The 88767-nt window shown below is 62.2% G+C and carries 88 protein-coding genes, 1 pseudogene and 1 riboswitch; of the genes and pseudogenes, 78 read left to right on the top strand and 11 right to left on the bottom strand.

The window, feature by feature from the left end; translation table 11 throughout:
* The first annotated feature begins 217 nt into the window (after window positions 1-217).
* Entirely contained in the window at window positions 218-790 is a 573-nt protein-coding gene (locus X735_RS137385) for a hypothetical protein (RefSeq protein ID WP_023814101.1), read from the top strand.
* Between the two features lie 4 nt (window positions 791-794).
* Here X735_RS137385 and X735_RS1000000169090 read toward each other — a convergent pair whose 3' ends face one another.
* Entirely contained in the window at window positions 795-1034 is a 240-nt protein-coding gene (locus X735_RS1000000169090) for a hypothetical protein (protein WP_155930626.1), read from the bottom strand.
* Window positions 1035-1117: 83 nt separating this feature from the next.
* Between X735_RS1000000169090 and X735_RS137390 the strand changes: the two genes are divergently transcribed.
* The 26 genes from X735_RS137390 (at window position 1118) to X735_RS1000000170095 (ending at window position 27051) form a co-directional block, all read left to right on the top strand.
* Entirely contained in the window at window positions 1118-2029 is a 912-nt protein-coding gene (locus X735_RS137390) for a hypothetical protein (protein WP_023814100.1), read from the top strand.
* Between the two features lie 181 nt (window positions 2030-2210).
* Complete coding sequence (locus tag X735_RS137395; protein ID WP_023814099.1) at window positions 2211-3200, top strand: hypothetical protein; 990 nt, start codon at window positions 2211-2213, stop codon at window positions 3198-3200.
* Between the two features lie 281 nt (window positions 3201-3481).
* Complete coding sequence (locus X735_RS1000000169460) at window positions 3482-4597, top strand: hypothetical protein (RefSeq protein WP_023814098.1); 1116 nt, start codon at window positions 3482-3484, stop codon at window positions 4595-4597.
* Entirely contained in the window at window positions 4594-5529 is a 936-nt protein-coding gene (locus tag X735_RS137400; protein WP_023814097.1) for a hypothetical protein, read from the top strand. Before X735_RS1000000169460 ends, X735_RS137400 begins: the two co-directional genes overlap by 4 nt.
* The gene (locus X735_RS137405; RefSeq protein ID WP_155930625.1) at window positions 5490-5981 is read left to right on the top strand and encodes a hypothetical protein; all 492 of its coding nucleotides are present in this window, start codon (window positions 5490-5492) and stop codon (window positions 5979-5981) included. The genes X735_RS137400 and X735_RS137405 overlap by 40 nt, the downstream gene beginning before the upstream one ends.
* Window positions 5981-6406, top strand: coding sequence for a hypothetical protein (locus X735_RS137410; RefSeq protein WP_023814095.1), 426 nt, complete (start codon window positions 5981-5983; stop codon window positions 6404-6406). Before X735_RS137405 ends, X735_RS137410 begins: the two co-directional genes overlap by 1 nt.
* A gap of 103 nt (window positions 6407-6509) precedes the next feature.
* The gene (locus X735_RS137415; RefSeq protein ID WP_023814094.1) at window positions 6510-6836 is read left to right on the top strand and encodes a hypothetical protein; all 327 of its coding nucleotides are present in this window, start codon (window positions 6510-6512) and stop codon (window positions 6834-6836) included.
* A 474-nt stretch (window positions 6837-7310) separates the two neighbouring features.
* The gene (locus X735_RS137420) at window positions 7311-7736 is read left to right on the top strand and encodes a hypothetical protein (RefSeq protein WP_023814092.1); all 426 of its coding nucleotides are present in this window, start codon (window positions 7311-7313) and stop codon (window positions 7734-7736) included.
* A 97-nt stretch (window positions 7737-7833) separates the two neighbouring features.
* Entirely contained in the window at window positions 7834-8169 is a 336-nt protein-coding gene (locus X735_RS137425) for a hypothetical protein (protein WP_128304615.1), read from the top strand.
* Entirely contained in the window at window positions 8166-8441 is a 276-nt protein-coding gene (locus X735_RS137430; protein WP_023814090.1) for a hypothetical protein, read from the top strand. Before X735_RS137425 ends, X735_RS137430 begins: the two co-directional genes overlap by 4 nt.
* A gap of 393 nt (window positions 8442-8834) precedes the next feature.
* Complete coding sequence (locus X735_RS137435; RefSeq protein ID WP_023814089.1) at window positions 8835-9431, top strand: hypothetical protein; 597 nt, start codon at window positions 8835-8837, stop codon at window positions 9429-9431.
* A complete protein-coding gene (locus X735_RS137440) occupies window positions 9431-11911 on the top strand; it encodes a hypothetical protein (protein ID WP_023814088.1) in 2481 nt (826 codons plus the stop codon). Before X735_RS137435 ends, X735_RS137440 begins: the two co-directional genes overlap by 1 nt.
* Window positions 11912-12154: 243 nt before the next feature.
* Window positions 12155-12823 carry a hypothetical protein gene (locus tag X735_RS137445; RefSeq protein ID WP_031213875.1) on the top strand — a complete coding sequence of 223 codons (669 nt, stop codon included), beginning with the start codon at window positions 12155-12157 and terminating at the stop codon, window positions 12821-12823.
* A 4-nt stretch (window positions 12824-12827) separates the two neighbouring features.
* Window positions 12828-13331, top strand: coding sequence for a hypothetical protein (locus X735_RS137450; RefSeq protein WP_031213873.1), 504 nt, complete (start codon window positions 12828-12830; stop codon window positions 13329-13331).
* Window positions 13331-15817 carry an HNH endonuclease gene (locus X735_RS1000000168295; RefSeq protein WP_023814085.1) on the top strand — a complete coding sequence of 829 codons (2487 nt, stop codon included), beginning with the start codon at window positions 13331-13333 and terminating at the stop codon, window positions 15815-15817. The genes X735_RS137450 and X735_RS1000000168295 overlap by 1 nt, the downstream gene beginning before the upstream one ends.
* On the top strand, window positions 15805-16098 hold the full coding sequence (locus X735_RS01685; protein ID WP_023814084.1) for a hypothetical protein: 294 nt from the start codon (window positions 15805-15807) through the stop codon (window positions 16096-16098). The genes X735_RS1000000168295 and X735_RS01685 overlap by 13 nt, the downstream gene beginning before the upstream one ends.
* Window positions 16099-16106: 8 nt before the next feature.
* On the top strand, window positions 16107-16421 hold the full coding sequence (locus X735_RS137455) for a hypothetical protein (RefSeq protein WP_023814083.1): 315 nt from the start codon (window positions 16107-16109) through the stop codon (window positions 16419-16421).
* A gap of 1331 nt (window positions 16422-17752) precedes the next feature.
* Window positions 17753-19312 carry a hypothetical protein gene (locus X735_RS1000000169450; RefSeq protein WP_196815365.1) on the top strand — a complete coding sequence of 520 codons (1560 nt, stop codon included), beginning with the start codon at window positions 17753-17755 and terminating at the stop codon, window positions 19310-19312.
* 2969 nt (window positions 19313-22281) lie between these two features.
* A complete protein-coding gene (locus X735_RS137465; RefSeq protein WP_023814080.1) occupies window positions 22282-23577 on the top strand; it encodes a hypothetical protein in 1296 nt (431 codons plus the stop codon).
* A gap of 35 nt (window positions 23578-23612) precedes the next feature.
* Complete coding sequence (locus tag X735_RS137470) at window positions 23613-24404, top strand: class I SAM-dependent methyltransferase (protein ID WP_023814079.1); 792 nt, start codon at window positions 23613-23615, stop codon at window positions 24402-24404.
* A gap of 473 nt (window positions 24405-24877) precedes the next feature.
* The gene (locus tag X735_RS137475) at window positions 24878-25588 is read left to right on the top strand and encodes a glycosyl hydrolase 108 family protein (RefSeq protein ID WP_023814077.1); all 711 of its coding nucleotides are present in this window, start codon (window positions 24878-24880) and stop codon (window positions 25586-25588) included.
* Window positions 25585-25803 (top strand): hypothetical protein, encoded by a 219-nt coding sequence (locus tag X735_RS137480; protein ID WP_023814076.1) that lies wholly within the window; start codon window positions 25585-25587, stop codon window positions 25801-25803. Before X735_RS137475 ends, X735_RS137480 begins: the two co-directional genes overlap by 4 nt.
* A gap of 1 nt (window position 25804) precedes the next feature.
* Complete coding sequence (locus X735_RS137485; protein WP_023814075.1) at window positions 25805-26038, top strand: hypothetical protein; 234 nt, start codon at window positions 25805-25807, stop codon at window positions 26036-26038.
* Window positions 26023-26208 carry a hypothetical protein gene (locus X735_RS1000000168290; RefSeq protein ID WP_032909564.1) on the top strand — a complete coding sequence of 62 codons (186 nt, stop codon included), beginning with the start codon at window positions 26023-26025 and terminating at the stop codon, window positions 26206-26208. The genes X735_RS137485 and X735_RS1000000168290 overlap by 16 nt, the downstream gene beginning before the upstream one ends.
* The gene (locus tag X735_RS137490) at window positions 26208-26531 is read left to right on the top strand and encodes a hypothetical protein (RefSeq protein WP_013530789.1); all 324 of its coding nucleotides are present in this window, start codon (window positions 26208-26210) and stop codon (window positions 26529-26531) included. The genes X735_RS1000000168290 and X735_RS137490 overlap by 1 nt, the downstream gene beginning before the upstream one ends.
* A gap of 358 nt (window positions 26532-26889) precedes the next feature.
* A complete protein-coding gene (locus X735_RS1000000170095; RefSeq protein WP_245273312.1) occupies window positions 26890-27051 on the top strand; it encodes a hypothetical protein in 162 nt (53 codons plus the stop codon).
* A 198-nt stretch (window positions 27052-27249) separates the two neighbouring features.
* Here the strand turns inward: X735_RS1000000170095 and X735_RS137495 are convergent, their stop codons facing one another.
* Entirely contained in the window at window positions 27250-27957 is a 708-nt protein-coding gene (locus X735_RS137495) for a hypothetical protein (protein WP_023814072.1), read from the bottom strand.
* A gap of 299 nt (window positions 27958-28256) precedes the next feature.
* On the opposite strand from X735_RS137495, the gene X735_RS137500 reads away from it, so the two are divergent.
* From X735_RS137500 to X735_RS1000000166920, 4 genes are all read left to right on the top strand, one after another.
* A complete protein-coding gene (locus tag X735_RS137500; protein ID WP_031213867.1) occupies window positions 28257-29801 on the top strand; it encodes a glycosyltransferase family 39 protein in 1545 nt (514 codons plus the stop codon).
* Between the two features lie 132 nt (window positions 29802-29933).
* Window positions 29934-30452 carry a peptide-methionine (S)-S-oxide reductase MsrA gene (msrA, locus tag X735_RS137505; protein WP_023814070.1) on the top strand — a complete coding sequence of 173 codons (519 nt, stop codon included), beginning with the start codon at window positions 29934-29936 and terminating at the stop codon, window positions 30450-30452.
* 25 nt (window positions 30453-30477) lie between these two features.
* A complete protein-coding gene (locus X735_RS1000000169080) occupies window positions 30478-30711 on the top strand; it encodes a hypothetical protein (RefSeq protein ID WP_155930624.1) in 234 nt (77 codons plus the stop codon).
* Window positions 30712-30841: 130 nt separating this feature from the next.
* Entirely contained in the window at window positions 30842-31873 is a 1032-nt protein-coding gene (locus tag X735_RS1000000166920; RefSeq protein ID WP_023814069.1) for a formyltransferase family protein, read from the top strand.
* Window positions 31874-31917: 44 nt separating this feature from the next.
* Here X735_RS1000000166920 and X735_RS137510 read toward each other — a convergent pair whose 3' ends face one another.
* The gene (locus X735_RS137510; protein WP_023814068.1) at window positions 31918-32238 is read right to left on the bottom strand and encodes a hypothetical protein; all 321 of its coding nucleotides are present in this window, start codon (window positions 32236-32238) and stop codon (window positions 31918-31920) included.
* 195 nt (window positions 32239-32433) lie between these two features.
* Window positions 32434-32547: riboswitch (TPP riboswitch) on the top strand.
* On the opposite strand from X735_RS137510, the gene X735_RS137515 reads away from it, so the two are divergent.
* From X735_RS137515 to X735_RS1000000168280, 7 genes are all read left to right on the top strand, one after another.
* Window positions 32538-33146, top strand: coding sequence for a YkoF family thiamine/hydroxymethylpyrimidine-binding protein (locus X735_RS137515; protein ID WP_031213866.1), 609 nt, complete (start codon window positions 32538-32540; stop codon window positions 33144-33146). It overlaps the preceding riboswitch by 10 nt.
* Window positions 33147-33241: 95 nt before the next feature.
* A complete protein-coding gene (locus X735_RS137520) occupies window positions 33242-34003 on the top strand; it encodes an ABC transporter permease (protein WP_023814066.1) in 762 nt (253 codons plus the stop codon).
* Window positions 34000-34767, top strand: a complete 768-nt coding sequence (locus X735_RS137525) for an ABC transporter ATP-binding protein (RefSeq protein WP_023814065.1) — start codon at window positions 34000-34002, stop codon at window positions 34765-34767. Before X735_RS137520 ends, X735_RS137525 begins: the two co-directional genes overlap by 4 nt.
* Window positions 34760-35779: an ABC transporter substrate-binding protein gene (locus tag X735_RS137530; protein WP_023814064.1), complete on the top strand. Its 1020-nt coding sequence runs from the start codon at window positions 34760-34762 to the stop codon at window positions 35777-35779. Before X735_RS137525 ends, X735_RS137530 begins: the two co-directional genes overlap by 8 nt.
* 172 nt (window positions 35780-35951) lie before the next feature.
* Window positions 35952-36647: an isoprenylcysteine carboxylmethyltransferase family protein gene (locus X735_RS137535; RefSeq protein ID WP_031213862.1), complete on the top strand. Its 696-nt coding sequence runs from the start codon at window positions 35952-35954 to the stop codon at window positions 36645-36647.
* Window positions 36648-37023: 376 nt separating this feature from the next.
* The gene (locus X735_RS137540; RefSeq protein WP_031213861.1) at window positions 37024-37629 is read left to right on the top strand and encodes a hypothetical protein; all 606 of its coding nucleotides are present in this window, start codon (window positions 37024-37026) and stop codon (window positions 37627-37629) included.
* 251 nt (window positions 37630-37880) lie between these two features.
* Window positions 37881-38036, top strand: coding sequence for a DUF3309 family protein (locus X735_RS1000000168280; protein WP_023814061.1), 156 nt, complete (start codon window positions 37881-37883; stop codon window positions 38034-38036).
* A gap of 282 nt (window positions 38037-38318) precedes the next feature.
* On the opposite strand, the gene X735_RS137545 is transcribed toward X735_RS1000000168280, so the two are convergent.
* A complete protein-coding gene (locus tag X735_RS137545) occupies window positions 38319-38576 on the bottom strand; it encodes a hypothetical protein (protein ID WP_023814060.1) in 258 nt (85 codons plus the stop codon).
* Window positions 38577-38660: 84 nt separating this feature from the next.
* Here X735_RS137545 and X735_RS137550 point away from each other — a divergent pair, with 84 nt between their 5' ends.
* The 10 genes and pseudogenes from X735_RS137550 (at window position 38661) to X735_RS137595 (ending at window position 47805) form a co-directional block, all read left to right on the top strand.
* Window positions 38661-38930, top strand: a complete 270-nt coding sequence (locus X735_RS137550) for a DUF982 domain-containing protein (protein WP_031213859.1) — start codon at window positions 38661-38663, stop codon at window positions 38928-38930.
* A 219-nt stretch (window positions 38931-39149) separates the two neighbouring features.
* Complete coding sequence (locus tag X735_RS137555) at window positions 39150-39875, top strand: GntR family transcriptional regulator (protein ID WP_023814058.1); 726 nt, start codon at window positions 39150-39152, stop codon at window positions 39873-39875.
* A gap of 3 nt (window positions 39876-39878) precedes the next feature.
* Window positions 39879-40919: an ADP-ribosylglycohydrolase family protein gene (locus tag X735_RS137560; RefSeq protein WP_023814057.1), complete on the top strand. Its 1041-nt coding sequence runs from the start codon at window positions 39879-39881 to the stop codon at window positions 40917-40919.
* Window positions 40916-41887: a PfkB family carbohydrate kinase gene (locus X735_RS137565; RefSeq protein WP_023814056.1), complete on the top strand. Its 972-nt coding sequence runs from the start codon at window positions 40916-40918 to the stop codon at window positions 41885-41887. Before X735_RS137560 ends, X735_RS137565 begins: the two co-directional genes overlap by 4 nt.
* A gap of 57 nt (window positions 41888-41944) precedes the next feature.
* Entirely contained in the window at window positions 41945-43006 is a 1062-nt protein-coding gene (locus X735_RS137570; protein WP_031213857.1) for an ABC transporter substrate-binding protein, read from the top strand.
* 63 nt (window positions 43007-43069) lie between these two features.
* A pseudogene (locus X735_RS137575) lies at window positions 43070-44009 on the top strand (ABC transporter permease).
* Window positions 44009-44797: an ABC transporter permease gene (locus X735_RS137580; protein ID WP_023814053.1), complete on the top strand. Its 789-nt coding sequence runs from the start codon at window positions 44009-44011 to the stop codon at window positions 44795-44797. Before X735_RS137575 ends, X735_RS137580 begins: the two are co-directional and overlap by 1 nt.
* Window positions 44797-45861, top strand: coding sequence for an ABC transporter ATP-binding protein (locus X735_RS137585; protein WP_023814052.1), 1065 nt, complete (start codon window positions 44797-44799; stop codon window positions 45859-45861). Before X735_RS137580 ends, X735_RS137585 begins: the two co-directional genes overlap by 1 nt.
* Before the next feature lie 238 nt (window positions 45862-46099).
* Window positions 46100-47350, top strand: coding sequence for an aconitase X (locus tag X735_RS137590; RefSeq protein WP_023814051.1), 1251 nt, complete (start codon window positions 46100-46102; stop codon window positions 47348-47350).
* Window positions 47347-47805 carry a DUF126 domain-containing protein gene (locus X735_RS137595; RefSeq protein WP_031213854.1) on the top strand — a complete coding sequence of 153 codons (459 nt, stop codon included), beginning with the start codon at window positions 47347-47349 and terminating at the stop codon, window positions 47803-47805. Before X735_RS137590 ends, X735_RS137595 begins: the two co-directional genes overlap by 4 nt.
* On the opposite strand, the gene X735_RS137600 is transcribed toward X735_RS137595, so the two are convergent.
* Complete coding sequence (locus X735_RS137600) at window positions 47766-48851, bottom strand: siderophore-interacting protein (RefSeq protein ID WP_031213853.1); 1086 nt, start codon at window positions 48849-48851, stop codon at window positions 47766-47768. The genes X735_RS137595 and X735_RS137600 overlap by 40 nt on opposite strands.
* 2 nt (window positions 48852-48853) lie before the next feature.
* Entirely contained in the window at window positions 48854-50980 is a 2127-nt protein-coding gene (locus X735_RS137605) for a TonB-dependent hemoglobin/transferrin/lactoferrin family receptor (RefSeq protein ID WP_031213852.1), read from the bottom strand.
* Window positions 50981-51160: 180 nt separating this feature from the next.
* On the opposite strand from X735_RS137605, the gene X735_RS137610 reads away from it, so the two are divergent.
* The 8 genes from X735_RS137610 to X735_RS137635 all read left to right on the top strand — a co-directional run bounded on the left by X735_RS137610 (window position 51161) and on the right by X735_RS137635 (window position 57870).
* Window positions 51161-52105 carry an ABC transporter substrate-binding protein gene (locus X735_RS137610; RefSeq protein ID WP_023814047.1) on the top strand — a complete coding sequence of 315 codons (945 nt, stop codon included), beginning with the start codon at window positions 51161-51163 and terminating at the stop codon, window positions 52103-52105.
* 279 nt (window positions 52106-52384) lie between these two features.
* A complete protein-coding gene (locus X735_RS137615; RefSeq protein ID WP_023814046.1) occupies window positions 52385-52981 on the top strand; it encodes a thioredoxin family protein in 597 nt (198 codons plus the stop codon).
* Window positions 52982-53011: 30 nt separating this feature from the next.
* Entirely contained in the window at window positions 53012-53875 is an 864-nt protein-coding gene (locus X735_RS1000000170090; protein ID WP_023814045.1) for an FAD-binding protein, read from the top strand.
* Between the two features lie 289 nt (window positions 53876-54164).
* A complete protein-coding gene (locus X735_RS1000000170085; RefSeq protein ID WP_348625605.1) occupies window positions 54165-54713 on the top strand; it encodes an FAD-binding protein in 549 nt (182 codons plus the stop codon).
* A complete protein-coding gene (locus tag X735_RS137620) occupies window positions 54710-55036 on the top strand; it encodes a ferredoxin family protein (protein ID WP_023814043.1) in 327 nt (108 codons plus the stop codon). Before X735_RS1000000170085 ends, X735_RS137620 begins: the two co-directional genes overlap by 4 nt.
* Window positions 55037-55068: 32 nt before the next feature.
* The gene (locus X735_RS137625) at window positions 55069-55905 is read left to right on the top strand and encodes an ABC transporter ATP-binding protein (protein ID WP_031213850.1); all 837 of its coding nucleotides are present in this window, start codon (window positions 55069-55071) and stop codon (window positions 55903-55905) included.
* 12 nt (window positions 55906-55917) lie between these two features.
* On the top strand, window positions 55918-56814 hold the full coding sequence (locus tag X735_RS137630; RefSeq protein WP_023814041.1) for an ABC transporter permease: 897 nt from the start codon (window positions 55918-55920) through the stop codon (window positions 56812-56814).
* 36 nt (window positions 56815-56850) lie between these two features.
* Window positions 56851-57870, top strand: a complete 1020-nt coding sequence (locus X735_RS137635; RefSeq protein WP_023814040.1) for an aliphatic sulfonate ABC transporter substrate-binding protein — start codon at window positions 56851-56853, stop codon at window positions 57868-57870.
* A gap of 49 nt (window positions 57871-57919) precedes the next feature.
* On the opposite strand, the gene X735_RS137640 is transcribed toward X735_RS137635, so the two are convergent.
* Window positions 57920-58948, bottom strand: a complete 1029-nt coding sequence (locus X735_RS137640; protein ID WP_023814039.1) for a LacI family DNA-binding transcriptional regulator — start codon at window positions 58946-58948, stop codon at window positions 57920-57922.
* A gap of 336 nt (window positions 58949-59284) precedes the next feature.
* Between X735_RS137640 and X735_RS137645 the strand changes: the two genes are divergently transcribed.
* From X735_RS137645 to purU, 15 genes are all read left to right on the top strand, one after another.
* Window positions 59285-60898: an extracellular solute-binding protein gene (locus X735_RS137645; protein ID WP_023814038.1), complete on the top strand. Its 1614-nt coding sequence runs from the start codon at window positions 59285-59287 to the stop codon at window positions 60896-60898.
* Between the two features lie 81 nt (window positions 60899-60979).
* Entirely contained in the window at window positions 60980-61840 is an 861-nt protein-coding gene (locus X735_RS137650) for a carbohydrate ABC transporter permease (RefSeq protein WP_023814037.1), read from the top strand.
* A complete protein-coding gene (locus X735_RS137655) occupies window positions 61837-62796 on the top strand; it encodes a sugar ABC transporter permease (RefSeq protein ID WP_023814036.1) in 960 nt (319 codons plus the stop codon). The genes X735_RS137650 and X735_RS137655 overlap by 4 nt, the downstream gene beginning before the upstream one ends.
* On the top strand, window positions 62793-63884 hold the full coding sequence (locus tag X735_RS137660; protein WP_023814035.1) for an ABC transporter ATP-binding protein: 1092 nt from the start codon (window positions 62793-62795) through the stop codon (window positions 63882-63884). Before X735_RS137655 ends, X735_RS137660 begins: the two co-directional genes overlap by 4 nt.
* 1 nt (window position 63885) lies before the next feature.
* On the top strand, window positions 63886-64947 hold the full coding sequence (locus X735_RS137665; protein WP_023814034.1) for an ABC transporter ATP-binding protein: 1062 nt from the start codon (window positions 63886-63888) through the stop codon (window positions 64945-64947).
* Window positions 64948-64982: 35 nt separating this feature from the next.
* Complete coding sequence (locus tag X735_RS137670) at window positions 64983-66068, top strand: Gfo/Idh/MocA family oxidoreductase (RefSeq protein WP_023814033.1); 1086 nt, start codon at window positions 64983-64985, stop codon at window positions 66066-66068.
* A 55-nt stretch (window positions 66069-66123) separates the two neighbouring features.
* A complete protein-coding gene (locus X735_RS137675; protein ID WP_023814032.1) occupies window positions 66124-67038 on the top strand; it encodes a sugar phosphate isomerase/epimerase in 915 nt (304 codons plus the stop codon).
* 57 nt (window positions 67039-67095) lie between these two features.
* Window positions 67096-68040: a substrate-binding domain-containing protein gene (locus X735_RS137680; protein ID WP_023814031.1), complete on the top strand. Its 945-nt coding sequence runs from the start codon at window positions 67096-67098 to the stop codon at window positions 68038-68040.
* 82 nt (window positions 68041-68122) lie between these two features.
* Window positions 68123-69103 carry an ABC transporter permease gene (locus tag X735_RS137685; RefSeq protein ID WP_031213848.1) on the top strand — a complete coding sequence of 327 codons (981 nt, stop codon included), beginning with the start codon at window positions 68123-68125 and terminating at the stop codon, window positions 69101-69103.
* A 2-nt stretch (window positions 69104-69105) separates the two neighbouring features.
* Complete coding sequence (locus tag X735_RS137690; RefSeq protein ID WP_023814029.1) at window positions 69106-69882, top strand: ATP-binding cassette domain-containing protein; 777 nt, start codon at window positions 69106-69108, stop codon at window positions 69880-69882.
* Between the two features lie 16 nt (window positions 69883-69898).
* Window positions 69899-71080, top strand: a complete 1182-nt coding sequence (locus X735_RS137695; RefSeq protein ID WP_023814028.1) for an aldose 1-epimerase family protein — start codon at window positions 69899-69901, stop codon at window positions 71078-71080.
* Window positions 71081-71129: 49 nt separating this feature from the next.
* Entirely contained in the window at window positions 71130-72212 is a 1083-nt protein-coding gene (locus X735_RS137700; protein WP_031213846.1) for a fatty acid desaturase family protein, read from the top strand.
* Window positions 72213-72223: 11 nt separating this feature from the next.
* A complete protein-coding gene (locus X735_RS137705; protein ID WP_013530832.1) occupies window positions 72224-72538 on the top strand; it encodes a MocE family 2Fe-2S type ferredoxin in 315 nt (104 codons plus the stop codon).
* A 34-nt stretch (window positions 72539-72572) separates the two neighbouring features.
* Window positions 72573-73373 (top strand): 3-methyl-2-oxobutanoate hydroxymethyltransferase, encoded by an 801-nt coding sequence (locus tag X735_RS137710; protein ID WP_031213845.1) that lies wholly within the window; start codon window positions 72573-72575, stop codon window positions 73371-73373.
* A complete protein-coding gene (purU, locus tag X735_RS137715; protein ID WP_023814025.1) occupies window positions 73370-74251 on the top strand; it encodes a formyltetrahydrofolate deformylase in 882 nt (293 codons plus the stop codon). Before X735_RS137710 ends, purU begins: the two co-directional genes overlap by 4 nt.
* Window positions 74252-74262: 11 nt before the next feature.
* On the opposite strand, the gene hutH is transcribed toward purU, so the two are convergent.
* Both hutH and X735_RS137725 read right to left on the bottom strand, forming a co-directional pair.
* On the bottom strand, window positions 74263-75744 hold the full coding sequence (gene hutH / locus X735_RS137720; protein ID WP_023814024.1) for a histidine ammonia-lyase: 1482 nt from the start codon (window positions 75742-75744) through the stop codon (window positions 74263-74265).
* Window positions 75741-76742 carry an ornithine cyclodeaminase family protein gene (locus tag X735_RS137725; RefSeq protein WP_023814023.1) on the bottom strand — a complete coding sequence of 334 codons (1002 nt, stop codon included), beginning with the start codon at window positions 76740-76742 and terminating at the stop codon, window positions 75741-75743. Before X735_RS137725 ends, hutH begins: the two co-directional genes overlap by 4 nt.
* A gap of 137 nt (window positions 76743-76879) precedes the next feature.
* Here X735_RS137725 and X735_RS137730 point away from each other — a divergent pair, with 137 nt between their 5' ends.
* The 7 genes from X735_RS137730 to X735_RS137760 all read left to right on the top strand — a co-directional run bounded on the left by X735_RS137730 (window position 76880) and on the right by X735_RS137760 (window position 86165).
* On the top strand, window positions 76880-78313 hold the full coding sequence (locus X735_RS137730; protein WP_023814022.1) for a DHA2 family efflux MFS transporter permease subunit: 1434 nt from the start codon (window positions 76880-76882) through the stop codon (window positions 78311-78313).
* A gap of 269 nt (window positions 78314-78582) precedes the next feature.
* Window positions 78583-79569: an ABC transporter permease gene (locus X735_RS137735; protein ID WP_023814021.1), complete on the top strand. Its 987-nt coding sequence runs from the start codon at window positions 78583-78585 to the stop codon at window positions 79567-79569.
* Window positions 79570-79629: 60 nt separating this feature from the next.
* On the top strand, window positions 79630-80655 hold the full coding sequence (locus X735_RS137740; protein ID WP_023814020.1) for a sugar ABC transporter substrate-binding protein: 1026 nt from the start codon (window positions 79630-79632) through the stop codon (window positions 80653-80655).
* Window positions 80656-80732: 77 nt separating this feature from the next.
* Window positions 80733-82856, top strand: coding sequence for an SMP-30/gluconolactonase/LRE family protein (locus tag X735_RS137745; RefSeq protein WP_023814019.1), 2124 nt, complete (start codon window positions 80733-80735; stop codon window positions 82854-82856).
* Window positions 82853-83899, top strand: a complete 1047-nt coding sequence (locus X735_RS137750) for a hypothetical protein (RefSeq protein WP_023814018.1) — start codon at window positions 82853-82855, stop codon at window positions 83897-83899. The genes X735_RS137745 and X735_RS137750 overlap by 4 nt, the downstream gene beginning before the upstream one ends.
* Window positions 83899-85395: a sugar ABC transporter ATP-binding protein gene (locus tag X735_RS137755; RefSeq protein WP_023814017.1), complete on the top strand. Its 1497-nt coding sequence runs from the start codon at window positions 83899-83901 to the stop codon at window positions 85393-85395. The genes X735_RS137750 and X735_RS137755 overlap by 1 nt, the downstream gene beginning before the upstream one ends.
* Window positions 85396-85757: 362 nt before the next feature.
* Window positions 85758-86165 carry a carboxymuconolactone decarboxylase family protein gene (locus X735_RS137760; RefSeq protein ID WP_023814016.1) on the top strand — a complete coding sequence of 136 codons (408 nt, stop codon included), beginning with the start codon at window positions 85758-85760 and terminating at the stop codon, window positions 86163-86165.
* Between the two features lie 3 nt (window positions 86166-86168).
* On the opposite strand, the gene X735_RS137765 is transcribed toward X735_RS137760, so the two are convergent.
* Both X735_RS137765 and X735_RS137770 read right to left on the bottom strand, forming a co-directional pair.
* Complete coding sequence (locus X735_RS137765) at window positions 86169-87842, bottom strand: hypothetical protein (RefSeq protein ID WP_155930623.1); 1674 nt, start codon at window positions 87840-87842, stop codon at window positions 86169-86171.
* Between the two features lie 158 nt (window positions 87843-88000).
* On the bottom strand, window positions 88001-88767 hold a 767-nt coding region (locus tag X735_RS137770), incomplete at its 5' end, for a DUF4062 domain-containing protein (RefSeq protein ID WP_210164050.1).

Below are 88767 nucleotides of genomic sequence, written 5' to 3'. Positions count from 1 at the left end.
CCCGTGCGGTCGCATTGCGGCGGAACGGGGGCACGAGGCCTCACGATATAAGACATGGTTTCTCGGGCGTTGATAGACCGGCGGCCGAAAACACCCCTTTCGATCAAGGCGCTAGCGCCGCTGCTTGTCAAAATGATTCAGCTTCGATGGTTCGCCCCGGTGTCGGGATTCGCTCGGCCGGGCGTTCCAGAATTTCACTCACCAATGGAGAAATGCCATGACCCGAGGTCTTCCCCGGACACTTGTCCGCGCCGCCGCCCGCGAGGGTGGCCTTGCCCCGCCCAGGCCGGGCCTGAAAGCCGTCACCACGGGGCAGGGCGGATCGTACCGTACCGTGTTCACCTTCGCCGGCATGCAGGTGCCGGTCACCGACGCGCTGGCCTATGCTGCCCAAAAGATCTTCGACTTTACCGAGGGCAAGGTGCGCATCAAGGGCGGCACGGCGCGGCTGCAGTTCGCTGTGCTCGGCGCCCGCGCGGCGACCATCAACGACAATGCGGCGCTGACCTGGTCGCTCGGTTCAGCGGCGGCATCGAGCGCGACGCTGGCCTCGACCATGGTCAACGTGCTGGCCTCGACGGCCCGCACGCTCGACGGCACTGGCGCCGCACTCTCCACCGCCTCGACCGCCGACATCACCGCCGCCGCGACGCTGGATGGCACGGTGACGCCGGTCGATCTCAATCTCAACCTGGCGTTTGCAACCGGCACCGACATCGACGCCGACGGTGTGCTGACGGTGACGGGCACGATCACGCTGCTTTGGGAGAACTGGGGGGATAATGCCTGAGGCTTCAGGAAGAGGGTTGCCCGTCATCGTGGCCGGCTTTTGACCACGCCTCCCACTCTGCCAGTGTCATTCCTTCGCTTCCATGGGTTCGGTGCCACGCAACCCATTCGGTATGTGTAGGCAGTTCTTCGAAAGCAGGCTGGTAGCCTCGTTCGTCATATTCATTCTTCGGTAAAATCATGGAGTTCTTCTCGTAGAGCACCATCGCGACACTGTCGCTGTGCCGATACAGACCTCTGGCCATAACGCCCTCTGCGTCCAACGAGACAGACCTCTGCCCGCAGCATGGCACAGGTCGCTTTCTGCAACAATCAAAGGAAACATCACATGACAGATCTGGCAGACGCCGGGTCCGTGGCGGCGCGTGCGCAGCCGGCGGGCAACCCGGCACAGTCACCGGCAGGCGCGGATAAAGGGTCCGCCGCGCCGCCGGCCAAAAGTTGGTTTGACGGTCTTTCCGAAGGCAACCGCAAGCTCGCTGAAACCAAGGGCTGGACCAAGCCTGAAAGCCTCGATCGGGTTTTCACATCCTATGCGGAGCTGGAGCGGCAGCAGGGTGAGAGCCTGCGCGTTCCCGCGCCTGACGCGCCTCGGGAAGACTGGGAGCGGTTTCATGCCCGGCTGCCCGAGGCCATGCGTCCTGTCACTTCGTCCGAGAAGGTCGAATACCTCAGGCCGGAAGGCCTGCCGGAAAACTTCGCCTATTCGGACGAACTCGCTCAGGCGTCCAAGGCCTGGGCGGTCGAAGCGGGTGCTTCGCCAAGAACCGCGCAGGCCTATCACGACAGGTTCGTCGGCTACATGGCCGAGCAGGCCGCGCGCCAGGAAATCGCGCTCGCCCGCTCTGTCGAAGCCACCCATGACGAGCTTGTCAGGGATTGGGGGCCGACCGACAGCGACGGCTTTCGCCAGAGACTGGAGGTCGCCAACCGGGCCATGAAGAAGCTCGGCCTGGTCGACGCCTACAAGGCGAAGGGCATCCTTCTGCCTGACGGGGCGTTGACCGATCCGCAGATCGCCAGGGCGTTCCAGGCGATCGGCGAGGCGATGTTCCGCGAAGACACGATCGACGGCGGCGCTTCTTTCAGCGGAGCCAATCCGTTCAAGCGCAACGCCGCCGGCGAACGCAACCTGACGGCCATTTCAGCCCTCGTCAAAAGCGACCCCGCCCGCGCAAGGCGGCTGGCACGCGAGGCGGGAGAAAATCCCGATCGCTGGATGCCCAACAACCCGCTCTGAGTCAGCCGCATTCGAATGCCCCCTCATCCGGCCGCTACGCGGCCACCTTCTCCCCGGTGGGGAGAAGAGGCTGCACCGCCGTCTCAGGTCTCCTCTCCCCGCCGGGGAGAGGTCAGCCGAGCGAAGCGGAGGCTGGGTGAGGGGGCATCGCCACCAAACCCAAACCTGAAGGAAGAGAAAAATGGCAGATGCCTATACCCGTATCGCGGACGCGATCGTTCCGTCCGTCTATGCGCAATATGCTTTCGAGGAGCATGTGCAGTCGCTCGAAATCTACCAGGCCGGAATCCTGTTTTCCGACCCGGCCATCTCGTCAAAGCTCTCGATGGGCGGCCGCTCCGTCGACATGCCCGGCTGGAAGGACCTCGGCAACGATCCTTCCGAACCGGTCAATGACGATCCGGCCGATTCCATCGAGATGAAGAAGATCGGTTCGCGCCGGGAGGTAGCAGCTCGCAATGTCCGTGCCCAGGCGTGGGGCGTTCCGGACCTGACCTCGATCCTGGCGGGCGATGATCCGCAGAAGCTGATCGTCAAGCGGCAGACCGAGTACTGGCAACGCGCCAACAAGCTGACCTTGCTCGGCATCCTGAAGGGTGTCGTCGCTGACAACATCGCCAATGACGGCGGCGACCTGGTGCGCACCACCGGCGCCTCCATCGTCGATACCGACATCATCGAGGCGGCCTATCTGATGGGCGACCGCGCGGACAAGTTCAAGACGATCTGGATGCACTCCAAGCAGATGAAGGCGCTGAAGCTCGCCGACCTCATCGACTATGTGCCGTCGTCCGAGCAGGGCGGGCCGCTGATCCCCTACTACATGGGTCTGCGGGCCGTGGTCGATGACGACATTCCGCAGGCCGCGGGCGTCTACACCGCCTTCATGTTCAAGGACAAGGCGATCCTGTGGAACGAGCTGCCGGTCAACACCGAAGGCGGCCCGCTGGAGTTCGACCGCAAGCCGCGGCAAGGCCATGGCGGCGGCGTGACGGAAATGGTCGGCCGCCGGCATTTTGTCCCGCATGTGCCCGGCACCCGCTTCCTCGACGCCTCCTCGGCCGGCGAATTCGCCACCGATACGGAACTGGCGCTGGCGGCAAACTGGGACCGCACCGCGTCGAGCGTCAAGGCCATGACGTTCATCGCGCTGAAGACCACCGAGGCCTGATCTGGGTCGAGGGGCAGGGGCGGGGGCGATGCGCTCCCGCTTCTTTTCTAAACTTGGCGCCGACCATGTTCCGATCCTGGCGTGACAAACAGAGCCGGAATCCGTCGCCGGCACAGGATTGGCCCGCCGAATCAATGCGTGGGCAACACGCTCGTTGGCGGCCTCTCCAAAATCCGGATCCGACGAAGGCATCGGCCTCGAGCGCCATTGCCGGCCGTGCCGCAGCGGCCGGGTGATTTTCGGCCGTTCAGCCCTCAGTGCTTCGTGAGCAGGGAACAGCCATGGTACACATCATCCCCCTTTCCATTGGCCAGCGCCGGCTCGACACCGGCAACGCGCCGCAATATCCGCAGGGGTCGCCAATCGGCGGCGCCATGCACGGGCTGGGCGATCACCTTTCCGCTGTCGCCGAGCGCTACCAGCAGATGAAGGACCAGCAGGAGGCGTTCGACGCCGAATTGGCCCGCCGCCGCTTCCACGGCCAGATCGCGCAGGCGGAAGATGAGGTGACGGCCAACGCCCCGGCTGACGGCGCCGGCCTGCATGAGACCATGTACGGCCAGGTCAATGCGTACGACGGCAGGGTCGTCAAGACCGGCCTGTTCGACAGGCTGTTCGACAAGGCTTTGCCGAACATGCCTGAGAGCCAGCGCGCCGCTTTCGCCGAGCACAAGGAGACGATGCGCAGGGTTGGCTCGCTGCGCATGGCGCAGCGGCAGCTTCAGCAGCGCGAAGACTATGAACAAGCGCAGGTCGACACGGTGCTCACGACCAGCGGCATCGCCATCGGCAACGCCGATCCCGACGATCCTGTCACCTTCGAAGTAGCCCGCCAGGAAGGGCTCGACTTGATCGCCAAGATGGGGCTCGACCCCGGGATCAGACAGCAGAAGGTGAAGGACTGGTTCGGCACCGCGGCCAAGACGCGTTTCGAGGCGCTGATCGCCAAGGATCCGAAACGCGCGCTGGAGACGTTTGGTGTCAGGACCCCGGAAGAGTCTTCGGGAGACGTTCAGCCGATCACTTGGGTTCTTGCCTCGGGCAGATCAGAGGCGGCTGCCGCGAAAGGCGATCGCGTTGGCAAGCTCACGCCAGACGAGCGCGTGGCGCAGGCGTTTGGGGACATTGCTCCGGCGCCTGATACGGCGATCAAGCCCGCAACCGACCATCTCGCCGACCTGTCTCCAGATGACATTCAGCGGCTGATCAACCAGGCACACGCCGCGAATACGGCCCAATTGATCGAGGCGCGCACCAACATCGCTCTCGCTGCGCAGAACGCCCCGAACGCGATCGCCAATACGGGAAGCTATTCCGGCAAGATGCCCAGCCCCGCCGACTTCGCCGCCGTTATGGCGCCGAGGAGGGCGGCGATCGGTACCAAGACTTCAGCTTGAAGATGGATGTCGGCCGCCAAGCCTTTGGCATGCGGACGATGCCCAACCAGGCGATCCACGCAGCGCTGCGCGATGCGGAGCCTGGGCCGGTCGGCTCCAACGAAGAGGAGACACGGTATCGGGTTACGGCTGCCGCTGCGCTCAAGACCCTGGACATGAGGCGGGCGGACCCTGCTGGCTACGTCCGCGAGGTCTTCCCCAATGTCGACGCCGCGTGGAAGGCGACAACGAGCCCGGATGGCAAGTCGGAGACCGGCAATCCGGAGGCGTACAAATGGGCCATCGCCGTCTCTGTCGCAGCCCAGAGGCAACTCGGCATCGAGACCCCTCAACCTCTGCCGAAGGCCGTTGTCCAAAGCATAGCTGACACCTTCGGCGACAAAAACATGCCGCAGGCTAAGAAGGACATCATCCTGCGTGATCTTCTAGCAGCAGCGCCCGATCCGGGTGTCCGCCAGGCCTTATCTCAGCAGTTGGATCAAGCTGGCCTTTCTCGATCGGCCCAAGTCGGCCCGATCGTCACTGCTGCGACAGTGCAAGGACGGCTTCCATCAGCGCCTCCTGGCGAAGCCCGGTCTGCACTCCAACGAGCTGCGGACGACTTCGGCGATTATCTGAGCGAGGGTTTCGAGGCCCTAGGCCGAATCCCGCATGACATTGGGATAGCTCTCCAGGATCTGCACGATTCTCCTTTGGGTTTCCTTGAGCAACTGCCCGCCACCCCTGGCTCGGGGGCGGTTGCTGAAGGGCGCTTGGCATTAGAGACAGTCGGCGAAGCTGTTGCAAAAGGCTTGGCCATATCCGCGGCGGGACCGGCAAGTTTGCCAAACCGCTGGAGGAGTTTGCAACAAGTGGTTCGCGCGCCACATCGGAGCTTGCCGCTGAGGGCGCGGTGGCTCGCCAAGCCGTCGGTGCGGAGGCTCGTGCAGTAAATGCAGCAAATGAGGCCGCTTACCGCTTGGGCACAGGTGCAAAGCCCGACAAGGCCGAGCTTCTTGAAATAATAAAGTCAATCGCGAGAGACCCCTCAAAGATAAAGTACGCGGGGGCATCGTTTGGCAAGGCTCTTTCAAAAAATTACCGCAAAACGTTTCTCGACGCGAACCCGAAACTGGAGGGTGAAGTTGTGGTCCACCACGCGGCTGAGCAGCAAATCTTGAACAGATATCTCGGGCTCGTGGCCGAAGAGGAGATGCACTCGCTTCAGAATCTGCGTGGGATTCCTAAAAGCTTGGACAACCTCTTGCACAACAAAATTTTCCGATACGAATGGGACGAATTTTATGCGTCGCATCCTCAGGCCACTCGTCAGCAGGTGCTGGACTACGTGGCTTATATCGACAAAAAATACGGACATCTGTTCAACCCTCCAATAGGTGGATAATGCAGTATTTCTATATCAGACCTGATGTGGCTGGTGGGCTTGGCAGAAACACCGTTTTGGACCCCAGCGTCCATCCTCCGATTGTGACCAAGCTCCACTACGTGGTAGAGGGCTGGACCGGTGATGTGCTCGTTACGACGTTCCCGTGTTACCTCGTCACCGAAGAAACCCAGCGTGCACTGCAGAACATAGGTTTTTCGGGTGCGACGTTCGCTGAAGCCGAAGTGACGACATCCGAAGAGTTTCATGAATATCAACCTGGGCAGGAACTTCCACCTTTCGTCTGGTTGAAAGTGAATGGGAAGGCTGGCCGCGACGACTTCGGGATCGCAGCAAACTATCGCCTTGTCATCTCGGAGCGCATTCTTGATTTGCTGGAATCATTGGGAATACCGTTTGCAGTGGTCGAACCCTACGAGCAGTAACGGATTACGCTTGTTGAATGCGATAACAGTCCGTCTTTTGTCGGCTGCACCATGTGACTGCAGCGTGCACTGTCACCGTAATTCCAGAAGACACTGCATCCGAATGGCCGAGGAGGATTTTCCCTATGGGGAAAAAATGAAGTTGCTGGATATCGTTGGACGGTTGTCGGAATTTGACGAGGAGGACCCGGTCTACGCAGCGGAGCCCACAATCTACGCGGCGGAGCCTTGGACCGAGGATTCAGACGCAATGGTTTTGCCTCAGCAGGATGGGGTGTTGGTACCAGCCGAGGCAGCTAAAGAGGGCCTGGCATACTTTCTCGAAATCAACCTTGCGATCGAGATTACCGAGGCTTTGGTTGCATCCGCAGAAAGAAAAGCCAAGCGTTTCCGCTATCTGCGAACGCGTTATTTATTATGCCACCTATGATGCGTGAGAGGTTAAATGTCGACTAACCCACGTTATGACGGACAGCCGCTGCTTAGACTGCTGGATGTTTATGTGCTCTGGGCGATCGGAGAACTTTCTCAAGAGTCGGAAGAGGGCTTGAAAAGAATGGCCCCCAAACTGCAATCTCTGTTTGGTGGCGATGGACGGTGGCATCACGCAATTGCCCAAGCCATGCACATGCCCGGAGGAATCCCGGCAGCAATCCGGGATATGTGGGCAAGGAATCTCAAAATCGCTCGCGTCAACGGCACGACCCTCCCGCCCGAGAGATTTGCCGAGATATTCGTGGACAACAACTTCGCGGATTGGGCGTTCTGTAGCGCCAGATTTTCAGACCTTCGCTGCCCCTCAACCTCCTGCCGGGACCTTCTCCCCGTCAACGGGGATGATCAATAATCGCCATTACCTCGATAAGAAATACTGAAATCTGTTCAATCCTCCGATAGGTGAGTGATGCAATATTTTTACATAGAACCGAACGTTGCTGGTGGGCTTGGCAACCACACCGTTCTTGACACGAGTGTCCATCCGCCGATTGTGACCAAGCTTCACTACGAGGTAGAGGGCTGGTTCGGCGATGTGCTCGTTACGACGTTCCCGTGTTACCTCGCCACCGAAGAAACCCAGCGCGCTCTGCACAAGATGGGCTTTTCAGGTGCGACGTTCGCCGAAGTCGAAGTGACAACCTCCGAAGAGTTCCATGAGGACCAGCCTGGGCAGGAACTTCCGCCATTTGTCTGGTTGAAAGTGAATGGCGAGGCTGGCCGCGACGACTTCGGTATCGCAGCAGATTATCGCCTCGTCATCTCGCAACGCATTCTCGATCTGCTGGAGTCGTTGGGAATACCGTTTGCCGTGGTCGAGCCTTACGAACAGTAACGGGATTACGCTTTTGAATTGCGACGACGGCTCATTTTTGTCGGCCGCACCCATGTGACTGCAGTGAATCTTCAGACTGAGAACTGGAAATAGTGCATTGTCACCGCAATTCCTCATGGGAACGGCATCGCTCCAATCTCATCCAGGCGTCAATAATGCAGCGGGTGCTTTGAGACATGCCGAATGGTCGGCCAAGATGGCGCAATCGCTTGGGGTCAACGAAGCGAAGAAGATATCGGATGCCTATGAGATATCCCATCCGAATGACCGATATGAGCGCGCGATGGATTTGATAAATAACAATGTCGGCCGTGTGTTGGGCGAAGCTTTACCCGGGGTCGCGCCCGACGAAATCGCGCGCCTTGCCCTGGAGGCCGGACTACTTCAGACTTCACTGCCTCCGGCAATGATCTTTCACGAGAAAAGAAAATGAAGAAAGTGATGGTTCTGACGACCGCAACTATCTTGGTGGCTGCTGCAATTTTTGTTTATTGCAGCCCTCTTCTCGTCAAGCTTGAGAAGGACGGATTTGTGGGCGGAACGCTGGAAATTGCAGGCACCAAACTGGATGAAGCGGCAGGATCTGGAACGACGTACCACCTCGTTTTCGTGAATGAGGAATCCAGCGCGAGCGTTTCTTGCAGCAAGGATGGAAAGTTACAAGCCGGGATGGATATCTATCTCCATGGCTTGGGTGGTACGTAAGTTTCCATCTTTCGAATTGCTCGATTAGTGGATTTCGTCCGATATTAAGGGTTGGAATCACGAATAACAGTGAGATGCCGGAGATCTCGCGCGTTTTGTCGATAGCATGTCCGGACTGAGACTTGGAAAATAGTGCGCTGCCGCCGTAATTCCTCGTTCTGACAATATTTCTTAGCGCCCCCTCCGTCCTGCCGGCTTTCGTCATTCGGAAAGCCAAGCAGTTGGCTTTCCGTCCGCTACGCGGACCACTCTTCAACCCCACGAAGGGAGATCGGAGGGGGCGTAGAGCACGATCTCTGAATATCGCCATCCAAACCCCCAGCCGCTTCGCAGCGGCTTTTTTCATGCCCGGAGAAAATCATGACCCGACCCACATGGACGAGGCGCTGACCCATGGCCATCACCCCGCTCGATATCGCCAACATGGCGCTGGCCGTGCTCGACGAGGCGCCGATCGACAGTCTCGATCAGGACGTCAAGGCGGCACGGCTGCTCAACTTGCATTTCGACCTCGCAAGGGAAGCAGAACTTACCAAATGTGCCTGGGTGTTCGCCATCCTGCGCGCCACGGTTGCCGGGGCGGACACCGGCAGCGATTGCGGCTTGACCTTTGCCTATGAACTGCCGGCCGACTGCCTGCGGCCGCTGCCGCTGACCCGTGATGGCGAGCCGGACGGCGTGCCGATTTCGTGGCGCCAGGAGGCGGGGCTGATCTATTCCGACCAGTCCGGCCCGCTGACCATCCGTTACGTCGCCAACCTCACCGATCCCAACGACTGGGATGCGCTGTTCACCGAGGTTCTGGTGGCGGCCCTTGCCGTCAAGGTGGCGCATCCGCTGACGCACAAGTCAGGCATGATCGATATTGCCCGCTCGGCCTATGACCGGGCGCTGGACGCGGCGCTCAACGCCAACGCCATCCAGCGCGGCAGCCGGCTCTACACCGCCTCGTGGTCCAATCAGCGCGGCGACAACAGGATTGCGCGCTGATGACGACGCTCTATCCCGTCCAGGACGTCTTCACCCGCGGCGAGATCTCGCCGCGCCTGCATGCACGCGCCTCGCTCGACTTCTATCGGGCGGCGCTGGCCAAATGCGAGAACTTCATCACCCTGCCGCATGGCGGCATCCGCAAGCGCGGCGGCACCTATTTTGCCGGCGAGGTGAAGATTTCCGCGAAGACGACGCGGCTGATCCCGTTCATCTTCTCGGCCGATCAAGCCTATGCGCTCGAATTCGGCGACCGGTACATCCGCGTCCATGCCTATGGCGCGCGCGTCGACACGGTGGAGGTCGCTTCGCCCTATCTCGAGGCGGACCTGTTCGAGCTCGCCTATGTCCAGTCGGCCGACCAGATGTGGGTCACTCACCGGGACTATCCGCCCAAGGTGCTGACGCGCAGCGCACACACGGCGTGGGCTCTGACGGATTTTGAATTCCTCGACGGTCCCTACGACCCGGTCAACGACACGGCGACGACGCTGACACCGTCCGACACCGGGCATCTGACGCCGCAGATGACCAGCAACACGACGCCTTCCGGCACCGCTTCCACCGGCAGCGGCAGCGCCTCTGCCTGGCAGATGTTCGACCGCGACAAGACGCAGGATATCCAGATCTCTGGCGGCGGTGACGGCTATATCCGGTTCCGCAATGCCGGCGGTTCACAGCGCGTGGCCGATGCCTACTGGATCACCACGTCACGGGTGGCAACGGGCAATTATGATTTCTTCACCGCCTGGGAATTGCAGGGTTCCAATGATGGCACCAACTGGGTCACCCTGGATACTCGTACGGGCGAGCTCGGCTGGGGCAATGGCGAGACGCGCTTCTACGAATTCACGAACAAATCGGCCTTTGAATATCATCAACTGGTGTTCAGCGGCGGTGGCGGCGATGATGCCGAAAGCAGCGTTTCGGCCGAGCTTGCGATCCATGTCGCCGCATTCGACCAGACGCCGTTCGACATCACCGCGTCTTCAAGCATCGGCATCAACAATGACACCGGCTTCCAGGCGACCGATGTCGGCCGCGCCATCCGCTTGTTGGGCGCCGACGGCATCTGGCGGTGGGCGAGGATCACCAGCCGCACCAGCACCACGGTGGTCAAAGTGATCCTCTACGGCCATGCGCTGCCGAACATGAACCCGATCACGCGCTGGCGGCTCGGTACGTTTGTTCCCGGAAAACATGTGGAGAGCGGCTCGCTCTATGAGGAGCGGCTGGCCTTCAGCCGCAAATTCTCGGTCTATGCCTCGGCCACCGGCGACTTCGACAATTTCGCTCTCGGCGAGAAGGACGACGATGCGCTGGAGTTCGTCCAGGCGGGCGGCGGCCAGGCCAACGACATTGTCTGGATCGCCGACAGCGACGGCGCGCTTCTGATCGGCACCTCAGGCGGCATCCGCGCCCTGTCGGGCTCGGGCATCGACGAGGCGCTGACGCCCTCCTCGTTCAAGAACCGGCGCTCGCGCACCTTTGGCTGCGCCCGCATCCGCCCGGTGGATGCCGGCCAGTCGTTCCTCTATGTCACACGCTCGCGCAAATCGATCGCCGAGCTGACGCAGACGGCGCAGAGCCGTTTTGCTTCGGACGATGTCGGCCAGGTCTCCGAGCATATTCCCAAAAAGGGTGTGGTCGAGCTCGCCTTCCAGACCGATCCCGACCCGTTGCTGTGGTTCCCGCTCGAGAATGGCGAGCTTGGCGGCTACACCCATCAGCCGAGCCAGGAGGTGCGCGGCATGCACCGGCATCGCCTGGGCGGCAACGTCAGCGGGGCGGGCTCCGATGGTTCAAATTGGGCTGATGTCGAAAGCGCTGCGGTCACCCCCGGCCAGGACGGCAATGACGATCTCTGGCTGATCGTGAAGCGCAGCATTGGCGGCGTGACCAGGCGCTACATCGAGATCAAGACCGCGCCGTTCGAATACGGCGCCATCGCGGACGCCTTCGAGGTCGATTGCGGCCTGTCCTACGCGGGTCTTGCGGTCACCACGGTGGGCGGCGCCATGCACCTTGCCGGCCAGTCCGTCGATGTGCTCGCCGACGGCAAGGTCTATCGCGGGCTGACCGTCAGCGGCGGCGGCACCGTCACGCTGCCGGGCGGTTCTACCGCCGCCAAATGGCAACTCGGCCTGCCCTACGCGGCGGGCGCCGACACGCTGGAGCTCGATGTCGGCCGCGACGGCTCCATCATCGGCCGCCGCAAGAAGGTGGCGAAGGTGATCCTGTCGCTGCTGGAGACCGACACCACGGGGCTTCAAGTCCAGTCCTTGATGCGCGGCCGCTGGGAGCCGGTGCGCATGCCCTCGATCATCGCGCCGGACGGGCGGGCAACGCTGTTCACCGGCAATGTCGAGGTGCCGATCGACGACAGCTGGGAAGGGCCGGGCCGAGTGCGGATCCGCCATGTCAACCCGACGCCCTGCACGATCCGTGCGTTCACGCCGGTGTTCGACGCCGAGCCGTAGAGCGCCGGCGTTGAAGATGGTGATTTCCCCCCTTGAGGGGGAGATGTCGCCGGAGGCGACAGAGGGGGTCGGTTCGACCGGACGCCAACCTCCTCCACGTTGAAAGAGGATGCCGACGCTCCACGCGAAGCGCCAATCTCATCTGCCGCGGTAGGTCGCACCCGGTCGTGCCGACCCCCCTCTGGCCTGCCGGCCATCTCCCCCTCGAGTGGGGAGATAACAATTCACCAAAGGATCCCCGAAATGACATCTCCCCATGCCGAAATCCTCGGGATGGCGCGGACGGCTGCCGAATTCGCCGCCGTCATCGCCTTGCTCGACACCGACCTCAACGACGCGCTTCACTGCAGAACCGAACTGGCGCAAGCCGAGGACCGCGCGGTCTTCGGCGATGGCGACCTGGCCGCCGCGCGTGCCGCGCTGGACGACTGCAACGACCAGATCGGGCTGCTGGAAAAGACCATCGACGCCGCCGGCAAGCGCCGTGCGGAGGCCGCGCAAGGCGAAGCGCGGGCCGACATCGCCGCGCTTGGCGACGAGATCAAGGCCAAAGCTGCAACGCTTGGCGAGCGCTGGGGCAGCGCCCGCCGGCTGGTCGAGCTGCTGCGCCAGGAATTGTTCGAGGCCGATGCGCTCGCCCGCACCATTGCCACCGCCAACGGCCTGTTCGATGCCGCCGGCGTCGCCGAGCTGAAGATCAATCTGACCACGACCCGCCGCGCCGCCATGGCCGGCCCGCGGGCCGCTGCACCCGCCCGTCTCAGCCGGCCGGCGTTGCAGGCCGACAGGCTGCTTGTGTCGTTCCTCACCCCCGGCGGTGCGCTCGACCCGCGCCCGGCGCTCGGCGCGCCGGTGGACGGCGTCAAAAGCAAATTCATTCCCGCAAACACCTCCTTTGGCGAACGAGGCTGAACGCATGTGCACACTTGCCCTTATCGGCACCGCCCTTTCTGTTGGCGGCGCGCTGGTCGAAGGCCAGCAGTCGAAGCAGATGGCCGACTATCAGGCCAAGGCCTACGGGCAGCAAGCGCAGGCCGAGGCGCAGAGTTCCGCCTTCGAGCAGAGCCAGGAGCGCCATAAGCAGGATCTCCTGCTGGGCCAGGCGCGTGCGCAGGCCGGCGCCTCGGGCGTCGGCATATCAGGCTCGCCGGCCGAGGTGCTGGCCGCCAATGCCAGGCAGGGCCAGCTTGATCTCGACGCGATCCAGTACGGCTCGAAACTGCGCCAGAACAGTCTCAATACGCAAGCCGCGCTCTCGCGCTTCTCCGGCAAGCAGGCGGTCACGGCCTCGATCTTCAAGGCCGGCAGCAATCTCGTATCGGGTCTCTCCGGCCTCTACGACCCGACCAAGGCCGTGACCTTCGGCAAGGGCGCCTTCCCACCGCCGCCGGGCGGCTCGTCCACCGGAGGCCTCTACTGATGGCCACCATTCCGCTCCACATAGCGCAGCGCCGGCTCGATGCCGGCAATGCGGTGCCGTACCCCGGGGGATCGCCGATTGGCGGCGCCATGCAGGGTCTTGGCGACCAGTTCTCGGCTATCGCCGAGCGCTACCAGCAGATGAGGGACCAGCAAGAGGCGTTCGACGCCGAGCTGGCGCGCCGCCGGTTCAACGGCCGGATCGCGCAGGCGGAAGACGAGGTGGCCGCGAACGCGCCGGCCGACGGCAGCGGCCTGCATGAAACCATGTACGGCCAGGTCGACCCGCGCACCGGCGAGGTGGTCAAAACAGGCCTGTTCGACACGCTGTTCGATGATGCCTTGCCCAACATGCCCGAGAGTCAGCGCGCTGGTTTCGCCAGGCAGAAGGAGACGATGCGCGCGATTGGCGCGCGGCGCATGGCGCAGCGGCAGCTCCAGCAGCGCGACGACTATGAGTTGGCCGAGTGGACCAAGATCGACAACATGTCCACGGGTTCCATCGCACAGGGCGACCCGAACGACGCCGAGACATTCGAGGCGATCCGGCAGAGCGGCTTCGACCTGATCGCCAAGATCGGCAACTCGATCATTCGGCAAACAGCCGAGGCCACCTGGCGCACCAACACGGCCAAGGCGCTGGTCCAGGCAATGATTGCCCAGGATCCGAAGCGGGCGGCTGAGATGCTGGGTGCGGGGCGGGCTGGCAGCCGGATCAAAGATGATACGGCCGAGGCGGTTGGTGGCCCGCAGGCAAATACCACAAGTTCTGTGGCGCCAAGGGACGATCGCCTTGGCGAGCCGACGCCATATGAGCGAGCGGTGCAGGTTGTCCGGGACGACATCCCGCCTGAAGACAGGCCTGCGTTGGCCCAGAAAGCGCGGACCGCTGAGATCGCACGGCAGGTCGAAACACGAACCAGCATCGGCCTCGCCGAACAGAATGCGCCAAGCTCCATCAGGGAAACTGGAACCTATTCCGGCCCCGTGCAGACTCCGGAGCAGTTCATCGCTCTCTACGGCGCCACCGAAGGCGTCAGGCGCTTCCAAGCCTTCAGCCAAGCAATGGATGTCAGTCGGCAATTCTACAGCATGCGTGGCATGTCGAATGAGGCCGTTTTGGCCAGAGTCAAAGAGTCCTCGCCCAAGGCCGATAGTGCTACGCCGGAAGAGGACAGCGCGCGTCATGAAGTAATAGCCACGGCCGCCGACCTCACGCTCAAAGAGAGGCAGGGCGATCCGGGTGGCTATGTACGTAAGACGTTCGCGAATCTCGATGCGGCTTGGAACAATCTTTCGACGCCGGAAGACTATCAGGCAGCCATCATCGGCTCGATCGCCGCTCAGCAGCAACTGGGCTTCGAGAAGATTCAACCGCTGCCCAATTCCGTGGCGGGAGGCGTCGTCGACGGACTCAAAAACGGAACAAACCCGCAAGATCCCGCCCTAAACAACCTCTTTGCTGCACTGCCTACCGAAGCTGCCCAAAAGGCAATGCTAGACCACCTAATTCGGACAAGTGCAGCGCAGACAGAGAGAAGCCTAGCTGATCGAACACGTCGCGATTGGATAGTCGACCCCGAAATGCTGCTCGATCTGCGCCAAGCAGCCGAGTTGGGTCTGCGGGACTCGCATGTAGAAGTCACGAATTACATTCCTACGCCCCAAGATAAGCTTGGCTACCTTATCGCCGGCGATAGTAAGCCAAGCAGCGTGCGGCGTAATCTGGCGCGGATGCTGGTTGGCTCCGAGGGAGCCGGCGAGCAGGGCATCTCGCTGCTCGGCATTGCGCCCATGGTCGCGGCCGATAAGGCTGTTGCGTCCGCGATGTCTGGCAACGTCGGCGACACCATCCTCAATGTCTTAGGAACGCTCCCCACCGAGAAATTGGTATCCGTCGGCCTGCAACAAGCCGGCAAGATTGCGGGGCCTTTGGTTAAGGAACTCTCGCAGGTCTTGAGGCGGTCCGACGACCTAGCGGAGGGGGCCGAGGCGCTTGTTCGCAGAAGCAGCGGCAAGCTCGCCGACTCGACGGAGGACGCTCTTTCTGAAGGAGCGGATCTTTACAAAGGCGTAGACGACTTACCTACACCCGGGTCCGAACCGCTGACAGAAGAAGCAGGCGACGGCGCTAGTCGAGGGCCGACCGGTCAATTCTATAGTGTGGTGTTCGAGACAGAGATAGATTCTGCATTATATCCGAACGTTTCGCGCCCACGCCATTTCCAGGCGGCCAACGAAGCCCTGCTGGTGCTAATGGAAAGAGAGCCGGATTTCGCGAAAGCTCTGCAAGATGCGGGAATTAACCTCCAGCGGACAAAGAGGGGGCTCGTTCCCCGAAGAGCGCCCCCCGGCTACACTTGGCACCACGACACAAAAGCCGGTGTGATGCAACTTGTCCCTAGATCGCAGCATGATCCTGGGACTATCTTTCAGAAAGCATTGCACCCGAATCGTCGAGGAGGATTTTCTTTATGGGGAAAATAATCAAGTTGTTGGATATTGTTGGACGGTTGTCGGACTTTGACGAGGATGACACGATTTATGTGGCGGAGCCTTGGACTGAAGATTCCAATGCAATGGTTGCGACCGCACCCGACGATAGCACGGTGCCTCCGAAGGCGGCAGCCAAAGCGGGGCTTACATATTTCATCGAGATATTCATTGCGATTGAATTTACCGAGGCCTGGGTAGCTTCACTGAAGGAAAAGCCCAGCCTGTCGGCTATCTGCCAAAGACTCATCGAATACGCCACCAATGATGCGTGAGGGGAAACATGGCGACTAACCCACGTTACGATGGACAGCCGCTGCTTAGGCTGCTGGAGCTTTATGTGCTCTGGGCCATTGGAGAACTTTCTCAAGAGTCGGAGGGTGGCTTGAAAAAGATGGCCCCCAAACTGCAATCTATCTATGGCGGCGACGGACAATGGCATGATGCAATTGCCCAAGCCATGCACATGCCCGAGGGAATGCCGGCAGCAATCCGGGATATGTGGGCAAAGAATCTCGAAATCGCCCGTGTCAATAATGTAACGCTTACGCCCCAGCAATTTGCCAAGATGTTCGTGGACAACAACTTCGCAGGTTGAACGCTGTTTTCTGATTGGAATTGCGGTGCTGGCTGGCGTTCTACGGCGCCCCCCTCGTCCTGCCCGACATCTCCCCGGAGGGGGATTACGGTGACGATGCACTTTTATGAATTCTATCGATACGGATCGGAGTGAAATCTAGACAAAGAAAATAGTGCAAGAGCACGACTCGCCAAATGTAGGCAGCCCCGAAGCAAGAGCCTGGGCGCGAAATTATCTAAAAGATCGATAGTGCGTGCGAGAAGCGCGGCAACTGGGTTGCTGACCGAGGCGAAAAGGCTGATGCCGACCTTGTGCTGCAGTTACGGTGACAGCGCACTTTTATCGGTCCCACCCATGTGACGGGGGTTAACCTCCCGACGCGCCCACGCCCCAAAATCAGACCCTTTTCACAGCCTCGCTTGCGCGGGGCTTTTTTCATGGAGCAAGCCTTATGGCCCGACCTGCAACCGCCGCCGTTCGCCTGTTGACCGGCGAGCGCGAACCCGTGCGCCTGGCAACGACGGCGAACCTGGAGACGATCGTCATCGACGGCGTTGCCTGGATCCAGGGCCTCAAAATGGTTGACGGCGTCCAGACAGCGACCGGCGACCGGGTGCTGGTCAAGGATCAGGCGGACGCCAGGCTGAACGGCATCTATACGGCCTCGGAAGGCTACTGGTACCGCGCCGCCGATGCGCGCACGGGGCGCACCATGCAGAAGGGAACGACGGTGCATGTCCAGGAGGGCACGGCTTCGGCCGCTTTCGTCTATGCCTTCCAGACAGTGAGCCCCGTGATCGGTGCCGACGACATTGTGCTGTCGTTTTACCAGTCCGACGACACCGTCGGCGATATCCAGGCAGCCGCGCAAGGCATCATCGACCGGGCCCAGGCCGCGGCGGACGTGGCGACGGGCGCCATGACGACGGTGCTCGATCCGCAATTCGCAACCAAGGCGACGGCGGAGGCCTANCGCCCAAGGCATCATCGACCGGGCCCAGGCCGCGGCGGACGTGGCGACGGGCGCCATGACGACGGTGCTCGATCCGCAATTCGCAACCAAGGCGACGGCAGAGGCATACTCACCGGCGATCGCGCCGGATTATATCAGGACTGCCGGCTATTCGCAGGTCGGCGACGGCCAAGCCCTCTACAGGAAGAATGGCACCATTTCGGCTGGCGGGGGCGGCCTGGCGATCACGCTGCAAGATGGGGCGAAAGCCGGCTTCGACATCATCAACGCACCGAGGGCAAAGGAGATCAACATTCGCTCTGCGGGCGCCGACACGGCAGCCGGCAACAACAGGACCGCGATCGTCAACGCCATTGCTGCCGCCGGGCAGGGCAGGGTGATCATCCCGGCTGGCACATTTTCGCTGGCCGGCAATATCGACATTCCGCAGGGGCTGATGGTCGAGTTTGACGACAAGGCGCTTTTACAGCGCACCGAGGAGGCCACGCACCTATTCAACCTGAAGGGCGACAACCGCATCATCGCTCCAAAGGTCAACGGCGCCTGGAATCATGTCGCGGCTCCGAACGGCTTTGGCGTTTTCAACATCAGCGGCATTTCAGGCGTCACGATCGAGCATGGCACGCTCACCGGTGCGCAAGGCGATCACTACCGCATTGCCGATTCCAACTGGGTCTACATCGACGACGCCAGGGGCGACACGGCGCGCAACATCGTCACCATCAACGACGATGTTTCCGGCACAAGTCACGTGTTTGTCCGCCGCGCTCGCGTGAGTGCCTATTTGAACGGTTTCGATGCAGAGAGCGACGACGACTGGCCGGTGAGCGATATCGAGGTGGATATCGACTGGACGCAGCTTGGCGGCGTTCAGCTTGGTGCGGCCGTCGCCTTCACCCGCAGCGCTGTGCCCGCCGGATCGGTGTTGAAGTACAAACGCCTTCGCATCAGTGCCAAATCCAGGGATGGCCTTTATGGTCTGGTGCTGCGAGGGGCCAAGGATATCGAGGTGCGCAGCCTGGTGACGGAAGGCGTGCAGCAAGGCATTCGCGCCGGCACCGGCCATCATATCGAAGATCTTCGCCTGCTGTCCTTCGACATCCAGGCGACACATCAGGGCATCTATATCGAAACCCCGGCCGGGCAACAGATCTCGCGCGGCGTCAGGATTGGCGCCGGCCGCATCTTTGGGTTCACCCAGGCCAATGCCTATGGCGTCTTCAGCGCGGCGGATGAGACCATTGTGTCGGCTGACACGCTTGTCGACATGGGCGGCGCAGCCGCTTCCATCGGCGTTCGATTGAACGGCGACATGTCGCAAACCCATGCAGGCATCGCGGATGCGCGATCGTCCTATGTCGCCCTGTCGACACTATCGAGCGAACGGCAGAGGGCGACGGGTGGCCTTTTCAAGGCGACGACCGGCAGTGTCGTCAACGACGTGAAAGTCAGCGGATCCTCGCCGAACATCGAGGTGCGGGGCAACATCTACTCCGGCACGGCGACGGGCAAGCCAACCGATAACGGATCGCACATAGCGCTGATTGAAGGAAACCGGGGCGGCGATCTTTTCAAGGGCTATAAATCGACGCCGGACGCAACGCCCGTTCTTATGGTCTTCGAAGCCGGAAACAGCTTTGTTCCGATCAGGCCAGGGCAAGGCGCAAAGTTCACCGTCGATGTCGCTGCCCGCCGCACGGATGGTTCATCGTCGACCAGCGCCGGCTATGTGTTCGCCGGGGTGATCCGCAACACGGGCGGAACCCTGGCGATCGAAGGTGCGATCACCAAAACGGTGATCGGCGAATATGCAACCGACGCCGCATCGCTCGACGCGTCGGTCACCGCTGGGGCTTCCGGAATTGAGGTGACCGTTACCGGCGTCGCGGCAAAGACCTATGGCTGGAACGCCGTTGTGCGGCTTCAGGAGGTTTGATTCTGCTGAGAAGTTCGACGCCGCTGCGCCATCACAATCGCCACTGATGTCATCAGCCGGCTGATCGGCAGGCCCGAGGGATGGGCTCGCTGCATTGCAAGACCAAAATCTTTTTTCAGCCTCGCTTTTGCGGGCTTTTTTCATGGAGCAAGCCAGCATGGCCCGATCTTCAGCCGCCGCCGTTCGCCTTCTGACCGGCGAGCGCGAACCCGTTCGTCTGGCAACGACCGCCAGCATTGCGTTTTTCGGCCTTCAGACCATCGACGGGGTGGCGACGGAGGTGGGCGACCGCGTGCTGGTCAAGGACCAGGCCGACCAGACGCAAAACGGTATCTATACGGTAAGCGAAGGCCGATGGTTCCGCGCCGCCGATGCCCGCACCGGGCGCACCATGCAGAAGGGAACGACGGTGCATGTCCAGCAGGGCAACGCCTCGGCCGATTTCGTCTTTGCCTTCCAGACGCTGAACCCTGTGATCGGTGCCGACGACATTGTGCTGTCGTTCTACCAGTCCGACGACACCGTCGGCGATATCCAGGCAGCCGCCCAAGGCATCATCGACCGGGCCCAGGCCGCGGCGGACGTGGCGACGGGCGCCATGACGACGGTGCTCGATCCGCAATTCGCAACCAAGGCGACGGCGGAGGCCTATTCCCCGCCGATAGCACCCACATACATCCGCACCGCCTTCTACGACAGCTCTCAGGTGGCAGGCAGCGGCGCTGTGTACCGCAAGAATGGAACGAATGCCGGGGATTTGGTGATCACGCTGAGCGATGGCATGATGAAGACGGGCTATACTCTCGCCTCAACCCCGGTGACGGCATCAATGCTCGGGGCGCGTGGTGGCGGTGCGAATGCCACGGCTGCAATAGGTGCACTGCTCGCGGGCAGCTATCCGCATGTGCTGATTGACGGCTCCTACCAGACAGACGGCAACCACACGATCTCGACAGCGAAGAAGCGCGTCGAATGCCTGGGCGGCTCTGCTCTGATCCTGCGCACGCCAGTCGGTACCGTTACCGCCCACCATCCCGTCATCGATATCGCTGCCGATGACGTCCTGATAGACGGGGACCTCACGATCGATGGTGGATCACATGCCGGCTACCAGGCTTCTATCGGTATTCGCGTCGGCCTTTCCACTGGTGCACGCCGGAAGCGGCCGACAATTCGCGGCGTGAAAGTCCGCAATCTTGGCCTTGCCGGCGTGATGGCGCTCTGTGTCGACAGCCCGACGATTGAGGACATTGACGGCTATAACATCGTCACGCCAACCGGCGGCGAGTTTGGCGATACGGTTTACGTGGCCGGCGTCCGCAAGCCGATCGTGCGCAACATCCGGTCGGCGAAGTGCAAACGCGACGGCGTCGTGTTGACCTATACGGGGAACCTAAACACCACCGACGTGTTGGTCGACGGGGTTTTCGCGGATGCACATCTCGACAGCCCCTCCGCCGGTGTCTGGGTGGAGATGACCGGTGCGCGAGATCCACGAGGGATCATAACCAACGTGGTGGCGAATGACTGTCTGGTTGGCGTAGCTGCGACTGACGCCAACAGCGAGATCGTCATTTCGAATGTCAAGGCAATCGGCAACCGGCTCTCCGGTAGTTCTGCCGGTAACGTCTTCGGCGTTCAGATTCAGTCGGGCCGGCTCGATAACTGGTACATCGATCGCTACAACACAGCCCTGCAATTGGAGCCAAACGGCGAATATCAGTTCGCCCTCAGCTCGCAAGTTGGATCGTTTGCGACTGGCGAAACGGTCAGCGGCGGCACCTCTGGCTCAACCGGAACCCTGCGGTTCCAACATTTTGAAATCGTCATCACCGGTTCAACCGTCGACTATGAACTCGGTGAGACGGTGACTGGCGGTTCATCCGGCGCGACGGGCATCTTGGTCGACTTCTTTGCCAGCGTGCTGAGGGTCTTGCCGATAAGCGGGACGTTTCAGGCCGCTGAAACAATCACTGGGGGCACCTCTGCGGTTGCCAAAACGGCAAACAGCGCGACCCGGCGCATCTATGTGCGCGGTTCGGCCGGCATCTTTCCGGCTGGCGAGACGATCACGGGCGGAACGTCAGGTGCCACAGCCGTAATCGCCGCGCCCTACCAGACGCCTCTTGCGATCGGTCCGGGCACGTTGATGAACTGCTCGACCGACGCCATTGTCGTTGCGAACGTCGTGACACCGGCGAGCCTTAGCCTTTCTGGCATTAGGGGAAACACCCAGTNGACGTGTGCTCTTCCGATCTCCGACGCCATTGTCGTTGCGAACGTCGTGACACCGGCGAGCCTTAGCCTTTCTGGCATTAGGGGAAACACCCAGTCGCATGGCATCCGGTTCAACCTTTCCGTGGGCCAGCGGCTGCGCAAAGCCAGTCTCAGGGACATCGCCCTGAAGAACTCGACCTCCATTGGCATTGCCTTTCGGGTAACCACCGGCGGCGCGATAGACGAAATGCTGGTCGATGGTTTCGACATGTCGGAATGGGTTGGCGATGGCACCGGCAGTTCCATCACGGCCGGCATCGTGACCAGGTTTATTGGCGGCAACAATCCCGGCCTGCAGGGGACGTCGAGTGTGCCGATCAATCTGACCGTCAACACAACGCTGTCCGGACTTCATAACCGGGCACTCTGCCACAACAACGGCGCCGGCGCGACGTGGACACATACGCTGCCGCCTGCCGTGCCTGGCCTTCGGATCGGTTTTGCCGGAGTGCACGCAACCCATGTCATGAACATCGAGCCCAACGGGACGGACACGATCAAGGGCGGCGGTGCAGGGAAATATCTCATTCTCGATCCCGGCGAGCGTGTAACCCTGGAGGCATACGCAACGGGCTCATGGGTGGTCAGCGCGACAGTCGGCTGGGCGGGCGATTTCGAGTTGTAGACTTTGTCGTTGTGAATGACCGAATCGCCTAGGTTGCTTTTTTGATCCAAATGGACGAACGAAAGATATGGTCCTCGCTCTGTGGTCAATGGTGGCCGTGACCACCGTTATACTTGTAGCCCGCCACAATCGGGTTTCTGTTGTAGCGATTGGCTATGTCGGCCTTCTTGCTTATTCGGTGCCCGCGCTGATTGGCTTCACGCGGCCTGTGAGCGCGAAAGGATTGGTGCCATATCTCGAGCCGGCATCGTCGGAAGCAATTCTGGTGATGGTCGCTGCTTGGCTAGGGTTCGGGCTGGCGCTGCTGCTGATGCCTTCGTCTGTGGACGGGGGGCGTCCCCCTTGTTACCAGCTGCACCCGATGCGGGTCACCTGGTTCATTCGGTGCACGCTGATCATTTCTTTAGCCTGCTATGCATGGATGGCAAACAGGGCTGGACTTGAGTGGTACGCGATGGAGCGTGCCGACATCTATGACGCTGTTGGTGGGCTCATTTCCATCGTGTGGCGTTGGGTCAGCGGCATCGGCCTTCTGGCATCGATCTATTTCGATAGGTTGTGGGGTCGCGGCGCTCGTATTAATCAAGCCATCTTTGCGTTAATGGTCGCACTTAATGCGATCGCGGGCGATCGGACTGTCCCGGTGATCTTGGCAATGGCGTTTGCCATCGTGTTATTGTGGGAGTGGCCGATAACGAAGGCGGCCCTGCATTGGAAGGCATGGGCGATCGGGCTGGCGACGCTTGCGATCATCTTCTTTATGAAGCCCTTCTATCTGGCCTACAAACGCGACCTGCCGTTTGGCAGGATGCTGACAGGCGGTTCTGATCCGATGGCTATGGTGGCCTCCTGGGAAGCCTTCGGCACTCATGAAAACATCGAAGGGCTGATTAGGAGTAGCACGACCTATCCATGGTGGAACACGGTTCGCGATACCTTGGCGCAACTGCTAATTCAGCCGTCGGCCTTCGGCTTCGACAGCACTGGGTTCAACACGGTGCTCCAGACCCAGATATTTTCGCAGGCGTTGTACGGCTTGGCTGGTACATTCTGGGGGCAGGCGTGGGCGATTGGTGGTATTCCCGTTGTGATCGTATTTGGGTTGATCTATGGCGGAGCGTTGGTGGCGTTGCACCATGCTTCGCTCAAAAGTAAGGGTATGTGGTTCTTCTTCTGGATCATCCTCGGCAGCGTGATTGGGGTCTATGCGCACCGGAATGCCTTGGAGAACGTTCTTGCGCAGGCACGGCAGCCATTCGTCGGTTTCGTGACGATTCAGGTCTTGGTGTGGGTACTGCTCTTCGGGCGCTTCCATACCAGCGTTCCGGCTGTTCCGATTGTGGGGCGAGACTACGGCAAATGAACTGATGTTGAGCAGCGCCTTGGGGAGGCAAATGAATGGTGGAGCAGGTATATCTCGATCGGCAGCATGATCGTCTTGTATTCATCGACCGACCAGCCGACGAAGGATTCTGGGACGATCGTTGGGCGCAATCCCTAACAGCAGCGGACATTCGGAAAAAGAGCGTCTTTGTCCAGCATGTTACCCGAAAGTATTTAAGCCCGTCTGATCGAGTGATTGATGCAGGCTGCGGTGTGGCCAACACAGTCTTTGGGCTCCATCACGCAGGGTTCGAGGCATACGGATTAGACTTTGCCCCCGTAACCATCGCTAGGATCAAAAAGCACGCCCCCGAACTTAATATCGTTCTCGGTGACGTGCGAGAAATGCCATTCGAGGATGCCTTTTTCGAAGGGGTGTGGTCCTTGGGGGTGATCGAACACTTCAAGGATGGTTACGCATCGATCATCGAGGAGGCACGCCGAGTGCTGAAACCCGGCGGACTCCTTTTCCTAACTGTCCCCAGCGTGTCGCCATTGAGGCGTCTAAAGATGCGGCTCGGTCGATACGAAGATGTGAGTGCCGCGGACATGGCCCGATTTTACCAATTTGCCTTCACCCCGAACGACACAATTAGAACGATCAGCGGGATGGGGTTCCGGCTTTTGGAAAGTCGGTCCAGGGGCGGATATCTGGGGTTGATGCGGGAAAGCAACTTGTTAAAGCGCCTGCTTGAACCATTGTATGAGAGCCGGTCGCGACCGATGGTGACCTTACGACGTGCGATCGACCTAGTGATCAGCCCAGTATCCTTTCACACAAAGCTGTTCGTCTTCAAAAAGCACTAGCTGAACTCGCTGAATTTTCGAACTCCGACCTCAGTTACTTGTATCCAGCGAGTTGTCGCGGGATCGTCTTCGTACGGCATGAACGTGGTTCGGCGCTTCGACTGAAGTCCTATTGATCTTTATCCTGACGGAGCTTCTCATCGATGTCTCTCAGGCTTTTGTTGTACGCGCGCGTCTCTCGCCGCACCCCTATCGTGGCAATAACTACCCACGCGATAGAAAAGGCGCCGATGAGTATTCCTAAAACTAAATGTTTTATGTCAGGCATATGTGCTTTTATACGTCCTAGGTGTCAATCACTTACCGAGCGCACGAGTCTCTTGCCGACACTCAGAATTTTAAAGTCTGTATCTGCCAACTTGGCGAATGATATCCAGAATCATAATCGCCCGCGCCAAACCTAACCTCCACCCGGCGAACATACCAAAAATCAAAAACTGAACAACTGCCCGGAAGGGCGGAAAGGAACCACCATGGACCGCAACTTCGCGCGGGCGCTTGCGCTTGTTCTCAAATCGGAAGGCGGGTGGTCGGACAATCCGGCTGACCCCGGCGGCGCCACCATGAAGGGCGTGACGCTTGCCAGCTTCCGCCGCTATGTGAAGGCCGACGCGAGGAAGGCGGATCTGCGTGCGATCAGCGACGCGCAGGTCGCCACCGTTTATCGCCGCTTCTACTGGGACGCTGTGCTCGGCGCCGAATTGCCCGATGGCGTCGACCATGCGGTGTTCGATTTCGCCGTCAACAGCGGGCCTGGCCGGGCGGCCAAATATTTGCAGGCGGCCGTCGGCGTTGCGCAGGACGGGCGGATCGGACCGGTCACCGTCGCGGCGGCCAAGGCAAAGCCGGCCGGCGTCACCATCGATGCGCTTTGCGATGCGCGGCTGGCGTTCCTCAAGCGGTTGCCGACATGGGCAACATTCGGGCGCGGCTGGTCCGATCGTGTCAGGTCGGTGCGGGTTCAGGCCCTGCTGATGTCGGCGCAGGGCCCCGCGGCACCGGTGGCCGCGCCGGCGTCGCCCAGGTTTGAGACATCGGCTGATGTGATGCCGGCGACCCAGCCCGTGCAGCCGGCATCCGGCGGCAAGACGGCTGCCGCGGCCGGCATCCTCGTTCTCATGGCCGGAGCGCTCGCGGCCTTCCGGCATCGGGTCGCCGATTTTTTCGGGAGCCTGTTTCAATGACATGGTTCAACACCAATGCGCTGCACAATCTCCTCAACACGCTGATCGCCATCATCTGCGGCGGCGCGCTCGCCGGCTTCGACTGGACGCTGCTCGGGGTGGGCGACCGCACCGCGCTTCAGATCAGCGGCGCCATTGCCCTTGCCAAGATCATCATCAACGCGGTGCGTGACGGGCCGCGCGGCATGGTCGCGCCGCCGGCCAAGGAGACATGAGATGGGAACACTCGCCCTCGCGCTGCTTGGCCAGGCCTGGCCGTATCTTCTGGCAATGGGCGCCGCGCTTGCCGGTGTCTGGACGGCCTATGCCAAGGGCAAGGCCAGCCAGAAGGCCAGGCAGGATGCGGCCGACGCAGCGGCGCGCACCGAAGCCCAGAAGATCGACGATGCCGTCGCCGGCCGGGCGCCGGACGACAACAGGGGGAGACTGGCCAGATGGTCAAAATCATAGCGCTCTCGCTCCTGCTGGCCGGCTGCACCAAATCAGGCGGGTCGTTCTGCGCGGCCGGGCATCCCCTCCGCCCGACAAGGGCAGAGGCGGCGACCCTTTCCGATGCGTCGGTGGCGGCGATCCTGGCTCACAACGAAAAGGGCCAGAAACTTTGCGGCTGGAGGCCATGATGAACGATCTTTTCGACCTGCTCGGCATCAAGGGACCGGTCGTGGCGGCCGGTCTCGCCGGCGGCGTTCTGCGCGCGCTGTCGCGGCATCGCTACAAGCTGCGCGAAATGGTGGCCTCGCCGATCTGCGGCGCACTTGCGGCGGCCTACCTGACGCTGCCGGCGGTTTCCTACGCCAGGATCGCCGGCCTGCCGATGCCCGATCCCGCCGACGACACCACCACGCTGGCGGCTGCCTTCCTGATCGGCGTCTGCGCCATGTGGATTTCGGACGTGCTGTTCGAGTTTGTGGTGCGGAGATTCAAGCCGGGGGTGGAGGAGTAGCTATTGGCACCGCGTCGTCTGTTGGCTACTGCCTCGGAATTACCGAGGCAGGCAACCTGGCGCGGCGCTGCTCTCATTTCCAGAAACGACCGCTGCCCGCTTCGGCTCACGCCGGGGCGGCTTTTTTGTATTTCGATCGGCTATTGCTGAGCGGCATTCGATCTGACCGGTCTCGTCATCGCCCGTTGTCACAAGCAAGTTAATCATGTCGGTTATGCATAATGATTATTGTTAATTTTTGATTGATGCACCGAAACCAGATAAAGACTTGAGCGGATGAAGTGTTCATATATTGTTAAACAAGAGGTAGACCACAGAAGACGGAAGCCATCTCCATCATCAAACGGGAGTAGCTTTCATGAACAAGTTCACTGTTATTTTAGCCGCTGTTGCAGTTGCATCGTCCGTTGGAGCCGCCGAGGCAGGTTGTGGGTGCGGAGGTTCGGGCGGCTGGGGAGGCAATTCGGGCAGCCTGATCAATGTTTCGCCATCCATCGACCTGGCAAGATCACCGCGCTGAACGACGTGCTCAGCGGCAACAACATCCTGAGCGGCAATGTCGTCTCAGGCATNGCGGGCTCGGCGTCAACCTGCTGGGCGGCAACAGCTACAGGCTGGGCAAGCGCCACTAGTTCGGCGCTGCATTCCAATCATCGAAGACAACCCAAAATAGCCCGTTCCGGTTCGCCGGGCGGGCTATTTTCGCGTGTCGGGCCGATCAAGCGAGGATGTTGACCGCGCGTGCCGCGACCAGCGCGATGGTCAGCAGCGAGATCATGGCCTCGGCCATCATCAGCAGCTTGGCGCGCTGGGAGAGTGGCAAGGTATCGGTGGGCGAAAATGCGGTCGCATTGGTGAAGGCGAGGAAGAAATAATCGACGAAGCCGGGCAGCCAATCTCGAAGCTCACGGTCGTTCAACGTCATCTGCGCGAACAGGAAATCGGCCTGTGCGAGCTTGACGAGGCCGCAGGTCGGCGGACCGCCGCGGTCGGTGCTCCAGAACCACAAGGCAAACACGATGACGTTGGTAACCCAGATGTTGAGTGCGTCGATCAGCAGCGTCGTACCGCTGTTGCCGGCATGGCCCTCCAGCAAGGCACGCACCAGCAGGACCAGCGAACCGCAATTCATGATGCTGATGATGGCGGTCATGGTCAGGGCTGTTCTGCGGATCATGACCCGAAACTGGCCGATCGCATGCCACTCGTGGTCCTCGACCGCCTTTCGGGTGGCGGCCTGTGTCCAGGCGGTGGCCACCGACAAGGGCAGCAGCAGGGCCGCCTCCAGCGCGGGCGCCACCCAGCGCGGCCCGAATGAGAGATTGTTGATGACCAGAAGCTGCAGGCAGATGATGACGAGAACGGCCGCACGGGCCATCCAGAAATCGAGCGCACGGTAATGAATGACGGCATGGTGGTGGCGCATTTTTCAAATCCTGGATGCTTTTTTGGGGACGGGAGCCGGTCAGGCGTAGGCGACACCTGCCGCGATCACGCCCAAGGCGCCATGCCCGGCATGTTCAGGGTGCTGCGGGATGGCGTGTTCCATTGTTGTCTTGCTGGCATGTGATGACGGGAGAGGCGGCATGGTGGCGCGAAACTCTGCCTCAATCTTGGTTTTGCAATGGTCGGCCAAGTATACATTTTCGTAAGCTTCAAGTTCTGGGCTGTTCGTAAAACCGTCCGGTGTGATTTATCCACCGCATGACGCGAATCGACGAACCCATGAACGGTTGGCTGCCGGTCGGCAGTTCTGTTCCAGGCGACTGGCGGCAGTCGTCGATCTGGCCGGGTCTGATGCGCTATCCAGAAGCCGGCCTGGCGCTTTTATGCCTGACGCAGATCCTGTGCTGGACCGTGGTTCCGGCGCTTGTCGATGCCGCCCCGCCCGGCGATGTCGTCGAGAGCTTCATGTGGGGCCGCGAATGGGTGCTTTTGACCTACAAGCATCCGCAGCTCCCCGGCTGGCTGCTCGAGATCAGCCATCTTCTGACCGGATCGTTCCGCTGGCCGCAATATCTGCTCGCCCAGCTTGTCGTCTCGGCGACCTTCGTCTTCGTCTACCTGCTGGCCCGCGACATGCTCGGGAGAACCCGCGCGCTGGCCGCCGTGCTTTTGATGCCGTCATTGTATTTCTTCGGCTGGCCGACACCGCAGTTCAATCATGATTACGCGCAGATGCCCTTCTGGGCCGCAATCTGCTGGCTGCTGTGGCGTGCGGGCCGTGGCGGTGGGCCGGGCTGGTGGCTGCCGCTCGGACTGGTGTCGGGCGTCGGGCTCTATGCCAAGTTTTCCACCGGGTTGCTGTTGCTCTTCGGGGCGATCTGGCTGTTGTCGGACACACGGGCACGCAACCGGCTCGCCACGCCCTGGCCCTGGCTTGGGCTCGCGGTTTTCCTCGCCGTCGCCGCGCCGCTGGCCGTCCAGCTCTACCGCATCGATTTCCTGCCGCTGACCTATGTCGCCGGCCGCGATGAATGGGTGTTGGTCCACCGCGCCCGCCTTTACTATATCGGTGTCCAAATGGCGGGGCTCTGCGGCTTATTGCTGGTGCTGGCGATATCGGGGCTGTTGCGGCGTTCGCCCGCGCCGGAACAGCCCATCGAGCGCGGCGCGCTGGTCTATCTCGTGTGGATGGGGCTTGGTCCGGCGGTGCTTGTCATGGTGGCTTCGCTGTTCACCGGCGCCGGCGAGGCGTGGGGCGCGCCGATGTACAATCTGGTCGGCGTTGTGGCGCTCGCCTTGCTGGGTCATCGGCTCGGCGCCGTCGAACTGCGGCGGCTGGCGATCTGCGCGTTCGCCTGCATCCTCGGCATGTCCGGTGCCTATGCGGGCATCCGCTGGACGAGTTGCAATTTGCGCGGGCGCATGGATGCCGTCTGCTGGCCAGCGCGGCAGATTTCGGACGAAGCCGAGGCGGTCTGGCACGCGGCGGTGCCCGGTCGGCTCGACATCGTCGGCGGCGATACCCGCATCGCGTTGCTGGCGGGCCTCAACGCCTATGACAAGCCGTCGATCTTCACCGACCTCGACATGCGGCTCGCCCCCTGGATCACCAGCCAGCGGCTGCGCGATCACGGCATGCTCCTGGTCTGGCCCGGGAGCGGCGTGCCACCTCGGCTGCTGGCGTGGCTGGGCAACATCCCCGTCAAGACCGTTCTTTTCGACTGGTCGCTCAGGGCACCACCGGTGGCGATCAGCTTTGCCGCCATTCCGCCTGGCATGAAGCTACCGGGTTTGATCGACAGGCTCGCCCAAACGAGCAACTGAAGTAGATCCACCGCGTCCGCTGGACGAAGCAGGTGACAATGCCCATTTATGGCGAGACCACTTGCTTTTACGCAATTCCAGACGGAAAACCGCTACACACTTTTCCTGGAATTGCTTTTGAGGAGACGTGACATGGCGACTTCGACCGAACGTGCAGTCCTTGCCGGCGGCTGTTTCTGGGGCATGCAGGATTTGATACGGCGCTATCCCGGCGTCATCTCCACCCGTGTCGGCTACAGCGGCGGCGACGTGCTCAACGCCACCTACCGCAACCACGGCACCCACGCAGAAGCCATCGAGATCAATTTCGATCCGGCCATCATAAGCTTTCGCACGCTGCTGGAACGCTTTTTCCAGATCCACGATCCGACGACCCGCAACCGCCAGGGCAACGATGTCGGGACGAGTTATCGCTCGGCGATCTATTACACCAGCGACGAACAGAAGCGCGTTGCCGAGGACACCATCGCCGATGTCGATGCCTCGGGCCTGTGGCCGGGCAAGGTCGTCACCGAAGTCGCACCCGTTGGTCCATTCTGGGAAGCCGAGCCCGAGCATCAGGACTATCTGGAGAAATATCCCGACGGATACACCTGCCACTTCGTCAGGCCAGGCTGGAAGCTGCCGGTTCGCGAGACGGCGGTTTCGTAGATTTGCAACTGCGATTTGCCCTGCATTGCTGCTCGACGGTGTCGTCGAGCAGATCATCGCATCCAAACCCCTTTCGGTCAGCGCGGCTTGTCGCGTCGGTGAAGCCATCGAGCTTTCACCAATGTGCGAAAGCGCCCTTCGAACACCTTCGTCAACGGCGAATGCGGATGCGGTAGGCAAACACGGTCAGGCGGTTGACAGCCTGCCGTATCGCGGTCCAACTGCGCAGGAAGAGTTGATTTCGGGAGACGGGCCGTGAAAAAAGTTTACGAAAAGCCAGTGTTTGTAAAACGCGAGCGTCTTTCGGTTGTCACTGCCTTGGCATCGCCTTCCACTCAGCCGACCTGACAAGCTCGCCCTGACCTGTCGGCCCGTTTGAGCCGCCGAAGATGAGGCCGATCGAATCGACCGATCACTCGGAGCCGATCACAGCCGTTTTTGTCCTCGATATCTCTAACTATACGGGGCCTCTGCTCGCCGGCTGGCTAGAGGCTGGAAATGCAATTGGCGCGATCATCGTACCCGGGTTCCGGCGTCGTCCCACCGGTTTCAGCATTGGCAATTTCCGGCGAAGGCTTCAACGCAAGCTGCTGCTCAGGCGGTTTATCGGTAACACGCCTGTCAAGTTGATCGAATTTGGCCGTCCTTACGATTGGAATGCGCTTGGTCGGCAATTGTCTGACGTCCGCGCCGATGTGCTGGTCTGCTACACTTTGCCTGTCTTGATCCCTCAAGAGGTTCTTGGCCATTTTTCCAAAGGCGGGGTCAACCTCCACCCGGCGCTGCTCCCCGACTATCGAGGGCCCCACCCGATCCAGCGCTTGGCCGTGGACGGCCGGCATGCGGCTCATGGCGGCGTCACGCTCCACAAGATGTCCGCCGGTTTTGACGAGGGTGACATTCTCGGGCAGGTGCCGTTTTCCGAAGCTGACTGGACATCGAGAGAAGCCCTGGTCGACAGCACGGCAACCGCTATGCGGATTCTGGTGAGCGAGGCGGTGCCGACCTACTGCCGGGGGCTGTTGTCAGGAATGCCGCAGCCGAAAGGCGATTTCGTCTGGGCGCGGCTTCAGCCCAGCCACCTGATAATCTCGCCGGCCATGTCGGTCGAGCATGTTGTACGGCTATGGCATGTGCTTGGCCTTCTGCCAGGCATCTATCTTGAAATCGGAACGCGCAAAGTCAGGCTGGGATTCCAGATCAGAAGGCTGGGGCCCTGCACAGGAAAGGCTCCGGTCAGGCGGTGGGGAACAGTGGAATTTGATCTCGCCAACGGTCGGGTCCTGTATTTTACCTACGGTAGAGTGCTCAAACGGCTGCTCAATTCGAAACACCTATTTTCGCGCCCGCCCGCCGGGAGACCCGCTCCAGAAATCCGGCTGTTCGGCAAAGCGAGTGCTGCGGACCAGAAAAACGGATGAAGTCGCTGGGCGATGCCCAGCGGCTTCATCCGTTTGCGACGTGGTTACTTGCCACAATGATTATCGTTTACCGTTGGCGCCGTCGCGTTACCATCGGCGTCCGGCTGCGCGCCTTGCGGGTTGGTCGGGCAATTCTGATCCGCGTTCGAATTCATGTCCCCTACCGTGCCAGTCGTGCTGTTGGTCGTGCCCGGGTCGACAGTGTCCGGCTCGATCGTATTCGGGGAAGCCGGCGTGTTCGGCTCAACCGTCACCGACTTGCCGCTGCCGCTTCCATTTGCGTTGTTGCTGCCGGCGCTTTGCGCCATGGCTGACGTGGCCAGACCAATGGTGAGAACCGAAGCTGCGAGGATTTTCATGAACATGGTTTGTCTCCATTTCTGTGAAGTCGTCGCTTATTTTCTACGAAAGTGATCGCGTTGCGACTGTGGGGACAACCGGTCGCGGCGGCGAAGGTTCCCGACAAAATTCCGCTCAGGCGCACCGTGACTGGCGCAATGCTTTTGGCGCAGTGCTCTGAAAAAACGGCTTTCCCTTGAACTCGAATGATGCTTTAAGGCGCACATCCACAGGGGTGCTCCGTACGGTCGGGGCTGAGACGGGGGCGGCAAGCCCACAGACCCTAGAAGCTGATCTGGGTAATACCAGCGGAGCGAGGCGGGCGATGTTTTCAGGCGCACAGATTTCCCTATACCCCATGACCGACGAATTCGTCGGTGTCATTCTTGGCGCGCTCGGTGCGCTCGATCCCTGGCGCGACAAGCTCAGGATCGAGACCGACGACATCTCGACCTTGCTGGTCGGGTCGCCCGAAGTGCTGTTTCCCGCCATGCGCGACCTCTTCGTGGCGGCGGCACGTAGCGGCAAACATTGCGTGTTGTCGGCCACCATCTCGCGCGGGTGCCCTGGCGAGCCGGATGATCCGATCTGCCGCTCCGATGCACTTGGCGGGCCTGTCGGGCCACTCGGCCCGCGCAAGGATGCGGCCATCGCGGCGGTGCGCAATGCTGCTGCCACCGGCCAGCCGGCGGCGGCGCAGTTCTCGCTCTATGTGATGGGCACCGACGACCACATGGACGAGATCTACGGCTGCATCGATTTTCTCAAGCAGTCCGGCGTCTATGAGCGTTCCAAGCATTTCTGCACGAAACTGCGCGGTGATGCCGGTGCGATCTTTTCGGCGCTGGACGAGGCCTTCTGCCGCTTCGGACCAGGCGCCGGCCACGTAACCCTCGACGTCACGGTCTCGGCCAACAGCCCGTCGGCTGTCTGAAGCTGCCGCCGCCTCCGCGCGGCCGTCAAAGGTTATCTCCCGTGGTCTCATCATCATTCGCTTCGCGCCCGATCGCGGGCCTTCTTGTCAAGGCAATGCCGGCCATGATCTCGGTCGGTTTGCTCCTAGTGGCGTGGGAGCTTTATGCCACCTATTCCGGCATCAGGCCGACGATACTGCCGGCGCCGTCGCGCGTTTTCGAGCAAGCGCTGCTCAATCGCCAGGCGCTGGCCGACAACGCCATTCCGACCATCGGCGCCACGCTGCTCGGCTTTGCCTGTTCGCTCAGCGCCGCCTTCGTGCTGTCGATGCTGGTCGACTTCTTCCAGCCGCTGCGGCGTGCGCTGTTTCCCGTCTTAATCGTCAGCCAGACCTTGCCGCTGGTGGCCATCGCGCCGCTGGTGGTGCTGTGGTTCGGCTTCGGGCTGGCGCCCAAGATCATGCTGGTGGCGCTGGTTACCTTCTTTCCGATGCTGGTTGCATTGGTCGAGGGTTATGAGTCGACCGAGGCCGAGATCGGGCAAATGCTGCGCGCCATGGGGGCAGGGCGCTGGCGCATCTTCGTGCTGGCACGGCTGCCTTCGGCGCTGCCCTATTTCTTCGCTGGCTTGAGGATCTCCATCACCTACGCCGTGGTCGGCGCGATCTTCGCCGAATATGCGGGGGCCGCGAAGGGGCTGGGCATCTACATGCTCAACGTCAAGAACAATTTCCGTCCTGACCTGGTTCTTGCCGCCGTCGGAGTGAGCGCTGCCCTGACCCTTGTCCTGTTCGGGTTGACTGTACTGCTGCAGCGCCTTGCGATGCCCTGGGAGCGGGCCGGCAAGGAAACCGCCGGGAAGGGAGCCTGGCGATGAGCCGGCTGGAACTGCGGTATGTGCGCAAGGCGTTCGGTGGGCTCGACGTGCTGGCCGATATTTCGCTTAGCGTCGGCGCTGGTGAATTCGTCTCGATCCTTGGACCCTCGGGCGCCGGCAAATCGACGCTCTTCCAGCTTCTGACCGGCGCCGAGCATGGCGAGGGCGAGATGTTGTTCGACGGCGCGCCGCTCGACGACCACGGCAGGCATTTCGCCTTCATGCCGCAGCGTGACGCGCTGATGCCGTGGCGGCGCATCCTCGACAACGCGACGCTCGGGCTCGAAGTCCAAGGCATGAGGAGACAGGCGGCGCGGGTGCGCGTTGCGCCGTTGTTTGCCGAATTCGGGCTTGCCGGCTTCGAGCGGCATTTTCCAGCGCAACTGTCCGGCGGTATGCGCCAGCGCGCGGCCTTGCTGCGCACGGTGGTGCAGCAACGCGACATGCTTTTGCTCGACGAGCCGTTCGGCGCGCTCGACGCGCTGACCCGCACGGCCATGCAGCGCTGGCTGGAACAGATGTGGCGGCATCATCGCTGGACGGCGCTCCTGATCACCCATGACGTGCGCGAAGCCGTGTTCCTGTCCGACCGCATCTATGTGCTGTCGGCGCGCCCGGCCCGCATCGTGCGTGAAATCAAGGTGCCGCTGCCGCGCCCGCGCAGCCTTGGCGGCGATGCCGCGCGCCAGGCAAGTGCGCTCGAGGCCGAGATTCTCGACATCATCCTCAACGCCACCCCATCCAAAGGACACGATCATGATTGACTTGACGCGCCGGCAGGCCTTGTTGCTGACCCTTGCCACAGGCCTTCCGCTCATTGCCGGATCGGGGCGAGCCCAAGCACAATCGGCACAAAAGGTCACCGTTGCCCTCGACTGGACGGTCAACACCAACCACATCGGACTGTTCGTCGCCCGCGACAAGGGCTTCTATCGCGAGGCCGGGCTCGAGGTCGACATCCTGCCTTACAGCGATACCGGTGCGGGCACGCTGGTTGCAAATCGCGTCGCCGATTTCGGCATCAACGGCACCATCAGCCTGTTCACCCAGAGAACCGCCGGAGCGGACCTGAAGGGCGTCTATGCGGTGGTGCAATCGGAAACCGGCCGCGTGGTCTTCAATGCGGCCCGCAGCGAGATAGTAAGCCCGAGAAACCTCGACGGCCTGACCTATGGCGGCTTCGGCAGCGCCTGGGAAAACGCCCTGATATCGACCATCATCCGCCATGATGGCGGCAAGGGCAATTTCGAGACGGTGACGCTCGGCACCTCAGCCTATGAGGCGCTGGCCAATGGTTTGGTCGATTTCACGCTCGAAGTCTCGACCTGGGAAGGTGTCGAAGCCGAGCTCAAGGGCGTCAAACAACGCAGCTTCATCTATGCCGATTACGGCGTGCCTGACGAGCATACGACACTGATCTCTTCGAGCGAAGCCTATCTCCAGGCAAACCCCAAGCCTGCGGCAGCCTTTGTCCAGGCGACACGGCGCGGCTACCAGTTCGCGGTCGATCACCCCGAAGATGCGGCAGCCCTGCTGATCGCGGCCAACAACGATGCGTTGACCAATCCGGCGCTGATCCACGCCTCGCTGAAGGCGCTGATCGACGGCCATTATCTGCGCAGCCAAAGCGGCGCCATCGGGACGATGGATTCGGCCAAGATGGAAGCGATCGGCGACTATCTCTTCGCGTCCGGAATCTTGCGCGATGCCGATGGCAAGCTGGTTGCTCAACGCCCGGATTTCGGGAGCTATTTCCGCAACGACTATCTGAGCTAGTCTGCCAAGATCAAATGAAATGGGTCGCCCGTCTTTCTGGACGACCGCGTGGAGCAGGGTCGTCTGGATGTGGCACCCTGGCTCCCCGACAGCCAGTTTAACACCGATCTGATCTTGTTGATTAACTGCCCGGCAATGGTTGCGTGCAAAGGTCGCCTCGAGGATCATCGGGGTGTTTGCATTGCTCATATCAAAAAGCGAGGCGCTTTCGCACGTCAGTGACGGCAGGATTCTGTCCGCAGCCCGAAAGCGCGAAATCCTGGCGGATTTGCGCGAAGGTTTCTTTCGGATCTGCGCGCTGGCCTTCGCGGGCATGTTCGTCTACCGCGGCGTATATCACCTGATGCTCGACCCGACCCGCATCAATGTGGCGCTGGTGGCAATCTCCGAGATCCTGACCTTTACCTGGCTGCTTCTGTCGCGGCGACCGCAGGTACGCGACTGGAACCCGCTGACGGTGGTTGTTTCGGTGGTCGCCAGCTTCGGTGTCGGCTTCATCGACCTGGAACCGGGCGTGGCCATCATCCCGGTCTATGCCGCTGCGCCGCTGCAAGTCCTGGCGTTGGGGTTCGTGATCTGGGGGAAGATATCGCTAGGGCGTTCTTTCGCCATTCTGCCGGGCAATCGCGGCGTGATGACCGACGGTGCCTACCGCCTGGTGCGGCACCCGATCTATGCCGGATACCTTGCCGGTCATGTCCTGTTCCTGCTGTCGGCCTTTTCCTTCTACAATCTTGCTGTCTACGCCGCGATCACCTTCTTCCAGGTTCATCGCATCCTGCGCGAAGAGGCGCTGTTAGCCGCCACGCCGGAATACCGGGACTATATGAAGCGCGCCCACTACAGGCTGTTCTACGGGATCGTCTGACAAGCGGGCCGGCGCAGAATCGTTCGGCCTGCAATCACGCTTGCACTCTCTCACTCCCGCATCCGGCCGCCGATAGACTCTGGCCACTTGCAATCATCGCGGCGGTCTTGCTGATCTTGCGAGAGGCCTATCCATGTCCAGCGCGGTGTGCGGCATGGAGCAGAGTAACGTCCGATCGCCAATGCCTTACGAATTGTTCGTGTAAAGAACAATTATTCAAACTTTAATATCATTTTGTTTCAGAAATTTTGTTGATGTACACCACGCCTCAGGTTCAGTATTCTCTCTCTGAAACTGAAATTCACCACCTCGCGTAGTTGATCTTGCAATCGGCCTCTCGCCAATTGCTTTAGCGCAACGACAACAGGAGAGTGTTATGGCTCACACCATCAAGACAGTCGCCAATATGTTGGCGGGTAGTGCGGTAATTTTAGCTCTTTCCCTGCCCGCCAATGCTGCGGGAATCGGCCTTGGCGTTGGTGCCTCGGTGGGTGGTAGCGGCGGCGTCAATGCCGGTGTCGGGGCTTCCGTTGGCGGCAGTGGCGGCATCAGTGCCGGAGTGGGCGCCTCGGTCGGCGGCAGCGGTGGTGTAAATGCCGGTGCCGGTGCCAATGTTGGCGGCTCGAGCGGTGTCAATGCTGGTCTCGGCGCTTCGGTCGGCGGCAGCAACGGCATCAATGCCGGCGCGGGCGCCAACATCGGAGGGTCTGGCGGCATTACGGCCGGCCTTGGCGCCAATGTAGGCGGGACGAGCGGCGTCGGCGTGGGTATTGGTGGCGGCATCAATCCAGGCAATCCGTCGAACCCGAGCAATCCGTCCAATCCGTCAAACCCCAGCAGGCCGAGCCTGCCGGGTGTCGTGGCCCAGATGTCGGATAGCAACGTGGCGCGAATGAAGAAGCGCTGCGTCGACGTGCTCAGCAGCGAAGGCGCCTACGACCGCGATCTACGGCAACTCTGCCTCCTGATCGCTCGTCGCTGATACTGGAGGGGCCGGGGATTGGAAGTGCCGAATCAGCCGTGAGGCTCGACCGCACTCTCCTGGCCTCCGGCCGGTAGGAAAGCCCGCCACGCTGGCGGGCTTTCTGCGTCCACAGGCGTGCCGGAATCAAATTCTGGTTGCCATCATCTGGATGGCCGCTTCTGTTGCCGGCAGACCTCTTCCGCACGCGATGCCCGCCACAATCGCGCGGAACGGTAGAGCCTTTGGAGCGCTCGTCTTTGAACATCGCTATGAGTCTTGGAACCATACCGATCATCATTGCGCTGCTTGGCGGCCTCAGCGGCCTCGGTGGCGGTCCGTTCTACGGCACCGGCTACTATGGCGGCGGCGGCCTTGGGCTCGTGCTGCTCATCGCCATCGTGCTTGTCGTGCTCGGGCGTATCTAGGCGGGTTATCGCAACTGATCGCAATCTCGTGAGCGCCCCCAATATCGGCGTGCACCGGATTGTGATGCAGGCAAGCCGGCTTGTGATCCTGCACTCTGCAAAACTTTCGTATGGTCATTGCGGTCCACACCCCCCCGTGGAAACAAGAGGAGAGGGTCCCACCCCTTGTCCTCCTCCAAGGCCCGCTCCGGTTCACCGTAGCGGGCTTTTGCTTGCTGGCGAGGGGAAACCGGCTCGCATCAAACCCTATGGGCAAGGCATCCAGAAGCTGACGCCAGTCGACTATTCCATGTCAGGTACGTCGCCGCTGACGAAGAGCGTGTTCGGCGGGCCGTATTCGCCCAGCGTCGGATCGGCCTCGCGGCTCCAGGCGATGACGCCGGCATGCTTTGCCGCTAGAGCCCTGGCGGTGCGTATGGCGCGGTCTTCGCTCTGCTGGTCGGCGGGTCCAAAGGCTGGGAACAACTCGCCATCCTCACCGCGATCGAACGCGACCACGACGATCAGCCTGGGATTTTTCTGGCCACTGGAATCGGACATCTTGCACCTTTGTCGCGGAACCTATCACATTGCGCGGGGTTGAAGGCCGCGAATCGATGAATGCCGACTTTGGGGAGTGGCATCGTGCAAGATCAGCGTTTCGATGAGCCGGTCAGGATTGCGCTCGGCCCATCGCGAAACTCGATCTTCAACGTGGAGCGGGTCGCTCAGGCTGCCGACATCCTGCTGAACCGCTGGCCGGTTGCACCCGGGCAAAAGCATATGGTTGCCCGTAAGGTCTGTCTGGCCGTGCTAGAGGGAAAGAAAGAAGTCTCGGCGGCAAGGGCGGCGTTCATCAACGCCGCTATCGAGGCGGACATTCTCGTTGAGCCGCGTGAGGTGTCGATCCCGTAGCCTGCCCGGTGAAATTGAATCAAGGATCGGCTCTATCCTCTTGGTTGATCTCGGTCTTTCACACCAGCTTTTCCGGGCCATGGCAACCGGCCAGTTCGGCGCGCTCTGCGGACAATCCGAAATTCGGGGTTCATTGGGCCTGTTTCCGGCATCTGTTGACACGGCATTTCTATCCAGATATTGAACAGGACTATACAGGTTCACTGAACAGGTACCTATATGAAGCGGCGCGCGGTTCAACTGTCTCCCGGTACGGGCAAACCCGAGCAGATCGCCACCGTTCTCGAACATGAAATCCGCTCCGGTGTTCTCGGCTTCGGCGACCGCCTGCAAAGCGAGAATGAACTTGTCCAGCGCTTCTCCGTCAGTCGCAATACGGTCCGCAAGGGCCTCGAAGAACTGTCCAGCCGCGGGCTGATCACGACCAGGGTTGGTATTGGCTCGTTCGTCACCTTCGACGGCAAGCCGGTCGATGACTCCATCGGTTGGTCGCGCGCGCTGGCCGATGCCGGCGCCAATGCCGAGACGCGGACGCTGCGGCTGGAGGTCATCGAAGACCCCGATCTGGCTGCGCTGCTTGGTATCGAAAGCCCGTTCTTCATTGCCGTTGACCGGGTGCGCACCAACGCCAGCGACGGCCATGCGATCTCCATCGAGCGCAGCCGGCTGCCATTGTCCTCCGAGCTTGAGGACGTACCGTTGCGCGGACTGCGCGAGGGCTCGCTGCACCAGACGCTGCGCGCCGCCGGCCTCATTCCCGACCATGGCGAGGAATGGGTCGAGATCGAGATGCTCAATGCCGAGGATGCGGCCATCCTCGGTTGCCCACAAGGCACGCCCTTCCTGCGCGGCCGCCGGCTGACGCGTGCGGCTGACGATCGGCCGATCGAGTATGTCACCAGCCTGCTCAACCCGGCACATTTTGCGCTGCATATGAGGTTCTGAGCGATGTCGGATGCAACCAGCAAGGCCATCGATCGCGCCATGGGCGCGCTTGTCGGCGGAGCGCTGGGAGATGCGCTCGGCATGCCGACGCAGCTTTTGTCGCCGGTTCGCATTGCCGAACTCCACGGCCATGTCGAGGATTTCATCGAGCCTTTCGCCGATCATCCGGTGTCGAAGGGACTGGCTGCCGGCACCATCACCGACGACACCGAACAGGCGCTGCTGCTCGGCCGCATCCTGGTCGAATCCGGCGACCGTTTCGACCACGCGCGCTGGGTCAATGCGCTGCTCGACTGGGAGCGCGAGGTCAAGGCGCGCGGCAGCTATGATCTCTTGGGGCCGTCGACCAAACGGGCCATCGACGCCATCAACAATGGCGTACCGGCCGAGGAAGCGGGACGCAGCGGCGACACCAATGGCGCGGCCATGCGCATCGGGCCTGTCGGCATCATGATGCCGCTCGAACCATTGGAGGCGTTCGTCGCCAAGGTGGCGGAGACCTGCCGGGCGACGCACAACACCTCGATCGCAATCGCTTCCGCTGCTGCCGTTGCCGCTGCCGTCAGCCGCGGCATCGCCGGCGGTGGCTGGCGCGATGCTTCCGCCAGCGCCGTCGCGGCGGCGAGGCGAGGGGCGACGCTTGGTCATTGGGTCACCGGCGGCGACATCGCCGCGCGTATCGTCTGGGCGCAGGACATCGTGCGCGGCAAGGCGATCAGGGATGCCATTCGGCTGATCACCGATCTGGTGGGTACCGGCGTCGCCAGCCAGGAATCCGTCCCGGCGGCCTTCGCCGTGCTGGAAGTCGCCCGTGGCGACCCATGGCAAGCAGCTATCATCAGCGCCAATATCGGCGGCGACACCGATACGATCGGCGCCATCGCCGCCGGCATGGCCGGCGCCTGCAGCGGTTTTTCCCGATTGCCGCAACAGCATATCGCCCGGCTTGTCGGCCTCGACATGTCAGAGGTTCGCGCGCTTGCCGCCGACCTCGTGGCAGCAAGGGTGGCGAAAATCGGTTCCGGCAAGGATGCGGCGGAATGAGCGGCCGTCTCGTCCATGTCGGCAGTGCCGTGGTCGACTATGTCTACCGCATCGACGCCCTGCCGGCGCCCGGCATGGAAAAGACGGCGTCGAGCTTCGCCCAGGTCGCCGGCGGCGGCTTCAACATGATGGTCGCGGCCAGCCGCACCGGCATGCAGGTGGTGTTCGGCGGCCAACTCGGCAGCGGACCCAATGGCGATTTCCTGCGTGCCGCTTTCGCCGCCGAGGGCATCGCGACGCTGACGCCGCCATCGCCATTGACGGACAGCGGCAACTGCGTCGCCATGATTTCGAGCGACGCCGAACGCACCTTCGTGTCGTGGCCAGGGGCGGAGAGCGTGCTCAGCCGCGACCTGATGGCGCCGGTCGCGGTGGCGCCGGGAGACTGGGTGTTCACCTCCGGCTACACGCTAAGCTATCCCAAGAGCCGCGATGCGCTCACCGATTGGATCGAGGCACTTCCGGCAGATATTCCCTTCGTCTTCGATCCGACCCCGGTCATCTCGGACATTCCGCGCCCGATCCTGTCGCGGGTGCTTGCCCGCACCACATGGCTGAGCTGCAACAGGACGGAGGCGGTCGAGATTGCTGGCCCGGGCGATGTCGAGGACCTCGCGGCGCGACTTCTGGTCGACCATTGCCCGCAAGCTGCCGGTGTGGTCATCCGTTCCGGGCCAAAGGGGTGCCACGTACGGTTGGCCAATGGGTCAGCGCAGACCATTGCCGGCTTCAAGGTCAACGCCGTCGACACCAATGGCGCCGGTGACACCCATATCGGCGCTTTCGTCAGCGCGCTGGCTCGGGGCATCCCGCCCTTCGAGGCAGCGCGCTATGCCAATGCTGCGGCGGCGATTTCGGTCACCCGCCATGGCGGCTCGTCGGCGCCGAGCGATCACGAAATCCAGACATTCCTGAGCCATGCCGCCGACCCGCCGGGCGCAGGCCGGACACAAAAGGCCAATGCATAACAGCTGGAAAGCCTGACAAGCCCGGGAACCGGGCAAACCCCCAGAGAGGAACCAACCATGCGCATGCCCGACTTGACTGCTCTGCTGACGGCGACCGCCGTCTTTACCTCCGCACTCGCGTTCGCCGCCAAGGCCGACGAAGTGCATGTGCTCAACTGGAAAGGCTACGGCGCCGACGAGCCGTGGGCCGTCGAGGCTTTCGAAAAGGCGACCGGCAACAAGGTCGTCAACGACTTCTTCAATTCCGAACAGGAAATGCTGACCAAGATCCGGACCAATCCCGGCCTCTACGACGTGGTCATGATCAACGCCGCCTTCAACGACCAGGCGATGGCCGGGAAACTGATCCAGCCGATCGATACGTCCAAGCTGCCGAACTACGCCGACATCAGCAAGGACAAGGCGGGATCGCCGATGCTCGTCCATGACGGCAAGGTCTATGGCGTGCCGTGGGTGTGGGGCCTCACCGCGCTCGCCATCAACGAAAAATCCTTCGACAAGCCGCCGACAAGCATCGCCGAGATGTGGGATGCCGCCCACAAGGGCCGCGTCGTCATTCGCGACGACGCCGTTGAAGCGGTGCAGTTCGGCGCCATTGCCACCGGCCAGAACATCAACGACATCAAGGATATGGATGCGGTCAAGGCGAAGCTCACCTCGCTGATGCCGCAGATCAAGACCTTCTGGAGTTCGGAGAACGACTGGAACCAGATGGTCGCCTCCAACCAGATCGACATCGGCACCTACTGGAGCGGCTCGGCCGATCGCGCCAAGACGCATTTCAAGCTGCCGGTCTCGCTGGTGGTGCCGCAGGAAGGCGCCGTTGCCTGGCTCGACGCGTTTTCCATTCCGGTCGGCGCCAAGAACGTAGCCGGCGCCGAGGCCTTCATCAACTACATGATCGACCCGAAATTCTACGTCGAATGGGTCACCAAGGTCGGTGCTCCCGTCTCCGCCAACACCAAGGCGGTGGAAGCGCTGCCCGAGGATGCCTTCAACCGCAAGGTCATGGGTGATCCCGAAGTGGCCAAGCGCATCCAGTTCCAGGCGCCGATCACCGACGCCCAGCGCGAAGCCTATCTGGCGCTCTGGCAGCAGCTTAAGGTCGACGTGAAGTAATCACAGCCAGGCCAGCCGGCGGTTCGCGTCGGCTGGTTCTTCCAATACTGGGAGGAGGGTACCATGGCAGCTGCGACAGCGTCGCGAAGCGGGCTGAGATCGGCATTGCCGCTGCTGGCGCCAGCCTATCTCTGGCTGACGGTGGCGATCTTCCTGCCGCTGTCGGCCATGGTCTTTTTCTCGTTNGCTGCTGGCGCCAGCCTATCTCTGGCTGACGGTGGCGATCTTCCTGCCGCTGTCGGCCATGGTCTTTTTCTCGTTCATGACCGAGCTGCCGCTGTCGGGAAAACCGTGGGCGTTCACGCTTGGCAACTATGCCGCCTTCTTCTCGCAAAGCCTCTATCTGACGCTGCTGCTGGCCTCGCTGCGGCTTGGCCTCGAAGTGACGCTGTGGTGCGTCGTCATCGGCTATCCCGCGGCTTACGTGCTCGCCAAGGTGCTGAAGGGGCGCAGCCGCGAGGCGATCTTCCTGCTCGTCATCCTGCCGTTCTGGTCGAACGGGCTGGTGCGCATCTTCTCCTGGGCGATGGTTTTGCGCGAAGGTGGCATCCTTGACACCGCGCTCAACGCGGTGCTGCCGTTCAAGATCAACATCGACCTGATGTATTCCTATCCGGCCGTCATCATCGGGCTGGTGCATTCCTATGTGCCGTACATGGTGCTGACCTGTTATCTCACGCTGCAGGCGATCGACGACTCGTTGATCGAGGCCGGGCGTTCGCTTGGAGCCTCGCGGTTGCAGGTGCTGAAGCGGGTGATCATCCCGCTGTCGATGCCGGGGTTGGTCGCGGGTGCGGCGCTGATCTTCGTGCCGGTCGTCGGCTCGTTCATGGAACCGCGCATCCTCGGCGGCCGCACCGGCACCTTCTACGGCACGGTCATCGAGGACCAGTTCGTCGCCGTGTTCAACTGGCCGCTCGGTGCAGCGCTCTCCTTCATCCTGCTGGCGGTGGTGCTGGTCATCCTGGCGGTGGCGTCGCCGGTGCTGCGGAGGGCCGCGTGATGGCGACGACCCGCATCCTCGAATGGCTCGGCCGTCTCTACATCTGGCTGCTGCTCGCCTTTCTTTATCTGCCGATCATCATCATGGCGCTGATGTCGTTCAATGTTTCGCCCTTCTACCAACTGCCGTTCGAATGGACGACCGAATGGTACGCCTCGCTGTGGCAGAACGACCAGCTGATCGCGGCCACCTGGAACAGCGTCGAGATCGCGGTCATCACCACGATCATCTGCGTGGTGCTCGGCTCGGCTGCATCATTGGCGCTCTATCGCTACGAATTTCGCGGCAAGAAGTTCCTGCAGGCGATGCTGTTTCCGCCGATCGCCATACCGTGGCTGATCACCGGCACGGCGATGCTGATTTTCTTCTTCGGTGTCGGCATCGGCCGCGGCCTGCATGCGATCCTGCTCGGCCATGTCGCGCTGGCGCTGCCCTATGTCATCGTCGTCGTCTCGGCCCGGCTGCAGACCTTCGCGCCGGAGCTGGAAGAGGCGGCGCGCTCGCTCGGCGCCAACCAGTGGCAGGTGACGAGGCGCGTTACGCTGCCCTGGATCATGCCCGGCGTCATCGCCGGCGGGCTGTTTGCGTTTGCCGTTTCGTTCGATCAGTTCGTCGTGTCCTATTTCCTGGCGACGCCGGGCCAGACGACGCTGCCGGTCGAAATCTACGCCGCGATCCGCAAGGGTTTTACGCCCGAGATCAACGCGGTCTCGACCATCATCATTGTCGTGTCGATGGCGCTGATGCTGCTGACAGCGCGGTTCTTCAAATTCGGCGGAGAGAAATAATGGCCGGCGTGCAGGTATCTGATGTCTCGCGCAGTTTCGGCGCGCACAAGGCACTGGACGATGTCTCTATCGATTTCGCCGATGGCGGCTTTTATGCGCTGCTCGGGCCATCGGGCAGCGGCAAGACCACGCTGCTCAGGCAGATCGCGGGGTTCGATTTTCCCGATTCCGGCCGCATCACCATCGGCGGCGAAAGCGTTGAGCGGGTGCCGGTCGAAAAGCGGCGCATCGGCATGGTGTTTCAGAACTATGCGCTGTTTCCCAATATGAGCGTTGCCGACAATGTCGCCTTCGGCCTGTCGGTGCGCGGCGAGGCCAGGGCGATCATCGCTACCGAGGTGCAGCGCGCGCTCGATCTGGTGCAGCTCGGCAAGCTTGGTGGCCGCCGGCCGCACCAGCTCTCCGGCGGTCAGCGGCAGCGTGTGGCTCTCGCCCGCGCCATCGTCACCAAGCCGCGCGTGCTGCTGCTCGACGAGCCATTGGGCGCGCTCGACAAGGCGTTGCGTGTCGACATGCAGATCGAGCTCAAACGTATCCAGCGCGAGATCGGCATCACCACGATCTTCGTCACGCACGACCAGGAAGAAGCGCTGACGATGAGCGACCGCATCGGCATATTGCGCGACGGCAGGCTGGTGCAGGAGGGGCCGCCGGAGGAGATCTATAACAGGCCGAAGAGCGAGTTCGCCGCCACCTTCCTCGGCGACGCCAACCTTTTTCGCGGCGATACGACGGGCGATGGCATCCGGCTGCCGGACGGCACGGCGATTGCCGCTGGCGCGGGTGCCAAGCTTGCCGCCGGCGCCAAGGCGAGCTGCGCCGTGCGCCCCGAACGCATCCGCATCGCCACGGATGCCGGAGCACCAGATGGCACCGCCAACATGCTCAAGGGGCAGGTTTCCAAGCGCATCTTCGCCGGCAACAACAGCACCTATTTCGTCGAGCGTGGCGGCCAGACGTTGAAGGTGATTGTGCAGAACACGGGTGTCGACAGGCTGGCGGAAGGTCAGGAGGTCGTTCTGCGCTGGTCGCCGGAGAGTACGGTGTTGATCGCGGCGGGATAGTCGACGCGGTTCGATAGATGGGGCTGTTGGCGTTCCTTCGCACCCCCCTCTGCCCTGCCGGGCATCTCCCCCGCAAGGGGGGAGATCGGCTGCTTCAGCGCCGATGCTCTTCCCGAAGCGTTGGGAATTTGCGAAGGCGGATATGAGGGCCAATCTCCCCCCTTGCGGGGGAGATGCCCGGCAGGGCAGAGGGGGGTGCTGTCCCGCCACAAAATCGAGTAAGGTCCGGAGCACACCCATGACGTTGGAATTGACCGCAGAGGACCGGTCCATGCTCGACGGCGAGCAGGGTCCGTCCGCCGCCGCTGCCATGAAAATCCTGGTCGCGTTTTCGAATGCGGTCGGGGCGGGCGGCCTGCTCGACATTGCCGGCGCCCATATCGATGGCTGTCTCTACCATGGCAAGGCCGGTCTCGATTTCGTCGAGCGGCTGGTCGAAGGCGGTGGCCGCGTGCAGGTGCCGACGACGCTCAATGTCGGTTCGTTCGATCTCATCCATCCCGGCATGGTAAAGATGCCGGCGGCGGAAGAGGTGCCGGCGCGGCGGCTGATGAAGGCGCATCTGGAGCTTGGCTGCCAGGCGACATTCACTTGCGCACCCTACCAGACGCGCTTCCGGCCAGCCTTCGGCCAGCAGATCGCCTGGGGCGAATCCAACGCCATCGTCTTTGCCAATTCAGTGATCGGCTCGCGCACCAATCGCTATGGCGATTTCATCGATCTGTGCTGCGCCATGACCGGCCGCGCGCCGGCCTGGGGTCTGCATCTCGGCGAGAACCGGCGCGGCCGGATCCTGTTCGAACTGGATGTTCTGGACGGCGAGCCGAGCGACAGCCTTTTCGTCGGCGTCGGGCTATTCATCGGGCAAGCGAGCGGCGACCGCGTTCCGGTGATTGCCGGTCTGCCGCAGCCGCGCGATGAGGACCAGCTAAAGGCGCTGGGCGCGGCGGCTGCAACGACGGGTGCTGTGGCGCTGTTCCATGCGGTCGGCATCACGCCGGAAGCGATGACGCTCGATGAGGCGTTCCAGGGTCATGCGCCTGACGAGACGATCCGCATCACCCGCGCCGATATCGACCATGCGCTGGCCAGGCTATCGAGCGTACGGGATGGCGCGCCGGTGGCGGCCGTGTCGCTCGGCACGCCGCATTTTTCGTATGAGGAGTGGATGCGACTGTTGCCGTTGCTGCGCGAGGCAGCACCCGGAAGGCGCATCCCGATCTACGTCAACACGGGCCGTGCGACCCTGGCGCGACTGCAGGAGGAGGGCGCGCTGGCGGGGATGGAGGCGTTTGGTCTGGTCCCGGTCGCCGACACCTGCACCTATGTCACATCGATCCTGGAACGCCTCGACGGCGTCGTGATGACCAATTCCGGCAAATGGGCACATTACGCGCCGGGCAATATCGGCGTGTCCGTCGCCTTCGCCGAGATGCGGGATTGCATCCGCTCTGCTGCGGCCGGGCATGTCGTGCGGAGCGCCTCATGACGCGACCAGTGGAACGAACCGGCACCTTCCAGCTGGCCGGCGAGGCCAAGGGCCAGGCGCTGGTATTTTCGCAAGCGCTCAGCTTCTGGGGCGGCATCGATGCCGAGACCGGCGAGATAACAGACCATTCGCATCCCGGTCTCGGCCAGAATGTCGCCGGCAGGATTTTGGTCATGCCGAGCGGGCGCGGCTCATCGTCTTCATCCTCGGTCCTGGCTGAGGCGATCCGCAGAGGCACGGCGCCGGCCGGTATTCTTCTGGAGCGGCCGGACCCGATCCTGGCGGTGGGCGCCATCGTTGCCGAATTTCTTTATGACATCCGTATGCCGCTGGTGGTGTGCGATATTTCGAACCTTGTCTCCGGTGATCAAATTGATATCGGCATCGGCAAAGACGGCGGGCCGATCATCAGAGTTCACCCCGCCATCAATCCGGCAGCACCACGCCGCCAATAGGCAGCCGCCAGCGTTTGATCGCGACCAAGTCCCCTAGTGTCGCGCCAATATTCGCGCACGATCTTGGCGGCAGCGGCTTCCGCCGCGAACCAACCGAAGGCCGAACCGTCCTGCGGCCACGCTACCGAGCGGACAGCCTCGGCCAGCAATCTGTCCTCGCCCGCCGCCACGCCATCCCGTGTCAGCCAATGCAATTCGATGCCGGTGGCATTGGCGATCTCCTGCCGTTCACCGTCATTGGCGATCTCGACGAACGCAACGCCTTTTGTCTCGGCCGGCAGCGTCTCCAGCAGCCGCGCCAGCGCCGGCAAGCCGGTTTCGTCGGCGCCCAAGACATACCATTCTGCCTGCCGCACCGGACGGCCGACCGGCCCCATGATGCCAACCTTCATGCCGGGCACTGCCTGCATGGCCCAAGCGGAGCCGACGCTCTCGCCGGGATGGATCAGGAAGTCGACATCGATGATGCCCTTTTCCACGTCGAGCGCGCGGATGGTGTAGACGCGCGCCACCGGGCGCCGGTCGTCGGCGGGCCAGGCCGGGAGGCCATTGCCGCCCAGCACCGGCCAGAGCGGATCGGGGACATCCCTCGTCGGAAACAGCATGCGGATATGCATGCCGCCGAATTTGGCGAAACGGCTGAGATCCTCGCCGGCCAGGCGGATGCGGCGCATATGCGGGGTGAGGTCGCGAACATCCGTCACCACCATCTCGCGGAACTGAGCGAGGCTGGTTTCGCCTGAGAGATCGCCGGTCCAGACGATCTCGGGATTTTCCTCCTTGGCGTAGACCTGTACGGCCGTGGCCAGCAGGTCCTTGATACGGGCCAGCCCGTCGCGGTCGGCGGCATTGGCCCGCATCACCAGCCGTTCCATGTCGAAAGAGGCGCCACCGAAGGCAAAGCGGAAATCGATGCGCTGTCCCTGATGCGAAGCATCGGCCTCGAAGCTCTGCAGTCTGTCGCTGATGCTGTCCATGTAATCAGGCAGATGTCGCAGGTTGAGCTGTGCCTCACAGGCCAGTTCACGCACCGATGCTTGGCTCATTGTCAGCCTCCGATCCTGCCGGTGAGCGCCACCTTGAAGGTGCGGCCCTTGCCCTGTTCGGTTGCCGCCGAGGTCGACCATGCGCTTTGCGGGTCGGTGTAGGCGGTGTTGAAGATGTTATCGACGCCGAAGTCGAGCTTGAGGTTGTCATTGACGCGCCAGTTGGCGAAGACGTTGACCAGATCGAAACCGTCATCGACGACCGGCACGGCGTTGGGATTGGTGCGGCTGGTGCGGGTGATCTTGCCGACGCTGAGATATTGCGCGCCGACGGTGAGCTGGTCCTCCAGCATGCGGAAGCCGATGGTGGCCGAGAAGCGGTCGAGCGGCGTGTTGTTCAGTGCCTGGCCGGAATAGACGCCGCTGACGACCTTGGCGTCGGTCAGCGCACCGGAGAGGTTCACGAAACCTGAGCCATAGTCATAAACCATCTCGGCCTCGACCCCCTTCAGGCGCGCGTCGCCGATGTTGATCGCCGTGCGCGGCAGGACGGTCAGGTCGACGTCGATATAGTCCTCGACGGCGGTGTGGAAGACGTTGACCTTGGCGCGCAGCCGGTCATCCGCCGTCAGCACATCGTCATATTTCACGTTGACACCGGCCTCCCAGTTCTTTGCCGTCTCGGGCTGCAGCAGAAGATTGGGCCGATATGTATCGCCGCCACCATGCGCGCCGCCGCCACGGAAGACATCCTGCAGACCCGGCGCCCGATAGCCTTCGGAATAGGTGCCATAGAGCTGAAAGCCATCGAATGGCATGACGCCGACGGTGAGGCGCGGCGACCAACGATCGCCGGAGATCGAGGCTTCCTGCGGTGACGGGATGCGCGTCTCGCCATCGAGCCGGTAGCCGTCATACCGCATCGCAGTGATGACCCGCAGCCAGTCCTCGTAATCGCCCTGCCACTGCAGGAAGCCGCCATAGCCCTGCTGTTCGCCAGCGCCGAAATGCGCCGCTTCCGAGGAGGCCTCGAGATAGTAGTAATCGAGTCCGTAGGTCAGCGTATGTGCTAGTCCCCAGGCGTCGAAACGTGAGGAGTTCTTCACGTTGAAGCCGGATGTGGCGACATCGTAAAAACGGAAATTGCCGATCCCTGAGGCAGGCGCGACCTGCGTCTGCTCGGTGCGGGTGCGGTTGTGGTAGGCATTGGCGCTGAAGTCGATCAGCTCGTTGTCGTCTGGCTTCCAGGTGTAGGCGGCGGTGTAGGTCTGGTTGGTGGTGTTGGTGTCGTAGCGGCTCAGCGTCGGCGAGGTCGAGCCGCTGGATCCGGTGATCTGGTCGTTGTAGCGCTGCAGGATGGCGCCGAGCTTCAGCTCATGGTCATCGGCCGGCCGCAGCGTCGTCTTCAGATAGCCGCTGGTCACCCGCTCGCCGGTCCATGGCACGGTCTCGCCATTGCCGTCGGTGTAGCTGTCGCGGTCGCGGTAGATGAGGTTGCCGATGATGTCGGCATCGCCGCTAAAGCGGTAGGCACCGGTGGTGCTGGTGGTGAAGCCGTCGCCATTGTCCTCGTAGCCGAGCTTCTCGCTCAGCGCCCAGCGCTCGTCCTTCTTGAGGAAATCGCCGGCGTCCTTGGTCTCGAAGGAGACGACGCCGCCGATGCCGCCTGACCCATAGGCATTCGACACCGGGCCGCGAATGACCGTGGCTTCCTTGATCAGGTCGGGTTCGACGTAGAACGAGCCAGAGCCGTGGCCGACGCGCCAATAGTCCTGACGGGCGCCGTCGAGCGTCACGACGACGCGGCCATATTGCTCCAGGCCGCGAATGTTGATGGCTGTTGCGGGATCGTCGCCATTCATCGAGGCAGCGACGCCGGGCGTGGTGCGGAAGATATCGGCCGCTGTGTCGGGCTGAATGCGGTCGAGTTCGTCCTGATCGACGGCGCTGATGGCGGCCATCGATTCGATCACCGCCGTTTTGATCATCGTCGCCGAGATGGTGATCACGTCGAGCATCGTCGCCGGCTGGTTCTGCGCGACACTGGCCGACGCCAGGCGGCCGGTCTTGGCGGCGGCCTTTTTCTCCCGGTCCTGTTCCTGCGCGCTGGCAAGAGGCACGGCGCAGAGGCCGAGCACGAAGGCGAGCGCGGTGCTCGCCCTCAATGTCGTGTTTGTTGTAGTTGTCATGCTGCCCCCGAGCAAAAGCAAAACTGCTGGCGGTGGCTGAACGGCCTTGGCTGGCATGATTAAAAATCCCTCGACCAGGCAGGTCAGGGCATGGGTCACATATTAAAACATGATTACACAAGTCAACTTTAAATTTATAGCCAACCATCATCGAGAAGCATCTGGCACGGGAACAGCGGCATGGTCGGCAGTTTAGGCGAAGGCAAGACGACCCACTGGTCACAACCTGGCAGGATCGCGGCGGTGCTGCTTCTGGCACTGTCGGTGCTGGCGTCTTCCTGCGGCTTCAAGGCGCTGGCCGCCGAGACCGTTGTCGATGTGCTGGGGCGAACCGTCGTGCCGGGCGCGGCGACCCGAATCGTGACGCTCGGCTCCGACGTCACCGAGATCGTCCACGCGCTGGGCGCCGGCGGGCGAATCGTCGCTATCGATCGCGGCAGCAAATATCCGCCTGAAGTCGCGCAAAAACCCAATGTCGGCTACCGCCGCCAGCTTTCGGTCGAGGGGCTGGCCAGCCTGCGCCCCAACCTGATCCTGGCCGCCGAAGACAGCGGGCCTCCTGAAGCGGTCGAGGTGCTGAAGTCGCTGGCAATCCCGATCGTCTTCGTCCGGCAGGACAACAGCCCGCAAGGCATCGACCGCAAGATCACCCTGATCGCCGCCAGCCTTGGGCTCGAGGACAAGGGCAAGGCGGTTTCCGCCGAGGTGCTCACGGCCTTTCAGGCTGCCGCGGATCTGGCGTCGCAAATCCCGCCGGAGCGGCGCAAGAAGGTGGTGTTCTTCCATGGCCTGGTACGTCTGAGCGCTGCCGGCGCGGGTACTTCTGCCGACGCCATCATTCGCTATGCGGGCGGCCTCAACCCGATGGATGTCGTGCATGGCTACAAGGCGGCATCGGAGGAAAAGCTGATCGAGATGGCGCCTGACGTCATCCTGATGATGAGCGACGGCAAGGGCGGGCCGACGCCCGAGCAGGTGTTCGGCAACCGCGCGCTGGCGGCAACGCCGGCGGCGGCCAACAAGGCGCTGGTCGTGCTCGACGGCGCCTACATGATCGGCTTCGGGCCGCGCACATCAGATGCGATCCGCGATCTGGCGAAGGCGCTTTATCCGGAAGGGGAATGACGTCGTGAAAATCGCAAGGCGGTTCGGCTGGGCAGTACCAATTCGTCGGCGAACCAGTTGAGCTTGATAAATCCTGTCCGTCCGGATTTCTCCGGATCGGCTTCCGCCCGAACAAACTTGGCGGCTCGGCCTGAAACATTGGCACGATATTCTAAGCCGCGCGGTTGACCGCGAATGCGCTATCCAGCCTATAATTATACTAAATTCATAGACTAACTGCGGACGTTCAGGGCGCTCGCACCTTGGCCTGTGAAAATGGTTGCACAAGGGAGCGCATCGATGCCGAAGACAGAGTCCAATCCGATCGACCTCGGCACCAGGGCGGCCGATTTCCTGTTGCCCGACGCGCAAGGCGTGCTGCACCGCCTCGCCGATTTCGACGCCAAGCCGGCCCTGCTCGTCGCCTTCATTTCCAACCGTTGCCCGTTCGTCGTGCTGATCCGCGAGCAGCTTGCCGCTTTCGCCAGGGATTATGCGGGCAAGGGGCTGCAAGTGGTGGCGATCAACGCCAACGACCACGAAGCGCATCCGGAAGAAACGCTTGCCCGTATCGGCGAAGAGGCCGAAAAATTTGGCTATTCCTTCCCCTATCTCAAGGATGCGTCGCAGCAGACGGCGAAAGCCTATGGCGCGGCCTGCACGCCCGACTTCTTCCTGTTTGATACCGACCGGCGGCTCGCCTATCACGGCCAGTTCGACGAGGCGCGGCCGGGCAACGGCAAGCCGGTGACGGGTGCCGATCTGCGAGCGGCGGTCGACACGGTGTTGGAGGGCGGCAGGCCCATTGCCAGCCAAGTGCCGTCGATCGGCTGCAACATCAAATGGAGTGCCGGCAACGAGCCGGTCTGGTCTTCCAGCGCGGCGCGCGCGGCCTAGCGCCGGCCTCGACGCATTCGCCAGGTGTCCATGCACAAGCCGCAAAAATCCGCTTCCGACAGCTTGCTGCTCCAGGCAGACGTGCTGGTGCTGGGCGGCGGCCCGTCGGCCGCCTGGGCGGCAGTCGCGGCGGCCGAGGGCGGCGCCAAGGTGGTGCTGGCCGACAAGGGCTATCTCGGCACCAGCGGCGCCACCGCGCCGTCCAACACCGGCACCTGGTGCGTGCCGCCGGGTGACAACAGGCACGCCGTGGTCGAACGACGCTGGCAGCGCACCGGCGAACTCGCCGACCCGCGCTGGATGCTGCGCTGCGTCGACACCGCCTACCGCAACCTGCTCAGGCTGTCCGAATGGGGCTATCCCTTTCCGAGCGAGGATGACGGACGGCTCTACATCGCCAATCTGCGCGGCCCGGACTACATGCGCTTCATGCGCCGCCGGGTGCTTTTGGCCGGCGTCACCGTGCTCGACCATCATCCGGCGCTCGAACTTCTGTCCGACGGCGATGCCATTGTCGGCGCCGCCGGTGTTGCGAGACAGATCGGCCAGGACTGGCGCGTCGACGCCAACGCCGTGGTGCTGGCGACCGGCGGCTGCGCCTTTCGCGAACGCATCCTCGGCGCCACCGGGCTGACTGGCGACGGCTATCTGATGGCGGCCGAAGCCGGCGCCAGCCTGTCGGGCATGGAGTTCACCGGCANCCGGGCTGACTGGCGACGGCTATCTGATGGCGGCCGAAGCCGGCGCCAGCCTGTCGGGCATGGAGTTCACCGGCAAATACACGCTGGCGCCCTATGGCTCATCGCTGAACAAGGGCCTGCCGTTCCGCTGGGCCTCGTTCCATCGCGAAGATGGCTCGCCGATCGTCGGACCGACCGGCGAGCCGTTGCGTAACGGCATCGGCGACCGCGAGGAGGAAGTGGCGCGCGCGCTGATCGACGGCCCGGTCTATGCGCGGCTCGATCAGGCCGAACCGGCGCTGCAAGGCTGGCTGCGCCAGGGCCAGCCGAATTGCTTCGTGCCCTATGACCGCGTCGGCATCGACCCGTTCAGCGAGTTGTTCCGCATCACCTTGCGCGCCGAAGGCACGGTGCGCGGCACCGGCGGCATCGACATCGTCTCCGACGATTGCGCCACCGGCGTGCCCGGCCTCTACGTCGCCGGTGATGCCGCCAGCCGCGAGATGATGACCGGGGCCGTGTCGGGCGGCGGCGCCGTCAATTCATCCTGGGCGCTGGCCAGCGGCTGGTGGGCCGGCAAGGGCGCCTCGACCCATGCCAAGCGCCGCACCGGCAAGGCGTTCCGCAGTGCGGTGCAGTCGCTCGGCCAAGCCGGGTTGCGTCCGGCATCGTCGGCGAGTGCCGACATCTCGGCGAGCGAAGTTATCGAGGTGGTGCGTAGCGAAGTGACGCCGCTCGGCAAGAATTTCTTCCGCACCGGCGAGGGCCTGGAGAAAAGCGGCGAGCGGCTGGAGAGTGTCTGGCGCGACGTGCGCGACCATCTGCAAGGCGAGGGGCTGGATCGGGTCCGCACGCGCGAGGCGGCATCGATCGCCGCTGCCGGGCGCTGGTCCGTGGCCGCAGCGCTGCACCGCACCGAGAGCCGCGGCATGCATCGCCGCACCGACCTACCGGGCAAGAGCCCGGCCTTCGCGCACCGGCTGGTCATCACCGGTGTGGATGAGTTCCGCATCGCAGGTGCGCCTGAGCGGCTGGCGGAGCTGGCGTCATGATCGAGATCGTCTCGGCCACGCGCTGCGTCGAATGCGACATCTGCGTCAAGGTGTGCCCGGCCAACGTCTTCGACGCGACCGACAATGGCGTGCCGGTGATCGCTCGCCAGGAGGACTGCCAGACCTGCTTTCTCTGCGAGATCTACTGCCCGACCGACGCGCTTTATGTGGCCGAGTTCGCCGAAGGGCCGACCGGCATCACGGAAGCTCAGGCCGACGCCCGACGGCTGTTCGGCTCCTATGCCCGCGCGCTTGGCTGGAAGCGCGGCAAGGCGGGCGGCTCGGAATTCGACCCGACGCACCGCATCCGCGTGGCGCAGTGAACCGATCGGAGACAGATATGGATCGCCCGAACATGGACCGGATCGTCGTCAGCGACATCAGCAAGACGTTCCAGCTCAAGCCGGGGCAGTTCGTCACCGTCGATGGCGAGGCGACCGACCGCGTCACCGTGCTCGACGGCGTTGATCTCTCGATCCGCAAAGGCGAGTTCATCACGCTGGTCGGCCCGAGCGGCTCGGGCAAGTCGGTGCTGCTCGATATCATTGGCGGGCTGACGCAGGCGACCGGCGGCAATGTCCAGCTCGACGGCAGGCGCATCACCAGGCCCGATCCAAAGACCGGCTATGTCTTCCAGCAATATGCGTTGTTTCCCTGGCGCACGGCGCTCGCCAACATCGAATATGCGCTGGAAGTGCGCGGCGTGGCCAAGGCCGAGCGTACCGCCACAGCCCGCCATCTGTTGGCGCTGTTCGGCCTTGCTGGTTTCGAGGACCGTTTTCCCAACCAGCTGTCCGGCGGCATGCAGCAGCGTGTGGCAATCGCGCGTGCGCTGGCCAGCAACCCGGAAGTGCTGCTGATGGATGAGCCGTTCGCGGCGCTCGACCAGCAGACGCGTGAACTGCTGCAAGGCGAGCTGCTGCGGATCTGGGGCAAGATCAACACGACTGTCATTTTCGTCACCCACTCGATCGACGAGGCGATCTTCCTCGCCGATCGCGTGGTGGTGATGACGGCGCGGCCGGGCGCGGTGAAGGAGATCATCGATATCGACCTGCCACGGCCGCGCGACGGCGACATCCGCGCCAGCGCCGAATTCAACGCCTATCGCGCCCGCGTCTGGGACGTGCTGCGCGACGAGGTCAACAAGGCGCAGAAGGACTGGACCCTGTCACCAGCCTTCAGTCACTGAGGAGCTGGACCAATGGCCTATCTGACCGAGAAGTTTGGCTCCGCTGGAGCGCTCCACCTGTTTGCCGGCGCTGGCGAAACGGTCGCCGTCGCTAGGGTCCCGGCCATCAAGGCCAGCGCCAAGAACCGGAGCAAGAAAGCGAGCCACGGCACGTTCCTCTATGGCTTGCCGCTGCTCGGCCTGTTCTTCCTGCTGTGGGAGATCGCGCCCCAGCTCGGCTGGCTGAACCGGATCTTCTTTCCGCCGCTGAGCGAGGTGCTGGTCGCCTGGTGGGCGCTGCTCGCCTCGGGCGTGCTGATCGAGCATATCGGCATAAGCCTGCAGCGCGCTGCGATCGGCTTCGCACTCGGCGTGGTGGTGGCCATCCCGCTCGGTCTGTTGATGGGGCGCTATTGGCTGTTCGAGAAGGTTTCCGACCTTCTGGTGCAGACGCTGCGCAACACATCGCAATTCGCACTGCTGCCGGTGTTCATCCTTTTGCTCGGCATTGGTGAGGAATCGAAGGTGGCGATCACCTTCTACTCCTCGGTTTTCTTTCTCCTCGTCAACACGATCAGCGGCGTCAAGTCGGTGGATCCGCTGCTGATCAAGGCGGCGCGCTCGATGGGCACGTCCGACTTCGATCTGTTCCGGAAAGTCATCCTGCCGGCCAGCATTCCCTCGATCGTCGCCGGCGCGCGGCTGGCGGTGAAATCCTCGCTGTTCGCGGTCATTGGCGCCGAGATGCTGGCGGCCAAATCCGGCCTCGGTTTCCTCATCCAGAACTCGCAGCTGATGATGGAAACGGCCGACATGTATGCCGGCATCCTGACGCTGACCGTCATCGGCCTGACCGTCAACTACCTGCTTGTCTGGTTCAAGCGCTGGGCGACAGCCTGGAAAGGCCAGTCCGAGACCTCGCTCATCTGAGCCGTCCATTCATTCCAATCAGGAAGGATTTTTCCCATGCCCAGCATTCCATTCGATGCACTTCGCCGACTGCTCCTGAAGGGCGCCATTGCCGTCGTCATCGGCCTTGGCGGCATGCCTGCCTTCGCCCAGGACAAGCCGGAAATCATCCGCATCGGCAGTACCGCGCCGGGGCATCTCAAATTCATCCTCGCCCAGAAGGACGGCTGGTGGGAGAAGGAATTCGCCAAGGACGGCATCAAGGTCGAACTGGTGACTTTCAATGGCGGTTCGGAGGCGACGACAGCGTTGGCCACCGGCGCGATCGAATTCACCTATACCGGCAACAATCCAGCGCTGCGGGTTGCTGCGTCCGGCGCCGACGTCAAGCTGATCGGCCTGTCGAGCTATGTGAAGGCCGGCGGTTCCTACATCGTCGTCAAGACCGACTCGCCGCTGAGGACACTGCAGGATCTCAAGGGTAAGAAGGTCGCCTATTTGACCGGCACGGTGCGGCATTCGAATTTCAGCAAGGCGCTGAACAGCGTCGGCCTGACCACCAATGATGTCGAAGGTCTGAACCTGCCTTTCGAGGCATCCGGCCCGGCGCTGCTGCGCGGCGATATCGACGCCATTGTCGAGACCGATTCGACGGCGGCCAAGCTGGTCGACACCGGCGAGGCGCGCGTCCTGTTCGACACCAGCACCCATCCGGAATGGAACGTGCCCAACGTCATCTCGGTCAACGGCGCCTTCGCGGCGAAATATCCCGATCTGGTCAAGCGGCTGCTGAAGGTCGATATCGAGATTTCGCGCTGGGCCGACGCCCATCCGGACCAGACGATCAAGACCTTTGTCGAGGCGACCAAGTCGTCGGAAAAATCCGTCCGCAAGACCTATGCCGACGGGGTGTTCCATCAGGATCCGAAACTCACGGACGACGCGATCGCCGCCTTGCAGGGCGAGGAGAAATTCATGGCCAGCGCCGGGCTCCTGAAGGGCACGATCGACTATGGCAAATGGGTCGACAAGAGCTTTGTCGATGGCGCCGCGGCTGAAGTCGCTGCCGTCCAATAGGCCCGGAAAGATCGAGCGGGCGGCGCTTTGCGGCGCCGCCTCGTACAGGTCAAATCTCCGGAATGTTCTCCTTGAAGATCACCTGCAGCCTTGGCTGGTGCAATTCGTAGGGCAGCCCCCGGACCGCATGGATCAGGGTGTTGAGCGCTTCGCGGGCCTCGACGCGCGGGTTCTGGTCGATCACCGCGTCGAGCGTGCCGTCGAGCAGAAGGTCCTTGGTGCCGTCCGTCACTTCGTGGCCGAGGAAGACCATGGATTGGGCGCGGCCGCGCTCCTTGAGCGCGCGGGCGATGCCGGTGTTGCCGGCGCCGACATTGTAGATCGCGGCAAGGTCGGGGTGCCGCTCCAGCAGGGCCGATGCCTCCGAATAGGCCTTCTCGCGGTCGTCGAGCATTTCGCGCATCTCGACGATCTGCAGATTGGGTGATTCCTCGGTCAATACGTGGCGGAACCCCATCTCGCGTTCCTCGTGGCCGCGATAAGACAGCGAGCCGGCGAACAGCGCCACCTTGCCCGGACGCCCCGATCCCATGAAGCGGTTGAGCAGATAGCCGGCCAGCCGCCCGGCGGCGCGGTTGTCGATGCCGATATAGGCGACCCTGGGTACATGCAGGATGTCGGAGGCGATGGTCACCACCTTGATGTCGTTGGCCGACAGGGAGCGGATTGCTTCGCGCACCGTCGGATGGTCGAGCGCGATGACGCCGACGCCTTGCGTCTGTCCGCGCAGATCCTGCAACAGGCGAGCAAGCCGGTCAGGATTGAAGCCCTCGATGGTGGCGATATGAACATCGAGGTCGGGCCGCGCCAGAGCCTGTGCCTCGATCTGGCGGTGCAGCATCTTGATGAAGGAATTGGTGCCGGCCGGCAGGGCGAAGTCGAGCCGGATGACCTCGCCGGGCGAGGGTCGTGGCGGCGCGCCGTTCGGGCCTTCGGCGATGTAGCCGAGGCGCTGCGCCATTTCGAGCACGATTTCCCGTGTGCGCGCCCGTACGCCGGGTCGGTTGTTGAGCACGCGGTCGACGGTGGCGGCCGAGACGCCGGCCTCCCGGGCTATGTCAGTCAGGGTGGAACGCACCGTCTTTCATCTCCTGCATGCGTCAGATCGGCTGGTGACGGCTTCCCCGCCATCGGCGATTCTGATGGGAAATGATGTATCCGCCCTTGGCCGATGTGCAAGCCGCCGCGCTAAATCAAATCGTCCGGCAGGGCTGCGCAGGGCCGGTAAGGGCCGGGTGCCCTCAAATTGAGGCATTCGGCGTGACGCATGGATCCCGTTTTTGTGCATTTCCTTGCCTTGTTGCAACGTTATGAGGTGTTTTGATTATTTATGATGTTGACAGCCTTGCCATGCTGCCGTCAATATCCCTCATAAGGGCCGTGGAGGAAACGTGGCCCTGAGGGAGGAGTTTCAATGTCTGACTTGATCCGCATCTCGCGGCGCCGGCTGCTGGCATCCGGAGGAAAGGCGGCTGTGATCATGGCCGCCGCTGGTATCGCACCCCAATTCATTCGTCCCGGACGTGCCTATGCGGCCGACGCGCTGGCGCCCGGCATGATCGGCGGCCCGACGGGCTTCGAAGGGGCCGAGCGCTACCAGTATGGCGCCGATACGCCGGAAGGCCGCGCCATCGAGGCGGCCAAGGCGCTGAAGGGCGCCGGCAAGGCGCCGGCCAAGATCGTGCTCGGCCTGTCCGACGGCTCGATCGGCCAGCTCACGCAGCCGTTCCCGGCCGGTGCGCCGTCGATCAAGGAGCTGTGGGAAAAGGAAACCGGCATCGCGATCGAAATCGTCGGTTTGCCGAACGGCCAGGAATTCACCAAGACGATGCAGGACATCTCCACCAAGGGTGGGGCCTACGACATCTACTCGACCGAATGGAACCGTCTTGGCGACCTCGCCGAAACCGGCGGCATCGCCAAGCTCGACGACTTTGTCGCGCAGCATAAGCCTGAATGGGACGATCCGGTCAGCGGCTATGTCAACGGCGCCAAGGGCGTGTCGCTGCTCAACAAATACCGCGGCTCGAACTATGGCGTGTCGCTGGACGGCGACTTCCAGACTTGGGTCTACCGCGCCGACCTGTTCGGCGACGAAGCCGAGAAGAAGGCCTTCAAGGACAAATACGGCTACGATCTGGCGCCGCCGAAGACCTGGAAGCAGCATGGCGACATAGCCGCCTTCTTCCAGCGACCGGACAAGGGCCTGTTCGGCTCGACCGACCTGCGCAACCAGGGCTGGGGCTACACGAACTGGTACCAGCGCTATGTCTCGATGGCTTCGCCCAACCAATTCCTGTTTGGCGATGACGGCAAGCCGATGATCAATTCCGAGCAAGGTATTGCCGCCACCAACGAATATGTCGCTTCGCTCGCGCATCATTCGCCGGATGCGATCTCCTGGGGTTGGCCGGAGCAATACGGCAACTTCGCCAAGGGTGGTGCGGCGATGACCTGCGCCTTCTCCAACTTGCCGAAATTCCTCGACAATGCCGGCAACAAGGATTCAGCCGTCACCGGCAAGATCGGCTCGATGCTGCCGCCCGGCCGCGAGATCGGCGGCAAGCTGATCAGCCGTTCCGTGCTGTGGTTCTCGCTGACCGGCATGGTCTCGTCGCAGTCGAAAAACCAGGAGGTCGCCTATCTCCTGCTGCAATGGCTGGGCTCGGCCCGTATCTACGCATGGATGAGCGCCAACCCCGGCGGTTATCTGGACCCGTTCCGGCTTTCGGACTTCTCCGATCCGCTGGTGCGCCAGACCTATCATGCCTACCACATGGACGTCGTGCGCGAGACGGTCGCCCGCACCGTGCCAACCATCAACTATCCCGGCGCGACAGCCTTCCACAATGCGCTCGACGAGAACCTGATGGCGGCGCTGACCAAGGCCAAGACATCGGAGCAGGCGATGGCCGATACCGAGGCAGAGTGGAAAAAGATCGCCCGGCGCACCGGCGAGGACAAACTGCTCGAAGCCATCAAGACCAACAAGGAGGCCTGGCCGACAGTTCTCGATCCAATCGTCTGATCCTTCTCCCTGGATCATATCGAAGGAGGGGAGGAGCTTGCTTCTCCCCTCCGCCCACAACGCCACCAGCAAAGCCGCCAGATGAAGCGTTCCTTTCCTTTCCTGATATTCCGCTATGCCGCGATCTTCGCGGCCATGGCGGTTACGCTGGTGCCGATCCTGTGGATGGTATCGATGGCCTTCAAGCCGATCGCCGAATGGTCGGCGACCGGCGCCGACCTGACCTGGTGGCCGAAGAACCCGACGCTCAGCAATTTCCGTTTCGTCTTCGGCGAGTCGACCAACAATTTGATCGTCGCGCTCGACCGTAACGCGCTGAAGCCGATCCTCGCATCGCTGCTGTCGGCGGTTTTCGGCACGGTGATCGCCATGTCGGCGGGCACTGCCGCGGCTTATGGGCTGTCGCGTTTCGGCTCCGGCCAGAACCTGCCGCTGGCGCTGATCCAGCTCAGGATCTTTCCGCCGATGGCGGTCATGATCCCGGTGATGATCATGTGGGCTTTCCTCAACTTCACCGATAGCTGGTGGGGCCTGGCGCTAATCTACGGCATCGTCACCTTGCCGTTCGCCTTCTGGCTGATGAAGACCTTCTTCGACGACATGCCGCGCGAGATCGAGGAGGCGGCGCTTGTCGAAGGCTGTTCGCGGCTGCGCGTCTTCACGCGCATCACGCTGCCGATGATGCGCGCGCCGCTCGCCAGTGCCGCGCTCTTCGTCTTCATCCTCAACTGGTCGGACTATTTGATCGCGCTGCTTCTGACGACGCGCGAATGGGTGACCATCCCGGTCTACATGGCCTCTCTGTCCTCCTCGATGACTGGGCAGCTCTATGGCGCCAAGGCGGCGCTTGGGCTGATCGCGGCCGTGCCGCCGGTCATCATGGGCATCGCCATCCAACGCCATCTGGTGCGCGGGTTGACGTTCGGGGCGCTCAAGCAATGAGCGCGGTGACTGTCATGACTTCCAAGGATGAGATGAAAGCCGTCGGAACAAGGCCGGGTTCGCGTGACGAGGGCGCAAGGCTGGGTTTCCGGCTGACATTGCCCGCTCAGATCCTCGTGCTGTTCATCTCGGCCTTCCCGCTGTTGATGCAGCTCTACATCAGCGTCACCGACTGGTCGCCTCTGTCGGGCACCGGCTGGTGGAACGCCTGGTCGATGTGGAACAGCTTTGCCAACTACACCGATCTCGCCGCCGACGCGCGCTTCTGGAGCGCGCTGAAGCGTACGGCCATCGTCATGATCGTCTGCGTGCCGGCGGAATTCCTGCTTGGCCTGGCACTGGCGACGCTGTTTGCCGACGATTTCCCGGGCAAGCGCGTCTTCTACTCGATCCTGCTGATGCCGATGATGGTGGTGCCGGCGGTGGCCGGCTACATGTTCTTCATGCTGTTCCAGTCAGGCGGCCCGGTGAACGACATCTTGTCGTCGCTGACCGGTTCTCCCGTCACCATCGCCTGGCTGTCGGATCCGACGCTGGCGCTGATCGCGGTGATGGTCGCCGATATCTGGCAATGGACGCCGCTGATGTTCCTCATCCTGCTCGCCGGCCTGGTCGGCGTGCCGGAGGACCAGATCAAGGCGGCGACGCTGCTCGGCGCCAATCCCTGGCAGCGCTTCGTCACCATCGTGCTGCCGAAGATGAAGACGATCATCATCATCGCGCTGGCGATCCGGGTGATAGAGAACTTCAAGATCTTCGACACGCTCTACATCATGACCGGCGGCGGTCCAGGCGTCGCCACCGAAACCATCTCGGTCTACATCTACAAGCTCACCACGCAGGACCTGATCTGGGGCTATGTGGCGGCGATCGCGCTGGCCATTTTGGTCGTGCTGTCGATCGTCGCGGTGTTCGCCATGAAGCGCATGGCGCGGGCACGCGAGGTGGCGGCATGAGCGCAATTCACCTGCAAAACCTGGTCAAGAAATTCGGCGACTTCACCGCGCTGAAAACCATGGATTTGGCAATTGCCGATGGCGAGTTCATGGCGCTGCTCGGCCCGTCGGGCTGCGGCAAGTCGACGACGATGAACATGATCGCCGGCATGGAAGAGCCGACCGGCGGCAAGATCCTGTTCGGCGAGCGCGACATGGCCGGCGTACCGATGGGCCGGCGCGGCGTCGGCTTCGTCTTCCAGAACTACGCCATCTTCACGCATATGACGGTGCGCCAGAACCTTGCCTATGGACCAAAAATGCGAGGGGCTGCCAAAGCCGAGATCGATCGCCGTGTCGGCGCCATCGCCGAGATGCTGCAACTGACGCCGCTGCTCGACCGCAAGGCCGACAGGCTGTCAGTCAACATATTGCAGCGGGTGGCGATCGGCCGCTCGGCGATCATGGAGCCGGCGATCTTCCTGCTCGACGAGCCGCTGTCCAATGTCGACGCGGCTTTCCGGGCCGTCATGCGCACCGAACTGAAGCAGCTGCAGCGGCAGTTCCGCCAGACCATGGTCTATGTCACCCACGACCAGCTCGAGGCGATGACCATGGCCGACCGGATCGCGGTCATGGATCATGGCGTGTTGCAGCAGGTCGGCACGCCACTCGAGGTCTACAACGATCCCGCCAATGTCTTCGTCGCCCGCTTTATCGGTGCGCCGGGCATGAATCTGCTCAAGGGCAGGCCGGTGGAAAGCGACCGCGGACTGGTCGTCGATCTCGGACCGCTGGGCGTCACGCCGCCGCTGCCGGTCGAACTCGCGGCGGCCATGCGTGGTGCGCGCGGCGAGGTGCTTTACGGATTCCGTCCTGAACAGGCGACGTTGGTGCAGAATGGGCAGGGCCTCGCAATGCCGGTGACCTTCGTCGAACGGATCGGTGCGCGCACCATCGTTCATCTCGGCCAGGGCGAGGCGGCTGTGAAAACGGTGTTCGACAATGATGTCGGACTGGCTATCGGCGACACCGCTGTCATTGCCCCCACTACGTCGTCGGTGCGCGTCTTCGACGCCGCTACCGGCCTTGCGATAAAGGCAGGTTGAGATGGCCGATATCGTCTTTCGCAATGTGACCAAACGCTACGGCAATATACTCGCCGTCGACGACGCCTCGTTCACCGTCAACGACAATGAGTTCTTCTGCTTCTTCGGACCGCCGCTGTCAGGCAAGTCGACCATTCTGCGCCTGGTGCTCGGGCTGGAGACACCTGACACCGGTGAAGTCCTGATCGGAGGCAGGCCGGTCAACGCGATGTCGCCGGCCGAGCGCAACGTGGCGATGGTGTTCCAGAACCTGGCGCTGTTTCCGCATATGAGCGCGCTCGAAAATGTCCGCTTTCCCCTGGTCGAACGCCGGGTCGCCGAGGCCGAGATCAAGTGGCGGGTCACGGACGTCGCGGCGAAGCTGCATATCGGCCATATCCTGCACAAGCCGCCGGGACAGCTTTCGGGCGGGGAGCGGCAGCGCGTGGCGATCGCGCGGGCTCTGGTGCGCGATCCCAATGCCTATCTGATGGATGATCCGATCTCGGCGCTAGACGCCAGGCTGCGCGAGGAAACGCGCGTCGAGCTGAAGCGCATCCAGCGCGAACTCGGCAAGACGCTGATCTATGTCACGCATGACCAGGAAGAGGCGATGTCGGTCGCCGACCGCATCGCCATCCTGGAGGACGGCAAGATCAGGCAGATCGGCACGCCGGCAGAGATCTACGACCGCCCGGCCAGCACGTATGTGGCAAGGCTGCTTGGCTCGCCGATGATGAACATTCTCAGATCGGCGCGCAGCGAGGGCGGTGTCGAAGCGGCTGAAGGGACGATCCGCATCGAAGACAAGACAGCGCCCGCCGACGCCGTGGAGATCGGCCTGAGGCCGGAAGACATCAAGGTTAGACCGTGGGCGGATGGGGGCCCGGGCCGCCCGGCGCGAGTGTTCGAGGTCGAGCCGCTTGGCGGCTATACCGTGGTGACGCTCGCTGCCGGGCAGGCGCGGCTAAAGGCATTGCTGCGCGGCCAGCCCGACGTCCGGCCGGATGCCATGGTGGCGATATCCTGCGAGCCGGCCAGAGTGCATTATTTCGAACAGAGCGGCGGAGCGTTGGCACGATGACGGCCGCCGCAAGGAAAGAGTTTCGGGAGGAAGAGATGGCAAGCAAAGACTTCGAGCCGGACGTGAAGGTCCGCACGAAGGAATACAGGATCGGCTGCGTCGGCGCCGGCATGATCATGGCCGAGTGCCATCTCGCCGCCTACAAGGAAGCTGGATTCCCGGTGGTGGCGATCGCCTCGCGCACCAGGGCCAGCGCCGAGAAGGTGGCGACGCGCTGGAGCATCCCCACGGTCCACGACACGCCCGAAAAACTGATCGAGGACGAGAATGTCGAGATCATCGATCTTGCCTTCCCGCCCGACCTGCAGCCGGCGCTGATCCGTCACGCGCTGAAGCAGAAGCACATCAAGGCGATCCTGGCGCAGAAGCCATTGGCCTTGTCGGTTGAGGAAGCGGTCAAGCTGCGCGACGAGGCGGCCAAGGCCGGCAAGATCCTCTCGGTCAATCAGAACATGCGCTACGACCAGTCGATGCGCGTCTTGAAGCAGATCATCGACAGCGGCGCGCTGGGCGAGATCATCTTCGCCCAGATCGACATGCACGCCATCCCCCACTGGCAAAGCTTCCTCGAGGATTACGACCGGCTGACGCTGGCCAATATGAGCGTGCATCATCTCGATGTGCTGCGCTTCCTGTTCGGTGACCCCTCAGAGATCACCACGCTGACGCGGAAGGATCCGCGCACGACATTCGACCATTCCGACGGCATCACCGTGTCGACGCTGCGCTTCCCGTCCGGCGTGCTCGCCGTGTCGCTGGAGGATGTCTGGTCCGGTCCGCGCCAGGATGGCTACAAGGACGACCAGCACATCAACTGGCGCGTCGACGGCACCAAGGGCGTCGCGAAGGGCACCATCGGCTGGCCGACGGGCGCGGCCTCGACGCTGACCTATGCCTCGACCGAGACGACCGGCGGCGAATGGGTCAGCCCGAGTTGGGACACGATGTGGTTCCCGCATGCCTTTATCGGCGTGATGGAGCAGCTCCAGCATGCGGTGAAGACCGGCACGCCGCCGGCGCTGTCGGTGGCCGACAACGTCAAGACCATGGCGCTGGTCGAGGCGGGGTATCGCTCGATCGACGAGGGCCGCACTGTCAAGCTTTCCGAAATCGCTATCTGATCACCGCAACTGAAACACCAGACAACTGAATCGCTTACAGGGAGGAATTCACACCATGATGCAGGCAGGTATTTTCACGGGCTATTTCCCGTACGGCCTCGAAGAGACGGCGAAGAAGATCCGCGGGCTCGATTTCAACACGGTGCAGCTCGACCTGCATTTCAAGGACGTCGACCTGTCGGCGGGGCAGATCACCAAGGACAAGGCCAAGAAGGTGCGCGACGTCTTCCGCGATCATCACCTGCCGGTGTGCTGCATTTCCGGCTACACAAACATCATCCATCCCGACAAGGCCGAGCGCGACAAGCGTGTCGGCTATCTCAAGGAGATCATCCGCAACGCCCGCCATTTCGGCAGCCCGTATGTGATCTCGGAAACCGGCACCTACAACACCGAATCCGACTGGGTGCATCACCCCAAGAACAAGACCGAGGAAGGGTTCGAGGAGTGCCGCAAGGTGGTCGCCGAGCTCGCCCAGACGGCCTATGACCACGGCGCGGTCTTCCTGCTCGAAACCTACGTCAACAACGTCGTCGGCTCGGTCGAGGAGACGGTGAAGATGTTCGCGCAGGTCGACCATCCCGGCCTTGGTCTGCTGATGGACCCGACCAATTATTTCGAGACGCATAACATCGACAGGATGGACCAGATCCTGAACCAGGTGTTCGACACGCTGACCGACAAGATCAGAATAGCTCACGCCAAGGACGTCAAGCGTTCGGGCGGCGACAAGTCCGAGAAGCACGCCGATATCGGCGACGAGGACGCGCTGGAGAGCCACACCTTCCGTGGCGTCGGCGAGATCGAGCTGCCGGCACCGGGCCTCGGTTCGCTGAACTACGATCTCTACCTCCAGCGGCTGGCGGAAAAGCATCCGAACATTCCTGTGATCATCGAGCATCTCTCGGAAGACGACGTGCCGCGCGCCAAGAAATTCCTCGATGGGAAGTTCCGCGCCAACGGTCTGTGACGGTCACTGCGCGCTGTCGGTTCGCGGCGGCGCGGCCCAAAAACAAGGGAGGAAAGAATGTTGAAGTTCGCATTGAAACTGGCGGCTGCCGCAACGCTGCTCGCCAGCGTCGCGCTAGGCTCGCCGGCAATGGCGCAGGATGGCCAGAAGACGTTTTACCTGCTGTCGCATGGCGGTCCCTCGGATGCGTTCTGGCTCGACTGGAATGCCGGCGCGACCAAAGCCTGCGACCAGCTCAAGGTGACCTGCAAGATCTCCTTCAGCGGCGGCGACATGGCGGCGCAGAAGGAGGCGTTCAATTCCGCGCTTGCGGCCAAGCCCGACGGCATCGCCACCACCTCGGCCCAGCCGGGCTTGTGGACCGAGGAAGTGAAGGTTGCCAAGGCGGCCGGGATCCCGATCGTGTTCTTCAACACAGACGATCCGGCGACCGGACGGCAGGCCTATGTCGGCGCCGATCTCAAGGAGGCGGGCGTCATCTGGGCCAAGTATCTCGTCGACCGCAAGATGGTGAAGCAGGGCGACAAGGTGTTCCTGCCGGTGGAAGTGCCCGGCGCCAGCTATCAGCAGCTGGAGACCGAAGGCATCGCCAGCGTCTTCGATCCGTTGGGGATCAAATATGATGTGGTCGATTGCGGCACCGACCCGGCCGGCATCATTGCCAAGATGACCGACTATATGGTGGCCAACAATCCGCCGGCGATCATCGCGCTCGGCGATTCCGTGGCGGCCAGCGTCAAACGGGTGTTCGACGGCGCAGGTGTGCCGGCCGGCAAGATCCCGGTCGTCGGCTGGGGCAATTCGAAGGAAACCGCCGAGGCCGTCAAATCCGGCTTCGTCAACGCGGCCGCCTGGCAGTTTCCGTCTGCGCAGGGCTTCATGCCGGTGGCGCTGCTCGGGCTCGCCGCGTCGGGCGAACCGATCGGCTACGACATCCATACTTTCAGCCTTTACGACGCCTCAAGCGTCGAACCGATCCTGAAACTCTACGACACGAAGTGAAAACCGGTGCCCGCGGCGCAGGCCGCGGGCACCACTTCAAAGCATGGTTCAAGCAGTCATGATGATCGCCGCAGAAGACGAAATGCCTGTCGGGAAACGCAGATCGAGCCTTATACGCTCGCCGCAATTCTCCTCGCTCGTCATCCTCATTGTCCTGCTCGCGATTTTCGCCATCGCCGATGCCAATTTCCTGTCGCCGCTCAACATCTCCAACATGATGGCGTTCCTCCCCGAGCTCGGCATCATCGCGCTCGGCATGACGCTGCTTCTGACGGCGGGCGAATTCGACCTGTCGGTTGGTGCCGTGTTCGGGCTGGCGCCGGTCGTCGTCATGCTTCTGGTGCAGAACGGAGGCGTCGATATCGGCTTCGCGCTTCTGGCCGGGCTTCTGCTGTGCGTCGCCATCGGCGCGATCAACGGGTTGATCGTCACCAAGATCGGCATTTCGTCCTTCCTGGTCACGCTGTCCATGCTGCTCGTGGTGCGCGGGGCGGCGCTCTACATCACGCAGGGCTTTCCGCTGAAATCCTGGGACCAGCCAGGCTTTTTCGTCACGCTGCTGGCCGGCAGCTTCAATGTCGGTTCGTTCAGGTTCTACACCTCGCTGTGGTGGTTCATCGGTCTCTCGCTGCTGGCGATCTACGTGCTGCGCTATGCCAAGCTCGGCAACTGGATCAGCGCCATCGGCTCCAACCGGAACGCGGCGGTGGCGCGCGGCGTGCCGGCGGACGCAGTCAAGGTGTGGCTGTTCATCCTGACTTCGGTCCTGGCGGGACTGGCCGGCATGATCAGCGCTTTCCGCATCTCGGCCGCCTCACCGGTGGCCGGCACCGGCTACGAGCTCGAAGTGATCGCCATGGTGGTGGTCGGCGGCACGGCGCTGACCGGCGGACGCGGCACGATCCTCGGCACCATCGTCGGCGCGCTGATGCTGCGCGCGATCCGCAACGGCATCGTGCTGATCGGCGTGCCGGGCCTCGCCTACAACATCTTCGTCGGCCTCATCATCCTCGCCATGCTCATCCTGCACGCTTTGCTGCAGAAGAACGCTGCGAGGGGCTGATCATGGAAGTTCTCCGGCTGCAGAATCTGCAAAAATCCTTCGGCAGCGTTCGGGCGCTGAAGAATGCGTCCTTTGCCCTCAAGGAGGGCGAGGTGGTGGCCTTGCTCGGAGACAATGGCGCCGGCAAATCGACGCTGATCAAGGCGATCTCGGGCGTGTTTCCAGCCGATCGGGGCGACATCTATGTGCGCGGCGAAAAGGTTTCGATCCGCTCGACGCGCGATGCGATGGACCTCGGCATAGAGACCATCCACCAGGACACGTCGCTGGCGCCGGATCTCAGCATTGCGCGCAATCTTTTCCTTGGGCGCGAACCGGTCAAGCTGAAATGGCTGGGCGTGTTCGCGCCGCTCGATTTCGCCAAATTGCGCGACGCGGCGTCGGCGCTGTTGAAGCGCGTCGGCATCTCGAAGAAACTCGACGCCGATGCGCTGGTCTTAACGCTGTCGGGCGGCGAGCGCCAGTCGATTGCGATTTCTCGCGCCATGCAGTTCGCCGCCAAGGTCATTATCCTCGACGAACCGACCAACAATCTCGGTGTCGAGGAAACCCATGGCGTGCTGCGCTTCGTCAAGGAGGTGCGTGACGCCGGCCATTCGGTGCTCTTGATCACCCACAACATCCATCACGTGTTCCAGGTCGCCGACCGTATCATCGTCATGCGCCGCGGCGAGATCGTCGCCGAGCAGACGGTTGCCGATACCGATCTCCTGACCGTGGAAAGCATCATCACCGGCGCCGACATGTCGGCCCTGCTGAAAGAGACGAGAGCGAAGTGAAGAAGTTGGCCGTCACATGGTAGAACTTTACGGCAAGACGCTTTCGCGCCGGCAGGTGTCGGAACGTTCGGGCATGCTGTCGCAATTTGCCGGCGTGCGGCTGATGACGCTTGGCGACGGGGTGGAACGCGGCATTCGCATGCTGGAGTTCCGTACTGGCACGGGGCTGCGCTTCACCGCGCTGGTCGACCGGGCGCTCGACATCGCCGACTGCGACTTCAAGGGCCAGGCGATCGGCTGGCATTCGCCGAGCGGCTTTCGTCATCCCGGCCTGCACGATTACGAGGGGGAGGGCGGGCTCGCCTGGGCACGCTCGTTTTCTGGGCTGCTTGTCACCTGCGGCCTCGACCACATATTGGGCCGCGAAGAGGTGCCTGCCGATAGCTACAACTACCCGGGCAAGAAGACCGTGATCCATTCGCTGCATGGCCGCGTGGGCACCATTCCAGCGCGGCTGACCGGTTATGGCGAGGCCTGGGATGGCGACCGCTGCGTGCTTTGGGCCGAAGGCATCGTTCAGCAATCGGCGGTGTTCGGCGAGGATTTGCATCTGATCCGGCGTATCGAGGCCGATGTCGGCGGCAACGAGATCCGGCTGTCGGACCGCGTCGTCAACCATGGCTTCAATCGCACGCCGCATATGTATTTTTACCACGTCAATGTCAGCCACCCCTTGCTCGACGAGGGTTCGCGCTATCTGGCGCCGATCCGCGACGTCGTCTGGGCTGGCCATGCAGGCGAACGCTACAAGGCGCAGAAGGTCGGTTACCGCACCGTGCCGGCGCCGCGACTGGGCTTCAGCGAGCAGGTCTGGCAGCACGAGATGGCGGCGGACGCCAATGGCGAGGTGCCGGTGGCGGTGGTCAATGACGGCATAGGGCTTGGCCTGGAAGTGATCACGCGCAAGGACCAGCTGCCTTGCGCCTATCAATGGCAGAATTTCCAGGCGGGGCAGTATGCGTTGGGCATCGAGCCCTCGACGCACCATGTGCTCGGCAATCTCGCCGCACGTGAGCGCGGCGAAATGATCTGGCTGGAGCATGGCGAAAGCCGTTCCTACGACGCGATGTTCCGAGTGCTCGACGGTGCCGGCGAGATCGCCGCGACGGAAGAGAGGATCGCTTCGATCGCCAGGCAACCGCAACAGGATTATCCTGCGCCGTCGGGCAATTTTCCGGGATTGGCGGACAGGGCATGATGCGAAACGAATGCTCCGGCTGGCGGGCCGGAAATCGGAGGTCGATGTGATGGCGAAAAAGCGCGACTACAGCCTGGTCGGGGAAAGCACGCGCACCGCGATCGAGACCGGGCTGGCCTCGGCCGAGTGGTATCACACCGATGTGCCGCGCAAGGCGATGAAAGAGCTGATGCAACGCTCGGACGGGCCGGCGATCCGCGACACGATCATCTGGATCGTTGCCATATTGGGCTCTGCCGCCGGGATCGCCTGGTTCTGGGGCACGTGGTGGGTGGTGCCGTTCCTGCTCGTCTATGGCGTGCTCTACGGCTCGTCCAGCGACTCGCGCTGGCACGAGTGCGGCCACGGCACCGCTTTCCGCACGCGCTGGATGAACGATGCCGTCTACCAGATCGCCAGCTTCATGCTGATGCGCAACCCGGTGACCTGGCGCTGGAGCCATGCGCGCCATCACACCGACACGATCATCGTCGGCCGCGACGCCGAGATCGCGATGATGCGTCCGCCGGACCTGCTGCGCGCCGCACTCGCCTTCACCGGCATTCTCGATTTCCGCTATTCGCTGCCGACGCTGGTGCGCAATGCGTTCGGCAGCATCTCGCCCGACGAGAAAAGCTTTATCCCCGAGATGGAGCTTCACAAGGTGGTCACCGCCGCGCGCTGGCATGTCGCCATCTATGTCGCGGCGATCGTGCTGGCGCTCTATCTGTGGTCGTTCCTGCCGCTGGTGCTGATCGGCCTGCCGCGCCTCTATGGCAGCTGGCACATGGTGCTGACCGGCCTGCTGCAGCATATCGGCCTGGCCGATAATGTCACCGACCACCGGCTGAACACGCGCACCGTCTACATGAACCCGATCAGCCGCTTCATCTACTGGAACATGAACTACCATGTCGAACATCACATGTTCCCGATGGTGCCGTATCACGCGCTGCCGAGGCTGCATGAATTGATCAAGCATGATCTGCCCGCGCCGAACCCTTCGATGTGGCATGCCTACCGCGAGGTCTGGCCGGTGCTGCTGAAGCAGCTTCAGTACGAGGACTATTTCCTCAAGCGTGAATTGCCGCCGACGGCCAGGCCGTACCGGGACGAGTTCCATGCGCTGACCGTTCCGGCGGCGGCGGAATAGGGGAGAAGCAGATGGCCGACTGGGTTGAAGCGTGTGGCGTCGACGATGTCGAGGAAGAGGATGTCATCCGCTTCGATCATGGCGGCCGTACCTTCGCCATCTATCGCAGTCCCGATGACGAGTACTTCGCAACCGACGGATACTGCACGCATGAGAAGGCGCATCTGGCCGATGGGCTGGTGATGGACGACATCATCGAATGCCCCAAGCACAATGGCCGCTTCAACTACAAGACGGGTGTGGCCCGAGGCGCACCGGTATGCGTCAATCTCGCCACCTATCCGGTGAAGGTCGAGGCTGGCAAAGTGATGATCCAGATCGGCTGACCTGCCGCCGAATGCAACTGAGGGAACCCATTTGATGAGCCGAAAAAGACCAACGGTGGCGGATTTGCGCGCCATGAAGGGCAAGCGACAGCTGACCATGCTGCGCGTGCTGACGATGGACGAGGCCGAGGCCGCCGAGCGCGCGGGGGTCGACATCGTCTCGGTGCCGCCCGAACTGGTGCTCAACCCGCAATACCGGGACGCCGCACCCAGCCTGTTCACCATGCCGGGCGACAATTTCTACGAGATCGGCACGGCGGACGATTTCGTGCGCTGGGCTTTCCTGCTCTACAAGGCCGGCGCCGACGCGGTCTATTGCAGCGCCGGTTACGCCACGATCAAGCGGATGGCCGATGACAATATCCCGGTGATCGGCCATGTCGGGCTGATCCCGTCACGGGCCACCTGGACCGGCGGCTTCAAGGCGGTCGGCAAGACCGCCGACACCGCCATGGAGGTCTTCGCGGCGGTGAAGCAGCTGGAAACTGTCGGCGCCATCGGCGCCGAGATCGAGGTCGTACCGGTCGAGGTGGCCAAGGCGATCTCTGAACGGACATCGTTGATCATGCTGTCGATGGGAGCGGGCACCGGTTGCGATGCGCAATATCTGTTCGCTGACGACATCCTCGGCCAGAACCGTGGCCACATGCCCCGTCACTCCAAGGTCTACCGCAACTTCGCCGCCGAGTATGATCGTTTGCAGGCCGAGCGTATCGCCGCGTTCTCGGAATATGTTGCCGATGTCAACAGTCTTGCCTATCCCGAAGACAAGCATGTGGTGCATATGGATCCGGCTGAGCTCAGCCTGTTCATGAAAAGGGTCGACAGGGCGTGAAATCTCAAGGCAATGATGCGACGGACGACGCCGCGCCGGTTCATATTCTTACGCTTTCTTGCGAGGACCAGCCGGGGATCGTCGCCGCGGTCACGGCGGAGCTTGCCGCGAACGGCGCCAACATCGCCGAAAGCAGCCAGTTCTGGGACCGGCAGACCAATCGCTTTTTCATGCGGATCGCCTTCATCAGCCCGCCAGGCTCGACCAGGGACAGTCTGGAACGGGCCTTGAAATCAAGTGTCGACCGGTTCGGCATGAAGACCGCGCTCGTCGATCAGGGGCGCCGCCCGAAGATCATCGTCATGGTCTCCAGGTTCGACCACGCGCTTCTGCATCTGCTGTACCAGATCAGGGTCGGCTGGCTGAACGCGGAGGTTGCCGCCGTCGTCTCCAACCACGAGGATGCCCGCCGCTTCGCCGAGCTGGAGGGCATTCCCTACCACCATTGGCCGACCACCAGGGAGAACAAGGCCGAGCAGGAACAGAAGCTGCTGGACCTGGTGCAGCAAACAGGGGCCGAACTGGTCATCCTGGCGCGCTACATGCAGGTGTTCTCGAAAAGCCTGTCGGACCGGCTGTTCGGACGGGCGATCAACATCCACCATTCCTTCCTGCCGAGCTTCAAGGGCGCCAAGCCTTATCACCAGGCCTTCGACCGCGGCGTCAAGCTGATCGGTGCGACGGCGCATTACGTCACGTCCGACCTCGACGAGGGCCCGATCATCGATCAGGAGACCGAACGCGTCACCCATGCGATGAGCGCCGAGGATTTCGTTGCCGTCGGGCGCGACATCGAAAGCCGGGTGCTGGCGCGCGCGGTCAAGCTGCATCTCGAAGCCCGCGTCATGCTCAACGGCCACAAGACCGTCGTTTTCTGAGCGAAGCCGCGTCAGGCCGGCCAGCTTCCGCCGGCGAGCGCAGCGTAAAGTGCCTCGGCGTCGATACCGAGCGGCCGGTCCTCTTTCAGCATGGGGACGAGAGCGCGTATCGCCGCGTGAAGTGCGGCGGTGCCTGGCGCCAATGTGAAGCCGTCGCGCAGGTCTATGGCCTGTGCGGCGGCCATCAGTTCGAAGGCGATCAGCCGCCGCCACAGCTCGATCATCCCGGCGCATTTCGCAACCGCCAGAGGCGTCTGCGTGGCGTGATCCTCGACGCCTTCCGACACGGCCAGGAAGTCGAGCATCACCGGATTAGCCTTGTGGCGGATGGCGGCCAGGATCGAGGTCACTGTCTTCTGCAGCGGCACGAAGCCGGCCGAGGCGCCGCCGACCGGCGACAGATATTTCGGCAGGCCATTGCGGCCCGAGCCAGTGAGCTGGATAAAGCGGGCGGCACTGGCCGCGGCACATTGGGCGATCGCCAGGCCGAGCGTCTCGAAGGCGAGCGCCAGTGCGGCGGTGTGGAAATTGCCGGTCGACAGCACCAACTCATCATCGCCCAGCACCAGCGGATTGTCGGCGGCGGCGTTGAGTTCGATCTCGACAGCCTGTCTCGCCTGACCGATCGCCTCGATCAGCGCGCCATGGATCGACGGCATGCAGCGGATCGACAGCGGGTCCTGCAAGGTGGTCGGCACCAGCGCCTCGTCGCGGACGAGCAGATCGTGCAGCACCTTGGCTGCTTCCTGCTGGCCGGCCGCCGGGCGCGCCATGTGCAAGCGCGGATCGAGGATGGTGCGGTTGGCACCAAAACCTTCCATGGTCAGCGCCCCGGTCTGCTGTTGCTGGGCAAGAGCCGACAGCGCATCCGTCACCGCAAGCGCGCCGCTGCCGGCGGACACCGCCGAGGCATTGATCAGCGACAGCCCATCCTTGGGCGCCAGGCTGATGGGGGCGAGGCGCGCCATCATCAGTGCCTTGGCCGCCGGCATGCGACGGCCCTGATAGTCTGCTTCGCCTTCGCCGGTGAGCATGCGGGCGAGTGCCGTCATCAGCACCAGATCGCCGGCGCCGATCGAGCCGAGTGACGGCATGACGGGATGGACGCCGGCGTTGAGCGCGTCGACCAAAGCGACGAAGACGGAGGGCGAAAGGCCGGAGCCGCCAACCGACAGCATCGCGGCGCGGGCAAGCATAGTAGCGCGCACGGCTTCAACCGGCAGCACCTCGCCGACGGCGCCGCTGCGTCCTTCAAGCAATTGGCGCTGGAAGGCGCCGGCGTCGCCGTCGACAGCAGTGCCGAGATTGGCGCCGAGTCCGGTGTTCAGGCCATAGATCTGCTGGCCGGATGCGGCGGCCTGGTCGAGCACTTTTCGCGCCTTCTGCAGCCTGCCGATGACATCGGGTCCGATCTCCACCTTGCGACCATCGCGGGCCACGGCGGCGACATCGCCAATGCCGACGCCGGCTCCGGAGAGGACGAGCACGGTCATGCGAAGCGCAGCCGCTGGCCAATGCCTTGCACTTGCGCCTTGGCCAGCATCGCCTTGCCCAGCGCAATGTCGGACAGCGACAGGCCACGATGCCAGAATAGGATCGTTTCGTCGTCGCTTTCGCGCCCGACTTTCAGACCGGCGGCGATCTGGCCAAGCTCGGCGTGCAGCGTCTTCTCGCTCAGCCGCCCGGTCTCGACATGGGCGCGCAGCGAGCCGAACTTGCCGCCCTTGCACTGGCCCCAATCGTCGACGACCATTTTCTGCATGATCTCGGTCAGCGACAGTTCGACCGCGCTCATCGTGCCATAGGGCACGACCAGCGCGCCGGGCTTGATCCATTCGGTCTTCAGCAATGGCTGCGGCTCCGGCAGCCGCGAGGCTTCGACGACGATGTCGGCGCCCTCGATGCAGCTCTTCCAGTCGGCCACCGCAGTGACCGTCTTGCCGAGATCGGCGGAGAGTTTGGCGGCAAAACCGTCGCGGCTTTCCGGCCGGCGCGAATGGACGCGGATCTCGTCGAAGTCGAAGAGATGGTCGAGCAGGCGCACGTTCCAGTAGGCGGTGCCGCGCGCGCCGATATGGGCCAGTACCTTGGAATTCTTGCGCGCCAGATGTTTGGCGCCGATGGCGGTGACAGCGCCTGTGCGCATGTCGGTGATGACGGTGGCGTCGAGGATGGCGCGCGGCGTGCCGGTTCGCGGATCGAACAGATTGAGGATGCCGAATTCGGAAGGCAGGCCATGCAGGTAATTGTCGACATAGTCGCCGACGATTTTCACGCCCGCCGTGTCGAGCGGCGCGACGTAGCCACGCAAGACATTGAAATGACCGTGGAAGGACGGGTCCGGTTCGAGATGGACGCGCGGCTCGATCACCGTCTGGCCGTTGCCTTGCGCCACCAGGCCAGCCTCGACGGCGGCAATGATTTCACCATCGGTCATGGCAAGGGCATCGATGTCGAGGGCATTGAGGTAGTCGATATAGATGGGCTTCATTTTACGCAGACACTTTCCTCGGCCACCCCGTCCATCCCATAGCAGGCCATGGCGCGACCCGAAAGTTTCGCGACACGAAAGTTTGTTGCGCTATCTCTGGACGCGGCCGGCCAAATGCTGTTCAAACCGGTTCCGTCATGACTGCCATTCCCGATACCGAAATCTTACCCGAAACGGCCACCAATGCGCGGCGCGTGGCGCTGATCGTCGCCATCGCCTTCTTCATGCAGTTGCTGGATTCGACGATCATCTCGACCTCGCTGCCGCAGATGGGCGCGTCCTTCGGCGTGTCGCCGGTGGCAATGAGCATCGGCATCACCGTCTACATGCTGACCATGGCGGTGTTCGTGCCGCTGTCGGGCTGGCTCGCCGACCGGTTCGGGGCGCGCAACATCTTCCTGCTGGCGATCGTCCTGTTCACCCTGGCCTCGCTCGCCTGCGGCCTCTCGCAAACCCTGACCCAGTTCGTCGCCGCCCGTGTCGTGCAAGGGCTCGGCAGCGCGCTGATGACGCCGGTCGGGCGGATTCTCGTCCTGCGCAATGCGTCGAAATCCGAATTGCTCAACGCCACGGCGCTGATCACCTGGCCGGCACTGTTTGCGCCGGTGGTCGGGCCGGTACTCGGCGGCTTCATCACCACCTATCTGTCCTGGCACTGGAATTTCTTCATCAACATCCCGCTCGGCGTGATCGGGCTGGCGCTGGTCGCGCGCTTCATTCCGGGCGACCGTGTGGCTGACCCCAAGCCGCTCGACTGGCCGGGTTTTTTCCTGACATCGGCCGGACTTGCCCTGCTGCTCTATGGCCTTGAACGCATTGCTCATCCGGAGGACGGCGTGCTGCCGACAGCGCTGCTGATCGTTGCCGGCATCGTCATAGGCTGGCTGGCGGTACGGCATCTCCGGCGGGCGCCGCATCCGCTGCTCGATCTCTCCTCGTTCAATGTGCTGACCTTTGCCATCTCGACATTGGCCGCCGGTACCATTTTCAGGGTGGCGATCAATGCCACGCCGTTCCTGCTGCCACTGCTGTTCCAGGTCGGCTTTGGCCTCTCGCCCGTCGATGCCGGCTTGATGATCCTGGCCTATTTCCTCGGCAATCTCGGCATGAAGACGGTGACGACGCCAACGCTGCGGCGTTTCGGTTTCCGCTCGGTGATGGTCGTCAACGGCATCATCGCCTCGGCCTCGATCATGGCTTGCGGGGCGATCTCGCCGCAGACGCCACAGGCGCTGGTGGTGGCGCTGATGCTGATTGCCGGCCTGACGCGCTCGATGCAGTTCACCGCGCTCAACACACTGGCCTTCGCCGACATCGATGCGGCGCAACGAAGCTCGGCGGCGACCCTGTCCTCGATGCTGCAGCAGGTGGCGATGCTGTTCGGCGTCGCGGTGGCGGCGGCGATCCTCAATTTGTCGCAGATCGTCAGGGATCGCCCCGCTCTCGACCTTGTGGATTTTCGAATCGCCTTCCTGGCGATCGGCGCCATCGGGCTGGTGGCGGCGTTGCGTTTTCTCGTGCTGCCGCCAAGTGCGGGCGCGGAGGTTTCCGGCCACTCGCCGGGAAATTGAGATCGATTTTTCCGCCTGATGCGGAGATAAATTCCGTCTCGTCCTTTCGCCGTAGTGCAGCGCTTTCGCGAGCGGCCGCAATGGCGCAACCAATTGCCAAAGTGCAGGCTTTTCCATGCATTGCGCCAGCTTCGGCAATCGACGCGTCCACTCGGTAAATATCGCTGCCGGCCTGGGTTCCGAGCGCGGATTCATTTGACGAACCGGCGTTGGGCCGATTAGCGTTCTTTCCCAGGGATGGCAGCGCTGCCATCGGGGCAAACGCAGACATGAACACGATCGGCTGGCCGAATTACAGGAGCCTGAATCAGGAAGGCATTGTCTTTGCCATAGCGGTGGTGCTGTTCGTTGCAGCGGCCATAGGCCTGCCGGGCTTCATCGACCCCAACAACCTTGTCGCCATTGTCCGCTCGGTGTCGGTGCTCGGCATTCTGGCCCTTGGCATGGCTGTCGTCATCATCGGCCGCGGCATCGACCTCTCCGCCGTCGCGATCATGGCGATGTCTGTCGCCTGGTATCTGCAACTTCTGAATTCGGGGACGCCGGACGGGCTGGCCTTCGCCTATGTGCTGGCCGGTGTGCTGGCCATCGGCCTGCTCAATGGCTTTCTCGTCGCCTATGCCGACGTGCCGGCGATCTTCGTGACGCTGGCGACAGGCTCCTTCGTCTTCGGCTATGTGCGCTCGCAACTGATCACGCAGGATGCCGTGCCGGTGCCGCAGGGCCATTGGGTCGAGCTGCTCGGCGGCCTGCGCTTCCTCGATGTTCCCATCGAGGTGTTCGTCTTCGCCGGCCTGGCATTCCTGTTCTTCCTGTTCCTGCGCTACACCAAATGGGGACGCTACATCTATTTCGCCGGCGACAATCCGGTGGCGGCGCGCAACATCGGCATTCCGGTGCGGCCGATGCTGGTGCTGCGCTATGTGCTTTCCGCCCTGGTCGCACTGGTCGCCGGCCTGCTGACGGCGGCGAGCCTGCATTCGATCAACACCCGGGTCGTCAACTCAACGCTGCTCTACGATATCGTGCTGGTGGCGGTGATCGGCGGCATCGGCCTGTCCGGCGGGCGCGGCGGGGTGCGCAACGTGCTGGTCGGTGCGGCACTGATCGGCATCCTGCTCAACGCCATGACCATCATCGACATTCCGCTGCTCTACCAGAACCTGATCAAGGCAGCGATCCTGCTCGGCGCCATCATCGTCGACGGCATCATCAATCCACGTGACGAGCAGACCGCCCAGCAAGGCGATATCTAAACCTACCGCGGACGGTTGGGGCCGGCCGTGAACAGCAACAGCAAAAACAGAGGATCTGACATGAAACTGATCAAGACACTTATGGCCGCCGCCACGGCGCTTGCCGTTACCACTTTCGTGGCGCCAACCTTTGCCGCCGATGATCCCGGCCCGGCCGCCTATGCGCAGGCGCTCAAGGGCAAGCGCGTCATGCTGGTGCCGCTGGCGATGGGCTTCGACCTGGCGCAGGGTTGGTCGCATTACCTGAAGACAGAAGTCGAGGCCTGGGGCGGCGTATTCGAGACGCGTGACCCGAACTGGGTCGTCGATGCCGGCGCGCAGGCGATCACCGACGCCATCTCGTCGGACACCAGGCCGGACGTGCTGATCATCCATGCGCCGGACCTCAACTCCTATTCCAAGCTGATGAAGAAGGCGCAGGCCGCGGGCACCTACGTGATACTGGTCGACAATCCGGCGAACTTCCCGGCTGATGCCTTTGTCGGCAGCGACTGGGACCGGCTCGGCCAGCTCGAGGCCGAAGCGGCGATCAAGGGCTGCGGCCCGAACTCGTCAAAGAAGATCGGCCTTGTGCAGGGTGACCAGGCCAACTCCTCCAGCCTCTATCAGTATGCCGGCATCATGAAGGTGCTGGACAAGAATCCCGACTTCAAGGTGGTGGCAAAGCCCGATTCAAACTGGGATGCGACGACCTCGCGCAACGTGACGACGACGATGCTGCAGCAGAACCCGGACATCTGCGCCATCATCGATTTCTGGGATGGTGACGCCACCGGCGCGGCCGCCGCGATCCGCGACGCCAAGCTCGACGGCAAGGTGTTCCTGGTCACCACGGGCGGTGGCGAGAAGGCGGCCGATTGCGACAAGCTGCAGGACGGCACCTATGGCGCCGTGGTGATGACCGATCTTGCTCGCCAGTCGGGCGACATGAACGCGATCATCAAGTTCCTGCTGCAGAGCGGCCAGCCGGCCGGCACCTCGCACACCTACATCTACACGCTGGAAAAGGCGACGACCAAGGCCGACCTGAAGCCCGACAGCTGCTGGGACCTGAAGGCGCTGCAGGCGCAAGCGGCTGCGAAATAAGCCGATCCTTGCCAACACCGATCAACGAGGTGGCCGGATTGCCCGGCCACCTCTTTCTCATGGAATAGCAGCTGCCGATGTCCTTTCGCGAACGCCTCCAGTCCTGGCGCTACAATCTCGTGCCCGACCATGTCGTCGGCGAGATCCTGACCAAACGCTGGACCGACAACGCCATTCCGTTCCTGGCGCTGGTGGCGACGCTGGCAACCTTCGGTTCGATCATTCCCGGCTTCTTCAAGCTGACGGCGCTGCAGGAATCGACCCGCCAGCTTGGCGAGTTCTCGATGGTCGTCACCGGCATGACGGTGGTGATGCTGGGTGGCGGCATCGACCTGTCGGTCGGCTCGATCTTCGCGCTGTCCTGCTTTTCCGCCGTCTATGTTTTCTTCATCCTCGAACAGTCGATCTGGCTGGCGCTGGCTGCGTCGCTGGCCACCGGTCTCATCTTCGGCGCCATCAACGGCTACCTCGTCGGCTATCTCAGGCTGCGCGCCTTTCTGACCACGCTGGTCACCTTCATCTTCGGCCGGGCGCTGTTCGACATCCTGGTCACCACCTATGCCGCCGACGTACAGCTCTCGACCGCCACATCGGATGTGCTCGACTTCATCGGCGACAGCACCTTCTGGGGGCTGTCCGTCTCGGTGTGGCTGGCAATCATCCTGGCGATCGTCACCCACATCGCGCTGACCCGTTCGCGGCCGGGCTGGCATGTGCTGGCGGTCGGCGGTTCCAGGCGCTCGGCGCACAATGCCGGCATCCGCGTGCGCCGCACCGTGTTCATGACCTACGTCTTCTCCGGCTTCTGCGCCTCGATCGGCGGCTTCCTCATCGCCTGCCGGCTGAGCGGGGCAGGGCCGGGCACGGGCCTCAACCTCGAGATCATGGCGCTGACGGCGGCGGTGGTCGGCGGCGTCAGCCTCGGCGGCGGGCGCGGCTCGGTGATCAAGGGCCTGATGGGCGCCATCATCGTGCTGACCATGACCAACGGCCTGATCCGGCTGGGCTACGGCACCGGCACCAACCAGATGGTGCTGGGCATCATGCTGGCGGTGGCGGTGACCATTGACATTCGCTGGCTGAAGAACCGCCACAAGGTGCTCAACGAGGTCTATGTCGCGCCTGTCTATCTCAGAATGGGCGAAACGCAGTCGGCCGCACCCGGCTCGGGCACGCCCTACGAGCTTGATAACAGGCTGTCGGCAGCCGACCATATCGGGCTTGGCGAACTGGAGGGGCCAGAAGACGTCATCCTCGACCGCGACGACAATCTCTATTGCGGCACGCGCCATGGCGAGATCGTCCGCTTCTTCGCGCCGGACTATGTCAAATCGGAAGTGTTTGCCCATATCGGCGGCTTTCCGCTCGGCCTCGCCTTCGACAAATCGGGCAATCTGATCAGCTGCGTCGGCGCCATGGGGCTTTACTCCGTCTCGCCGGATCGGGAGGTCAAACGCCTGTCGGCCGAAACGTCGCGCTCCTGGACCTCGATCGTCGACGATGCGCGGCTGCGTGACCCCAACGACTGCGACATCGCACCCGACGGCCGCATCTATTTCACCGACTCGACCAAGCGCTACGACGCCCATGACTGGGCGCTGGACTCGATCGAGAACCGCGCCACCGGCCGGCTGCTGGTCTATGAGCCGAAGGACGGTTCGACGAAGACGCTGCTCGACGGCTATCGCTACACCAATGGTGTGTGCATGGCGCACGACGGCAAGTCGCTGTTCTTCGCCGAAAGCTGGGCCTGCCGCGTGCACCGCTACTGGCTGGAGGGGCCGAAGGCCGGTACCGCCGAGTGTGTCATCCGCGACATGCCGGGCTACCCCGACAACATCAACCGCGCCTCCGACGGCAATTACTGGATGGCGTGGCTTGGCATGCGCACGCCGAGCTTCGACCTGTCGCTGCGCCACCCCGATATGCGCAAGCGCATGACGCGCCGCTTGCCGCAGGACGAATGGCTGTTCCCCAACATCAACACCGGCGGCGTGGTGAAATTCAACGAAAAGGGCGGCATCGTCGAGGCGATGGGCGATCTCACGGGTGGCGCGCACCCGATGGTCACCTCGATGCGCGAGCACAAGGGATATCTGTTCGTCGGCGGCATCCTCAACAACCGCATCGGCCGCTACAAGATTTCAGGCGCAGACCCGAACTGGACCAGCCCCGCTTCCTATTGGGGAGCAAAGCCATGATCCTCGATCCTGTGCTGGACCTGTTTCGCGGCAAGGCGGTGACCATCCCGCCGCTCGATGGCGCTTTCCGACCCAACACATTGCTGGATGACGCGCTGGCTTTTACTGAGCTGACCGAGCCGGACAATCTGCTGGTTGCCGATGGCAGGCTGCTGGCCTCCAGCGGCAACGCAATCTATTCGATTGCTGCCGGAACCGAGCCCAGGGTTGTCGAAACCTTTCCGTCTCCGGTCACGGCGCTGGCGCTGTCGCGATCCGGCGAACTGACGGTCGGGCTGGAGAGCGGCAAGCTGCTGGTATCAGGCGAGGAGGTTTCGCTGCCGGCTGACCTCAGCTGCATCACCGCACTTGCCTATGCGGATGACGGCACGCTGTGGCTGGCCAACGGCTCGGCCGAGCATGCGCCGTCGCAATGGGCCGCCGATCTGATGAGGAAGGGCGCGTCCGGTTCGCTTTGGAAGCGAGACGCCGCGGGCGGTGATTTCCGCAAACTCGCCGGCGACATTGCCTTTCCCTATGGCCTGCACCCCGTCGGCAGGGATGTGCTGGTCAGCGAGAGCTGGCGCCATCAGTTGGTGCGCTTCAGCGCAGACGGCAATCGCGCCACGGCGCTGACGCATCTGCCCGGCTATCCCGCGCGGCTATCGCCGTCCGCCGATGGTGGCGCCTGGCTGACCTTGTTTGCGCCGCGCAACCGGCTGATCGAATTCGTGCTGCAGGAAACGCATTACCGTCAGGACATGCTGAGCCAGGTGCCGCCCGCCTACTGGATCGCGCCGGCGCTGGCCTCCAGCCGCAGCTTCCTCGAGCCGCTGCAATGCGGCGGCATCCGCACCATGGGCATCCACAAGCCATGGTCGCCGAGCCGCTCCTACGGGCTGGTGGTCAGGCTCGACCAGAAGATGCAGCCGCAATTCAGCCTGCACAGCCGCGCCAACGGCACGCGCCACGGCATCTGCAGTGTTGCGGAAAAAGACGGCCTTCTGTTCGTCGCCTCCAAAGGGGGCGACTGCATCCTTTCCGTCGCCACGGGAGGTTTCTGATGGAACCGATCGTCCGTCTGGAGAATGTCACCAAGAACTACCGCGGCGTGCCCGCGGTGAAGAATGTCAGCTTCGACCTGCGCAAGGGTGAGATCCATGCGCTGCTCGGCGAAAATGGCGCGGGAAAATCGACGCTGACCAAGATCATCGCCGGCGTGGTCGATGCCACCTCAGGCAAGATGTTCCACAAGGGCCGGGAGATCGCCTACGCTTCGCCGCATGCGGCCCTCGAGGCCGGCATCGCAATGGTGTTCCAGGAGACCAGCCTGGTCCCATCGATGACGGTCGCGCAGAACCTCTATCTCGGCACCGAAAAGTTCCTCAACCGGCTGCGCGGCACCTACATCTCCGCGCAGCAGTTCCTGCAATCGCTGAATTTTCCAGTCGACCCGAACGCGATGGTGGCGACGCTGGGTGCTGCCAAGCGGCAGATGGTCGAGATCGCGCGCGCGGTGCACCACAATGCCGAGATCATCATCTTCGACGAGCCGACGGCGACGCTGACGCCAGAAGAAAAGCGGCACTTCTTCGCGTTGATCCGGCGGCTGAAGGCGAGCGGCGTGTCGATCGTCTTCATCAGCCACGCGCTGGAAGAGGCGCTCGATATTGCCGACCGCATCACCATTCTGCGCGACGGCGAGCTGGTCATCACCGACGACACGTCCGCCTTCGACCGCGACAGGATCGTTTCCGCCATGGTCGGGCGCACTTTATCGGGGGAGATCTACCGCCAGCGCGACGAAGCAAAACTGCGCAAGGCCGGCAAGAAAGTGCTGTCGGTGCAGGACATTTCGATGAGCAATGTCGTGCGCAACACGTCCTTCTCGATCTTCGAGGGCCAGATCACCGGCGTGTTCGGGCTGATCGGCTCGGGCCGCACCGAGACCTTCAAGATCGTCTCCGGCATCTACAAGCGCGATTTTCTGCGCGGCGGCGCCATCGAGCTGGACGACAAGCCCGTGCGCTATCTCGTGCCGAGCGAAGCGGTGGCCGACGGCATCGTCTATGTCACCGAGGACCGCAAGAGCGAGGGTATTTTCGAGACGATGGGCATTGCCGAGAACCTGTTCGGCGGACTGCTGGCGGCGGGCCGCGAAAAGGCCTGGGTGATCAACGCGCAGGAGATGCGCGCACTGTCAGCCGAATGGACGAAGACGCTGAACATCAAGGCGATCAACGACAATGCGCGGGTGGTCGAACTGTCCGGCGGCAACCAGCAGAAGGTGGTGATCGGCAAGGGGTTGGTGCAGCAGCCGCGCATCGTCATCTTCGACGAGCCGACGCGCGGCGTCGATGTCGGCGCGATCGCCGAGATCCACCAGATCATCAACCGGCTGGCCGACGAGGGCCTGGCCGTCGTCGTCATCTCGTCCTACCTGCCGGAGATCATGAATTTGTCGGACCGGATTTTGGTTTGCCGGCAAGGGCGTATCGTCGAGGAATTTTCGCCGGCGGAGGCTACGGAGGAGAAGATCATGTATGCGGCCGTGCATTAGGTTTTTGGCTGGTGCCTACGTTGATAATTGGCCAGGACATCCATCCCTTCGTCATCCACGGGCGGAGCAAGGCGCGCAGCGACGCGGCGCAGACCCGAGGATCCATGCCGCGACTCGGAAGCGCCGCGACCGTGCAGAATTCTGCTCCGTTGCACTCCGCGGCTGACGTCACTGCATGGATCCTAGGGTCTCCGCGACGGCGCTTCGCGCCTGCTTCGCCCTAGGATGACGAAGTTTAGGTGCCTCGGCTAATCTTCAACGCTATTGCGGGCCAAAAACTGAGTCAAAGAAGCTGGTTAGCCGCCTTTGCTCGAAACTTGATTCAACGAGCCAGTTCGTCGGTCAAAACGAAAGGAAACACCATGGCCACCACAAGACTCCTCAGCGATGCCGAGGTGGAGAAAATCCCGGCCGTGAAGGCCGTCTTCGACGACATCCGCGCGACGCGCAAATCCGATTTCGTCAACAATTTCTGGCGCGGGTTAGCCAACGATCCGCCGGCGCTGAAGCGGATCTGGGAACAGCTGAAGGTGGTGATGGTCGCTGACAGCGCCGTCGATCCGCTGACCAAGGAGATGATCTACATCGCGGTGTCGACCGCCAATGGCTGCTCCTACTGCGTTCATTCGCACACGGCCGCCGCCCGCGCCAAGGGCATGACCGACGCGCAGCATGGCGAGTTGGTTTCGATCATAGGGTTGGCTGGACAGACCAACCATCTCGTGACGGCGATGCAGATCCCGGTCGATCCACAGTTCGAGGTGAAGTGAGGATTAGTGGCGAGCCAGTGCTCGTTCTGCGACGTTTCTAACGTGAGGAATTGGCAGCGACGCACCTAAGTCCAGCCAATGAACGCTGTTGTAAAAGCGATGCTCGGCCCTATCAACATAGCGGTCCAATAGCTTTGTCACCCGAGATTTCGGCAGCGCCAGAACGCACCTTAGAGCGAACACAACCCTGTATTCGTCATCCTTCCGATCAAGCTCGCGCAATAACACTTCATCTCTCAAATCAATAAAGACCTTCCTAGGTAATTTCTTCGCGAGCGATATCCTGATTTCGTTATCAAGATCGAGCGCCAGCAGATCAGCAACGCGACCCTTTCCTAAGGTAAGGATAGCCGCAGCCTTTTGGGACGGCAATTTTGTTTGGTAGAATTCGAGCAATCCTCTTCGACGACCAGTAGGGTAGTCGCCCAATTTCCTGATGCGCTCGATGTCGGACCAGTCTCCGAAACGGGCGAGATATTTCAAGATACCCTTTGTGGCATCAATCTCCGTATCCCTAATCACGTCCCGTACCAAGTCGAGGTCTTGGACCTTCGCCAGTCCGCAAAGAGCCGCTAGGGCGTCATTACAAAACCTTTTCAACATGAAGTTTTCAAGATTTCTTATTTTAGGTTCCTGGCCGGCGACGATGGTCCCTGCGCTCCTTTCTTCATCAATCTTCCTGTCGAAATAGCCTTTGAAGCGGTCCCTCAAATTCTGCCTAATTTCGTCGCTAAATTTGGATGCGAACCGCGAATATAGAACGGACAATTCCCTTTCGCTGAATACGCCAGCGCTATTCGCTCTGGACCGCAGTGTTGAGAAATCAAGTTCAAGTAACCGGTTCATACGATAGATCTCGTAGTAGGTGTCATCCGTTTCACGGCCTGCAAACAAGCCAATCAAACTGTTGGATGGTTTGGTAATACATAGCGCCTGTTTTGCGACGTCGTCGTCAAGCTTGACGCCGTTTTTCTTTAAGGTCTCCGCAGCCAGTAGCCGGATTTCATGGTTGCTGTCGGTTAGAAGCGTTTCCGCCGCCTCCAACGCAATCTCGCTACGCGCATACAGAAGTTGAACCGCGTGAAGCCTAATAGACTCGGATTTGGCCGCTAAACATGAAAGCACCGTTTCTGTCGCTAGTGATTGCGAATTGCTGAAAAGCACATCCGCCAATTTCTGACCGACCTTATCAACTTCCTTTTCAACAACACGCTTGAGCGCGCCGTCCAGGTTGGTCCGCGACAAGATGCTGACGATCGCTTCCTCCACTTTCGTCCGGCGCTGTGGCGAACATTGCGCCGCTGCTTCTTCGATAAGAGGTAGGTCATCGTCGGTCGCATTTGAGCCCAAGAATGATAGGGCTGCGTCAAAGACTTGGCTAGAAGTTGCATCAGATAACCATGACGCAAGAACACGCTTCTGATCGAAGTACTCGTGAAGCGAAGGGATTGATTGAGACCCAAGGTCCAAAATCTCAATGGCGTACCGCTGCTCGCTTTCACTCCCGACTGCAGCGAGTACTTCGACACGGCTCCAGATGCCGCCCTCATCTTCGTACCTAGCAAGCCAGCGCCACAGGGGGACATTCTGATATTGAAATCCCACAACACCGCTGTCTACTAACGCTCGGACCTCTTGCTTCGAAAGTGCAGCATTTCTAAACTTTTGAAAAATCAAGTTCGCATCGTGATTGCCAACGTAGAACTCATCATTCCCCGACCGGCTAACAGAGGTTCCTATCAACCGTAGACGGGCTACTTCGTGCGCCGAAGTGCTTTCCCAATTCGGTGGTCTCTGCATCAGGCCATGAAGAAAATCTCGTGCCCCTTGATCGATCAACCAAGAATCAGAGGTTGAATCGAAGGAGCATCCTTGGGTTGACTAGATTGCGGGTCTTCTACAGTAAATATTTCGGTTTCACGCCAGCCTATCTCCTCTAATTTATCCCGAATAGTGTCTCGGAAAACCTGATGATCAGAGAAATCTTTGAAAAAGATTTTGTTCTCGTCGATGCATTTTTGCCGAAATTTTAACACCTTTCCGAGACCTTCGCCCGGCTTCATGTTAGGTGGAACTTCGACCATTTTGAAATAGATGGCCATGTCTTTCATGAGGCCATTTTCAATGCGGGCTTTAGATCTGAAATATTCTTCTTCGAAACCAGACGAATAATCCGGACCTGTCTTTGAACCCCAATTGTCGCAGAGTACCCCGATAAAGTAATCGCACTTGTCGAGGTCGTCATTAATTTTGCTTTGGGCGCGGACGTAACCTGGGACTGCGTCTTCCCATCCCAACAGCTTAAACTGAAGCCTCCAGCGATCAGAATGGCTGCGGTTTACACTGTTAACAACGTCATGCGCTGCTCGCCGTTCGTCTTTCAAGCCGCCAGGTGAGCCAATAAAAATACGAACTATTTTCTGTTTATCCGACACAGTTTTGCCCGTCCGCCCGCAGTGCATTGGCCCGTTGAGTCCCTGTTGGAGAGCGTAACGTGACGGTTGAAACCCGTCTAGACGGCTGATCGGACTAGAGCGTTTCATATTTTGACGGAAGCGTAGCCTGCGTTTTCGAAGTAGTTCTTGCATTCGGCTGCCTCGAT

This window comes from Mesorhizobium sp. L2C084A000 (assembly GCF_000502875.1).
GTDB lineage: Bacteria > Pseudomonadota > Alphaproteobacteria > Rhizobiales > Rhizobiaceae > Mesorhizobium.
The sequence above is the reverse complement of the archived record's forward strand: the minus strand, read 5'-3'. Positions and strand labels throughout refer to the sequence as shown.

Bases quoted from the DNA above. Each gene is read 5' to 3' on its own strand.
- X735_RS137700 (WP_031213846.1), top strand. From the start codon at position 71,130: ATGGCGAAAAAGCGCGACTACAGCCTGGTCGGGGAAAGCACGCGCACC.
- X735_RS137690 (WP_023814029.1), top strand. From the start codon at position 69,106: ATGGAAGTTCTCCGGCTGCAGAATCTGCAAAAATCCTTCGGCAGCGTT.
- X735_RS137485 (WP_023814075.1), top strand. From the start codon at position 25,805: ATGGGAACACTCGCCCTCGCGCTGCTTGGCCAGGCCTGGCCGTATCTT.
- X735_RS137645 (WP_023814038.1), top strand. From the start codon at position 59,285: ATGTCTGACTTGATCCGCATCTCGCGGCGCCGGCTGCTGGCATCCGGA.
- X735_RS137685 (WP_031213848.1), top strand. From the start codon at position 68,123: ATGCCTGTCGGGAAACGCAGATCGAGCCTTATACGCTCGCCGCAATTC.
- X735_RS137625 (WP_031213850.1), top strand. From the start codon at position 55,069: ATGGACCGGATCGTCGTCAGCGACATCAGCAAGACGTTCCAGCTCAAG.
- X735_RS137725 (WP_023814023.1), bottom strand. From the start codon at position 76,742: ATGAAGCCCATCTATATCGACTACCTCAATGCCCTCGACATCGATGCC.
- X735_RS137440 (WP_023814088.1), top strand. From the start codon at position 9,431: ATGACGACGCTCTATCCCGTCCAGGACGTCTTCACCCGCGGCGAGATC.
- hutH (WP_023814024.1), bottom strand. From the start codon at position 75,744: ATGACCGTGCTCGTCCTCTCCGGAGCCGGCGTCGGCATTGGCGATGTC.
- X735_RS1000000168295 (WP_023814085.1), top strand. From the start codon at position 13,331: ATGGCCACCATTCCGCTCCACATAGCGCAGCGCCGGCTCGATGCCGGC.
- X735_RS137555 (WP_023814058.1), top strand. From the start codon at position 39,150: ATGAAGCGGCGCGCGGTTCAACTGTCTCCCGGTACGGGCAAACCCGAG.
- X735_RS137520 (WP_023814066.1), top strand. From the start codon at position 33,242: ATGCCGGCCATGATCTCGGTCGGTTTGCTCCTAGTGGCGTGGGAGCTT.
- X735_RS137420 (WP_023814092.1), top strand. From the start codon at position 7,311: ATGCAATATTTTTACATAGAACCGAACGTTGCTGGTGGGCTTGGCAAC.
- X735_RS137735 (WP_023814021.1), top strand. From the start codon at position 78,583: ATGAACACGATCGGCTGGCCGAATTACAGGAGCCTGAATCAGGAAGGC.
- X735_RS1000000168290 (WP_032909564.1), top strand. From the start codon at position 26,023: ATGGTCAAAATCATAGCGCTCTCGCTCCTGCTGGCCGGCTGCACCAAA.
- X735_RS137580 (WP_023814053.1), top strand. From the start codon at position 44,009: ATGGCGACGACCCGCATCCTCGAATGGCTCGGCCGTCTCTACATCTGG.
- X735_RS137515 (WP_031213866.1), top strand. From the start codon at position 32,538: ATGTTTTCAGGCGCACAGATTTCCCTATACCCCATGACCGACGAATTC.
- X735_RS1000000170095 (WP_245273312.1), top strand. From the start codon at position 26,890: ATGAACAAGTTCACTGTTATTTTAGCCGCTGTTGCAGTTGCATCGTCC.
- X735_RS137655 (WP_023814036.1), top strand. From the start codon at position 61,837: ATGAGCGCGGTGACTGTCATGACTTCCAAGGATGAGATGAAAGCCGTC.
- X735_RS137450 (WP_031213873.1), top strand. From the start codon at position 12,828: ATGTGCACACTTGCCCTTATCGGCACCGCCCTTTCTGTTGGCGGCGCG.
- X735_RS01685 (WP_023814084.1), top strand. From the start codon at position 15,805: ATGGGGAAAATAATCAAGTTGTTGGATATTGTTGGACGGTTGTCGGAC.
- X735_RS137600 (WP_031213853.1), bottom strand. From the start codon at position 48,851: ATGAGCCAAGCATCGGTGCGTGAACTGGCCTGTGAGGCACAGCTCAAC.
- X735_RS137395 (WP_023814099.1), top strand. From the start codon at position 2,211: ATGGCAGATGCCTATACCCGTATCGCGGACGCGATCGTTCCGTCCGTC.
- X735_RS1000000169460 (WP_023814098.1), top strand. From the start codon at position 3,482: ATGGTACACATCATCCCCCTTTCCATTGGCCAGCGCCGGCTCGACACC.
- X735_RS137585 (WP_023814052.1), top strand. From the start codon at position 44,797: ATGGCCGGCGTGCAGGTATCTGATGTCTCGCGCAGTTTCGGCGCGCAC.
- X735_RS137635 (WP_023814040.1), top strand. From the start codon at position 56,851: ATGCCCAGCATTCCATTCGATGCACTTCGCCGACTGCTCCTGAAGGGC.
- X735_RS137560 (WP_023814057.1), top strand. From the start codon at position 39,879: ATGTCGGATGCAACCAGCAAGGCCATCGATCGCGCCATGGGCGCGCTT.
- X735_RS137615 (WP_023814046.1), top strand. From the start codon at position 52,385: ATGCCGAAGACAGAGTCCAATCCGATCGACCTCGGCACCAGGGCGGCC.
- X735_RS137710 (WP_031213845.1), top strand. From the start codon at position 72,573: ATGAGCCGAAAAAGACCAACGGTGGCGGATTTGCGCGCCATGAAGGGC.
- X735_RS137480 (WP_023814076.1), top strand. From the start codon at position 25,585: ATGACATGGTTCAACACCAATGCGCTGCACAATCTCCTCAACACGCTG.
- X735_RS137680 (WP_023814031.1), top strand. From the start codon at position 67,096: ATGTTGAAGTTCGCATTGAAACTGGCGGCTGCCGCAACGCTGCTCGCC.
- X735_RS137530 (WP_023814064.1), top strand. From the start codon at position 34,760: ATGATTGACTTGACGCGCCGGCAGGCCTTGTTGCTGACCCTTGCCACA.
- X735_RS1000000169090 (WP_155930626.1), bottom strand. From the start codon at position 1,034: ATGGCCAGAGGTCTGTATCGGCACAGCGACAGTGTCGCGATGGTGCTC.
- X735_RS137630 (WP_023814041.1), top strand. From the start codon at position 55,918: ATGGCCTATCTGACCGAGAAGTTTGGCTCCGCTGGAGCGCTCCACCTG.
- X735_RS137455 (WP_023814083.1), top strand. From the start codon at position 16,107: ATGGCGACTAACCCACGTTACGATGGACAGCCGCTGCTTAGGCTGCTG.
- X735_RS137605 (WP_031213852.1), bottom strand. From the start codon at position 50,980: ATGACAACTACAACAAACACGACATTGAGGGCGAGCACCGCGCTCGCC.
- X735_RS137590 (WP_023814051.1), top strand. From the start codon at position 46,100: ATGACGTTGGAATTGACCGCAGAGGACCGGTCCATGCTCGACGGCGAG.
- X735_RS137540 (WP_031213861.1), top strand. From the start codon at position 37,024: ATGGCTCACACCATCAAGACAGTCGCCAATATGTTGGCGGGTAGTGCG.
- X735_RS137570 (WP_031213857.1), top strand. From the start codon at position 41,945: ATGCGCATGCCCGACTTGACTGCTCTGCTGACGGCGACCGCCGTCTTT.
- X735_RS137755 (WP_023814017.1), top strand. From the start codon at position 83,899: ATGGAACCGATCGTCCGTCTGGAGAATGTCACCAAGAACTACCGCGGC.
- X735_RS137745 (WP_023814019.1), top strand. From the start codon at position 80,733: ATGTCCTTTCGCGAACGCCTCCAGTCCTGGCGCTACAATCTCGTGCCC.
- X735_RS137705 (WP_013530832.1), top strand. From the start codon at position 72,224: ATGGCCGACTGGGTTGAAGCGTGTGGCGTCGACGATGTCGAGGAAGAG.
- X735_RS137695 (WP_023814028.1), top strand. From the start codon at position 69,899: ATGGTAGAACTTTACGGCAAGACGCTTTCGCGCCGGCAGGTGTCGGAA.
- X735_RS137620 (WP_023814043.1), top strand. From the start codon at position 54,710: ATGATCGAGATCGTCTCGGCCACGCGCTGCGTCGAATGCGACATCTGC.
- X735_RS137500 (WP_031213867.1), top strand. From the start codon at position 28,257: ATGAACGGTTGGCTGCCGGTCGGCAGTTCTGTTCCAGGCGACTGGCGG.
- X735_RS137430 (WP_023814090.1), top strand. From the start codon at position 8,166: ATGAAGAAAGTGATGGTTCTGACGACCGCAACTATCTTGGTGGCTGCT.
- X735_RS137465 (WP_023814080.1), top strand. From the start codon at position 22,282: ATGGTCCTCGCTCTGTGGTCAATGGTGGCCGTGACCACCGTTATACTT.
- X735_RS137470 (WP_023814079.1), top strand. From the start codon at position 23,613: ATGGTGGAGCAGGTATATCTCGATCGGCAGCATGATCGTCTTGTATTC.
- X735_RS137410 (WP_023814095.1), top strand. From the start codon at position 5,981: ATGCAGTATTTCTATATCAGACCTGATGTGGCTGGTGGGCTTGGCAGA.
- X735_RS1000000168280 (WP_023814061.1), top strand. From the start codon at position 37,881: ATGAGTCTTGGAACCATACCGATCATCATTGCGCTGCTTGGCGGCCTC.
- X735_RS137510 (WP_023814068.1), bottom strand. From the start codon at position 32,238: ATGTTCATGAAAATCCTCGCAGCTTCGGTTCTCACCATTGGTCTGGCC.
- X735_RS137665 (WP_023814034.1), top strand. From the start codon at position 63,886: ATGGCCGATATCGTCTTTCGCAATGTGACCAAACGCTACGGCAATATA.
- X735_RS137435 (WP_023814089.1), top strand. From the start codon at position 8,835: ATGGCCATCACCCCGCTCGATATCGCCAACATGGCGCTGGCCGTGCTC.
- X735_RS137390 (WP_023814100.1), top strand. From the start codon at position 1,118: ATGACAGATCTGGCAGACGCCGGGTCCGTGGCGGCGCGTGCGCAGCCG.
- X735_RS137740 (WP_023814020.1), top strand. From the start codon at position 79,630: ATGAAACTGATCAAGACACTTATGGCCGCCGCCACGGCGCTTGCCGTT.
- X735_RS137490 (WP_013530789.1), top strand. From the start codon at position 26,208: ATGAACGATCTTTTCGACCTGCTCGGCATCAAGGGACCGGTCGTGGCG.
- X735_RS137670 (WP_023814033.1), top strand. From the start codon at position 64,983: ATGGCAAGCAAAGACTTCGAGCCGGACGTGAAGGTCCGCACGAAGGAA.
- X735_RS137750 (WP_023814018.1), top strand. From the start codon at position 82,853: ATGATCCTCGATCCTGTGCTGGACCTGTTTCGCGGCAAGGCGGTGACC.
- X735_RS1000000170085 (WP_348625605.1), top strand. From the start codon at position 54,165: ATGATGACCGGGGCCGTGTCGGGCGGCGGCGCCGTCAATTCATCCTGG.
- X735_RS137545 (WP_023814060.1), bottom strand. From the start codon at position 38,576: ATGTCCGATTCCAGTGGCCAGAAAAATCCCAGGCTGATCGTCGTGGTC.
- X735_RS1000000166920 (WP_023814069.1), top strand. From the start codon at position 30,842: ATGAGGCCGATCGAATCGACCGATCACTCGGAGCCGATCACAGCCGTT.
- X735_RS137760 (WP_023814016.1), top strand. From the start codon at position 85,758: ATGGCCACCACAAGACTCCTCAGCGATGCCGAGGTGGAGAAAATCCCG.
- msrA (WP_023814070.1), top strand. From the start codon at position 29,934: ATGGCGACTTCGACCGAACGTGCAGTCCTTGCCGGCGGCTGTTTCTGG.
- X735_RS137650 (WP_023814037.1), top strand. From the start codon at position 60,980: ATGAAGCGTTCCTTTCCTTTCCTGATATTCCGCTATGCCGCGATCTTC.
- X735_RS137445 (WP_031213875.1), top strand. From the start codon at position 12,155: ATGACATCTCCCCATGCCGAAATCCTCGGGATGGCGCGGACGGCTGCC.
- X735_RS137675 (WP_023814032.1), top strand. From the start codon at position 66,124: ATGATGCAGGCAGGTATTTTCACGGGCTATTTCCCGTACGGCCTCGAA.
- X735_RS137565 (WP_023814056.1), top strand. From the start codon at position 40,916: ATGAGCGGCCGTCTCGTCCATGTCGGCAGTGCCGTGGTCGACTATGTC.
- X735_RS137660 (WP_023814035.1), top strand. From the start codon at position 62,793: ATGAGCGCAATTCACCTGCAAAACCTGGTCAAGAAATTCGGCGACTTC.
- X735_RS137385 (WP_023814101.1), top strand. From the start codon at position 218: ATGACCCGAGGTCTTCCCCGGACACTTGTCCGCGCCGCCGCCCGCGAG.
- X735_RS137730 (WP_023814022.1), top strand. From the start codon at position 76,880: ATGACTGCCATTCCCGATACCGAAATCTTACCCGAAACGGCCACCAAT.
- X735_RS137525 (WP_023814065.1), top strand. From the start codon at position 34,000: ATGAGCCGGCTGGAACTGCGGTATGTGCGCAAGGCGTTCGGTGGGCTC.
- X735_RS137595 (WP_031213854.1), top strand. From the start codon at position 47,347: ATGACGCGACCAGTGGAACGAACCGGCACCTTCCAGCTGGCCGGCGAG.
- X735_RS137415 (WP_023814094.1), top strand. From the start codon at position 6,510: ATGGCCGAGGAGGATTTTCCCTATGGGGAAAAAATGAAGTTGCTGGAT.
- X735_RS137475 (WP_023814077.1), top strand. From the start codon at position 24,878: ATGGACCGCAACTTCGCGCGGGCGCTTGCGCTTGTTCTCAAATCGGAA.
- X735_RS137495 (WP_023814072.1), bottom strand. From the start codon at position 27,957: ATGCGCCACCACCATGCCGTCATTCATTACCGTGCGCTCGATTTCTGG.
- X735_RS137610 (WP_023814047.1), top strand. From the start codon at position 51,161: ATGGTCGGCAGTTTAGGCGAAGGCAAGACGACCCACTGGTCACAACCT.